Source organism: Streptomyces sp. NPDC050988, from assembly GCF_044456225.1.
Lineage (GTDB): Bacteria > Actinomycetota > Actinomycetes > Streptomycetales > Streptomycetaceae > Streptomyces.
Genome location: NZ_JBITFQ010000013.1, coordinates 1 through 113,083, shown reverse-complemented (window position 1 = coordinate 113,083; position 113,083 = coordinate 1). Strand labels below are relative to the sequence as shown.

The window sequence follows — 113,083 nt, the reverse complement described above, 5'->3', positions numbered from 1 at the left end:
TGCACCAGCAGATGCAGCTCGTCCAACAGCCCCGCGGCCAGCAACTGCCGTACGACGGAGACGGAACCACTGAGGGCGATGTCCCCGCCCTCCTCGTTCTTCAGCGCGGTGACGGTCTCCACAAGGTCCCCCTCCAACTGCTCGGAGTTCCGCCAGCTGAACGCGAGCTTCTGCCTGGAGGCGACGATCTTCCGCACATCACCGAGCTGCTTGGCGAACCCGGCGTCCTCACCGCCGGCGGCCTCCCTCTCGGGCCACGCCCCGGCAAAGCTGTCGTAGGTCGTGCGGCCGAACAGCATGGTGTCGGCCGTACCGAAGGTCGCACCGACGGCCGCGCCCATCTCGTCGTTGAAGTACGGGAAGTGCCACTGGTCGGGCGCCTCGACGACACCGTCGAGCGAGATGAACAGTCCGGCGGTGATCTTCCTCATGAGGTTCCTCCAGGTTCCGGCAGAGCTGGTCGGTCAACTCTGCGTCGTCTCTGTGTCGTCGGGTAGACGGCGAGGACGGGAGAAACTAATCGGCGAAACCCTCGACTCGCGACCCGAGACTCATACTCCGAGGCTCATGACCCGAGGCTCATGATCCGACCGCAAGCGCCGCGGGAGTGAGGACACGGTTCGGCAGTCGTGTCGGCACGGAGACCACCCGGCGCCGGGCGGCGGCGGCCTCGCGGACGAAGACCCGGCCCCGGCCCCGGCCCCGGCCCAGGTCCTGGCCCCCGCCCCTGCCACCCGCGAAGACGAACAGCCGCAGCACCAGGAAGCGGCCTGTCCCGGCGAGCCCGGAGGCGCTGAGGTAGACGACCTGCTCGGTGAGCGTCCCGGGCGACGACTGCACGAGGTGCAGGATCAGCATCGCGAGGGAGGTCACCGCGTAGGCCGCCGTGGCCGACCCGGCGGACTGCCAGTGCTGGCGCCGGCCGGCCCGCTTACCGGTCCCGAAGGTGAAGAGCGCGTGCAGCTCGGTGCAGAGGACGGTCGAGGCGACGGTGATGACCGCGTTCGCCACCGCCCAGGGCATCGCACCGGCCAGCAGCGCCACCGCACCGCTGGAGAGGACCCCGATCCCGCCGCCGCACACCACGAACCGGACGAAGGAGGCGAAGGGCCCGGGAGCGACCCCGCCCACCGTCACCGGCTGCTGCGCGAGCTGCGACTTCATGGGGTTTTCCTTCCGGGCGGCGGGGCCGTGAACCCCTGCGATCGACTGAGTTCAACCATGCCGTCGCCCGCCCGTCCCAACGAGACGGCCCACACCCGAACCCATGGTGGTGCTGGCTCCACCATGGAAGGGGGGTACGCCCGCCGAGCGGCCATGAACGCCTTCCGCGCGGCACCACGTTTCCGGCCCGCGGAACTGGAATACGTAACTGGACAGAACACGGTCAACGACCCGTCGCTAGAGCGACGGGCTTGCAGAGCGGGCGCCACTGGCTGTGGTGCTGCGCTTGCGTCCGATCCCGCCCCCCAGGTGTGGGGGTGAGTCTGGGGCGGTTGACTGCGCCCCGCGTCGCCACAACTCTTCCGCGCGAGCGCGGATGTTGCGGGAGCCGTTCCGATCTGCGTGATCAACGAATCCGCAGGACCGGCACGCGAACCACGCCTGGGAGACCCGGTTCGCTCTGTCGATGTGGCCGCACTCGGCGCAGGTGCGGGAGGTGTACGCCGGATCGACGTACACCACCGGCACCCCGGCCTTCTTGGCCTTGTACGCGATGAACGCCCCCAACTGGGCAAAGCTCCAGCTGGAGTGGGTGGCCCGTTGGGGCTTGCGAAGCCGTACCCGCTCGCGGATGCCCGTCAGCTCTTCGAGAGCGATTCCGCGACCGGTGCGTTCTGCCTCGGCCACCACATGCTTCGCGATCTTGTGATTGATGTCCTTCGCCCGCCGCGACTCCTTGCGCCGCCGCTTCTTCAGCCGGCGCTTGGCGGACGGGCTGTTCTTCTTCTGCAGTTTGGTGCGCAGGGTGCGCTCGCGCAGCCGTCCCCGGTTGAGTTCGCGTCCGGCCATGATCTGACCGTCCGAGGTGGTCGCGATGTTCACGATCCCCAGGTCGATACCGAGGAAGCCGTCCGGATCCGCGTTCGGTTCGGCTTCGGGGATCTCACAGGTCGCGTTCAGGAACCACATACCGTCCCGGTACAGCAGGTCGGACTCGCCCCCGCGGTACAGGGCCAGACGGGCCAACTGCTCGGGGGAGGCAGTGAACGCCACGCCCTTCACCCGCCCCGACAACGTCCAGATGGAGATGGTGCGGTCCGGGATCTGCCAGGACAGCATCCGGTCGTCAAAAGGCTGCGCACCCTCGGACCGGAACGCGATCGGCTTCTCCGTGGCCCGCCGGTACCGCTTGGACCACCGCTTGCCGAGGTTCCCGGCCTTCGCATTCGCCGCCAGTGTGCGGTAGGCGTCACACGTTTTCTTGATGACGTGTTGGGCAGCCTGCGCACCCAGCCCCCACCGCTGCTTGATCTCGCAGTAGGTGTGCTGGCGCAGCGCGAAGTTCCGCTTCACATCCTTGGCGAAGGCCACATCGGACACCCAGGACGCCGCCTCATTGCAGGCGTGCAGGGTCGCCTCAAGCGCCGCCGCCTGTACGGGCGTCGGCAACAGCTTGACCTGCACAACCAGTTTCATGAAACCCGAACCTACACAGCCGTCCGTACAAACAGACGACTTCCGCACACCCGCCCCACCATTCAGCGACATACCGGCCATACGTTCGACATCGCCCGGCTCCACCGGACAGTCCTGCGGGCGCTCCGCGCCCGAACTCCCGGGCACTGCGACGCTCCGCGTCGCCACCACACAATGCGATTCCTCCCAGGCGTAAGCGCCTGGGGTTCCTCGCAAGAAGCACACTGAACCGGCTGGAGGACCCCGCATGGCCCTGACCCGTGAAGAGCGAGAGACGTTCCTGAAAGAGCCGCACATCGCCGCGTTCGCGGTCGACGCCGGGGCGGGCCGCGCCCCGCTCACGGTGCCGATCTGGTACCAGTACGAGCCCGACGGCACCGTATGGATCCTGATCCAGGCGGACTCCCGCAAGAACCAACTGCTCGGCGCGGCGGGCCGGTTCTCCCTCATGGTCGACCGGGTCGAACCCACCATCCGGTACGTGTCCGTCGAGGGCCCGGTCCTCGACACGACCCCCGCCACCCGCGAGCAGCTCCACGAGATCTCGGCCCGCTATCTCCCGGCCGACAAGGTCGACGGATACGTCGACTTCTCCTGGAAGGAACACGGCACCCAGGTGCTCGTCCGGATGCGCCCCGAACGCTGGCTCTCGTCGGACCTCGGCGCGGTCTGAGCCGGAGGCCCGCGCGACAATCGCCCCATGAGCACCGAGTCTGCCTCCTCCCCGCCCCCCTCCGAGTTCGTACGGCTGCTGAGGGCCCAGCGGGTCTGGGACACCGAGCTGCCCCGCTTCACCCCGGACACCGCCCCGGCGGAACCGCTGCCGCTGTTCGAGCAGTGGTTCGCGGAGGCGGTGGGGGCAGGGCAGACCGAGCCGCACGCCATGTCCCTGGCCACGGCGGACGAGGAGGGACGGCCCGACGTACGGATCGTGATGCTGCACGGCGCCGACGAGGAGGGCTGGCACTTCGCCTCGCACGCGGGCAGCCGCAAGGGACGGCAGCTGGCGGCCAGGCCGTACGCGGCACTCGGCTTCTACTGGCCCGTGCAGGGCCGGCAGATCCGGGTGCGCGGCCGGGTGACCGTCGCCCCGCCCGAGGTCGCCCACGCCGACCTGCACGCCCGCTCGACCGGAGCCCTCGCCTCCGCGCTGGTGGGCCGGCAGAGCGAAGTCCTCGACTCCTACGAGGAGTTGGAACGCGCCTCTGAGGCCGCCTGGCGGCGCGCCCAGCAGGAGCCGGACGCCCCCGCCCCCTCATGGACGGTGTACGTCCTCGCCCCCGACGAGGTCGAGTTCTTCCAGGGTGACCCCCACCGACGCCATGTACGCCTCGCGTACCGACGCGCCGAGTCCACTTGGCGCAGGGACCTGTTGTGGCCGTAGCCGCGACGACGGGTGTCCTTCGCCTGCGGGCCCGGTGGGGGCTGGTCGCGCAGTTCCCCGCGCCCCTAAATAGCGGGGCTGCGCCCCTGGCTTTTTGTCTTTAGGGGCGCGGGGAACTGCGCGAGCAACCACAACGGGCCCGCAGCCGCGCACACAACCGAAGCCCCCTGCCCGAGGCGTCACACATCAACAGGCTCCCCATCCGTCGCGAGCCGCGCATGCAGATGCACATCCCGAAACGCATCCTGCCGCCCCGCCTCGAACATCGCCCCCCGCAGAGTCCCCTCATACAGAAACCCACACCGCTCAGCAACGCGACAAGACGCGTCGTGCCCAAGGGCGTGCCCCAACTCCAGCCGATGCACCCCGAGCCCCTCGAACGCCCACCGCCCGGCCAGCGCCAGCGACCGCGTCGCGACCTGCCGCCCCCGCGCCTCCGGCAGCACCCAATAGCCGACCCGTGCGACGCGTATGACGTGGTCGATGTCGTTGACCCCGATGTGCCCGAGCGTCACGCCACTCTCCGCGTCGGTGACGCGGTAGGAGGCCCCGACACCTTCCGCGGCCGCCTTGGCCCGCGCCCGCAGCGACTCCCGCGCACCATCCATGTCCTCGATCGCCCTGAGCGGGGTGTTCCACCGCTTGAACTCGGGGTCGGAACACCCCCGCAGCCACGCCTCGACATCGGAGTCGGCCTCCGCGTCCCACGGCCGAAGCCGCAGACCGTGACCGTGGAGTTCGGGAAAGGGACGGGCGGCGTGGGACTCGTACAAGTCGGTCATCGTTCCATTCAACAACGGCCGCCCGTACTAGGCGGAAGCCGGCCGGAACACAGGAACGGCGACCGTGACCGTCCCCTCCGTCTCCTCCCCTCCCGCCTTCTCCACCCCCTCCGCACGGAAGGCAACCTCCAGCGCCATCCCCATCCGCAGTGACTCCTCCCCGCACCCCACCACCTCGGTCATCATCCGCGGCCCCTCCGCGAGATCGACGACGGCGGCGACGTACGGCGTGCGGGAGCCGAAGGGCGGCAGGTCGTTGCGGTGGACGACGGACCAGGTGTAGAGCGTGGCGCGACCGCTGGCCCGTTCCCAGGTGACGTCCTCGCTCCAGCAGCGCGGGCAGAACTCGCGGGGGTAGTGGTGGGCGCGCCCGCACGCGCGGCACCGGCGCAGCAGCAGCTGCCCCTCGGCGGCGGCGTCCCAGTACGGCCGCGTAAAGGCGTCGATGTCAGGCAGATCGAACCGCACCCCGGCCATCAGAAGAAGCCCAGAGCGCTGTCCAGCGACCACGTCTGCCATGACATCGCGAAGAGGGCCACCAGAGAGATCAGCGCCATCATCGCGTTCTGCCCCTGCTCGGCCCAGTCGTGGATCATCAGCACGAGGTAGAGGAGGTTGAGGAGCAGCCCGCCGACCAGGGCGATCGGGGTCAGGAAGCCGACGACCAGGCCGAGCCCGAGGGCGAGTTCCGCGTACACGACGACGTACGCCATCGTGCGCGGCCGTGGCGCGACCACCACGTCGAAGCCGCTGCGCACCGCGTTCCACCGGTGCTTGGCCGCGACGTCCGACGCCCACGCGATCCCGGTCCCGCGCTCGAACCAGCCCTTTTTGTCCTTGTGCCGCCAGCTCTCCAGCCACCACAGCCCGAGGCCGATACGGAGCACGGCAACCCATTCCGCCCCGGTGAGCCAGATCGTGTCCATGAACTCCCCTGCCGCCGAACGGGATCTGACGGTACGTCAGTTCAGCGTACGGACGGCGTACGCGCAAGAGCCGCGCCTCACCAAGCCCTCACAACCAGACGCCCTACGCCACGAGCCCCACGCACTCCTCCTACAGCCGTGATCAATCCGCAACCAATTCCGGGCTTGACCGAGACCCATCAAGTGACCACATGAATACGCTCTGGCACATGGCCGACTCCACAGCGCCCGCGGGCTCCGCGGCACAGCCCCCCGCCGACCGCCCCGTGTACGTCATCGGCGGCGGCCCGGGCGGTCTCGCGGCAGCACACGCGCTGCGCGCGCAGGGCGTACGCGCCGTCGTGCTCGAAAAGTCCGAGCGCGTCGGGGCGTCCTGGCGGCGGCACTACGACCGGCTCCATCTGCACACCACGCGGCGGCTGTCCGGGCTGCCGGGCCTGCCGATGCCGCGCTCGTTCGGGCGGTGGGTGTCGCGCGACAACGTGGTGCGGTACCTGGAGAAGTACGCCGAGTACCACGAGCTGGAGATCGTCACGGGTGTCGAGGTCTCGCGCGTGGAGCCCTCCGCCGACGGCAGCGGCTGGCTGCTGCACGCCACCGGCGGGCGCGAGCTGACCGGCAGCGCGGTCGTCGTCGCCACCGGCTACAACCACACCCCGCACGTGCCGGACTGGCCCGGGCGGGACGCCTTCAAGGGCGAACTCCTGCACGCGAGCGAGTACCGCAACCCCGGCCCCTACGCCGGACGCGACATTCTCGTCGTCGGGGTCGGCAACACCGGTGCCGAGATCGCCGTCGACCTCGTCGAGGGCGGCGCCTCGCGCGTACGGCTGTCGGTGCGGACCGCGCCGCACATCGTGCGCCGGTCCACGGCCGGGTGGGCGGCCCAGTTCACCGGGATCCTCTGCCGACGGCTGCCGGTCGGCCTGGTGGACCGGATGGCCGGGCCGCTGGCCAAGGTCAGCGTGCCCGACCTGTCGGCGCAGGGGCTGCCGCGGCCCGACACCGGGCTGTACTCCCGTGTGAACGAGGGGGCCATCCCCGTGCAGGACGTCGGCCTGATCGACGCCGTCCGCAAGGGCCGCGTCGAGGTCGTGCCCGCGGTCGACGCCTTCGAGGACGGCAAGGTCGTCCTCGCCGACGGCGACCGCATCGGCCCGGACGCCGTGATCGCCGCGACCGGCTACCGACGTTCCCTGGAAGGCGTGGTCGGCCACCTCGACGTCCTGGACGCCCGGGGCCGCCCGGTCGTCCACGGCCCGCGCAGCCCCAAGAACGCCCCCGGCCTCTACTTCACCGGCTTCACCAACCCCATCAGCGGCATGCTCCGCGAACTCTCCCTGGACGCCGAAAAGATCGCAAAATCAATAGCCCGCGACAGAGACCAAAGACTCCCGTCCCACCTCCCACACTGACCCCCACTCCGACAAGGCACGCACCCTTTCAGGGGGCGGCGACCTTTCAGGAGCCGCGGCTTTCAGGGCGCGTCCTTTCAGGGGCGCGGGGAACTGCGCGCTCAGCCCACGAGGACCCGCACCAACGCACCCACCTCGGGCACACCTTCAAGGGGCGCGGGGAACGGCGCAATCTGTCGGCTTTTAAGGGGCGCGGGGAACTGCGCGACCAGCCCCCACCCACCCGCAGCCAAACACCCGCCCCACTCGCCCCGACCACCACCGTGTCCACGCGCAGCTTGAACACGGACGCACCGGCCCGATACGCCGGACCGGGCGCGTTCCCGGGCAGGCCCCGCCGGGTACAAACCCTGTGCTCGCCACAAGTTCTTTGCGTGCAGACCCGTTCCTGACGCGACGTCAGTTCAGTAATCTGACACTGCGTCAGTTATTGGCAGCCACACAGGAGCGGGCGGACCGATGCTTGGATCAACCCACGGCACCCTCACCACCGACTCCCGCCGGGCCCGAGTCATCGCCTGCGGCGAGCAACCGGCCCCTGCCGTGCACGGCAGGCCCGCCGCCACCGACGACCTCGACGTCAGCGGCCGGCCGCTGTACGCCGGCGTACCCGACCTGGACCGCTTCTTCCGCCCCGAACGCGTGGCCGTCGTCGGCGCCTCGGACGCCGAGGGACGGCCGAACACCGGCATCACCAAGCAACTGCTCGCCTGGTCCGAGCGGGTCGGCGCGCGGCTGCACCCGGTGCATCCGACCCGTCAGTCGGTCTTCGGCATACCGTGCGTCGCCGCTGTCGGGGATCTGCCCGAAGACGTCGACCTGGCCGTCCTGCTGGTCTCCGATCCGCTTCCCGTGATCGAGGAACTCGCCGAGACCAAGGTGAAGTTCGCGGTCGCGTTCGCCTCCGGGTTCGCCGAGACCGGCGCGGAGGGAGCCGCCGCACAGGCCAGGCTGGCCGCCGCCGTGGCACGCTCCGGGCTGCGGCTGCTCGGGCCGAACACCAACCTGAACGCCTTCGAGAGGTTCCGCGACGACCTGGACGGACCGGCGATCGCCCTGATCACCCAGTCCGGCCATCAGGGGCGTCCCGTCTTCACGATGCAGGAGCTGGGCGTACGGCTCTCGCACTGGGCCCCCACCGGCAACGAGGCCGACCTGGAGAGCGCCGACTTCATCTCCTACTTCGCCGAGCAGCCCGAGGTCGGTGCCATCGCCTGCTACGTCGAGGGGCTGAAGGACGGGCGGTCCTTCCTGCTCGCCGCCGACCGGGCGGCGCGGCGTGGGGTGCCGGTGGTGGCGGTGAAGGTCGGCCGCACCGAGACCGGCGCCCGTACGGCCGCCTCGCACACCGGCAAACTGACCGGCGCCGACGCGGTGGTGGACGCGGCGATGCGGCAGTACGGGGTGATCCGCGTCGACGGTCTCGACGAACTCCAGGACACGGCCGCGTTGTTGGCGCGTGCCCGCCGCCCGTCCGCCGACGGTGTTGTCGTCTACTCGATCTCGGGGGGTACGGGTGCGCACTTCTCGGACCTCGCGACGGAGGCGGGGCTGTCGCTCCCCAGGTTGTCGCCCGGTAAGCAGGCCGAGTTGCACGAGTGGATCCCCGAGTACCTCGACGTGTCCAATCCCGTCGACAACGGCGGGCATCCGGTGGGCGACTGGCGTGGCCGGAAGATCATCGACGCGATCCTCGCGGATCCGGCGGTGGGGGTGCTGATCTGTCCCATTACTGGTCCCTTCCCTCCCATGAGCGACAAGCTGGCTCAGGACCTGGTGGACGCGGCGGAGCAGACGGACAAGCTGGTGTGTGTGGTGTGGGGGTCGCCGGTCGGCACGGAGGCCGCGTACCGGGAGACGCTTCTCGGGTCGTCCCGGGTGGCCACCTTCCGTACGTTCTCGAACTGCATCACCGCGGTGCGGGCCCATCTGGAGCACGCCCGGTTCTCCTCGTTCTACCGCTCGCCGTTCGACGAGGCGCCGCGTACGTCGTCTCCCTCGTTCCGCAAGGCGCAGGCGTTGATGCGGCCGGGGCAGCAGTTGAGCGAGCACGCGGCGAAGCAGTTGCTGCGCGCGTACGGGATTCGCGTGCCGCGGGAGCAGTTGGTGACGAGTGCTGCGGCGTCCGTGCGGGCGGCCGGGCTCGTCGGCTATCCCGTGGTGATGAAGGCATCCGGTGCGCGGCTCGCCCACAAGACCGAACTCGGTCTGGTGAAGATCGGGTTGACCTCGGCGAGTCAGGTCCGCGACGCGTATCGCGACCTGACGGACATCGCGCGGTACGAGGATGTTCCGCTCGACGGGGTGCTGGTGTGCCAGATGGTCGAGCCCGGGGTCGAGATGGTCGTGGGTGTCACGCAGGACGAGCTGTTCGGGCCGACGGTGACGGTGGGGCTGGGCGGGGTGCTCGTGGAGGTGCTGCGGGACAGTGCGGTGGGGGTGCCGCCGTTCGGGGAGGATCAGGCTCGGTCGATGCTTTCTGAGCTCCGCGGGCGGGCGCTTCTGGAGGGCGTCCGCGGGCGCCCTCCGGCGGACCTCGACGCGCTCGTCGAGGTCGTGCTGCGGGTGCAGCGGATGGCGCTCGAACTGGACGGGGAGTTGTCCGAGCTGGACATCAATCCGTTGATGGTGCTGCCTCGGGGGCAGGGGGCGGTGGCGTTGGATGCGCTGGCGGTGTGCCGCTGACGGTGTCGCTGGCTGCGGGCTGTGCGTGGCTGACCGTGTCGCTGGCTGCGGGCTGGGTGTGGCCGGTCATGTCGCTGGCTGCGGGCCGGTGGGGGCTGGTCGCGCAGTTCCCCGCGCCCCTAAAAGACGCGCCTGCCGTTTGTCGTCCGGTCGGGGCCGCGACGGGGCATCCGATCGCAGCTGTGTCATCCAGCACCTATGGGGTGCCCATCAGAGGTCGTGCTGCGATCGGAAACCCCGACACGACCCCTTCGGCCGGAGGGCGACTGCCGGAGGGTGGGGCCACCTGTCAGAGGGGCTGCGCCCCTCCAGGGGCGCGGGGAACGGCGCAATCTTTTGGCTTTTGGCTTTTAGGGGCGCGGGGAACTGCGCGATCGGCCACGACGCACCCGCACGTACGCACCCGGCCCCGGCCACGCCTTCAAGGGGCGCGGGGAACTGCGCAATCTTTTAGGGGCGCGAGGAACTGCGCGACCAGCCACACACGACCCGCACTCACCAACGACCCGGATCGGATCACCTCTTGATACTCCACACCACCACCAACCACGTCTCATGGATCACCCTCAACCGCCCGGAAGCCATGAACGCCCTCACCCCGGACCAGCGAGATCACCTGATCCGGCTGTTCGAGGAGGCCTCCGCGGACCCGGACGTAAGGGCAGTCGTCATCACGGCAACAGGCCGCGGCTTCTGCGCAGGCGCAGACCTGCGAGGCGGCGGCCCACGAACGGACCGAGTCGCCGGAGACGTCGCCCGAGTGATCCGCCAGGGAGCCCAACGCCTGATCACGGCGATCCTCGACTGCGAGAAACCGGTGATCGCGGCGGTGAACGGCACCGCGGCCGGCATAGGCGCCCACCTCGCCTACGCCTGCGACCTGGTCCTGGCCGCCGAATCGGCAAGGTTCATCGAGGTGTTCGTACGCCGAGGCCTCGTCCCGGACGGCGCCGGCGCCTATCTGCTCCCCCGCCTGATAGGCCCCCAGCGCGCAAAGGAGCTGATGTTCTTCGGCGACGCCCTGACGGCCGCGGACGCGGAACGTCTCGGGCTCGTCAACAGAGTCGTACCGGATGGCGAGTTGGAGAAGACGGCCCGCACCTGGGCCGAACGTCTCGCCGCCGGCCCCACCCGCTCGATCGCCCTCACCAAGCAACTGGTGAACGCGTCCCTGGACACCGACCGCTCGACCGCCCTCACCGCGGAGGCCACCGCGCAGGAGATCAACATGACGACGGCGGACGCACAGGAGGGAGTGACGTCGTTCATGGAGCGCCGGGGACCGGAGTTCCACGGCCGCTGAGCCCCGCGGTGGTGAGCGCCCCTTCCAATCTGACACCCCGTCAGCTTCAATGGGCATTGTGATGGGACACGCAGGGATGGCCGCCGCGGCGGTCCGCTACCTCAGGTCGGCCGGGGCCCCGGACACCGCGGGCCGGGTCGAACCGCTCCCACGCCCGGACCTGCGCGCGGTCGGCGACGACGAACGCGCACCGATCGACCCGGCCGAATTCCGCCGCGTACTGGGCAACTTCGCCACGGGCGTGACCGTCGTGACCGCACCGGCGGGTGAGGAGGAGTCGGCAGGACCGGCCGGCTTCGCGTGTCAGTCCTTCTCCGCGCTGTCCCTCGACCCGCCGCTGATCGCGTTCATGGTCGCGCGTACGTCGACGACCTGGCCCCGCATCGCCCGCGCGGGCGTCTTCTGCGTGAACGTCCTGGGCGCCCACCAGGGCGACCTGTGCCGCGGCTTCGCGGTGAGCGGCGCCGACAAGTTCGCCGGGGTCGCCTACGACCCGGCCCCGGTCTCCGGGTCCCCGCGCCTGGCCGGCGCACCCGCCTGGATCGACTGCACGATCCACGCCGTCCACACGGGCGGCGACCACCTGATCGTGGTCGGGAGGGTGGACGCCCTGGGCACGACGGACGGCGACGGCGCGCCCCTGCTGTTCCATCGCGGACGGTTCGGCGGACTCGCGGCCGACTGACGCCGCCCATGGCCGCCGGAACAGGCGCCATGAAGGCAGCGCATGACGCGACGTTCGCGAGGGTGTGGGAAGAACCTCTTCTTGGCGCTCGCATCGCGGAACCGTTTCTCCGGGTGCCGGGTCCTCCTTCACGGAGGGTGGTTCCACGCCGCGGATCCACCTGTGGAGGTAGAGGGGGATGCCATGGGGGAGTTACGCGAGGGAGCACGGATAGGGGCTTGGTCCGTCGCCGGGGTCATCGGCCTGGCGGTGTTGTACGTGATCGGGGTGTTCGCCTTCGGCGGCGCCGCGTGGATCACCGCCCCGTTCCGTGGTGAGGCGGACGAGCGCAACAACACCGTCGGCTCGGGCGAGTTCCGGCAGACCACGTACGAGGAGTTCTTCGATCTGTGCGAGGCCGTGCAGAACGCCGAAGGCACGATCCAGGTGCTCCAGGATGAGCGGAAGGCCGCCTCGGAGACCCGCAGGACGCAGATCGACCAGTCGGTCACCGCGCTGAGGGCCACGCGGATCGAGTCGGTCAACGACTACAACTCGAAGGCCGCGCAGGAGCATCGCGCGCCCTTCCGTGACAAGGACCTGCCGTACCGGCTGGATGCCGGCGCCGAGCGCACGACGTGCACCAACTGATCCCCGTCTCGTCCCAGGGAAGAGGGCAGCACCGCATGAAGAAATTCGTACGCATGGCCCTGGCCCCCGTCGTCGCGCTCGTCGTGGGCCTCGCCCTGACGTCCTGCACCGACTCCAGCCAGGACAAGGAGAACGAGGCCAAGCAGAAGGGCTACGACCACCTGGTGGCCCAGCAGCCGGCGGGCCGCATGGAGTACTCGCCGACCCGTGAAGCGATCAACCAGTGGGTCAAGACGTGGGGGAAGCGGGGCAAACTCTCGTACGTCTACATCCAGAACGCCAAGGGCGAGTACGGGTACTTCATCATGAAGGGCCTGCCGGTGCCGCGCTGCAAGATGCTCACTCCGACGGAGAAGGTGGAGTACTCCGACGGCAGCTCCGCGGTTCTCGCGCAGCCCGGCATGGACGGCACGTACACGACGGGATCCACCTGCAACGCCTACTACGGCTTCGACGCCACGACGAACTCGTACATGGAGTTCACGGTCGGCACGAACCAGTCGTTCTTCCTGTTCGACAAGCCCATGTCGATGCCGGAGTACGCCAGCGCCAAGCAGTTGGGGCCGACCTCGGTGAAGGACGTCGACTAGCGACCGGGCGGCGTCGATGGCGCCGGTGATTCACGGGGCCTCAGGCCAGTGCCGGCCTGATCTCCGTCCGCTTTCGCCGGATCACCAGCGCCATCAGCGCCGCCGCGGCGCACAGCGCGCCCGAGGCGTACCACATGACGTCGTACGAGCCAAAGGTGTCGCGGGCCACGCCGCCGAGGAAGGCGACGAGGGCGGCGCCGACCTGGTGGGAGGCGAGGACCCAGCCGAAGACGATGGCGCTGTCGTCGCCGTAGTGCTCGCGGCACAGGGCGATGGTGGGCGGGACCGTGGCGACCCAGTCGAGGCCGTAGAAGATGATGAAGAAGATCATCGGCGGGTGGACCGAGGGGGCCAGCAGGAGAGGGAGGAAGAGGAGGGAGATGCCGCGCAGGGCGTAGTAGACGGCCAGCAGGCGGCGCGGGTCGAAGCGGTCCGTGAACCAGCCGGAGGCGATCGTGCCGATGACGTCGAAGACGCCGATGACCGCGAGGAGCGACGCGGCCGCCGTGATCGGCATGCCGTGGTCGTGGGAGGCGGGCACGAAGTGCGTCTGGATCAGGCCGTTGGTCGAGGCTCCGCAGATCGCGAACGTGCCCGCGAGGAGCCAGAAGGGGCCGGTGCGCGCGGCCGAGAAGAGGACCTTCACCGTACGCCGCGCCGCGCCGGGCACGGGTGGCGGCTTCTCGACGAACTCCGTTGCCCCGTACGGCTTCAGGCCCACGTCCGCCGGGTGGTCGCGCAGCAGCAGCCAGACGAAGGGGACGACCGCGAGGGCCGCCAGGGCGACGGTGACGGCCGCCGGACGCCAGTCGTGCTCCGAGACGATCCAGGACAGGACCGGCAGGAAGATCAGCTGGCCGGAGGCGGAGGCGGCGGTGAGGATGCCGGTGACCAGGCCGCGCCGCTCGGTGAACCAGCGGTTGGTGACGGTGGCGGCGAAGGCAAGGGCCATCGAGCCGGAGCCGAGCCCGACCAGCAGTCCCCAGCACAGCAGCAGCTGCCACGCGGTCGTCATCCACACCGTCGCGCCGGAACCGACCGCGATCACGATCAGGGCCACCGCGACGACCCGGCGGATGCCGAACCGGTCCATCAGCGCGGCGGCGAACGGCGCCGTGAGCCCGTACAGCGCGAGGTTGACGGAGACCGCGAGCCCGATCGTGCCGCGCGACCAGTGGAACTCCTGGTGCAGCGGGTCGATCAGCAGCCCCGGCAGCGAACGGAAGGCCGCGGCCCCGATGATCGTCACGAACGTCACGGCGGCGACGAGCCAGGCCCGGTGTATCCGCCGCCGGCGACGCCACCCGGTCCCGGATTCGTCCACGGCCCCGGGCTCCTCGACGGCCCCGGAGTCCTCGACAGCCGCGGATCCGTCCGCGACCGCGTCCACGCCTGCGTCCACGTCTGCGGCATCGGTTGTCTGTGTCACGTCATAGAGCTTCCGGCCTGCGGACTCTCCGAACGAGTGGCCAGAAGGACAGCATTAGCTAGAATCGGGCCATGGGTACGCAGTCCCCCTTCCATCCCCACCGCGTGGTCGTCCTCGCCCTGGACGGCCTCCTCCCCTTCGAGCTGGGCATCCCGCAGCGGATCTTCGGCCGCGCCAAGGACGCCGAGGGCCGCCATCTGTACGAGGTGGTGACCTGCTCGATCCGGCCGCCGGGCCGGGTCGAGGCGGAGGCGGACTTCTCCATCCTCGTGGAGAACGGCCCGGAGGCCCTCGCCACCGCCGACACCGTGGTCATTCCGGCCTCGTACGACCTCGGCCCGGTCCACGACGAGGGCGTACTCACGGACGAGCTTGCCGCGGCCCTCGCGCTGATCCGGCCGGGCACACGGCTCGTCTCCATCTGCACGGGCGGGTACGTGCTCGCCGCCGCCGGATATCTCGACGGCCGCCCGGCGACCACGCACTGGGCGTCCGCCGAGCACTTCCAGCGGCTCTTCCCGAAGGTGCGGGTGGACGCGGACGTGCTGTTCATCGACGACGGCGACGTGCTGACGTCCGCCGGGGTCGCGGCCGGGATCGACCTGTGCATCCACATCGTGCGCCGGGATCACGGTACGGCGGTCGCCAACGAGGTGGCCCGCCGCACGGTCGTACCGCCACACCGGGACGGCGGGCAGGCCCAGTACATCCAACGCCCTGTGCCCGAGCCGCAGTTGGCGTCCACGACCGCGGCCCGTGCGTGGGCGCTGGCGCGTCTGCACGAACCGATCCAACTGCGGGACATGGCCGCGCAGGAGTCCATGTCGGTACGCACCTTCACCCGCCGCTTCCGCGAGGAGGCCGGCATCAGCGCCGGCCAGTGGCTCACCCAGCAACGAGTCGAACGCGCCCGCCACCTCCTGGAGTCCACCGACTTCTCCGTCGACCAGGTCGCCCACGACTCCGGCTTCGGCACGGCCCAGTCAATGCGCCAGCACCTCCAAACGGCCCTGGGCGTCACCCCGACCGCATATCGCCGCACGTTCCGGTGACGGGAGTTCCCTCGCCCCCGCCGCCCCTGCCCTCCCCCGCTCAAAATGGGGTATGACCTCGCGGTGCGGCAGTGGCCCGCCGAAGGCGGGGCCACTGCTCAGCGCTCCATGGGAACGGTTTTTCAGATTTCGGGGGCGTCTTCGATCCTGACGATCACTTCGACCTCCACCGGTGCGCCCATGGGCAGCTCGGCCATACCGACCGCCGAGCGCGCGTGATGGCCGGCGGCCCCGAAGACCTCCACGAAGAGGGCCGAGGCGCCGTTGACCACGGTCGGCTGGTCGGTGAAGCCATCAGCCGACGAGACGAATCCCAGGACTTTGATCACCTCTGCCACGGAGTCGATGCCGACTTCCTTGTCGATCACGGCAAGAGCGTTGATGGCGCACGCGCGCGCCAACTCCTGCGCGCGCTCCACGTCGACCTCGGCTCCGACCTTGCCCGTGGTGCGAAGCACGCCGTCTTCGTACGGCATCTGGCCGGAAGTGAAGAGAAGGTTCCCCGCCCTCTTCGCCGGCACGTATATCGCCGTGGGCGGTACCACGGGCGGAAGGACGATGCCCAGGTCGGTCAGCCGCTGGCTGGCGCTCATGTCGATGCACCTCTTTCGTCGTTGATCACTTGTTCAACCCACTCGGCGACCGCGAAGGCGTGTGCGTTCTCGGCCGCGATGAGTTGCAGGCCCACAGGGAGCCTTGATGCCGCCGGTACGGGCAGGCTCAGAGCCGGGTGCCCGGTGAGGTTCGCCGGCCGTGTATTGCGCAGCAGCACCTCTCGTACCGGTAGTCGTTGTCCGGCCTCGCCGACGTCTTTCGCTTCGAGGGGAGGAGCGACGACGGGTACGGTCGGCAGGACGATGGCGTCCACGGTCCGTAGCAACTGGTCCACGGTGGCCGCCAGTTCGGCGGCATGATGCCGGGCGCGTTCATGGCGCCGGGCCGAAATCCCGGCTCCGGCACGGAGTCGCTCAAGGACGTCGCTCTGGTAGTCCTCGGCGTGGTCGGCCATTCTCCCGGCATGGACCCTGTTCGCCTCGGGGCCTTGCAGGTCCAGCGCGGTCGCGGTCATCTCCGGCCACCGCGGCAGCGGGATCTCGACGATCGAGGCACCCGCGGCGGCCAATCGATCGATGCTCGCGCTGTAGGCGTCGCCAACGGTCGTGGAGCAGTCCAGGGGCTCGGGGTTGGCCGGGATTCCCAACGTCGGCGCCCCGGGCAACGACCAAGTGGAGAGGTCGACACCGCCGAGCACTTCGGTGGCGAGCCGGGCATCGGCCACGGACGCGGTGAGCACCCCAACGTGGTCGAGGCTCGGAGACAGGGGGAAGACGCCGTCCAGCGGCAGTGTTCCGCGGGCCGGTTTCGCGCCGACGACACCGCACAGGGCCGCCGGGATACGTACCGAGCCCGCCGTGTCGGAGCCGAGGGCCAGTGGCACCACGCCGGCCGCCACCGCGGCCGCCGATCCGGCACTTGAGCCGCCGGCCATGCGGGACGGGTCGTGCGGATTCCGGCACGGCCCGATCCTGTTCGATGTGCCCGTGCAGCCGTACGCGAACTCGTGGCTGTGGCTCAGCCCGATGATGACCGCGCCTGCGTTCCTGGCCCGACGCACCACCGCGGCATCGGATGTCCCCACCCTGTCGGCGAAGACTCGCGAACCGCAGCGGTGTGGCAGCCCCCGCACTTCGATGATTTCCTTGACCAGCAGGGGAACACCTGCCAGGGGTCCCGTTCGGGTGCCTGCGACGGCCTGCGCGGCCTGTCGGGCCCCGTCGACGTCGATATGGACCACAGCGCCGAGGCCGCTGACCTGTTGGGCCCGGTGGATCGCGCGTTCCGCCAGTTCGACGGGATCGAGTTCACCGAGCCGCACCCCGCGGGCGATGGACTCCAGCGAGCCCGTGACGCCGTGCTCCTTCGGTGGCTTCACGCCGGAACCTCTTTGACCGCCGCCGGCGAGGGGAACCGCACCTTCGCGCTCGGGTCCACGAAGAGCATGGCCAGCATGCCCAGCGTGCAGGCGACCCCGGCGCCGATGAACATCGCGCCGTAGCCGTAGTCGGCGACCAGGAACCCGGTCAGCGTCGGCGCCAGAATCGTCGCGGTGTTGGCGAAGAAGTGCATGATTCCACTGAAGGTGCCGGCCCGCGCCGCTGCGACATCGACGACCACGGCCCAGTACACGGTGTCGGGCAGGAAGTTGAAGGCGTTGCCCAGAGCGAGAAGCGCCAGCACGGCACCTGGACTGTCAACCAACGGGATGCACAAGAAGACGGCACCGGTCAGCGCAAGACTGACCACCGCCAGCCAGGAGCGGGCGATCTTCAGATTGCCCGTCCGGCGTGCCAACCAGTCGGAGATCCTGCCGCCCAGCAGGATCGTGACGCACGCCCCTGTCCACGGCACCATGCCGAGATACCAGAGCGAGGTCAGACTGAAGCCGAACTCGTCCTGGAGGTACTTCGGTGTCCAGGTCAGCAACAGGAAGTTGACATAGAGGAAGGCGAAGAATCCCACGGTGTTGGCGACGAGCGTGCGGCTGCCGAAGAACGTGCGCCAGGTGTCGGCACCCAGCTGGTTCCCCTTGGGTTGTCCGGACACCGTCGCCGCGCCGGCTGCCAGAAGTTCCCGTTCCTCACCTGTGACCTTCGGGTGATCGGACGGCCGGTCGGTGAACACCCGCAGCCATATCGCCACCCAGACAAGGCCCAGCACACCCAGCACGACGAACATCACACGCCAGCTGGTGATGGCCAGCAGACCGACGGCGATGGGCGCGGTCAGCAGGGCACCCAGCGGCGTTCCAAGAACGCCGAGGCCGATGGCGGTACCACGCTCGGACGGTGCCGCCCAGACCGCCAACGAGCGGTTGATCGTGACGAACGCGGGTCCTTCGGCGAACCCGAAGAGCACGCGGAACATGGCGAAACCAGCCAGGGCGGACCCACCGAACAGCGCGATGCCGATGTCACCGGCGAAGATCATGCAGATCTCCAGCACCGACCACGCGGTCCCCGAGACGATCCACATCCATTTCGGACCCTTGGCGTCCGCCAGCGCCCCACCCAGCAGGGCTCCGACCATGTAGCCGTAGCCGAAGTAGCCGAGCACGGCACCCCACGCCGCCTTGTCCAGGCCGAACTCGCTGGTGATGGGGCCGGACGCGTACGCGATCGCGCCCCGGTCGACATAGTTGATGACCACCATCACGGCCATCAGGGCCATCACCAGGTACCGATAGTTCCGAATCACCACTGCACACCTCCACGCGGTCACAGCCAGCCTGCAATCGATTGCAAGTAGACACGCAATCGATTGCAGGCAAGTTAGGCCCCGGCTACAAGTCAGGTCAATGGGCCGGGCGAGGTCCACTAAAATCGTTGTCGTGAACAACTCGGGTACGCGCAGAGTCACGCTCGATGACATTGCCCAGGCAGCTGGCGTGCATCGGTCGACGGTGTCGCGGGCCCTGCGCTCGACCGGGGGAGGGGCTCAGGCGCTCCGCATCAGGGAACTCGCCGCGGAACTGGGATGGATGCCCGACCTGATCGCGGCCGGCCTGCGCAACCAGCGCATGCAGTTGATCGGGATTCTGGTTCCCCGGCTCACCGACCAGGTACTGTCCACGATCTTCGAGGGCATCGACCACGCACTGGCCCAGCAAGGCTGGCAAGCGGTGGTGGCCAGCACCTGGGACGATCCCTCGCGGCAACGCTCGCGAGCGAGGATGCTGCTCGCCCACCGGGTGGACGGACTGGTCGTGGCCGACAACCGGGAAGACGACCCGTACATCGTCGACGTCGCCAGCCACGGCGTCCCGATACTCCTGGTGAACCGTTCCTACCCCGGGTTTCCGTCGATCACTTGCGACGACGAACTCGGCGGAAGACTCGCGGCCGACCACCTGATCGATCTGGGGCACCGCCGGCTCGGGATCATCGCCGGGATGCCCTACGCGCGCAGCCTGCGCAACCGGGTTCGCGGGTTTCGCGACGCGGCCCGAGCACGGGGGGTCGACGTGGACGACGAGTTGGTCGTTCACTCGACCATCTACCCGTCCGGCGGGCGCGAGGCGGGCGCTCGGTTGCTGGCACTCCCCCACCCACCGACGGCGTTCTTCGCCGTCAACGACGCCGCCGCGATCGGGCTGATGGGGCTCCTGCGGGAACGTGGTCGGACAGTCGGCGACGATGTCAGCGTCATCGGATTCAACGACGTCCCCGAGGCGGCCGAACTTCATGTGCCGTTGACCACCGTGCGTTCTCCCATGCGCGCGCTGGGATCAGCGGCCGCGGCCGAGGTGCTGCGCATGGTGGAAGGGCAGAAGGTGGACAGCCAGGTGTTGCCAACCGAGCTGATAAGGCGCGCCAGCACCGGACAGGCGCCCGTGCCGGCCTGACGAACCCGAAGGCCCCCGCCGGCCCCAACGGGCCGGCCCCAACGGCGCGCTTCACCCGACGCGGTGCGCACCGTACAGCGCACCGGTGCTGCATCGCCCCGTTCCGTCGGCGCACGGGATGCATAGTGGTGCGGCACGTTCCCCTGGACCGCGCCCGTGGTCCAGGGGTTTTCCCGACGTCGTCGGTGAAGCGGGGCGAAATCTCTCCGGATCCCCCAGCGGCGTGGCTCAGAAGGTCAGGACTGCCCGGGCGACCCGCCCGGCCGACGCATCGGCGGCGGCCTTCTCGAAGTCCTCCACGGAATACGTCTCCGTCACCAACTCGTCCAGCAACAACCGCCCTTCGCGGTACAGCTCCGCGTACAACGCGATGTCCCGCTGCGGTCGAGAAGACCCATACCGACACCCAAGAATCGACTTGTCCAGATACATCGACGAGACAAGAAAGGACGCCTCGGCCGTGGCAGCCGGAACCCCGAGCAACACAGCCTGCCCATGCCGATCAAGCAGATCAACGGCCTGCCGGACCAGCTCCACCCGCCCCACGCACTCGAAGGCATGATCGGCCCCGGTAGGAAGAACCTCCCGCACGCCCTCCGTCGAAGACAGAAAGTGGGTCGCCCCGAACCGCCGAGCCACCCCCTCCTTCGCCGGATTCGAATCCACGGCCACCACGGTCAGCGCCCCGGCGAGCCGCGCCCCCTGAATCACGTTGAGCCCGATCCCCCCGGTACCGATGACGACCACGCTGTCCCCGCGATCCACCCGCGCCCGGTTCAGCACGGCCCCGACCCCGGTCAGCACCCCGCACCCGATGAGCGCGGCGGAGGTCAGCGGAATGTCCTCGGGAATCCGCACGGCCTGCACGGCCTTCACCAACGTCCGTTCCGCGAAGGCGGAGTTGGACGCGAACTGGTACAACGACTTCCCCGCCCGCGTGAACGGCCGCTGAGGCATCCCGATGGCCTTGCGGCACATAGTGGGACGCCCCCGGTCGCACTCCGCGCAGGTCCCACAGTTCGCGAGTGTGGACAGGGAGACATGGTCCCCGGGCTGGACATGGGTGACGCCCACACCCACCGCCTCCACGACACCGGCACCCTCATGGCCGAGGACCACAGGTACGGGGAAAGGTATGGTCCCGTCCACCACAGAGAGGTCGCTGTGGCACAGCCCCGCCGCGGAGATCGCGACGAGCACCTCACCCGGCCCCGGATCCCGTATCTCCAGGTCGTCGACCACCTGGGTCTGCTTGCCGTCGAAGATCACACCCCGCATGTCACACCCCTCACGCCCCGCATCGCGCCCACCTCAACCCTTCGGTTCCCTGGGAAGGCCGAGCACGCGCTCGGCGATGATCGTGCGCTGGACCTCGTCCGAACCGCCGTAGATCGTGTCGGCCCGGCTGAACAGGAACAGGTGCTGCAGCGCGTCCAGTTCGTAGGGTGCCGAGGCCGACCAGTCCACAGGCCCCACCGCCGCGCCCGCACCCCGCACTCGCACCGCCAGCTCCCCGAGCCGCTGATGCCACCGCCCCCACAGCAGCTTGGCCACACTGGGAGCGCCCTGGATCTGGGCCTGGTCCGCCGAACTCCCCAGCGTCCGCAGCGCGTTCCACCGCATGACTCGCAACTCGGCCCACTGGCGTACGAGACAGTCCCGTACGACGGGATCGTGGACCGCGCCCGTCGCGACGGCCACCTCCACCACCCGCCCCAACTCCTGCGCGAAGCCGATCTGCTGGGCGAGCGTGGAGACACCCCGCTCGAAGCCGAGCAGGCTCATCGCGACCTGCCACCCGTTGCCCTCGCCCCCGACGACGTGCTCCACGCGCGCGTGCGCCCCGTCGAAGAAGACCTCGTTGAACTCGCTCGTCCCCGTCATCTGCCGGATCGGCCGCACCTCGATCCGCCCCGGCTGATCCATCGGTACGAGCAGAAAACTCAGCCCGCGATGTCGCCGCGACCCCGCCTCCGTACGCGCCAGCACAAAGCACCAGTCCGCCTCATGGGCGAGCGAGGTCCAGATCTTCTGCCCGCTGATCCGGTACACGCCCGCGTCACTGTCCCGTACCGCCACCGTACGAACGCCCGCGAGGTCGGAGCCCGCACCGGGCTCGCTGTACCCCTGACACCAGAGTTCGTCACCGGAGGCGATCGGCGGCAGAAAGCGCGCCTTCTGCTCCTCGCTGCCATGGGCGATGAGGGTGGGCGCGAGGAGGTTCTCCCCGATGTGCCCGGTCCGAGCGGGGGCCCGGGAACGCGCGTACTCCTCGGCCCAGGCCACCTGTTGACTGAGCCTGACCCGCCGGTTCCCGTACCCACCCTCACCCCACCCGAGCCCGATCCACCCGGCCGCACCGAGCGTCCGCTCCCAGTCCCTCCGGTCCAAGGCACCCGCAACGCGCTCCCTCAGCCACCCCCGCACCTCAACCCGAAACGCCTCATCCTCCGCGGTGACCCCGAACTCCACGTCTCCTCCGCCCACCACAGCGCCCCTTCAGGGGCGCGGGGAACTGCGCGCTCAGCCACAGCCAACCCGCACCCGCCGACCAGCCCACCCCCTACGGCGAACTCACTCCTTCCCAGCCGCGCGCCGCGCAGCTCGCGCCATCTCCTCCACCCGCTCGAGCAACGGCATCGGATCCACCCCCACCGTCCCCGGCAAGAAGTCCGCGATCCGCTCAGGCGTCCACGCCCCCTCCGCGTACCCCGAACGGAGTTCCCTCGGCTGCGCCCACACCGCGATCTTCGGCCCGGCGATCGTGTAGACCTGCCCGGTGATCCGCTCCTCCCGCGCCCGCTCGGACAGCAGGTACACCACGAGCGCGGCCACGTCCTCGGGCTCGCCGATCTCCTTCAACTCCATCGGCACGTTCGCGGACATACGCGTACGTGCGACGGGCGCGACCGCGTTCGCGGTGACCCCGTACTTGTGGAGCCCGAGCGCCGCGCTCCGCACGAGCGAGATGATCCCGCCCTTCGCGGCGCTGTAGTTGGCCTGGGAGACGGACCCCTGGTGGTTGCCGCTGGTGAACCCGATGAGCGTCCCGGAACCCTGCCGCCGCATGATGGCGGAGGCGGCACGGAAGACGGTGAACGTGCCCTTGAGATGGGTGGCGAGGACCGGGTCCCACTCCTCCTCGGACATGTTGAAGAGCATCCGTTCGCGGAGGATCCCGGCCACGCACACGACTCCGTCGATCCGCCCGTACGTCTCCAGGGCCGTGTCGACGACCCGCCGGCCGCCCGCCATCGTCGAGATGTCGTCGGCGACAGCGACCGCGTCCCCGCCGGCCGCCTCGATCTCCTTGACCACGGCCTCGGCTATCTCGCTGGTCGGCTCGGCGCCCTCGATGGACACCCCGTAGTCGTTGACGACGACCCGTGCGCCCTCGGCCGCGGCGGCCAGCGCCACCGCGCGCCCGATGCCACGGCCCGCCCCGGTCACGGCGACGACCTTGCCTGCCAAGAAGTTCCCCACGCCCCGGCCCCTTCCCGCAGTTTCTGACGGTCCGTTAGATTCGACTCAGATTCTACGACCCGTCAGATACCTGGAGACAAGCCCCGGGGAGCACTCATGTCGATGCCGGCCGAGTTCCACGAGATCGCCAAGCGCGTGAACAACTGGGGGCGTTGGGGGTCCGACGACGAGATCGGCACGCTCAACCTGATCACCGACGAGGTGGTGCGGGAGGCGGCAGCGACAGTCCGCACCGGCCGCCGCGTCCCACTCGCCCTCCCCCTGAAGGAGGACGGCGTACAGACCGGCATGATCCCGGGCCGGGTCAACCCACTGCACGCGATGGTGCAGATCAACCAGGAGCTGTTCGGGCCCGGCACGGTCGCGTGCAGCGACGACGCCGTGACCATGGGCCTCCAGGCGGCCACCCACTGGGACGCACTCACTCATGTCTCGCACTCGGGGAAGATCTACAACGGCCGTCCCGCGACCACCGTCACGGCCCACGGCGGCGCCGAGTTCAGCGGCATCGACAAACCCCGCCACATCGTCTCGCGCGGCATCCTCCTGGACGTGGCCCGCGCACTCGGCAGGGACCGCCTCGCCGGCGGCCACGCGGTGACCCCGGAAGACCTGGAAGCGGCGGAGGGGCTGGCCGGGACGAAGGTCCGCGCGGGCGACATCGTCCTCGTACGCACCGGCCAGATGCAGCTCTATCTGGCAGGCGACAAGCACACGTACGCGTTCCCGTCGCCCGGACTGTCCGTCCGCACCCCGGAGTGGTTCCACGCACGCGATGTGGCCGCCGTCGCGAACGACACTCTCACCTTTGAGATATTTCCTCCGGAAATAGAGGACTTGTGGCTTCCTGTACACGCCCTCGATCTGGTCGAAATGGGCATGCTCCAGGGCCAGAACTGGAATCTCGAAGAGTTGTCCACAGCCTGTGGAGAACTTGGCCGCCATACGTTCCTGCTGTCGGCGATGCCCGAACCGTTCGTCGGCGCCACCGGAACCCCCGTGGCCCCCGTCGCGATCCTCTGAAACACCCTGCGGCCTCTGCCTACCCCGTCGGCCCTGTCGTCCCTGCCGGCAGAGGGTCGGCTGGCGGCGCGCCTCCCCCACACTCGGCCACGCCCGGGCGAGAGGGACCCAACCTCACCCCGAGCACGACACCGCGCGCCGCCATCCGGCTCCGGCGTACCCGCCCCGCTCCCGACCCTGGAGGAGCCGACGCCGAAAGCGACCCACGCTCGCCAAGGGCCCCCGTCACCGGAACCCTCGCCGTCCCCTCACGGCGAATCGCTGACCACAAGCGTGATCAAACGGACACGGCTCGTCAACACCTGTTCGGGGATTCACGGCTTACGCCCCTCTTTGTGCCGCCACGGGCGGAAGCACGGTACGGCGCATCGGGCAGCACGGGACGATTGGGGCTCGGGCCCCGTGCTTCCGTGCTCCGCCGGGAGGTCCGGATGCCATGTGCCGGGTCACTGGGGGCCGGTCGCGCAGTTCCCCGCGCCCCTGAAGGGGCACGGCCGCTCGACCGCGAAAGAAGCACGACCCGCACTCACCCCCGAAGGGACAGCGGCCCGCTCAGACCACCTCGAACGCCAGGTCCCCGTACGCGGCCGGAGCCGAGTCGCACGTCACCGTGGACGCCGCGGCCGCCGAACAGCGGTCCACCTCACACCAGATGCGCTTGCCGGCGCCCTCGCTGCTCCAGCCCCAGCGGTCGGCGAGGCCGTCGACGAGGGCCAGGCCGCGGCCGTTGGTCTCGTCGCCGTCCGCGCATCGGGGGCGGGGCGGGCGGGCGCTGGCGTCGAGCACCTCCAGGCGGACGGTGGCCACCGCCTCCGCCACGGCCCGCTCCCCGGCGGTGGGCCCGGTCACGGAACTCGGCAGCGACAGCCGCAGCACGGCCGGACGGCCGGTGTGCACCACCGCGTTGGTGACCAGCTCGGAGACGAGCAGGATCAGGGTCTCGGCAAGCGGCTCATCGGCCTCTATCCCGGACCCCGCGAGCCGCGAACGGGCCCACCTCCGGGCCCGCCCCACCTCTGCGGGGTCGGGCCGGATCTCCAGCTGCACTTGAAGCACCTGCACCGCTCACACCATCCGAACCGGCGGACACATCGCCTCGCGCCTCGCAAGGGCCACGATCGTGGTCAGAAAAGGGTTCACGGAACGTGATTCCCTTAGGAGACAGCATGGTTGACGTACAGTCACCCCAACAAGCGCTTCGGGCATATTCCAGCGCGAAGGAGTACGCGTGCGGCATACTGTGCGACGCTCGTCACGGGGAGTCGAACAGGCAGGAACGGTCCTGCTTCCCGCCTCGCGAGCGGTGCGCATCGCCGGATCCGGAGTTGCCTCAGGGGCAACACCGTGATGACCCGGCCTCACAACCACTCGCATCCCACACAAGGTACCGGAGCACGGCTCCGACTCCAGGCCGTGACGAGTCACGCATAGGACACAACCCGATATCAACGCTCGGTAATTCCGGTATGCCACGTTCAGTGACATCCGTCCGTTCAGGCCCGTTCCGTCATGCCACGATCGACGGCAATGGTCGTGCACAGTTCACGTCCGGGGCCCCGGCGCGGCGGCCGCCAAATCCGCCGCGAGTACTTCCTCGGCCTCGGCCGCGCTCTGCCCGCGACGGGCCCGCAACCAGGCACGTTTGAGGTGAAGGTGCACGTCGGACTCCCATGTGAATCCCATGCCGCCGTGCACCTGAAGGCAGTCGCGGGCGCCGAGCCCGGCGGCCTCGTCGGCCAGCAGTCCGGCCGTCGCGATGTCGAGCGGATCGGCCGTGACGGCGGCCGCGTAGACCGCACCACGCGCCACCTCCACCCGCACCAGCATCTCGGAGCACAGGTGTTTCACCGCCTGGAAGGCCCCGATCGGCTGCCCGAACTGCTCACGGGTCCGGGCGTGTTGCACGGCCAGTTCGCAGGTGCGGGAGGCGGAGCCCAACTGCTCGGCGGCGGTCAGCAGCGCGGCCACCGGGTCGGGCGGCGCGGCCCGGGGCACCCGGTGCAGCGGGGTGAGCGGGTCCGCCGAGCGCATCGGGACGGCTCCCGTCACATCGCCGCGTACGACGTCGGCGGCGTCCAGCCACTCGACGAGCGTGCCGTCGACGGCCGCCACGACGGTCTCGCCGGTGGCCGCTCCGGGCACCTCGCCGGCCGCGAGGTGCGTGGCCACGAGCGGTCCGGTGAGCAGCGCCCGGCCGGCCTCCTCGAAGGCCAGCACCGCCTCCGGAAGTCCCAGCCCGACCCCGCCCTCCGACTCGGGCAGCCGCAGCGCGAAGAAGCCCGCCTCGCCCAACTCCCTCCAGAGCGCGCGGTCGAGGTTCGGGGCGTCCGGGGCATCCGAGGCGTCCACGGCCGCCCGCAACCGCTCCCGTCCGAAGCGCCGGTCCAGCAGTTCGCGCACCCCCGCCCGCAACGCCCGTTGATCATCAGTGAGTTGGAAATCCATACGGTCATCGCCCCTTCGGGAGGCCCAGAATCCGTTCGGCCACGATGTTCCGCTGGATCTGCGAGGTACCGGCCGCGATGGTGTACGAGAGGGACGACAGCCGGTCCAACGTCCACCGGCTGTCCAGGTCGAGTGCCTCGGGCCCGAGGACATCGGCAGCCGCGTCGTACAGGTCCTGCCGCGCGCGCGAGTACCTCAGTTTGAAAACCGAACCCCCAACACCCGGCACTCCGCCCGACCGCTCCGACTCACTGACGTTCCACTGCGTGAGCCGCCAGAGCGCACGGAACTCGGCATTGAGACGACCGAGCCGGCGACGCAACAAGGCGTCATCCCAGCGGCCGTTCTTCCGCGCCTCGCACGCGAGTTCGCCGAGGACGCGCCGGCAGGCCACCACCTCGCCCACGAAGGCCGTCCCGCGCTCGAACGACAGCGTCACCATGGTCACGCGCCAGCCGTCGTTCTCCTCACCGACCCGGTTGGCGACGGGCACCCGCACCTCATCGAGGAACACCTCCGCGAACTCGGTCGAGCCCGCGAGCGTACGCAGTGGACGGACCGTGATCCCCGGGGCGTCCATCGGCATCGCGAGCCACGAAATCCCCCGGTGCCTGGGCGCCTTCGCATCCGTCCGCACCAACAGCTCGCACCAGTCGGCGACTTCCGCGTGGGAGGTCCAGATCTTGGAGCCGCTCACCACGTAGTCGTCGCCGTCCCGCCACGCGCGCGTGCGCAGCGCCGCGAGGTCCGAGCCGGCGTCCGGCTCGCTGAACCCCTGGCACCACACCTCCTCGCCGCGCAGCACAGGCGGCAGCCAGCGAGCCCGCTGCTCGGCGCTCCCCTCGGCCGCGATGGTGGGCCCGGCGTGCAGCAGCCCGACGAAATTGGCCCCTACGTAGGGGGCGCCCGCGTTCTCCGTCTCCTCCAGGAAGATCAGGTGCTGCGTGGGCGTGGCCCCGCGGCCCCCCGCGTCGGCGGGCCAGTGGAGCCCCGCGTACCCGGCGTCGTACAGCATGCGCTGCCAGCCGAGGTCGTACGCGCGCCTGCCGGGCCAGTCGTCGGGCGAGGGTTTCGGGGGCAGCCCGGGAAGGACCTTCGCGAGCCACTCTCGCAGGCGCGCCCGGAACTCCTCCTCCTCGGGCGTGTAGGAGAGGTCCATCACTTGTCGAGGTCCAGGCCCAGCATGCGGATGGCGTTGCCGCGCATCAGCTTGTAGATCGTCTCGTCGTCGAGGCCCTTCACATGGTCGAGGGCGACCTCCTTGGTGTGCGGGAAGGTCGAGTCGACGTGCGGGTAGTCGGTCTCGAAGGTCGCGTTGTCCCGGCCGACCACGTCCAGCGACGCGACGCCGTGCTTGTCGCGGAAGAAGCAGCAGAAGATCTGCCGGTAGTAGTAGGTGGAGGGCGGCTCGGGGATGAGGTCCCTGACCCCGCCCCAGGCCCGGTGCTCCTCCCACACGTCGTCGGCGCGCTCCAGGGCGTACGGGATCCAGCCCATCTGCCCTTCGGAGTAGGCGAGTTTGAGCTGCGGGAACTTCACGAGCACCCCGCTGAACAGGAAGTCCATCATCGAGGCCATGGCGTTGTTGAAGCTCAGAGACGCCTGAACGGCAGGCGGTGCGTCCGGCGACGCGGCGGGCATCTGACTACTGCTGCCGATATGCATGTTGACGACCGTGCCGGTCTCCTGGCAGACCGCGAAGAACGGGTCCCAGTAGCCGGAGTGGATGGACGGCAGCCCCAAGTGGGTGGGGATCTCGGAGAAGGTCACGGCCCGCACGCCGCGCGCCGCGTTCCGCCGGATCTCCGCGACGGCGAGTTCGATGTCCCAGAGCGGAATGATGCACAACGGAATCAGCCGCCCCCCACTCCCCCCGCACCACTCCTCGACCATGAAGTCGTTGTACGCGCGCACGCAGGCCAGCGCGACCTCCTTGTCGTGCGCCTCGGCGAAGGTCTGCCCGCAGAACCGCGGGAAGGTCGGGAAGCACAGCGAACCCTCGACGTGGTTCGCGTCCATGTCCTTGAGCCGCTCGACGGGATCCCAGCACCCCGGCCGCATCTCCGCGCGCGTGATGCCTTCGAGCGTCATTTCATCCCGGTCGAAGCCGACGGCTGCGATGTTGCGCTTGTACGGGAACTTCAGGTCCTCGTAGATCCACCAGTCGGTCGGCGGCCCGTCCGGGTCCATCGTGATCTGGTACTTGCCCGCCACATAGGCGAGTTCGCCGATCCCGGCCGTCAGCGGCTTGGGGCCGCGGTCCTGGTACTTCTTCGGCAGCCAGGTCTCGAAGAGATGCGCGGGCTCGATCACATGGTCGTCGACGCTGATGATGCGGGGCAGTTCGGTCATGGGTCCCCTCCGCCGGGCCAACTGCGAGTATCTGACGGACCGTCAGCTACAGGTCCCCTAGAAGGCTAGCCCCGCACCCCTGGACCGACAAGGCACCGAGCCCTACGCTCTCCAGCCAATCTGACTACCCGTCAGCTGTGAGGAGTACGGGCCATGACGACGGACACCGCACACGCACTGGGCGCCTCCCGCACCTTCTGGGAACTCGTCGAGCGTCGCGCCGCGCTCACCCCCGACCGCCCCGTCCTCCTCCAGGACGACCGCACCCTCACCTTCGAGGAGCTGCGCGCAGGCGCGGAGCGGACCGCGGCCGGCCTCCACGACCTGGGCGTACGCCCCGGCACGGTGGTCGCCTGGCAGCTGCCGACCCGTATCGAGACGGTCGTGCTCGCGATGGCCCTGGCCAGGCTGGGCGCGGTCCAGTCCCCGGTGATCCCCTTCTACCGGGACCGCGAAGTCGCCTTCGCCGTACGGGAGTCGGGGGCCGCCCATTTCGCCGTACCGGGCGAGTGGCGCGGCTTCGACCACACGGCGATGGCGGAACGCATCGGCGCACGGGGCATCTTCGAGGCGTACGACTCCCTGCCCGAGGGGAACCCTTCCGTCCTGCCCCCGCCCCCCACCACGGGCACGGACGTGCGCTGGATCTACTGGACCTCGGGAACCACGTCCGACCCCAAGGGCGTACTGCACACGGACCGTTCGCTGATCGCGGGCGGTTCCTGCCTCGCCCACGCGCTGCACCTGTCGGCCGACGACATCGGCTCGATCGCGTTCCCCTTCGCGCACATAGGCGGCCCCGACTACCTGGTCATGCTGCTGCTGTACGGCTTCCCGGCGGTCCTCTTCGAGAAGTTCGCGCTGCCGGACGCCCTGGAGGGCTACCGCAAGCACGGCGTGACGGTGGCGGGCGGCTCGACGGCGTTCTACTCGATGTTCCTGACCGAACAGCGCAAGAGCCCGGACACCAAACTCATCCCCACCCTCCGCCTCCTCGCGGGCGGCGGCGCCCCGAAGCCGCCCGAGGTGCACCACGCCGTCGTACGGGAGATGGGCGTCCGACTGACCCACGGATACGGCATGACCGAGGTCCCGATGATCACCATGGGCTCACCCGACGACTCGGAGGAGAACCTCGCGACGACCGAGGGACGTCCCCCGGAGGGCATGGAGATCCGGATCGTGGACGGAGAGGTGCGCCTGCGCGGAGAGGCAGTCTGCACGGGCTATCTGAACCCCGAGCAGACCACGGAGGCCTTCGACAAGGACGGCTTCCTGATCACGGGCGACCTAGGGCACCTCACACCCACCGGCCATCTCGTCCTCACGGGCCGTTTGAAGGACGTCATCATCCGCAAGGGAGAGAACATCTCGGCGAAGGAGATAGAGGACCTGCTGCACCGCCACCCGGCGGTAGGAGACGTGGCGGTGATAGGCCTGCCGGACGCGGAACGAGGCGAGCGCGTATGCGCGGTAATCGAACAACCACCAGACGCGACCCCGCAGTTGACGCTCTCAGCCGTGACGGCCTATCTACGCGCGGAAGGACTGTCCGTGCACAAGCTGCCGGAGCAACTGGAGCTGGTGGACGCCCTTCCGCGCAACGACACTCTGCGGAAGGTGCTCAAGTACAAGCTCAGGGAACGCTATTCGGGCACCGTGAAGTAGCGGGCGAAGGCGCTCACGATCTCCGGCTCGGTGACCCGGCCGTCGGCGTCCGTGTCGAGCGCGCCGGCCGCGGCGGTGGCGACGGTCTCAGGCGCGCCGAGGGCCTTGAGGGCGCGCGCGATCTCGTCGACGGTCGCCGCCGCGTCCCCGTCGCCGTCGGCGATGGCGAGCGCCGCGTCCAGGAAGGGGCGGGCGATCTCGGCGAACCGGTCGGGGTTGTCCCGCAGCCGCTTCACTGCACCGCCGACGAACTCCTCGCGGGTGATCCGCTGATCGCCGTCCCGGTCCGCTATTCCGGCCATGCCCTGCCAGAAGGCCTCCGCGCCGATGTAGAGGGCCTGGCCCTTGTCGGACCGGGCCGTCGTGCCGAACTCGGCGAGCAGTGCCTTCGTCGCCGCGTTGAAGTCCTCGCGGTCGATATAGCCGTTGCCGTCCTGATCGAAGGTGGCGAACCGGGCGGCGATCTTTCGCTCGTACTCGGTGCTGACCATGTCTTTTCGGGCCGCCTTACATCACGTGGGTACGTCTGGCAGGGAGCGTACGACGACCGGGGCCCTCGGGGAGCGGGAAAACGACGCTTGTGCCAAGACCGGGGAAATTCCGCGACAACCGTGTCGCGCAGTCACGGGACGATCTTCCCCTCCCCGCGACCGGCACGTGACGCGAATCACGCCGAAAGGGAATCCGGCTCGTCGTCGATCGCCGCGCCGACATCGGGATACACGTCGAAGAGCCGACGCACACCGAGGGCGCCCAGCACCCGGTTGACGTGGGAACCGTCCACAGCGCCCTGCGCGGGAAGGATCAAGCGGAGGCGTCCCTGACAGGAGCGGAGCAGCCGTCGGCTCGCTATCAGCACCCCCACACCACTGGAGTCGCAGAAAAGAACTCCGGAGAGATCGAGGACGACACTGTGCCGCCCGTCGGCCACGGCGTCGTGCACGCGCTGCCTCAGCACCGGTGACGTCACCAGATCCATCTCGCCCGACACCCGGAGCACGGCCCAGCCGCGCTGCTCGCCGTCGGTCACCCTGAGCGTCACGCGCCTGCCCCTCGCTCGACGTTGCGGACCCTGACGGCCCGACGACGTCGGACCCGGAAACGGAACCGGAAGTAGGCATGCCACTTCCCTGGTGCGCGGCTGCCCCACCCTCACTCCATGAAACACCGGATGCGAAATCGAAGCGTGCCCCAGTTGGGCTGTTTCGGTCGAGAACGGTCTAGTACGGTCGATCCTGGTCGGGCCGAGCCACGGCAGACACACGCACACCGTGAGGAGCCACACGCACAGCGTGATCGGGGCACTACCATCCGCAGCTCCGCGAGGGGCGCGCATTGCCACAAAGGGGCGTGCGTTGTCAGGGGTGCCGACTACATTCGGGAGGAAGCCGGAGAGGAGAATCCGGTGGACACAGGGACAGGCGCACCGCACGACCGGGGGTGAGGGGCCGCATGACCAATCAGGACACGCCGCCCCGCTGGGACCGCAAGATGCAACAGCGGCTCGCACGCGGGGAGGCGGCCGCGCTCGGTGAGCTCTACGACCGATTCTCTTCGCTCGTGCACGGCCTCGCCCATCGCGTGCTCGGAGACGACCGGGCCGCCGACGGCGTCACCCGCGAGGTCTTCGCCCATGTCTGGGAGAACCCCGATGCGTACGACCCCAAGCAGGGCCCCCTGCGCTCCTGGGTCGCCACGCTGACCCACCGCCTCGCCGTGCAGCGCCTGCGCGCGACGGAGACGGCCGCGCTCGCCCACGACGGCCCGGGCAGCACCGAGGAGCTGGAGCGCAAGGTCATCCGCGCCTCGGTGGCAGCCCGCGCCGACTACATCGTCCAGTCCATGCCCGCCCCGCTGCGCGCGGCCCTGGAGCTCGCCTACTTCCAGCGCCGCGACTACCGCCAGACCGCCGTCGACCTCGGCGTCACCGAGGACGAGGCCCGCCGCCGCCTGCGCCTGGGCCTCCAGCTCCTGTCCACGGCCCACGACACGGGCCGCTCCGGGGGTGCCGAATGACGGGCACCGAGGCACACGACAACTACGGGGAGAAGCCGGACCCGGAGGACCACAACGACCGAGTGGGCCCCCAGAGGGACACCCCGCCCCCGGAGAACGGTCCTGGCGGCCCATCAGGCCCAGAACCCCCTCACCCCAACGCACCCCGCACGCCCGACGAACCCCCGCGCATACCCATGCCGCGCACCTCGGTCGAGGACACCGGCCTGCCCCTCCCCGAACCAGCCCCCGCTCCCCTCTTCCTCGAACACCGGGTCCTCAAGTCCCTGCTCGGCGCCTGGGCCCTGGCGGCCTGCTCCCCCGAGGAGACGACAGCGGTCGAGGACCACCTGGGCACCTGCGGCGCGTGCGCGGACGAGGCCCTGCGCCTGCGCGACGCGGTGGGCCTCCTGCACCCGCCGGAGAGCCTCGACCTGGACCCCACGCTCCGCACCCGCGTCCTGGAGAGCTGCCTGGACCGCCGCCCGCCCCGCATCCCGGTCCCCGAATGGGCAACACCGTACGACGCGGAGACGGCCCGCCTGGACGCCCTCCTCCAGGACATCGGCGACGCGGAGTGGCACGCTCCCGTACGCCTGCGCTGGTTCGAGGGCGACGAACAGACCAGCCGCCGCACCACCGTCGCGGGCGTGATCGCCCATCTCCTGACGGTCGACGGCCTGGTGGCCGTCACCCTAGGCCTGGACGACCCCCTGGAAACAACACCGTCCGCCCCCACCCCCTCCTCCCGCACAGAGGCCTTCTGGACCGCCTCACACTTCCCGCCCACCCGTTCCGTACGAGCCCCCTGGCGCGAGCAGGCCCACAACCTGGTCCGCACGGTCGCCTTCGCGGGCGGAGGCTCCGGCCGCCTCCCGGTCTCGTACGGCGCCTTCGAACTCCCCCTGCGGGACTCGATGCTGGACCGCGCCTTCGAGACCTGGGTCCACGCGGGAGACATCGCCGAGGCGGTCGACTACCCCTACGAACCGCCGTCGCCCCGCCACCTGCACGCCATGATCGACCTGGGCGCCCGCATGCTCCCCACAGCCCTGGCCGCCCGCCGCCAGGCAGGCCTCGCCACCCCCGGCCAGACCCGCCACCTGGTCCCGGCCGGCACCCCCGGCCGCAGCCTCCGCCTGGAGATCGAGGGCCTGGGCGGCGGCGAATGGCTCATCCCCCTGGACTCCCCCGGCGCCCTGCCCTCCCCCGACCACGAGGTAGCCCACATAGCCCTGGACGGCGTCGAGTTCTGCCAACTGGCAGCAGGCCACGTCTCCCCGGACGAAGCAGCAGCGGGCCAACTGGGAGACCGAGAGGCAATCAGAGACGTCCTCTTCGCAGCAGCGTCCCTGAGCCGCATGTAGCGCGCACCCCAGCCCGCACCCCCGGGCCGCACCACCAGGCCCCCGGCCCGCACCACCGGGCCCGCGCACCCCCCCGGCCCGCACCCGCCCCACGCACGGGAGCGGGCCGTGCCGGTACGTCGAAAGTCCGCCGCATACGGCTCCTCCAGGAAGGGTCTTCCTGGAAAGCAAACGGCCGTACACCCCGCCGCGGCGGACTCGACGTACCGGCACGGCCCGCGCCCCCACAACAACGCGAGACGCGACGCACGCACCTCAGTCAAAAACGACGGTCCGCCGCCCGTTCAACAGAATCCGCCGCTCCGCATGCCACTTGACGGCCCGGGCAAGCGCCTGGCACTCCACGTCACGCCCCACAGCGACAAGCTGCTCCGGCGTGACCTGATGCCCCACCCGCTCGACCTCCTGCTCGATGATCGGCCCCTCGTCGAGGTCGGCCGTCACATAGTGCGCGGTGGCACCGATCAGCTTCACACCACGAACGTGCGCCTGGTGATACGGCTTGGCGCCCTTGAAGCTAGGCAGGAACGAGTGATGGATATTGATAATCCGCCCACTCAACTGCTTGCACAGATCATCGGAGAGCACCTGCATGTACCGAGCAAGCACAACCAGCTCGACACCCTGCTCCCGCACCAACTCCAGCAACTGCGCCTCGGCCTGAGCCTTATTGTCCTTGGTGACCGGAATATGATGAAAAGGCACATCATACGAAGCCACAAGCTCAGCGAAATCCGTGTGATTGGAAACCACAGCCGCGATCTCAACGGGCAGCGCCCCGATCCGAGCCCGGAACAACAAATCATTCAGACAGTGCCCGAACTTGCTGACCATCAGCACGACCCGCATCCGGTCCTCGGCCCGATGGATCTGCCACTCCATCTGGAACGAGTCACCGATCGCCGCGAAGCTGGCCCGCAGCTTCTCCACCGTCACCGGCGACTCCGCCGAGAAGTGGACCCGCATGAAGAACAGCCCCGTGTCATGGTCACCGAACTGCTGACTGTCCTCGATGTTGCACCCGGTCATGAAGAGATAACTCGACACGGCGTGCACGATGCCCTGCTTGTCAGGACAGGAAAGCGTAAGGACGTACTGCTCGGTCACGGACTGCTCGTTCATGCCCGCCAGGGTCCCATATATCCAGGCAGCACCGAACACGAGCCCTTAGGGGCGCGGGGAACTGCGCGGCCAACCCCCACGGTGCCGCACGCACAACCAGACCTCAGCCAGGCCAGACCCCAGCCAGGCCAGACCCCAGGCAGACCAGACCCCAGCCAGGCCAGACCTCAAGCCGACCGAGTCATGATCCGCAGAACCTCAAGAGTCCGAGGCGGCACATCGGGATCCTCCCCATCGCTCACCGCCATCCGAACGTGCGCATCCCGAGCAGCCCGCACAGCCTCGGGCCACCCCTGATGCTCGAGATAGACGGAGACGGCGGCATCAGGCCCCACCTGATGCATGATCCGCAGCACCCGAAGCACGGCGCTGTCGACGAGCGCCGCCTCCTGGGAGTCCCGGAAGATCGTCCCCACGTATTTCTCGGCGGACCAGTTGTCCAGCCAGGTGTCCTCGACGAGGCGATAGACGGCGTCGGTCACATCCCCGTACCCGTCGACCCCCGCGAGCCAGACCCCTCGCTGGAACTCGGTGTCGGAAAGCATGTGCAGCGCGGAGCGCACATTGCTGCGCCAGCGCCACCACGGCATGTCGTTCAGTGGCATGCCGCCCATGGTGGATGAGCGACGCCCGCGACGGGAAGAGTTCTCCGAACCTTGCACGGTCACCGATCGTACGTTCTCGCCGATTCGTCCCGCCCCGCACCCCGGAGTTCACCTTCTGGTCACCAAGCGTTGACCATGGGTCACACCGCCCGTAGCGATGTGGCGGAATCGTGCGTGTCCATGACCGGCAGGCGACGCACCCGCACCTTCCTCCCCGCCCACCACCGTCCCGCCAAGGCCAGAGTGCTGTCCGCGGGCGCGTTGGCGGCGTGTGCGTCCCTGGCCGTCGGATGCGGTGTCGTCCCCGGTACCACGGGGGGTTCCGGGGACGACACCATAACGGTCATGACGTGGGCGCCCGAGAAGACCAAGGCGACCAACAAGCCCGGCATGCCCGCCATGGCGCTGGCGTACGCGCGCTGGATCAACTCCAAGGGCGGCATCAACGGCCGCAAGCTCAAGGTCCTCACCTGCAACGACCACAACGACACGGTGGCCGCGGCCAACTGCGCCCGCCGCGCGGTCGACGAGAACGTCATCGCCGTCGTCGGCTCGTACAGCCAGCACGCCCGCTCCTTCTTCTCCCCGCTGGAGACGGCCGGCATCCCGTATCTCGGCGGGTACGGCGTCACGGACGACGAGTTCACCAGCCCGCTCTCCTACCCGGTCAACGGCGGCCAGCCCGCCCTCCTGGCCGGCCTCGGCCAGCAGCTCGCCAGGAACTGCGGTCCCATCACCCTCGTACGCCCCGACACGATCGCCGGTGACGAGCTGCCCGTCCTGCTCGACTCCGGTCTGACCGCCGAGGGGCATTCGGCCGCCGTCGACCAGCGGGCCGCCGAGGACGCCACGGAGTACTCGAACCACGCCGACCAGGCGCTGCGGCGGGTCACGGCGGATCCGACGGAGGAGGGATGTGTGGTGCCCGCGCTCGGGGACCGCACGGACACCTTCATGGACTCGTTCCGGCGTGCCCGCGAGGCGTACCCGACGGTGCGGACGGCCTCCGTGCTGGGCAGCGTCGACCAGTCGGTGATCGACGCGACGGGCAGCGCGTACGAGGGCTCGTACGTCACCGGCTGGTACCCCGCGTCGCGCGACAAGCGGTGGAAGCCGATGCGCGAGGTCATCCGCGAGGAGGCCTTCGGCGACAACCGGATCGACGAGTCCGACCCCGGGGCGCAGACGACCTGGGTCGCCTACACGGTGCTGAAGAAGGCCGTCGAGTCGCTGGGCGACGGCGAGGTGTCCTCGCGGACGCTCCGGCGGACGCTCGACGACGGACTGAAGATCAACACGGGCGGGCTGACGCCGACGCTCAGCTGGAGCTTCGACGATCTGATCGCGGCGAGCGGCTTCCCCCGGCTGGTCAACTCGGACGTCTCGTTCCAGGTGGTGCGCAAGGGCCAACTGGTCTCGGCCCGCAAGGGGTTCGTGAACGTGTCGAAGGTGCTGGAGAACACGGAAGCGTCCTGAAACCGGCCGGAACCCACCGGGCACCGGCCCCCGCCAACGCCGCAGTCAGCCCAGCCGGTCGTCAACGCCGGAGTCAGCCGAGCCGGTCGCCGGTCACAGCTGACCGGGCTGGCGCTCCGTCAGTCCATAGGTCTGGGCGATGGAGTTCCACAGCTTCGCGGCCTTGGCCTTCTGCGTGGTCGCTGTGCCGCTCTCCCGGTTGCCGGCCGCGGTCTGGCCCGTGTTGCGGGCCTGGCCCTTGCGGCAGCCCTTCTTGCCCGCCGTCTGGTCGGCCCAGGCCGCGTAGTGGGTGTCCGCCGCGGAGGAGGCCTTCCAGGCGCTGTTGAGCGCGGCGGTGAGCTGCGCGTGGTTCGGCAGCTTGTCGACCGAGAGGTCCGCGAGGCTGGTGACCAGGCCGTCGCGCTGCTTGGCCGCGTTGCGCAGATCGGTGGCCGCCTGGCCGAGGTCGGCGCACTTGCGTACGTTGCCGACGGCCTTGACCACCGAGTCGCGACTGTCGCCGCTGTCCGCCAGGAGCTTGTCCAGGGCCACGGCCTGCTCCTTGGCCGGGTCGGCGGACGCGGAGGCCGAGTCGTCCGTGGCGGGCGCGGTCGCCGCCACCGGCTTGTTTTCGTCGCCGTCGTCGCCCCCGCCACCGCTGAGGAGGGCGCCCGCGCCGATGCCGAGTACGGCGATGCCCACCCCGACCGCGGCGATCACGGGCACGCGGGAACGGGTGCGGCCGCCGCGGCCGTTGTCACCGTCCGCCACGCCTCGGCGTGCGCCGCGACCTGCGGGACCCCCGGGTCCGGGTGCGCCCGGGCCGCCGGGCGCACCGGGACGGTTCGGGGTACCGAAGCCGGCCGCGGCGCCCTGTCTCCCGCGCGGCCGGCCGACTCGGGGCAACTGCTGCGTGGAGCCTCCGGCGTCGGCCCGGAAGAGGTTGTCGAACTCGGCCGGCGGCTGCTGCCGGTCCTCGGGTACGCCCGGGCGCACCCCGTACTGCTCCGCGCCGGGCTGGGCCGGTACGGGCGCGATGAACTGCGTGGGCTGGGCGTCGGGGTCGACGGCGGGAGGCAGGGGTCCGGCGCCATTGCCTCCGGACGTCGGGTCCGCCCCGTCGGGCCGGACCCGGCCGAGGTACCGCGTGGACTCGGAGGACATCGCCGTGGGGGCCGCCCCCGCGGGGGGCATCTCGGGCGGCAGCGCACCGGGGCCCACCGGGGGAAGGAGCTGTGTGGCGCCCTCGTCGACGGACGGCGCGGCGGGAACGGGCGGCAGGAACTGGGTCGCACCCTCGTCCATGGCGGCGACGGGCGGCAGCGCACCGGCGCCCGCGCCAACGGGCGGCAGCGGCGCGGCAGTCTGGCCGCCGTGAGCCTGCGGATAGCCGTAACCACCCGGAGCCTGCCCCCCGGCGGAGCCACCGTGCGGCTGGGGCTGCGGCTGCTGCGGTGCCGCGTGGCCCGCACCCGCACCCGCACCCGCACCCGCACCCGCACCCGCACCCGCAGGAGCCTGGGGCGCCGCCTGGCCGCCGTGAGCCTGCGGATAGCCGTAACCGCCCGGAGCCTGCGCCCCGGCGGGTCCTTGTGCGTGTGATCGCGCGTTCTCGGGCGCGTACGCACCCGCAGTCTGCGGGGCGCCGTACCCGTTCGTCGGCGCGCCCTCGTGCGGGAGGGGTGTCCCGGCGCCCGACCCCTGCTGGGGCGTGGAACCCGCTCCGGCGTTCTGCGGCGGAAGCTGGCCTCCGCCGTTCGGCGCCTGCGGGCCGCCCCAGGGGCCACCCGCCGTGCCCTGGGCCCCGTACTGGGCCGTCGGGTCGGCGTACTGCGACGGCTGCCCGGCGTATCCGCCCTGCGCACCGGCACCGGCACCGGCACCGGCACCGGCGCCCGGGGCCGACCCGTCCCAGCCCGGAGTCGGGGCTCCCGGGCCTCCCTGGCCTTCTTGTCCCGAAGGGGTCGTGCCCCAACCCGGCGGCTGGGCGCCCGCGTCCGGCGCCTGGGCGGCGGTCCAGCTCGAGATCTGCGGGGGCGCGTCCTGGGCCGGAGCGCCCGAGGCCGGAGCGTCCCCGCCCTGACCCGCGTGCTGCGTGCCCCAGCCGGGCGCCTGCGCACCCGCACCCTGGTCCTGGCCCGCATTACCCCATTCACTGGTCGGCGTCCAACCCTGCCCGGCCTCCGGAGAGGCCCCCGGGGCGGGTCCCGGACCCCACGGCTGGTCCCAGGCCTGACCGCCCGCCGGAACGGCGCGATCGCCCGTCTGGCCCGGCAGGAGGGGTTCGCCGCCGTCGGACGGCAGCACGATGCCTTCGTGCGCGGGCCGCGCCGAGGGCTCGTCGCCCTGTCCGTTGTGCGTCACCGGGACTCCTACGAATGGGGGACCTTCGGAATCGTCGGTTCACGCTACCGGGTCCCCACAACCCGGTGCCACGCAGCACAGGTCGTGACGGCTGTCTCCGGGGGCGGCAGTAACGAATCCGCCCCCCAAGACGCTGTTTATGCCTCCTTTCGCCTCACAGCCCTCCGTTCACCCCGCGTTCACTCCCGCGTAGACCCCGGGCCCGCCCGGCGGATCAGGCCGCCGCCTGCAGATCCATGCGCGCCCCGAACTCCCGGACCACCGGCTCGTCCCGGTAGGGCTCCAGGCGCTGTTGGAAGTCGTCCAGGTACTCCGCCCCGCGGTTGGAGCGCAGCGTGCCGAGCAGTTCGACCGCGCGCAGGCCCGTGTGGCAGGCCTGCTCGACCTCGCGCTGCTGGACCTGTGCGGTGGCCAGCAGTACGTACCCGATGGCGCGGCGCCTCGCGCGCGTCTCGGGGTGCCCGGCGAGGGACTCCTGAGCGCACCGCGCGGCCGCCTCCGACTGCCCGAGGTCCCGGTGACAATGCGCCAACTCGTCGGCCAGATACGCCTCGTCGAAGTGCGCGATCCACCGCGGGTCGTCGCCGGAATCCGGATCGGCCTGCTCCAGCGCGGCCACGGCCCGCCCGGACGCCGCCTGTGCCGAGCGCGCGTCACCCATCAACGCGTGCCCCCGCGCCTCCGCGGCGTGGAACATCGACTCCGCGCGCGGTGTGACCCGCCCGCGCGCCCCCTCCTGCGCCGCCCGCGCCAACTGCGCGATCTCCCGCGGATTGCCGAGCTGCGCCGCCAGGTGGCTCATGGACGCGGCGAGCACGTACCCGCCGTACCCGCGGTCGCCCGCCGCCTGCGCGAGCCGCAGCGCCTGGATGTAGTAACGCTGGGCGAGCCCCGGCTGTCCGGTGTCGACCGCCATGTAGCCGGCCAGCTCCGTCAACCGCGCGACCGCCGCGAAGAGTTCACGCCCGACCGCTTCCCGGTACGAGCCCGCGAGCAGCCCGGAGACGACACTGTTCAGGTAGTGCACGACGACCGGGCGTACGTGCCCGCTGCCGTACTGGTGGTCCAGGTCGACCAGCGCCTGGGTCATCGCGCTCACCGCCGCCACGTCGGACTGCCCGACCCGTGGCCCGGCCGCACGCGACACCTGCGCGTCCGGCGAGGAGATCAGCCAGTCCCGGCTCGGCTCGACGAGCGCGGAGGCCGCGACGGACGAGCCGGACAGGAAGTCCCGCCGCCCCACGTCGCTGCGCCACAGCTCGCAGACCTGCTCGATCGCCCCGAGGACGGTCGGCGAGAACTGCAGCCCCACGCCGGAGGCGAGGTTCTTGCCGTTCGCCATGCCGATCTCGTCGATCGTGACGGTCCGGCCCAGCTTGCGGCCGAGCGCCTCGGCGATGATCGCGGGCGCCCGCCCGCGCGGCTGCTGTCCCCGCAGCCAGCGCGCCACGGACGTCTTGTCGTAGCGCAGATCGAGACCGTGCTCCGCGCCGCACATGTTGACCCGGCGGGCCAGCCCGGCGTTGGAACAGCCCGCTTCCTGGATGAGCGCCTGCAGTCGTTCGTTCGGCTGCCGCGCGACGAGAGGCCTTGCGGCCATTGGCGTACCCCCTGTGGCTGCGGTGCCTGCCCACGCACCGAGTTGACGAGTCCTCAGTGACCGGGACCTCCCGCACCCCTGCCGGGGAGCGAAAAGATCCGGCCTCGAAGATCAATGCCCCGCGGACATACCGAAGATGCGAGACATGTGAGGATTGCCGGGGTAAAGGCTGCTGCCCGCCCCTCCGGTGGCTACCCACCCCCCGCTGCCGCCTCCCATGCGCGCCCCCACAGATGCATCCATGCGCCCCACGTGTGGAATCGGTGCTCCTCCCCCGCGCGCGCAGGAAAAAGAGGTGCGAGCCCGAAGGGCTTTCCCAAGAAGGGCGGTGGTGGGAGACGGGTGGGCGTAACCCCTGGTGGGTGCGGGAGTTGAGTTCAGCGTGGAAGAGACGATCGCAGGCACCGAGACCGCCCAGATCCCGAAGCAGCGAGGCGAGTCGCTGCAGGACATCGCCGTGCGCTATGCCGAGGAGCGCCATTGGGACGTGTTCCCAGGCACTTGGCTGGAAGCCGCCGACGGGGTACAGCGCTGCTCGTGCGGCGAGCCCTCGTGCGCCGTGCCCGGCGCGCATCCGGCGCGTGAGGACTGGGCGACGCAGGCCACGGGCAGTGCGACCGTCGCGCGTCGGCTCTGGGCGAAGCAGCCGTCGGCGTCGATCCTGCTCCCCACGGGGCGGACGTTCGACGCGATCGACGTCCCCGAGACCTCGGGGTTTCTCGCGCTCGCCCGGATGCGGCGGATGGAGCTGACGCTCGGTCCTGTGACGTGTACGCCGGACCGGCGGATGCAGTTCTTCGTGTTGCCGGGTGCCGCTGTGAAGGTGCCCGATCTTGTGCGGAAGCTCGGGTGGCCGCTTGCTTCTCTTGATCTGAATGTGCTGGGCGAAGGTACGTATGTGGCTGCGCCGCCTACGCGGTTCGGGGCGCGGGGGGCTGTGCAGTGGGCCTGTCGGCCGACTCCGGCGAATCGGTGGCTGCCGGATGCGGAGGAGTTGATCTCGCCCTTGGCTTACGCCTGTGGGCGGGACGCCCGGCGGTAGTGCTGCGCACGGCTGGTGGGGGTCTGCGGGTCCGGTGGGGCTGGTCGCGCAGTTCCCCGCGCCCCTGAAGGGGCGCCCCATGTCGGACCCGACCCGTATCGTGCCCTGCATGACGGACGGAGTGCGGGTGGATGACGCGGTGGCCGTGCGGGTGCGGGGGCTGTGGAAGCGGTTCGGGGAGCAGGTTGCCGTCGCGGGGATCGATCTGGAGTTGCCCGCGGGGCAGTTCATCGGGCTGGTCGGGCCCAACGGGGCGGGGAAGACCACGACTCTGTCGATGGTGACCGGGCTGCTGCGGCCCGATCAGGGCTCCGTGGAGGTCGTCGGACACGACGTGTGGCGCGACCCCGTGGAGGTCAAGGCCCGGATCGGGGTCCTGCCCGAGGGTTTGCGGCTCTTCGAGCGGCTCTCCGGGCGGGAACTCCTCGCGTACACGGGGCGGCTGCGCGGACTGCCCGGTGCCGAGGTCGACAAGCGGGCCACCCAGCTGCTCGACGTGCTCGACCTCGCCGGCGCCCAGCACAAACTCGTCGTCGACTACTCGACCGGCATGCGCAAGAAGATCGGGCTCGCGGCCGCGCTGCTGCACAACCCGGAAGTGCTGTTCCTGGATGAGCCGTTCGAGGGCGTCGACCCGGTCTCCGCGCAGACGATCCGCAGGGTCCTGGAGCGCTACACCGCCTCCGGCGCGACCGTCGTCTTCTCCTCCCATGTGATGGAGCTCGTCGAGTCGCTGTGCGACTGGGTCGCCGTGATGGCCGCCGGCCGCATCCGCGCCCACGGCCCCCTCACCGAGGTGCGCGGCGAGGCGCCCTCCCTCCAGCATGCCTTCCTCGAACTCGTCGGGGCGAACGCCCGCGACACCGGTTCCGACCTCGACTGGCTGGGCGGCGGCGCCCGATGACCGCCGCGACCGCCACGAAGGCCTCCACCACCTCGACCGCCTCCGTCACCCCCGTCGTCGTACGCCTCAAGCTGTCGCTGCTGCGCAACGGGCTGCGGCAGTCGGCGGGACGGCGGGCCGTGTACGTGGCGTCGCTCGTCATCGTGCTGCTGTTCGCCGCGCTCCAGCTCATCGGGCTGATCGCGCTGCGCGGCAACACCTACGCGATGACCGTGACGGTGCTGCTCACCGCCGTGCTGGCGCTCGGCTGGGCCGTGATGCCGCTCTTCTTCTCCGGCGGCGACGAGACCCTCGATCCGACCCGCCTGGTGATGCTGCCGCTGCGCCCGCAGCCGCTCGTACGCGCGTTGCTGGTGGCCTCGCTGGTCGGCATAGGCCCGCTGTTCACGCTGTGCCTGCTCGTCGGTTCGGTGATCGCGATGGCGCACGGGGCGGCGGCGTACGTCACCGGGGTCGTCGCGGTCGTCCTCGCGCTCCTGGTGTGCGTGGCCCTCGCGCGGACCGTCGCGACCGCCAACACCCGGCTGCTGACCAGCCGCAAGGGCCGCGACCTGGCCGTGCTGAGCGGTCTGGTGATCGCGGTCGGCGCGCAGGTCGTCAACTTCGGGGCGCAGAAGCTCAATTCGTCGGGCATGTCCACGCTGGACCCGGCGGCAGACGTGATCCGCTGGGTGCCGCCCGCGTCGGCGCTCGGCGCGGTGGACTCCGTCAGCGAGGGCTCGTACGCCGTCGGTCTCGCCCAGCTCGCTCTGAGCGGGGTGGCGCTGGCGGTGCTGCTGGCCCTCTGGCAGCGGAGTCTGACCCGGCTGATGACCTCGCCGGACGGCTCGACGCTGCAGGCCGCCGAGCCCTCCCGGGACAAGGCGGGCCGCTCCTCCGGGCTCGGCCGGCTGCTGCCCGCGGGACGCACGGGCACGGTCATGGAGCGCAGCCTGCGGTACGTGTGGCGGGATCCGAAGACCAAGGCCGCGTGGGTGACCTCGCTCGCCATCGGCCTGATCGTGCCGGTGTTCAACGCGCTGCAGGGCACCGGCTCGATCTACTTCGCGTGCTTCGCGGCGGGCATGCTCGGCATCCAGATGTACAACCAGTTCGGGCAGGACACGTCCGCGTTCTGGACGGTCGCGATGACGATCTCGTCGACCCGGGACGCGTATGTCGAGCTGCGGGCACGGGCGTTGGCGCTCCTGGTGATCACCCTTCCGTACGCGGCCCTCGTGTGCGTCCTGACGACGGCGCTGCTAGGCGACTGGCGCTCGCTGCCCGAGGTGTTCGGCCTGTCCTTCGCGCTGCTCGGCGCGATGCTGGCGACCGGGGCCTGGTCCTCCGCCCGCTTCCCGTACTCGATCCCGCAGGAGAGCTACAAGAGCGTCGCTCCCGGCCAGGCGAGCCTCGCCGGATTCTCGATCTTCGGCGGCATGATCGCGGCCGCCCTGCTCTGCGCCCCCGTCATCACCCTCACCATCTGGCTGAACGTCTCGTCGGACGGCGACAGCTGGACGTGGCTGCTCCTCCCGATCGGAACGGCCTACGGAGCGGCGATCGCCCTGGTGGGCCTCCACCTCTCCGCCCCACGAACGGCACGGCAACTGCCGGAGATCCTGGCGGCGGTGAGCAAGGGCTGACAGACCGACGTGGGCCCGCGCCCCGTTTTTAGGGGCGCGGGGAACTGCGCAGTCTTTTAGGGGCGCGGGGAACTGCGCGACCAGCCCCCACCGGGCCGCAGGCGAAGGACAACCCGCGATGCAACGGCGCCATTCTGTCGAGGCGCCTAACGAAGCGCCTCGTCCAGGAAGGGCTCGACGGCCGCCCGCCAAGCCTCCGGCTGGTCATAGTGGACAAGATGCCCCGCATCGGCCACCTCCGCGTACTGCCCGTTCGGCAGGACACGGACCATCTCCTGGGACTCGGCCCGGCCCAGCTCACCGTCGAGGCCACGGACGACGAGGGCGGGGCACTGGACCTGCGTCAGCTCCTCCCAGTGCGCGTCGTACACCCAGGTTTCGCGGGACTTGAGCATCTGCTCGGGCTCGAAGACGGGCCGCCAGCCGTCCGGCGACTCGGCCATCACCTCGGCGTAGAACTCACCGCGCGAGGGGTTCGGGCGCTCCACCCAGGGGTCGTCCTCGCCGAACCACTTCCGTACATCGGCGAGTGTGGCGAACGGGACCGGCCAGGCCTTGAACCAGTCCTCCCACTCGCGCTGCGAGGCGGCTCCCAGAGCCGAGGCCCGCATGTCGCAGATGACCAGGCCGCGCACGAGATCGGGGCGCTTGGCGGCGAGCTGCCAGGCGGTCAGGGCGCCCATGGCGTGCCCGATGAGGACGGCCGGGCCGAGGTCCAGCTGTTCGAGGGCGGCCTCGGCGTCCTCGACGTACGCACCGCGGGTGTAGGAGGCCTCGGGCGGCTTGTCGCTCTGGCCGTGACCCCGCTGGTCGAGCGCGACGGCGCGATGCCGCTCGGAGAGCCAGCGGGCGGTGGGCGCCCAGTGGGATGCACGGCCCATGAGGCCGTGCAGTAACAGCACGCCGGGCGCACGCTCGATCTCCCCGGACGCGGCCCTGAGGGGATCGGTCCTGGGAGGGTCGATCTTGGGAGAGTCGGCGAACTCCCAGGCGGCGAGGCGTACGCCACCCGCACCGCTCACGTCGATGCGCCGCACCATACGTTGGCACCCCCCTTGATCCGCTCGGCCGGGTCGTCCCGCACGAACCGGCCGGTCCACTCGTACCGCTGGTCGTACCGGTGCTCCTGCTGGTTCTTCCTGCGTAATCCGTAGTGGTTCCGTCACTCATACGCTATCGAATGCGCATTCGAAGATGGGGGTCTTGGCGGCAACACCCCTCCTTCGAGTGACCTCGCTCAAGGATTGACCGCCGCCGCCGAGGGGAGATCTTCAACGGGAGGCGGGCCGCTCGGGGAAAACGGTCCGTGGGGAATGACCCTGGGAGCTCGGGGCTCCGGGTCAGCACAGGGGAGGACAGGCCCCGGCGCCTCAGGGCGCCGGGGCCCTCCTCATGTCCGCGGCACATCCTCCCGCCCCCTCCCCGACCGCGCACCGGCGCCGCTGCCGCCACGGTCAAGAGCCCTCAGGTCATATGCCTCTCGCGACAGCCTCGCACGCAAACTGCCCGACCGCTGCGATTCCGCGCACTGAATCTTCATTTCTGAGCGAACAACGAGGTGGGACAACTGGGTTGTGTGTTACGGAAGTTGACGGCTGAGGGCGCCCCCTCAAGGGGCGCGGGGAACTGCGCGACAAGCCCCCACCAACCCGCAGCCGAAGAACCCGCAGCCAAGCGGAGCGCTACCGCTTCGCGACGAACACGTGCGACGCGACGTCCGACTCCAGCTCCGCCGCCTCACCGCCACTGCCCACCAGCACCCCACCCGCGGACTCCGTCACGCTGACGACGGACCCGGGCTGCACGCCCGCCCTCCGCAGCGTGTACATCAGCTGCGCGTCCGTCTGGATCGGCTCACCGATGCGCCGGACGACGACCGTCTTGCCGTCGAGCCCGGGGTCGAGATCGGCCAGCGACACCATGCCCGCGTCCAGGAACGGGTCGGCCCCGTCCTTCTCGCCCAGCTCCTCCAGGCCCGGGATCGGGTTGCCGTACGGCGACTCGGTGGGGTGACGCAGCAGTTCGAGCACGCGGCGCTCGACCGCCTCGCTCATCACGTGCTCCCAGCGGCAGGCCTCGGCGTGCACCTGCTCCCACTCCAGACCGATCACGTCGACGAGCAGGCACTCGGCGAGACGGTGCTTGCGCATCACGCGCGTCGCGAGGCGGCGGCCCTCGTCCGTGAGCTCCAGATGCCGGTCGCTGGCGACGGACACCAGTCCGTCGCGCTCCATGCGCGCCACGGTCTGGCTGACCGTCGGCCCGCTCTGGTCGAGCCGCTCGGCGATACGGGCGCGCATGGGGACCACACCTTCCTCCTCCAGCTCGAGGATGGTGCGGAGATACATCTCCGTGGTGTCGATCAGTCCGGACATACGTGCCCCTCGATTAGCTCTGCCGGAGGCTGAGTGGCTCACCGGCGTGTGCGCTGGCCCTGGCACCAATTCTGACGCATTCCACTGACAACCGTGCCGCGCAGGTGAAACCGCGTGGTGACGAGTGCCGGCGCGAACGGCCGGACATGAGCTCGGCCGGGCGGGAACGGGGGCCCTCAGCACCCAGTGTCGCCCCTGCCGACCGTATTGACACAGCACTGGTCCAGACCGCAACGTGATCCGCGACACGACCGGGTGTGGACGGGGAGAGAGGGCTTCGCGCATGGGCGACAGCAAGCTGGCCGGGCAGTTCTTCGACGCCGCGATCGGCCTGCTGCAGCGGGTGCGGGACGAGGAGGCCGGGGCCGTCGAGGCCGCCGGGACGCTGATCGCCGACACGGTCGCCGACGGCGGGCGGCTCTTCGCGTTCGGCGCCGGGCACTCGTCGCTTGCCGCGCAGGACCTGGTGTACCGGGCGGGCGGCCTCGCGCTGATGAACCTGCTCGCCGTGCCAGGTGCCGTCGGGGTGGACGTCGTGCCGGCGACGCTGGGCTCCGCGCTGGAGCGGGTCGACGGCCTGGCGAGCGCCGTCCTCGACACCAGCCCGGCCCGCTCCGGCGACGTACTCGTGATCGTCTCCCTCTCCGGGCGCAACGCCCTGCCCGTGGAGATGGCGATGCATGCCCGCGAGCTCGGCCTCAAGGTCATCGGGGTCACGTCGGTCGCGTACGCCTCCGAGACGAAGTCCCGGCACACCTCGGGTACGTATCTGAAGGACCACTGCGACGTCGTCCTCGACTCGAAGATCGCGATCGGCGACGCGGAGCTCACGCTCGACAGCGTCCCGGCGCCCTTCGCGCCCGCCTCCACGGTCGTGACCTCCGCCCTCCTCCAGGCGGTCATGGCCACCGCGGCGGGCACCCTCGCGGACCGCGGCATCGAGCCCCCGCTCCTGCGTTCCGGCAACGTCGACGGCGGCCACGAGTGGAACGGCCGGGTGTTCGAGGAGTACGGGGACCGGATCTTCTACCGCCGTTGATCCTCCGGAGGGTGGCGGTTCTGAATCTGCGGGCCGTCAGTGGCTGATCGCGCAGTTCCCCGCGCCCCTAAAGGACGGCTGCGCCGCCTTTCCAGCCCGCCCGGCCACTCCCTTCCAGCCCGTCCGGCGTTTGAGGACGAGCGCGGCAGCGCGATGCGGGGGTTCGGGGGCGGAGCCCCTGAGTAGGGACGGGAATGGGTAGGGGCGGCGGGGGCGAAAAAACTCCTGAGGCGGGCCCCCAATCCCCACCTCACCCCCTCCCCCCCAACGCCTCCCCAAGATCCAGCGCCGCCGCGATCCGAACGGCGACATCCTCCGCGTACGTGGCATCGAGCCGCTCGAACTGCGTACGACTGGACCCACGCAGAAACGTGACGACACCCAACGTCCGCCCCCGACTGCGCAGCACCGCGCACAGGGCGTGGACGGAGTCCGGGGGCCACTGCCGGGCAACGGCCCACTCACGCGCCCGCTCGGGCTCATTCGCCCCGGCCCCCGCCCGCGCCGCCCCCGCACTGGCCCGTACGGACCCGATCCGCTCCACACACTGGAGCGCCGGATGTCCGTCGGCATACCGCACGGGCAGCCCCGCCCGCCCCGCGGGAAGGCTCGGCCCCGGCGCCCCGGAGGGCGTGGCGGCGGCCCGTACGAGCCGGACCGGGCCCTCGCCGTCGGGCACGGAGCCACCGGCCACCCGGTCGATCAGCGCGTGATCGGCGAAGCCGGCCAGCGCGAAGTCGAGGTGGACGCTCGCTGCCTCGGCCGGGTCCTCGCACTCGGCGGCGGCGCGGGCGGCCCGGTGCAGCTGGTTGGTCCTGAAGCGAAGGAGCGCCGCCTCCTGCTCGGTCTGCTTGGCCTCGGTCACGTCCTGGAAGAGCCAGCCCACCCCGAGCGGAACCGGTTCTTCCGCGAGCGGCGAGGCGAGCCGCAGGAAGCCGCTGCGCCAGCACCGCCGCTGTTCGCCCTCGTCGGTCCGCACGGTCACCCACATCTCGGCGGGCGCGGGCGGGGCCCCCTCCGCGAGGACGTGCGTGAGCGCGCTCTCCAGCTCCTCCACGCCCTGCGCGAGCAGCTCACCCAGGGGGCGCCCCAGTACGGCCGTACGCCCCGCACCGAACGCGCGCGCCGCGTGCGCGTTGACGACGGCGGGCCGCAGATCGGCGTCGACGAGCACGACGCCCCAGGAGGCGTCGTCGAACAGTGCCTCGCTCAGCGCGATCGACCGCTCCAGATCGATCTGCGCGTGCACCTCACTGAAGGCGCAGTACACCCCGGCCGGTTTCCCGTCGGGACCGGGCACGGCGGCGGACTGGGTCCGTACGAGCACCCGGCCGCCGTCCTTGGTGAGCAATGCGAACTCGTGGACCTGCCGTCCGGGCGCCTGCATCGCGGAGAGCAGCCGGCCCTCGACCTCCTCGGCGTCCGCAGGCCGTACGGCCCAGCCGGCGAACCCCTGCCGCCCGACCGCCTCGGCCGCGGTCCAGCCGAGGATCCGCTCCGCCTCCCGGTTCCAGTGCGTCACCACTCCGTCGGCGTCGAACGCGCACAGCGCCGCGTCCATCCCGTCGAGCAGAGCGGCGAGCAGATCGGCCCCGTCCCGCTCGGGCTCCTGCGGCCCGAGCTCGTCCGTGGTCCCACTACGCCGCGAAGCACTCACCTGGCACCCCCTGCAGGCCGTGTCGGCGTGTCCTGCGCGGTGTGCCCGCGCGTCTGATCACTCACTTCACTCACTACGAATCACTCACTAGGAATCATTCAACTCGAACGTGACGCAGCCCACATCTGGTTCCCACAAGATTGAGGAAATCGTTGTGTGGGGGCCAGGCCGCCGAGGCTCGGAGGCCCGACATGGACGCAGCCACACCTGGCACCGGGGTCGCCGACGGGAACGTGCGGATCGGCGGGGTCCCAGGTCACAGCAGGCGCCGCCTGATCGGCGTGCGTACCAGCAAGATCGGGTGAGCGTTCGAGGAATGGGATTGATTCGCACGGATGGGCGTTTTCAGAGGAGAACGGCTTCCTCGGGGCCCTTGATCGCTAGCATCGTCTGCACACGTCGAAAGGAGGTCACTCGCTCCTCGGCCGCAGGCCGCAGCCTGTGCCTCTCATGGACAGGTCGAGTGACCAGCCCCAGTCATCACGATCGGAAGATCAGGGAGGTGCCCTCGATGACTACGTTTCCCGCAGGCGAGCAGACCCACCAGGCTGTGCTTCCTCAGCAGCCTGCTCTGGAATCCGTGGGAGCAGACACCCCTGGGAGCAGGGACGAAACGGCTCACGGACACCCCGCCACCGCGCGGGGCACCGGCAGGAAACATGGGCGAGGGGAGACCGACGGGCGCGGCACCAGAACCCGTCGGCGTCACGCCGAAACCAACGCCTCGGCGATGGAGACGGCAGAGAACAGGAGCGGTGACGCTCCCGCACACGGCCACACGTACGCCGGTGGCATCGGCGCGAGCCGGGTCTTCGTCCTCTCCAAGGACGGCCGCCCCCTCATGCCCTGCCACCCCGCCCGCGCACGCGAACTCCTCGACAAAGAGCGGGCCGTGGTCGCCAGGCAGGTTCCCTTCACCATCCGGTTGAAGGACCGCACCCTCACCGAGTCAGAGGTCGACGGCGTGCAGTTACGCATCGACCCCGGCTCCAAGGGCACGGGCCTCGCCCTCACCGACGAGAAGAAGGAAGCCGACGAGCAAGGGGCTACTGTCACCGTCCGGCGCGGGCTGATCTCAATCGAACTCCAGCACCGGGGCGATCAGATCCGCATGTGCATGCAACAGCGCGCCGGGTACCGGCACAGACGACGGTCCGCCAACTGCCGCTACCGAGCACCCCGCTCGGACAACCGCACCCGCCCCGGAGGATGGCTGCCTCCCTCACTGCGCCACCGCGTCGACACCACCGTCTCCCTGGCCAGGCGCATGTGCCGATACGCACCCGTCACCGAGATCCACATAGAACGCGTCGCCTTCGACACCCACGCCATGAGCGCAGACAGACCCCGCACCGGAGCCGAGCGGCAACAGGGCCCGCTCGCCGGAACCGAGATCCGCTCCTACCTCCTCACCAAGTGGAACCGCGCCTGTGCCTACTGCGACGCCACCGGCGTACCTCTGAACATCGACCATCTCCGGCCCCGGAGTCGTGGAGGCTCGGACCGCGTCGCGAACCTTGTCCTCGCCTGCGTTCCCTGCAACCAGTCCAAAGGCAACACGCCCGTCGAAATCTTTCTGGCCCACCGACCCGACCGCCTCGCGAAGATCCTCCGCCAGGTCAGGACACCGCTCCATGACGCCGCCGCCATGAACGCCACCCGATGGCGACTCACAGAGGCCTTGGAAACCCTCGGGAGACCGGTTCACGCGTGGTCGGGCGGCCGCACCAAGTGGAACCGCACAGCCATGAGGCTGGGCAAGACCCACACCTTGGACGCTCTGTCCGTCGGGCGTCTGAATCACGAAAGCGGCGACGCGATCGTCCGGCTTCCGGTGCAGGTCCTCATCGTCAAGGCCACTGGACGCGGCTCGTACTCCCGCACCACTCCGGACCGGTTCGGGTTCCCTCGTCTCCGGCGCGCCCGGACAAAGCAGCACTTCGGATACGTCACCGGGGATCTCGTACGAGCCGTCGTGCCGACCGGCAAGTGGGCAGGCACATGGACAGGACGTATCTCAGTGCGGGCCATGGGGCAGCACAGCCTCACCACACCTGCAGGCCGCTTCAACGTCCGCCACCGGAACCTCCGGCTCGTGCAGCGGGGCGATGGATACGGGTACGCCACCAGGCAAGAGCCCCTGCCGTCCCCATCGCGAAAACCGGTTGAGCGACGTGCGACCAGTTCCTAGAGTGTGGCCATTCCGGAAAGGAGGTGGTTCGGCAGATGTATGAAAACCGGACAGGAGAGGTGGCTGCGGGCTAGCGGCCCGTCACCACATTCAGTGCGGTGCCGGACCAGCGCGTGAGACGAGCGTGCAGCCGGCCCAATCTCAAGCAGTCACCCGACCCGCGAGCTCGCCGGTAAGTCCGGCTGGCTCCCTCCTCGGAGGGGACCAGAGTTCGCGGGTCGTCTGCGTTTCGCAGGTGTGTGAGGTGGGGCACTGGCGTATTGGGCGAGCCGGAGTACTCTTGCGCCATGCTTCCGATGCTCGTTCGACGCCGTCACGTGGACTTCGTGCGCGTCACGAGCATGGGCTGTCGGCTTTCCGCCTGACCTCGGCCCCCTTCAGCTCTTTCACTTGGCACCTGTGGCCCCTCGCCCCACCCTCGGCGGCCGGCCCGGGCCCGTAACCCATGCGGACGCACACCATGACGAACCCGTTGAATCAGACGAGCCCGTTCAATCAGGCGTATCAGCAGCTTCCGATCATCGATCTCTCCGCGGCCGATCGCGGGCCGCAGGCGCGTGCGCTGCTGCACGCGCAGTTGCACAGTGCCGCGCACGACGTGGGGTTCTTCCAGCTCGTGGGGCACGGGGTGGGGGAAGGCGAGACGGCCGCTCTGCTCGACGCGATGCGTCGGTTCTTCGCGCTTCCGGAGGCGGACCGGCTCGCGATCGACAACGTCAACTCGCCGCATTTCCGCGGCTATACGCGGACCGGTGACGAGCGCACCGGCGGCAGCCGCGGCAGCCGCGACTGGCGCGACCAGCTCGACATAGGGGCGGAACGGCCCGCGCGGACACCCGGTCCCGGTGAGCCCGCGTACTGGTGGCTGGAGGGGCCCAACCAGTGGCCCGCCGCGCTGCCGGAGCTGCGTACCGCCGCCCTGGCGTGGATCGACCGGCTCAGCTCCGTCGCGGCGCGGCTCCTGCGCGAGCTGCTCGCCGCCATCGGTGCGCCCGCCGGTTTCTACGAGCCCGTGTTCGGCGAGCGTGCCCATCCCCATCTGAAGCTGGTCCGGTATCCGGGCAGTGCGGGGGACGGCGCGGAGCAGGGCGTTGGGGCGCACAAGGACTACGGGTTCCTGACGCTGTTGTTGCAGGACCGGGTGGGCGGGTTGCAGGTGCAGCGGGAGGACAGGCTGTTCCATGACGTGCCGCCGATCCCGGGGGCGTTCGTGGTGAATCTGGGTGAGCTGCTGGAGGTGGCCACCGACGGGTATCTCGTCGCCACCAACCACCGGGTGGTGAGTCCGGCCGGTGCCACCGAGCGGTTCTCCGTGCCGTTCTTCTACAACCCCCGGCTCGACGCCCGGATCGAGCCGCTGCCCTTCCCGTACGCGTCCGCGGCGCCCGGAGTGACGAGCGACCCGGCGAACCCGCTGTTCGCGGAGTACGGACGGAACGAGCTGAAGGGCAAGCTGCGGGCGCATCCGCTGGTCGCGGCCCGTCATCACGCGGAGCTGCTGGTCCCCGCGTGACCTGCGTGAGACGGGTGTAGCGGATGTGGCCCATGTGGCGGCACCCCGTGGGGCGCCGCCACATGGGCCGTGCACACCTGGGCCGTGCACACCTGGGCCGTGCACACATGGACTGTGCGCACGTGTGCCCTCAACACACGAGAAATCAGTGGGCGATGTCCTCGTAGCCCTCGATCTCTCGCGGGTTGCGGGTGCCCGGTCCGACATAGCGGGCGGAGGGCCGTACGAGCCGGCCCGTGCGCTTCTGTTCCAGGATGTGCGCGGACCAGCCGGCGGTGCGGGCGCAGGTGAACATCGAGGTGAACATGTGGGCCGGGACCTCGGCGAAGTCGAGGACGATGGCGGCCCAGAACTCGACGTTCGTGGCGAGGACACGGTCCGGGCGGCGGGCGTGGAGTTCCGCCAGGGCCGCCTTCTCCAGGGCCTCGGCGACCTCGAAGCGGGGCGCGCCGAGTTCACGGGCGGTGCGGCGCAGGACGCGTGCGCGGGGGTCCTCGGCGCGGTACACGCGGTGGCCGAAGCCCATCAGCCGCTCGCCCTTGTCGAGGGCCTGCCGCACGTAGGCGTCGGCGTCGCCGGTGCGCTCGATCTCCTCGATCATGCCGAGGACGCGGGAGGGGGCGCCGCCGTGCAGCGGGCCGGACATGGCGCCGACGGCTCCCGAGAGGGCCGCCGCCACGTCGGCGCCGGTGGAGGCGATGACGCGGGCCGTGAAGGTGGAGGCGTTCATGCCGTGTTCGGCGGCGGACGTCCAATAGGCGTCGACGGCCGCGACGTGCTTGGGGTCGGGCTCGCCGCGCCAGCGGATCATGAAGCGTTCGACGACGGACTGGGCCTTGTCGATCTCGCGCTGCGGGACCATGGCCAGGCCCTGGCCGCGGGCGGACTGGGCGACGTACGAGAGGGCCATGACGGCGGCGCGGGCGAGGTCCGCGCGGGCCTGCTGCTCGTCGATGTCGAGGAGGGGGCGCAGGCCCCACACGGGCGCCAGCATGGCGAGCGCGGACTGGACGTCGACGCGGATGTCACCGGAGTGGACGGGGATCGGGAACGGCTCGGCGGGCGGCAGGCCGGGGTTGAAGGCTCCGTCGACGAGCAGTCCCCAGACGTTGCCGAAGGAGACGTGGCCGACCAGATCCTCGATGTCGACGCCCCGGTACCGCAGGGCGCCGCCCTCCTTGTCCGGTTCGGCGATCTCCGTCTCGAAAGCGACGACTCCTTCGAGCCCGGGTACGAAGTCGGACATCAGGCGGCTCCTCATGATGTGGGCGACAGATGGTTTGCGGGGTGTGCGTTTGCGGGGTGTGCGAGGGTGCTCGTGACCATATGTCTGTGACGGGTGTGGCCGTCCGGTTCCGCGGTCGCCTCGTGGACTCGCGGTCCGTACGTCATCCCGGTGATGCCCCGTCCGGATGGCGGTCACCCAACCGTCTCGGAAGCAGGACGATATCCCTTGGTGCCACCTTTGGGGAGAGCACGCGGCACTGAGTGCCATGGCGTGATGAAGACCACGCCTGTCGGGTGCTCGTCTGCCGCCTTTCGGAATACGGCAGGATGACGGCGTGACCGACCGTGAACCCGTCCTCGACCCGGCGTTGATGCGCAAGCACTACCGGGCCGAGGGACTCGACGAGACCGAGCTGGCCGAGCACCCCATGGAGCAGTTCGGGCGGTGGTTCAGCCTGGCCGCGACGGACGGGCTGCTGTACGAGCCGAACGCCATGGTCGTCTCCACCGCGGACGCCGAGGGGCGGCCCAGCTCCCGCACGGTCCTGCTGAAGCAGTACGACGAACAGGGTTTCGTCTTCTTCACCAACTACGAGTCCCGCAAGGCACGCGATCTCGCCGCCAATCCGTACGTCTCCCTGCTCTTCCCCTGGCACACGATGGCCCGGCAGGTCATCGTCAGCGGTACGGCCCGGCGCACGGGCCGCGACGAGACGGCCGCGTACTTCCGCACCCGGCCGCACGGCTCCCAGCTCGGTGCCTGGACGAGCACCCAGTCCGCGGTGATCTCCTCCCGCGCGGACCTGGACACCGCGTACGCCGAACTGGCCGCCCGCTACCCCGAGGGCGAACAGGTCCCGGTCCCCCCGAACTGGGGCGGCTTCCGCGTGGCCCCCCAGTCGATCGAGTTCTGGCAGGGCCGCGAGAACCGCCTCCACGACCGCCTGCGCTATGTGGCCCGGGAGGACGGGTCTTGGCGGGTGGAGCGGCTGAGTCCGTGAGGCCACGGGACCGTCGTCGGGGTCAGAGCTTGCCCCAGACGAAGCCCGTGCGGTGGCCGCCGAGCAGGCGGGATATCTCCTGGAGGAAGTCCGGCCTGAGTTCCGGCCAGTTCCAGAACTCCAGGCCGAGGTGGCCGAACGCGTAGTAGTCGTCCTCCCAGATCCAGTCCGTGAGGGGGACGGGACGGGCGCACGCGGGGCAGTCGACGGTCGCCGCGCCGGTCTCGTGCCAGGTCCCCATCGCGGCGGCGAATCGGGGCCAGGCACCGTTCTCCGGCCCGCCCGGGTCCGGATCCGCCTCGCCCGCCTGGCCTTCCCCAGAGACCTCGGCTTCCCCAGAAGCCTCGTAGTCCTCGTAGTCCTCGTAGCTCTCGGAGTCTTCGTAGCTCTCGGAGTCCTCGTCGAACGTCTCGCCGCTCAGCGGGGTCGTCGCCTCGCAGCGAGGGCAGGTGACGGACTCCGGGCCGCCCTGGCCGCTGTCGAAGACGGTCCGCTCGGTGTACACGGCGAGTCCGTCCCACGGATCCCAGTCGGGGGACTCTTCCACCGCGCGCTGCCAGTTCGGCCCCGGCGGGTGTCCGAGTGGCTGTCCCAGGACGCAGTCCGTGCGCTCGCCGAGCACGATCCCCTCCGCGACCAGCCACTCCACGGCCCGGGCCGCGAGCGCCTGCGCCTCGTCCGCCGTCGCGTCGACGTCCACGACCGTCTGGAAGTGGTCCCCCATGCCTCTGCCCCCGCCGTCACCGATCCGTCCACCGGCCTCAAACGCTACGCGCCACCACTGACAACGCCCCTCGGCCCTCTCAGAAGGGCCCTCAGCCCAATACCCTGTCCAGGATCTTCGCCCACTGGCGCACCACTCCCTCCCGGCGGGCCCCGTCGTCCGTGAGGAGGTTGGCGAGGCCGAGGCCTCGGGACATGTCGAGGAAGCCCTGGACGGTTTCGCGGGCGCCGGGGCGGGATTCGTCGGCGTTGAGGAGTTCGACGGCTATGCGGTGGGTCTCGCGGCCTACGCGCGCTTCCAACTCTGTTACGCGGGGGCGTAGTTGGTCCTCGTTGGAGGCGGCCACCCAGAGGTGGAGGGCGGCTCGGAAGAGGGGGCCCGTGTAGAGGTCGACGAGGGCGGCGACGACCGCGTGGCGGTTCGTGGGGCCTTCGGGGAACAGGTCGCGCAGGGCGGTGGAGCGTTCTTCGGCGACGTACTCGACGGCTGCGGTGAAGAGGTCCTCGCGGGTCGGGAAGTGGTGCTGGGCGGCGCCCCGGGAGACGCCGGCGCGTTCCGCGACGACGGAGACCGTGGAGCCCGCCCAGCCGTGTTCGGCGAGGCAGGCGACCGCGGCTTCCAGGAGGCGCTGCCGGGTGGCCCGGCTGCGGTCCTGTTTGGGTACGCGCTCGACGAGCGGCGCGCCGTTCACCACGCCGCCCGTCGTGGCGCCACTGTTCACCGCACCCATGGAGGATCCCGTCGTTCGAGGAAGGCCGTCATCCCCTCGCGGGCCTGCGGGGAGGAGAACAACCGGGCCGAGAGCGCGGTGAGGTCGGCCGCGTCCCGGTCGAAGGTGTCCAGCACCTTAACCGTGAGCAGCCGTTTCGTCTCGGCCAGTCCGTCCGGGGAGGCCCGGCGCAGTCCGTCGAGCACGGGCGCGAGTACGTCGTCGGCGTCCTCGCCCGCCGCCGTGACGAGGCCGATCCGGGCCGCCTCGGCCGCGTCGAACCTCTCCCCGGTGAGGTAGTAGCGGGCCACCGCGCGCGGGTCGAGCCGTGGCAGCAGGGGCAGTGAGATCACGGCGGGGGCGACCCCGATGCGTACCTCCGTGAAGGCGAACGTGGCCTCCTGGGAGGCGACCGCGATGTCGCAGGCGCCGAGCAGTCCGAGGCCGCCCGCCCGCACATGGCCGGTGACGCGGGCGACGACGGGCTTGGGCAGTTCGACGATCTGGCGCAGCAGGGCGACCAGGACGTCCGGGTCGGGCGGGTCGCGCAGGTCCGCGCCCGCGCTGAAGGTGTTCCCGGTGTGGGTGAGGACTACGGCGCGTACGTCACCGTCCTTGCCGCACTCCGTGAGCGCGTCCGCCAGCTCGCCCACCAGCCGGGCGGAGAGGGCGTTGCGCCGCTCGGGCGCGTCGAGCGCGAGGGTGGTGATCCCGCGCTCGTGCGCCCGCCGTACCACCGTCATGCGCGCTCCTTCAGTTCCCGTGGCTCCCGCAGTTCTCGCAGTTCCCGGCGCAGGATCTTGCCGGAGGCCGCCCTGGGCACGCCTTCGATGAAGACGACCTGCCTGATCTTCTTGTACGGGGCGACGCGCTCGGCGACGTACGCCATGACGTCGTCCTCGGTGAGGTCGTCGGCGGCCGGCTGTCGCACCACGTACGCGTGCGGCCGTTCGTTGTTGTCGCTGTCGTAGACGCCGATGACGGCGGCGTCGGCGATGCCGGGGTGGGTGAGCAGGAGGGCCTCCAGTTCGGCGGGGGCCACCTGGAAGCCCTTGTACTTGATGAGTTCCTTGACGCGGTCGACGACGTACAGCCAGCCGCCCGCGTCGACGTGCCCGACGTCCCCGGTGTGCAGCCAGCCGTCCTCGTCGATCATGGCGGCGGTCGCCTCGGGGCGGCCGAGGTAGCCCTTCATGACCTGCGGTCCGCGGATGACGATCTCGCCGCGCTCGTCGACGCCGACGTCCTTGCCGGGGTCGTCGAGGGAGACGATCCGCATCTCGGTGCCGGGGATGAGTTTTCCGACGCTTCCGGGAGGCGGGTTCGCGGAGTCCCGGGGCACGACGTGCGTGCCGGGCGAGAGTTCCGTCATGCCGTACGCCTGGCCTACGGGCGGCACCCCCAGCCTGCGCGAACAGGCCTCCGCCAGTTCGGCGTCCAGGGGCGCGGCCGCGCTGATGATGTACTCCAGGGACGACAGGTCGTAGCCCTCGACGGCCGGGTGCTTGGCGAGGGCGAGGACGATCGGCGGGGCCACGTACAGGCCGGTGATGCGGTGTTTCTCGATGGCCGCGAGGAACGTCTCCAGGTCGAAGCGCGGCAGTACGACGACGGTGGCGCCCTGCCTGAGGGGCGCGTTCATGAGGGCCGTGAGCCCGTAGATGTGGAAGAACGGCAGGACCGCGAGGATGCGGTCGCCGGGGCCCATCGGCATGGTGGGCGACAGCTGGGCGAGGTTGGTGGCGATGTTCCGGTGGGTGAGCATCACGCCCTTGGGGGTGCCGGTCGTCCCGGAGGAGTACGGGAGGGCCGCCACGTCCTCCACCGGGTCGATGTCGATCTGTGGCTCGGGGGCCGTGGAGCCCAGCATGCCGAGCAGCGAACGGTGTCCGGGTGCCTGGTCGCAGACGAAGATCTCCCGTACGCCGCCCGCGAGTTCGGCCGCCGTACGGGCCGTGTCCAGGAGCGGCGACACGGTGACGATCCACTCGGCCTTGCAGTCCCGCAGCTGCTTGGCGAACTCCTCGGGCGTGGCGAGCGGATGCACGGTCGTGACCGACGCCCCCGCGCGCGTGGCGGCGAAAAACGCCACCGGGAAGGCGACGGTGTTGGGGCTGTGCAGCGCCAGCACGTCTCCCTTGCCGACCCCGAGGTCGGTGAGTTCGGCGGCGATCCGCCGGTGGAACGTGTCGAGTTGGGCGTAGGTGAGGGTCATCCCGTCCACGCCGTCGATCAGCGCGGGCGTGTCGCCCCGGGAGGCGGCACGGCCCAGCACCGCCTCGTGGATGGGTTCTTCGACGGCGGGGACGTCTTCGTACTCGCTGCGGAACACCATGGCGGGCCCTTTCAGGAGTCGAACCGGAGGCTCGGCCGGAAGCTGTAGGGGAGATAGTGCTAGTAGGACTTCGGCAGGCCCAGGGTCTGGTGCGAGACGTAGTTGAGGATCATCTCCCGGCTGACGGGCGCGATCCGGGCCACGCGGGACGCGGTGATGAGGGACGCGAGGCCGAACTCGCCGGTCAGGCCGTTGCCGCCGAGGGTGTGCACGGACTGGTCGACCGCTTTCACACAGGCTTCGGCGGCCGCGTACTTGGCCATGTTGGCGGCCTCTCCGGCGCCGGCGTCGTCCCCGGAGTCGTAGAGGAAGGCCGCCTTCTGCATCATCAGGCGGGCGAGTTCGAGTTCGATGTGTGCCTGCGCCAGGGGGTGCGCGATCGCCTGGTGGGCGCCGATCGGGTCCCGCCAGACGGTGCGTTCGCGGGCGTAGGTGATGGCCCTGGAGAGGGCGTAGCGGCCCATGCCGATCGCGAAGGCGGCGGTCATGATGCGCTCGGGGTTGAGGCCCGCGAAGAGCTGGAGCAGGCCCGCGTCCTCGTCTCCGACGAGTGCGTCGGCGGGCAGGCGTACGTCGTCGAGGGTCAGCTCGAACTGCTTCTCCGCGCCGTGCAGTTCCATGTCGATCTGCCGCCGCTCGAAGCCGGGGGCGTCGCGCGGGACGATGAACAGGCAGGGCTTGAGTTTGCCCGTACGGGCGTCCTCGGCGCGGCCGACGATGAGGGTGGCGTCCGCGATGTCCACGCCGGAGATGAAGACCTTGCGGCCCGTGAGGATCCAGTCGGTTCCGTCCCGGCGGGCCGTCGTGGTGATGCGGTGGCTGTTGGAGCCGGCGTCGGGTTCGGTGATGCCGAACGCCATGGTGCGGGTTCCGTCGGCCAGGGCCGGGAGCCAATCTTGCTTTTGGTCTGCTGTTCCGAAGCGGGCGATCACTGTGCCGCAGATGGCCGGGGAGACGACCATCATGAGGAGGGGGCAGCCTGCGGCGCCCAACTCCTCCAGGACGATGGAGAGTTCGGCGATGCCGCCGCCTCCGCCTCCGTATTCCTCGGGGAGGTTGACGCCCAGGTAGCCCAGCTTGGCTGCCTCTGACCAGAGTTCGTCGGGGTGGGCGCCCGCGGCGATGACCTTGGTGAGGTATTCGCGGCCGTAGCGGGTGCCGAGGGCGGCTACGGCTGCTCGGAGGGCCTTGTGTTCGTCTGTTTCTAGGACGGTGGTCATGGGGCTCCTCAGGGGGAGGGGGGTTCTGTTGTGTGGAGGGTGCGGGTTCGTTGTGGCTTGTCGCGCAGTTCCCCGCGCCCCTAAAAGCGGCCGGTCTCGGCGCCTCCAAAAGCGGCCGGTCTCGGGGCCTCTAGAAGGGCGCCTCTTGTCTAATGGGGAGCCGATTGCTGGACGACCGCCAACAGCGCGCCCACCTCGACCTGCTGGCCCGGAGTCGCGTGCAGGGCCGTCAGGGTGCCTGTTGCCGGGGCGGTGATCTTGTGTTCCATCTTCATTGCCTCCAGCCAGATGAGGGGGTCTCCGGCCTGGACGGCGGAGCCGGTGGTGAGGCCGTCGGCGATTCGGGCGACCGTGCCGGGCATGGGGGCGAGGAGGGAGCCGGGGGCCTGTTGGGCGGCGGGGTCCGGGAAGCGGGGCAGGGCGGTGAGCGCGGTGGTGTTCACGTAGACGCGGTCGTCGTGGCGGGTGACGTCGAACTTCCGTCGTACGCCGTCGATTTCGAGTACGACGAGATCCGCGGCGGCGCTCAGCACGCGGACGCCGTCGGCCGTCAGGCCCTCGCGGGTGTGGTGGTAGCGGACCTCGTGCTCTCCGGCCGCCGAGGCGTAGCGCTTGGTCTGGGGCTGGGAGGGCAGGTTGCGCCAGCCGCCGAAACGGGAGCGGCCGTGGGCGTCCGCGAGGGCGGCGGCCAAGGGGGCGTACGGGTCCGGGGCGGCCGTGGTGAGGTCGGCCAGGTGGCGTTCGTAGAATGCCGTGTCCATGTGGGCCGTAGTGAACTCCTCGTGGCGCAGGGAGCGTACGAGGAGGTCGCGGTTGGTGACCGGGCCGTGGATCGTGGCCCGCTCCAGGGCTCCGGCGAGGCGGCGGATCGCCTCCGCGCGCGTGGGGGCGTACGCGACGGCCTTGGCGAGCATGGCGTCGTAGTGGACGCCGATCGTGTCGCCGTCCTCGTAGCCGGTGTCCAGGCGGATGCCGGGTACGGAGAGGCGGTGCAGGGTGCCGGTCTGCGGGGCCCAGTTCTGGGCGGGGTCCTCGGCGTAGAGGCGGGCCTCGACGGCGTGGCCCGAGGGCGTGGGCGGGTCGCCGTCCAGGCGTGCTCCCTCGGCGACGCTCAGCTGCAGAGCGACCAGGTCGATGCCGAACACGGCCTCTGTCACCGGGTGTTCGACCTGGAGGCGGGTGTTCATCTCCAGGAAGTGGACGTCGTCCCCGGAGACCAGGAACTCGACGGTGCCCGCGCCCGCGTAGGTGATCGTGCGGGCGGCGGCCGTCGCCGCGGAGTGCAGGCGCTCCTCGACGCCGGGGGCGAGGGCCGGCGCGGGGGCCTCCTCGATCACCTTCTGGTGGCGGCGCTGGAGGGAGCAGTCGCGGGTGCCGTACGCCCACACGGTGCCGTGGGTGTCGGCGACGATCTGCACCTCGACATGGCGTCCGTGCTCGACGTACGGCTCGACGAAGACCGTGCCGTCCCCGAAGGCGCTCTGGGCCTCGGTCGAGGCTGCCTTCAACTCGCCTTCCAGGTCGGCCAGTTCGCGGACGATTCGCATGCCGCGGCCGCCGCCGCCCGACGCCGCCTTCACCAGGACCGGCAGATCGGCCTCGGTCACCGCGTCCGGGTCCAGGGGAGCGAGCAACGGCACCCCGGCGGCCGCCATCAGCTCCTTGGCGCGGGTCTTGGAGGCCATCGCCTCGATCGCCTCGGGCGGCGGGCCGATCCAGACCAGGCCCGCGTCGAGGACGGCCCGGGCGAAGTCGGCGTTCTCGGACAGGAAGCCGTACCCGGGGTGCACGGCGTCCGCGCCCGCCGTCAGCGCGGCCTTCACAATCAGCTCGCCGCGCAGATACGTCTCGGAGGGTGTCGATCCCGGCAGGCGCACCGCGGCGTCGGCCACGCGCGCGTGGAGGGCGTTCTCGTCGGCGTCCGAGTAGACGGCGACAGTTCGGATGTCCAACTCATGGCAGGTTCGGAAGACTCGGCAGGCGATCTCGCCCCGGTTGGCGACCAGCACACTCGAAATCATGGGACCTCTCACATCCGGAAGACGCCGAAGCCGCCGCGTGCGCCCTCGTAGGGAGCCGTGTGGATCGCGGACAGGCACAGGCCGAGGACGGTGCGGGTGTCGCGGGGGTCGATGACCCCGTCGTCGTACAGCCGCCCGGACAGGAACATCGGCAGGGACTCGGACTCGATCTGCTGCTCGACCATGGCGCGCAGGGCGGCGTCGGCGTCCTCGTCGTACGGCTGCCCATTCGCGGTGGCGGACTGCCGGGCGACGATCGACAGGACGCCCGCGAGCTGCTGGGGGCCCATGACGGCGGACTTGGCGCTGGGCCAGGCGAAGAGGAAGCGGGGGTCGTAGGCCCGGCCGCACATGCCGTAGTGGCCCGCTCCGTAGGAGGCGCCCATGAGCACGGAGAGATGGGGCACGCGGCTGTTGCTCACCGCGTTGATCATCATCGCGCCGTGCTTGATGATGCCGCCCTGCTCGTACTCCTTGCCGACCATGTAGCCAGTGGTGTTGTGCAGGAAGAGGAGCGGGATGTCGCGCTGGTTGGCCAACTGGATGAACTGGGCCGCCTTCTGGGACTCCTCGCTGAAGAGGACTCCTTGGGCGTTCGCCAGCACCCCGATGGGATAGCCGTGGAGCGTCGCCCAGCCGGTGACCAGGCTTCTCCCGTACAGCGGCTTGAACTCGTCGAAGTCGGAGGCGTCGACGAGACGCGCGACGACCTCGCGGGGGTCGAAGGGCGTGCGCAGATCCCCGGGCACGATGCCCAGCAGCTCGTCCTCGTCGTACTTGGGCGGGGCGGCCGGGCCCGGATCGCCGTACGCCTTGCGGTGGTTGAGGCGGGCGACGACGCGGCGCGCCTGCCTGAGGGCGTCCTGCTCGTCGACGGCGAAGTGGTCGGCGAGGCCCGACACGCGCGCGTGCATCTCGGCGCCGCCCAGCGACTCGTCGTCGCTCTCCTCGCCGGTGGCCATCTTGACCAGCGGCGGACCGCCGAGGAAGACCTTCGCCCGCTCCTTGACCATGATCACGTGGTCGGACATGCCCGGGATGTACGCGCCGCCGGCGGTGGAGTTCCCGAAGACGACGGCGACGGTCGGGATACCGGCCGCCGAAAGCCGGGTGAGGTCGCGGAAGATGGCGCCCCCGGGGATGAAGATTTCCTTCTGGGACGGCAGGTCTGCGCCACCGGACTCGACGAGGCTGATGCAGGGCAGGCGGTTGGCTAGCGCGATGTCGTTCGCCCTGAGCGCCTTCTTCAGGCTCCACGGGTTGCTGGCGCCGCCGCGCACGGTCGGGTCGTTCGCCGTGATCAGGCACTCGACGCCTTCGACGACACCGATGCCGGTGACGAGGGAAGCCCCGACCGCGTAGTCGCTCCCCCAGGCAGCGAGCGGCGACAGCTCCAGGAAGGGCGTGTCGGGGTCGAGGAGCAGCTCGATGCGCTCACGGGCCAGCAGTTTGCCGCGCTTGCGATGCCGGGCGACGTACTTCTCGCCGCCGCCCGCGAGGGCCTTCGCGTGCTCGGCTTCAAGCTCGGCGAGCTTGGTGAGCATGGCCTCGCGGTGGGCGGCGTAGTCCGGGGAGCCGGTGTCCAGCGCGGACGCCAGGACCGTCACAGCAGTACCTCCGGGATGTCGAGGTGGCGGGAGCGCAGCCATTCGCCGAGCGCCTTGGCCTGCGGATCGAAACGGTGCTGGGCGGCGACGCCCTCGCCGAGCACGCCCTCCACTACGAAGTTGAGGGCGCGCAGGTTCGGCAGGACGTGCCGTACGACGGTCAAGTCGGCCGTCTCCGGGAGGAGTTCACGGAACCGGTCGGTGGTGAGGGTGTGCGCGAGCCATCGCCAGGCGTCGTCCGAGCGGGCCCAGACGCCGACGTTCGCGTTGCCGCCTTTGTCGCCGCTGCGGGCTCCGGCGACGAGGCCGAGGGGGGCGCGGCGGGTCGTCCCCAGGGTTGGGGGTTCGGGCAGTGGCTCCGGCAGCGGGGGTTCCACCAGCGGCTCCAGTACGCGGGTGTCGTAGGCCGGCATCACACGGACTCGGCGCCCGTCATGGAGGACGGCCACATGGTCCACCTCCCCATGGGGGACGTACACATCCTCGAAGACCCCATAGGGCGCGCCCTTTCCAGGTGGCGCCATCACATGGAATCCGGGGTAGCTGCCGAGGGCCAGCTCGACGGCGGCTCCGCTGAGGGTCCGGCCCACCGTGTCCTGGTCGGGGTCGCGCACGACGAGCCGGAGGAGGGCGCTGGCAGTCTCCTCGGTGGGGGCGTCGGGGTGGTCGGTTCGGGCGAGGTCCCAACGGACGTCGGCCGGGCGGGACTTGGCCGCCATGAGCGCGGTCTCCAGCTGGGCCCGTACGAGCGCGGCCTTCTTCTCGATGTCGAGCCCGGTCAGGACGAAGACGACCTCGTTGCGGAAACCGCCGAGGCGGTTGAGCCCGACCTTGAGCGTGGGCGGCGGAGCCTCACCGCGCACACCGTCGATCCGTACCCGGTCCGGGCCCTCCCGGGTGAGCCGGACCGTGTCGAGGCGCGCGGTGACGTCGGGGCCCGCGTACCGGGCGCCGGACGTCTCGTACAGGAGCTGGGCGGTGACCGTGCCGAGGTCGACGACGCCGCCGGTGCCGTCGTGCTTGGTGATGACGCTCGTGCCGTCCTCGTGGATCTCGGCGACGGGGAAGCCCGGGTGGTGCAGGCGCTCCGGGTCGTGTTCGGCGAAGAAGGCGTAGTTGCCGCCGGTGGCCTGCGTGCCGCACTCCAGGACGTGCCCGGCGACGACGGCACCCGCGAGCCGGTCGTACGCGTCCGGCGCCCACCCGAAGTGGGCGGCGGCCGGTCCCGTGACCAGGGCGGCGTCGGTGACACGGCCGGTGACGACGATGCCCGCGCCCTCGCGGAGGCAGGTGGCGATGCCTTCGCCGCCCAGGTAGGCGTGCGCGGCAAGGCTTTTCGGGTGGCGCGCGGTGAGGTCGTCGCCCTCGACGTGCGCGACCCGCGCCGGGACACCGAGCCGCTGGGCCAACTCCCGTACGGCGTCGGCGAGTCCGGCCGGGTTGAGCCCACCGGCGTTGGCGACAATCCGTACGCCCTTCTCGTGCGCCAGGCCGAGACACTCCTCCAACTGCCGCAGAAAGGTGCGCGCGTAGCCGCCGGCCGGGTTCTTGAGGCGGTCGCGGCCGAGGATGAGCATGGTCAGTTCGGCGAGGTAGTCGCCGGTCAGGACGTCCAGGGGGCCACCGGTGAGCATCTCGCGCATCGCGTCGAACCGGTCGCCGTAGAAGCCGGAGGCGTTGCCGATGCGGAGGGGGTGGGGGACGGAGTGGAGGTCGGGGCTGAGGCTGGGGCCGGGGGCTGCGTCGGTCATTCCGTGGCTCCCTTCGGGGGGCGTCCCGCACCCGGCGGACCCGCGAAGGCCTGCGCGATGTTGAGCCAGCGGTCGGCGTCGGCCCCTTGCGCCCGTACGGCGAGATCGGCGCGGTGGGCCCGCCGGACGACGAGCAGGCAGAAGTCGAGGGCGGGGCCGGTGACACGCTGGGCGGCGTCCTCGGGCCCGTACGTCCACTGCTCGCCGTCACCGTCACCGTCACCGTCGCCGGAGGGCGAGGTGAGTTCGACGCGGAACTCCTCCTCGGGTGGGGTGAGTCCCCGTACCCCGAAGGCGAAGTCCCGGGCCCGCACCCCGATGCGCGCCACATGCCGCAGCCGGTCGGTGGGTGGCCTCATCACATGCAACGCGTCGGCGATGTCCTGCCCGTGGGCCCAGGTCTCCATGAGCCGGGCCGTCGCCATGGAGGCGGCGGACATGGGCGGCCCGTACCAGGGGAAGCGCACTCCTCTGGGCGCCGAACACAGCGCCTTGTACAGGGCGTCACGCCCCGCGCGCCACTCGGCGAGCAGCCGTGCGGGCGGCAGCCCGGCGCCTTCCTCGGCCCCGTCGTCGACGAACCGCTCGGGGTCTGCGAGCGCCTTCTCCACCTCCGCCCCGAAGGCCTCCAGATCGGTCACCGCGAGCAACGCCGACCGGTCGGTCCAGGCGAGATGCGCGATCTGATGAGCGACGGTCCAGCCCGCCGCCGGGGTCGCGAGCGCCCAGTCGCCCTCGCTCAACTCCCCGACCAGCCGGTCGAGTTCCTCGCTCTCGTCGCGCAGGTCGTCGAACACTGGCGTCGGATCGGTCACGATGCGCTCCCCTCGGGCACGGCGGTGTGCGGCGCGGTGTGCCCAGGAGCATGGCAGTGCTCACAGAAACAAGCAAGCGTGCTTGGATAATTCGCGCGTGTTGTCTGAGCGTGCCGATCCGGCAGCTCTCAGCTGCGAGAACCCCCTCGAAGGCGAAGCCCTCGGAGTCCCGCCGGAAGCCCTCATCGCGTTCGCGACGACCGCCGCCATCGAGCACTCACCGAGAGGGATCGCTGGCCACTGGCCCGCCCACGCCTCTTTCCGGGGCTCCGCTCTGGCTCCGGTTCGGTTCCGGGGGGGGGCCATCGCCGCCTGACGGCGTAGCGTGGCCCCATGGCAGCCGTTGTTACACGTATTGACCTGGTACCGCCGGACAACAAGCTGAAGTGCAGCATGCATGACAGCAAGAGTCCGAACTGCAGCGGGCCAGTTGTAGCGGTGGCGACGTTCGATGACGTCGGAGGCAAGGACAACCACTGGAAAGTGTGTCAATGGTGGGTCGACAACAGCCCACTTGCGATCGCCTGCCGGGAAAATCAGTAACTCACACAGCACGAGGCCACGGGAAACACCGCCCGTGGCCCCCCGTGTGCCGCCGAGCCCAGTGCCCGGGTGTGTGGTCTCGTGCGCCCCAAGACCCCGCGGAAGCCCTTGGCGGCCTAAGGGTTGTCCCGTAACTGCCATAGAGCGAGCAACGGCCCGCGGCAACGGGCAGCTTCAAGCTTCAGGGCGGCCCGGGTACATGGCTGATCGCTGCAGGGTTTCGCCCCACTCGTCCATCACATCTCGGGACTCGTCCATGTCGGGATCGCGACCTCCGCCGGGTGCGTAGGCCGGGGACCGGTCCGCGCGGAGCGGCACATGGGCGCAGTACCAGGCCCGCTTGGCGCCCGCTTGCTCCGCGTCCGTGCCTGTCCGTAGATAGTCGAGCAGCGCGGTCATGACCCGGCGGCGTCCGAATGCGTAGACCGCTGGTTCGACGAACCAGCGGCAGAAGCTGGGGTCCGGGTCGTAGACGGCTGCGGCCATCAACGGAGCGAAGAACTCTTCGGGCAGACAGGTGCGTTCGAGCAGTGGCTTGCGTGCCGCATGGGCCAGATGCCGCGCGCGGCCGGCCTCTGGTACGCCGGCCATGTTCCCGAGGTTCAGCAGCCTTGCCACCTCGGTTGCGCATGACAGGAACGAGCGCGCATCTGCCTCGTTGTGCTCTTCTTCGGCCATGGCGGCATTCTGGACCGGCTCAGGCCGAGAAGGTACGGGGCGATGATTACTTCTCCGCGAGTGAAACGATCATATTGTGGCTGGTGTGATCACGGCGTCGGTGCCGTCCTGGACAGAGCCCTTCACCGGGCTGAGCTCGCGCTAATTCGCCAAGTTGGTAGCCGTGGTGCGACGCGAGCAGACTGCGGATCAGCAACACGGCCGCCCCTGGAGTCTGTCGCTGGAGGACCGTGTCCTGCTGGTCACGGCGTACTGGCGCACGAACTTGACGATGCGCCAGCTTGCCCCGCCGTTCGGGGTTTCCAAGTCGGCCGCAGACCGGATCATCGACCACATCGGTCCGATGATTGCATTCCGTCAGCGGAAGCACTTCCACAAGGACACCGTGCTCATTGTCGACGGCACCCTGGTGCCCACCCGCGACCACACGGTGGCCGAGCAGTCCAAGAACTATCGCTATTCCACGGCGCATCAGGTGGTCATCGATGCCGACAGCAGGCGTGCCGTGCTGAGCCCGCCGGGCTCCCGGCAACCTGAACGCCGAAAGGGGCACCCCACGATGGGATGCCCCTCTGCAAGTAGACCGTTCACTCAGCTGTCGCCACGTGGAACCATCCAGCAATGACGCTTACGGCTGACATAACGAACTCGATAACCTTCATGCCAACCTCCGCCTTGCGATTTGAAATTGTACAGTCAGGGCTTGTGCCCTTGTCGTTGCTCTTACGGCGCGTGCGAATGACCTTGGAAAACTCGTAGGAGTGCCATATTGCCATACCAACCGCAAGCGTGATTGCCGGAATCGAACCGGCCCCAGCGATAGCTCAATGAACGGGCCAACACATCGACATTACCACGAGTAGCTAATCTGACATACCGTCACCACCTCTGCCGATGACGCCACTTCTGACCTCAGGGCGAATGCCGGAGATATCTCGGAGCGCTTTGAACAAGCGGTCTTCGACATACCCCATGCCTTGGATCGGAGTTCAACTAAAGGCGAGAGTCGGCGATGACCCTCTCAACAGAAAGGGTCCGGGGTGATCTGCCAGATGGTGACGAGTTCCGTGCGCGGCGTGACCATGTAGACGAAGAAACCGCCATCCACGAACGCGTGCTTCGCCCCCTCGTCCGCCCCCTGATAGGCAGGTCCATGGAGATAGAGCGCTTCAGCTGCCCGTACCAGTTCGTCCACTCTCTTCTCCACCTCGGCGATGAACGCGGGCGGAGCGCCGGACGCGACGGTCTCTTCGTCCGGGATGTATTCCCAGTGCCAGGTCACGCGGTGTGCACCGCCTTGGCCGCTTCACGGTAAATACCGCCGGCCGTGGTCAGGTGTGTGCGCGCTTCGTCCGGGGCCGTCGCGACGTGGGCGAGGTATTCGGCGTGGTGGTAGGCCTTCGCCATCCCCGGATGCCGTTCGATCTCGATCAGGGCGGCCCAGTGGTTGAGGTAGGCGTGGACCGGCTTGATGGAGCCGTGTTCCACGGCCTCCGCGAGTGCCTGGTCCTTGGCTTGGTCATAGGCGGCCAGAAGCTGCGGGGCTACGACAGCGCAGGCCGCGCGGAGGGCGGCGGGCGTCCGCTCCGGGCGCGGGATAAGCGGCCCGTCACCTGCTGTTTCGACGTGCTGTGCGCTCACGCTGCCGTTCCCTTCGCCGTATCGGTACCAGGTGTCCCGCTCTCGACCTCTCGCAGCCGGCCCTCTTGCATCTGGCGGATGCGCGAAGAGGTGTATCCGGATGCTTCGGCCACCCGGACCGGCCACCCACGCCGGGTGGAGGTGGTCAGGGCATTGCTGATGGCCTCCCCAAGGCGGCCGGACGCGGCGTCGAATGCTGCGCGCGCCGTGCGGATACTGTCGATGGCCGCCTTCTCGTCCGGGGTCATGGCGTCCGGTGCGAGGTGCGGTGTGCTGCGGGGATGCGGGGTGTTGGGGGTCCTGGGCACGAACCCGACTGTAACCCTCACACTATTATTTGCGAAACGATTTGCGTTTTCTGTCGGCTTCCTTCGGTCACGTCCGACCACCGGTCAAGACGCCGCCCCGGCGTCCAGCCCCTTGGCCCTGCCCCGGCCCACCTGTGTCCGTACCGCCCCCATGCTCGCCGCGATGACGAGTGTGATCGCCAGGGCCTCCGTCATGGAGAGCGTCTGGCTCAGGACCAGGAAGCCGGCGATCGAGGCGATGGCCGGTTCGAGGCTCATGAGGACGGCGAAGGTGGAGGCGGGCAGGCGGCGCAGGGCGAGGAGTTCGAGGGTGTACGGGAGTACGGAGGAGAGGACGGCTACGGCGGAGCCCAGGGCGATCGTGGTCGGGTCCAGCAGCTTCGTGCCGGATTCGACGAGGCCCAGGGGCAGGAACAATACGGCCGCGACCGCCATGGCGAGCGCCAGCCCGTCGGCCTGCGGGAAGCGCCGGCCCGTACGGGCGCTGAAGACGATGTACGCGGCCCACATGGCGCCGGCCGACAGGGCGAACGCGACGCCGACCGGGTCGAGGCTGTCGAAGCCTCCGCCGCCCAGGAGGAAGACGCCGCCGAGGGCGAGGCCGGCCCAGACGAAGTTGAGGGCGCGGCGGGAAGCCACCACCGAGAGCACGAGGGGGCCGAGCACTTCCAGTGTGACGGCGGGGCCGAGCGGGATGCGGGCGACCGACTGGTAGAAGAGGCCGTTCATCGCGGCCATCGTGATGCCGAAGACGACGACGGTTCCCCAGTCGGTACGCGAGTGCCCCCGCAGTTTGGGGCGGCAGACCACGAGCATCACGATCGCGGCGACGACGAGGCGGAGCGTCACGACGCCGAGCGCTCCGGTGCGCGGCATCAGCGTCACGGCCAGGGCGCCGCCGAACTGGACGGAGATGCCTCCGGCGAGCACGAGTCCCACCGGGCCCAGGGCCCGGATCCCTCGCGGGCTGCCCGCCGGGCCGTCCGCCGGGCTGGGCCCTGGGGCGGCTCCCAGGTCGGACACGGGGGCCGGGCCGGCGACGGCGGCCGTGGGGTCGGTGACCGACGGGGACCGGTCAGCGCTGGGGATGTTCACGGGGCCGTCCAGGGAAGTTCGGGTCGAGGGTTGTTGTTCGTTGCATGTTGCACGTTGCAGTGCATCTTGGTGGACTTGACGGTCCAGGGTAATGGACTTGGTCAGGGCTGTACAACAGTTTTGCAGCTTACGCTGCGGTGGAATGTGGGGTGGCTGGCTGCGGGTTCGTTGTGGCTGGTCGCGCAGTTCCCCGCGCCCCTGAAGGGGCCCGTCGCGTGCCAGGCGCGCCACCTCGCGGAGTTGGCGCCAAGGCTCGCCTCATCCGTCGGCCAAGCGGCGCAGGAGGGATCGGGGCCTGTAGGGGATGGCCTCCGACAGGGAGATGGCGGTGCTGGTCCTGTCGACTCCTTCGATGGCGAGGATCGCCTTCGTGATGCGGTGGAGGTCGGTCGTGTCCTTGGCGACGACGTGCGCGAGGAGGTCGGCGTCGCCGGTCGTGTAGTGGACCTCGATGACCTCGGGGAGGGCGAGCAGTCCCTCGTGGACGCTCTCGGGCTCGGCCTGGCTCATCGTGAGCGACATGAACGCCACCAGGCCGTACCCGAGGGCGGCCGGGTCGACGCGCCGACTGAAGGGCTTGAGCGCGTCCTCGGCGGCCATCCTCCGCAGCCGGGCGTGAACGGTGTTCCGGGCCACGCCCAGGGTCTGGGCCAGGGCGAGGATCGTGGCGTCCGGGTCCTCGTCCAGGGCCAGGACGATCCGGGCGTCCAAGGGATCCATCAAGGGGTTCGTCGGTGTCATGTTGTGCATTTTGGCACTTGGAATCCATTCTGTTGAGCATCTGTCGCACCAGATTGGGTTTGTATTGCGCTGATGACCCGGTCTGTGGTCAAGGTGGAGAGGCGTTCCGCGCCCCCGCCCTGACTAAGGACCGCTGCCATGGCCTTGAAGACGCGCCCCAGCGGCACCGGCAGCTCCTGGATCGTCATCGTGTCCGCCGGGGTCGCCGCCGGACTGCAGGTGTGGAAACTGCCGCCCGCGCTCCCGTTCCTGCGGCACGACCTGTCGCTGACCCTGGTCCAGGCCGGGACCCTGCTGGGCATCGTCCAGCTGGCCGGGATGCTCGGCGGACTGGCCATCTCGCTCCTGGCCGAGCTGATCGGCGAACGCCGCTGTCTGAGCGGGGGGTTGGTGCTGCTGTTCCTCGGGTCGGCAGGCGGCGGCCTCGCCTGGTCGGCAGGCTCGCTGCTGGCCTCCCGGGCGGTCGAGGGCGCCGGTTTCATCCTGGTGGTGGTGACGGGCCCGGGGCTGATCCGCCACGGCACGCCGCCTGGCCGCTTCACCACGGCCATGGGCTTCTGGGGCGCCTATCAGGGCATCTCCACCTTCGCCGGTCTCATCACCGGCGCGCTGGTCCTGCAAGTGGTGCCGTGGCGGGTGTGGTGGTGGGCCATGGCCGTGCTCGCGCTTGCCCCGCTGCCCTGGGTGCTGGCCCGCGTGCCCCGCGACGACGCGGGCGGTGCCCGTGGTGCGGCGGCCGCCCTCACCCGCATCGGCCGCACCGTCCGGGCCCCCGCCCCCTGGACGGTCGGCCTCGTCTTCGCCTGCTACACCCTTCCGTGGATGGCCGTGGTCGGGTTCCTGCCCACCATCTACCGCGACGGCGGGATGACGGGCAGCTGGCCGGGCATCCTGAGCGCCGTGGTCGGAGCGGCGAACGCCATCGGCTCGATCACCACCGCGGCACTGATGAAACGCGGCCTGCCCGCCCGCGCCCTCCTCGTCCCCGCCTTCGCCCTCATGGCCACCACCTCCCTGTCGGCCTTCGCCGTCGACTGGCAGACCCTCCGCGCGGGCACCACCTGGCAGTTCCTGTGCGTCGTGGCCTTCTCGCTGACCGGCGGCGCGATACCGGCCACCCTCCTGCGCATGATCGGTGAACTGACGCCGACGGGCGGTTCCGCCCCCGCCGCCATGGGCCTGGTGCAGCAGCTCTTCAACACCGGCAGTTTCATCGGTCCCGCCCTCGCCGCGTGGCTGGCCACCCGCACCGGCGGCTGGCACTCCACCTGGTGGATCACTTGCGCCTGCGCGGCCGTTGGCATCGCCCTCAGCCTCCGCCTCAGTCCCCGGGTCACGGCCCCGGCGGTGGCTATCGCCCTGGAGAAGGCCACGGCCCCGGTGGGGGACTCGGCGACCGCCCTCACCACATCCGCACACCCCTCCAAGCCCCCACGGGACCGCTGACGGCGTCGCGCCGCACGCTTGTGTCTCGGGAGCCCTGGGCTCGGAGCCGTCCGGCCTCTCCGCCAAGCCCTAGCCCTCCGCCAAGCCCTCCGCGAGCACCTCGGCCAGGTGTCTGCCCTTCCGGCCTCCGAGCTGTTCGAGCTGTTCCAGTTGGGTGCGGCACGAGAAGCCGTCCGCAAGGACCAACGGTTCCTCTCCAGCCGCCCGGACCGCCGGCAGCAGTTGTTCCTCCGCGCAGGCCACCGACACTTCGTAATGCCCCTTCTCGAAGCCGAAGTTGCCCGCCAGGCCGCAGCAGCCGCCGGAGAGTTCGCCGGTCAGGCCCGCTGCCGTGCGCAGGCGGCGGTCCGGGGCGTCGCCGAGGATCGCGTGCTGGTGGCAGTGGGTCTGGCCGACGACCGGGCGGTCCAGGCGGGGCGGGATCCAGTGCGGGTCGGCGTGGTGCTCCAGCGCCTCCGCGAAGGTGACGACCGCCGACGCCACGCGATGGGCGCGCGGATCGTCGGGCAGCAGCTCGGGCAGGTCCGTACGCAGGGCGGCGGCGCAGCTCGGTTCGAGGACGACGATGGGCGGGCCCTCCCCGGGGAAGGTCGGGTCCCCGAGCGGGTAGAGCAGGTCGAGGGTGCGGCGCATCACCTTGCGGGCGCGGTCCAGTTGGCCCGTAGAGACGTAGGTCAGGCCGCAACAGACCCGGCCGCGGGGAGCCGAGCGCGGGAGGGCCCGCGGCGGGTTCGGGGCCGTCGGCACTCCGCCGTCGCCCGGCGCCCGGTCCGGTAGCGGCCCCGGTCCCACGGTCGGCTTCCGCCTGATCCACCTGCCGACGTCCGGTACCAGCCGAAGCCACCGGCCCACAGGCGGCACCCGCAGAAGCCGACTCTCCCCCGGCGGCCACGGCAGCACTCTCATCCCCGCCGCCTCCAGGACCCGTACCGCCGCCTTTCCCACGGACGGCGACAGGTACTCCGTGAAGGTGTCCGGCCACAGGAGGACCATCTTGGGCAGGCGGCCGTCCGGGTGCTCTTCGTACTCGACGGACTCGACGCCCGCGCGCGTTTCTCGGCGCGCCTGCGCCCTGGCCCTGCGGCCCCACCACCGGGTGAACGTCTCCCCCGCCAACCGCGGAATCCTCCGCTCGGGCGCGATCCCGCCCAGCCGCTTGGCGAGTGCCGCCAACGGGGGTACGGAGGTGAGGGCGTTGACGAGCCGTGCCGTACGCGTACGGTCCACCACCCGAAGCCACGCCGGCAGCCACCCCATCGCGTAGTGGGCCGCCGGGCGACGTCGGCCCTCGTAGTGGTGGTGCAGGAACTCCGCCTTGTACGTGGCCATGTCGACGCCGACCGGGCAGTCGGAGCGGCAGCCCTTGCAGGACAGGCACAGGTCCAGCGCGTCCCGGACCTCCGTGGACGCCCAGCCGTCGGTGACGATCTCGCCCGCGAGCATCTCGTGCAGCAGCCGGGCCCGTCCGCGCGTGGAGTGCTCCTCCTCGCCGGTCGCGCGGAAGGAGGGGCACATGACGCCGGAGCCCGGACCGGCCGTCTCCGTGCGGCACTTGGCGACGCCCACGCATCTGCGGACCGCCGCCGAGAAGTCCCCGCCGTCGTGCGGATAGCCGAAGGCCACGTCCACCGGCTCGCGCGGGAGCACGGCGAATCTCAGGTTCTCGTCCAGGGCGGCGGGCCTGACCAGCATTCCCGGGTTGAGCAGGTCGTCCGGGTCCCACACCGCCTTGGCCCGCTCGAAGAGGGCGACCATCTCCTCCCCGTACATCTTCGGGAGCAGTTCGGCCCGGGCCTGTCCGTCGCCGTGCTCTCCGGAGAGCGAACCGCCGTGGGCGACGACCAGTTCCGCCAGCTCCTCCGAGAAGCGGCGGAAGCGGCCGATGCCCTCGCGGGTGAGCAGGTCGAAGTCGATGCGTACGTGGATGCAGCCGTCCCCGAAGTGCCCGTACGGCGTGCCGCGCAGGCCGTGGGAGGTCAGCAGCCGCCTGAAGTCCCGCAGGTACGGGCCGAGTCGGGCCGGGGGTACCGCGCAGTCCTCCCAGCCGGGCCAGGCCTCGGTGCCGTCCGGCATCCGGGTCGCCGTGCCGCTCGCGTCCTCGCGGACCCGCCACAGGGCCCGCTGACCGGCCGGATCGGTGACCACGAGGGAGTCGACGACGTCGGCCGCGCGCACGATCGCGTCCGCACGCGCGCGTGCCTCCGCCGCCGTCCCGCCGCCCGTCTCCACGAACAGCCAGGCGCCGCCCCTGGGCAGTCCCGCGTCCGCCCGTACGAGATCGGCCGCCATGCCCTCCACTGTCAGCGGCCCGTACGGCAGCAGGCCCGCCGCGGCCTCGGCGGCCGCGCTCTCGTCCGCGTACGCCAGCACGGCCAGCGCACGCGCGCGTGGGGCCTCGACCAGCGCGACGACCGCCTCCGTCAGCACGCCCAGGGTGCCCTCGGAGCCGCAGAAGGAGCGGGCGACGTCGGCGCCCTTCTCGGGGAGCAGCGCGTCCAGCGCGTACCCCGAGATCCGGCGGGGCAGGTCCGGGAAGCCGGTGCGCAGCCGCCCCAACTCGCCCTCCACCAGGGCCCGCAGCCCCTCCGGAGCGCCCGACCAGGACCTGCCCGGGGACAGGAACTGGCCCCTCGCCGTGACCACGGACAGCTCGCGCACGCTGTCGGCCGTCGTGCCCCAGGCCACCGAGTGCGACCCGCACGAGTTGTTGCCGATCATCCCGCCGAGCGTGCACCGGCCGTGGGTCGACGGGTCGGGCCCGAAGCGCAGGCCGTGCGGCGCTGCAGCCTCCTGGAGGCGGTCCAGGACGACCCCCGGCTGGACCACGGCCGTGCGCGCCTGCGCGTCCAGGGACACGATCCGGTTCATGTGACGGGTGAAGTCCAGGACCACACCTGTGCCGGTCGCCTGTCCCGCGATCGACGTACCACCACCGCGCGCGACGACCGGGACGCGGAGACGGGAGCAGACGGACAGCGCCGCCGCCACGTCGTCGGCGTCTCTGGGGGCGACCACGCCGAGCGGCACGCGCCGGTAGTTCGACGCGTCCATGGTGGTCAGCGCCCTCGCCGTCGCGTCGAAGGCGACCTCTCCGCGCACGGCTTTCCGCAGCTCCGACCGCAGCTCCCCGAGATCCATTTCCGTCATGCCTCCAAGAATGCACCCCGTCACTGACAGTGACCCCCGGCGAGCGAAGGAGGCTCGGCCCCCGGATTGGGGACGACTTGTGAAAGCGGGCACGAATCCTGCCCGGTCCGATCACGAACTCCCATATAGTGACCGCCAGTTGAGCACCAGGTGTCGCATCCCGCCCAGGACACGACCGAGGACACGATTGATGACCGCGCCCACTCCGCAAGCGCGCCCCACCCCAGATCGGCCGTCCCCAGCGCACCTCGGAGGCGAGCGACCTCGCCTGCGTGCCGTCGTGCTCGCCCCGCTCCTGGCCGCCGTACCGGCGGCGCTCGCCGTCGGCGCCGCGGTCGCCCTGGCCCCCGCCTCGGTGCGCGTGCCCGTCGCCTGGGGCGGCAGCGCGGCCGTCGTCCTGCTGTGCCTGGCGGTCGCCCTGGCGAGCCGCGCCATGGCGACGTCGCGATTACTCGTCCGCCGCCTCGAAGCGGTGTCCCAGGAGGCCGGCCGCCTGCTCCAGGAGCACGCCCGCCTCACCGAGGAGTCCGCGCGCGAACGCGCGCGTCTGACCGACGACCACACCCGGGAACGCGCCCGCCTCGCCGAGCAGAACACCCACCAGAAGGTCCGCCTGGCCGCCGAACTCGACCGGGAGCGCGTCCGCCTCGGCGCCGAGCACGCGCGCGTGGCCGACGAACTGCGGCAGGCGAGAACCGAACGCGCCGCCGCCATCTCGGCGGCCGCCAACACCGCCGGCCGACTGCAGGCCCTGGCCACGAGCATGCTCGCCGACCTGCGCGCCATGGAGGAGCGGCACGCCGACGAGGACGTCCTCACCGACCTCCTCCACCTCGACCACCGCACCGCCCAGGCCGGCCGCCTCGCCGACTCCGTGGCCGTCCTCGCGGGCGCGCGCTCGGGCCGCCGCTGGGCGCGGCCCATCGTCATGGAGTCGATCCTGCGCGGCGCGATGGGCCGTATCAGCGGCTACCAGCGTGTACGTGTGCACTCGTCGAGCGAGGCCGCCGTGGCCGGGCACGCCGCCGAGGGCGTGATGCACGCGCTCGCCGAAATCCTCGACAACGCCGCGAACTTCTCGCCTCCGACGGCCGAAGTGCATGTCTACGTAGAGGAGGTTCCGGCCGGAGTCATCGTCTCCGTGGAGGACAGCGGGCTGGTGATGGGCGAGGTGCAGCTACGCCGCGCCGAACGCGCCGTCTCCGGCGAGGAGGCGGAACTCGGCGGCCTCAGCGGCACCCGGCTCGGCCTCGCGGTCGTCGGCCGCCTCTCCCGCAAGTACGGCCTGAAGGTCTCCTTCCGCCCCTCCGCACGCGGCGGCACGGGCGTCCTGATGCTCATACCTCAGGACATCCTCGCGAGCCCGGGCTCGACGGCGACGCCTACGCCTGCTCCTACGCCGACATCGACGCAGGCTCCGACTTGGAGGCCTGCTTCGGCTTCGGCGTCGGCTTGGACGCCTGATTCCACGCCGGCCTCGGCCACGGCTTCCGCTTCGACGTCGGCTTCGGTGCCTGCTTCGGCCTCGACGTCGGCTTCGGTGCCGACTTCGAGGCCGACTTCAGTGCCGACTTCGAGGCCGACTTCAGTGCCGACTTCGGTGCCGACTTCGACGAATGGCTCGGCTCCCGAGGCTGTACCGACGTCGGCTTGGGGTTCGGCCTCGTCGCCTGCCCCGGAGCCGGCTTCGGCTTCCGCTTCGGGTTCCGCGCCGGCCTCCACTCCCGCTTCGGATCAGCCGCTGCCCCCCGACCCGGCCTCGACCTCGGCTTCGGCCGCCGATGCAGATACCGGTACGGGTACGGGTACGGGTGCAGGTAGGGGTAGAGGTACGGCATCGGCTGCAACACCGGCCACGGCCTTCGCCTCTCCCCCGGCACCGCCCCTGAGCCACGTACCGCCCACGCCCCACATACCGACCGCGACCCCGGCCTCGGCACCGGGCCCGGCCGTGGCCTGGGTCGCGATTCCGGCCACGTATGACGCCCCTGAGGCTCATGGGACCCATGAGACCCATGAGACCCAAGGCGCCAACGACACTCACGCCACTCACGCCACTCACGCCGCCCGTCACGCCCGCGAGCCCGAGGCGTCCGACCCCGCGTCGCAGTCCTGGCCCCAGCCCCAGCCCTGGCCCCGCCCCCAGGAGTCGTACGCCGCCGCGCACGCCCGCTCCGACCTGGACCCGGAGCCCGTGCCGGCCCACGGCTCCCCGCTCCAGCCCGTGGTCGCCGACCCCCTCGTCAGCCTCCCCAAGCGCCGCCGGGGCCGCACCCTCGCCGAGGCGGAGGCCGAAGTGGAGGCCCAGCGCTCGCGCAACCGGCCGCCCACCGCGCTCGAAAACCCCGACGGATCCAACAGATCCGACGGCTCCGGCACTCCTTACTCCCCCAACTCCCCGGAGGCCCCCGGCTCCACGCCCGACGACGTGATGACCCGCGCCGCCCGCTTCACCAGTTTCCGCCAAGCCGTCCGAGGGACGTCGGCGGAGGAGCCCGTACAAGCCCGTACGAGCCCTGCCACCTCCCACCCGGAAAGCGACCCCACTTCATGACCGGCCCCACCGGCCCCACCGGCAGCACGGCAACGGCCGCCGTCGCCGTATCGGCGTCCGCCTCCCCCACCGCCCACTCCTCCGTCGCCGCCTCCACCTCCGCCTCCACCGAGGAGAAGCTGACCTGGCTCATGCAGGGCATGCTGGCGCGCACCCCCGGCGCCCGGCACGCGCTCGTGCTCTCGCGGGACGGCCTGAAGCTGTGCCGTACGCCGGAACTCTCCGTCGACCAGGCCGACCAGCTCGCCGCCATCGCCGCCGGTATCCAGTCGCTGTCCCACGGGGCGTCCATGGAGTTCGGGGACGGCACCGGGGGCGTACGGTCGGCGATGGCCGAGTTCTACGGCGGGGTCCTGTTCATTGTGGAGGCGGGCGAGGGCGCGCATCTGGCCCTGGTCACGGCCGAGGAGGCGGACCCGGGGCTCGTCGGGCACAACATGGCCGAACTCGTGGAACAGCTCGGCGAACACCTGAGTTCGCAGCCACGTACGTCACTGAGCGCGCAGCCACGTACGTCATGAGCCGGCCGGGCAGGGACGACGCCCCCGACCGGCTCTACACCGTCACGCAAGGACGCAGCCGGTCCACGCCCGGAACCCCGTTCGACCTGGTGACCCTGGTCGTCGCCGAGTGCGACGCGGTCCCCGGCATGCAGTCGGAGCACGCGGCGATCCTGCGCCTCGCCGAACGGCCCACCGCCGTCGCGGAGGTCGCCGCGGAACTGCGGCTGCCGGTCAGCATCACGAAGATCCTGCTCTCCGACCTCCTCGCCGAGGGCCGCGTCAGCGCCCGCCACCCGCGCAGGGCCGCAATCGCCGGCCGCCCCGATCCCGACATCCTGGAGCAGGTGCTCGTTGGACTCCGCAACCTCTGAACCGACCGCCGCCGTCGTCCGAACTCCGGGCACCGGTACGTCCGACGCGCGTACGCCCGAAGACCAGGCGCCGGAGGCTCGGACGCCCCTGGAGGCGTCCGCCGACAACGGGCTGAAGATCGTGGTCGTGGGCGGTTTCGGCGTCGGCAAGACGACGATGATCCACTCGGTGAGCGAGATCCGCCCCCTCAGCACCGAGGAGACGATCACGGGGGCCGGCGGGACGGTCGACGACGTCAGCGCGGTGCCCGGCAAGTCCCGGACGACCGTCGCCTTCGACTTCGGCCGCATCACGCTCAGCGCGCGCACCGTGCTCTACCTCTTCGGCGCGCCCGGCCAGGAGCGCTTCTGGTACCTCTGGGACCGGCTCTTCACCGGCGCGCTCGGCGCGGTCGTCCTCGTCGACACCCGCCGCATCGACGACTCCTGGTACGCCATCGACCGGCTCGAACGCCTCGGTACACCGTTCATCGTCGCCCGCAACGACTTCGGCGGCCCCGCCCACACACCCGACCAGGTACGCGACGCCCTCGACCTCGCCCCGCACATCCCGCTCCTCGACTGCGACGCACGCTCCCGTGACTCCGGCAAGCGTGTCCTGATCACCCTCATCGAACACATCAAGAGCCTGTACCTCGCCGAGGACCCGCAGGTCATCGAGAGAGTGCGGGCCGCAAGGAGTCCGTACGCGGCCGAGGGCTCCGCCGCCAGTACGCCGCAGGACCAGGTCACCGCACCCGCGGTTATCACCCCCGCGGTCACCGCCCCCGCGCCGGAGTTGACCCGGTGAACCCCGCCCCCGTGCGCCTCAACGGGCCCCGGTTCCTGGCCGAACCCGCCGATCTGTACCGGGAGTTGAGGCGCGAGCACGGTGCCGTGGCGTCGGTGCTGCTCGACGGGGACATCCCGGCCTGGCTCGTGCTCGGCTACCGCGAGCTGCACCAGGTCACCGGGGATCCGGCGCTGTTCAGCCGTGACTCCGGCCTCTGGAACCAGTGGGACCGGGTCCCCGACGACTGGCCGCTGCTGCCGGTGATCGGCCGCGGCCAGCCGTCCATCCTCTACACCGTCGGTGAACGCCATCGCAAGCACGCGGCGATGGTCAGCGACGCGCTCGAAGCCGTCGACGCCTTCGAACTGCGTACGCTCGCCGAGCGGTTCGCCGACGAACTGATCGACGCGGTGTGCGCCAAAGGCGCGACGGACCTGATCGCGGACTACGCGTCCCTGCTCCCCGTACGTGTCCTGGCCACCCTCTACGGCTTCGCCGACGAACAGGGCCCCGGGCTCGTCGCCGCCCTGAACGACATGGTCGACGGCCAAGAGAGCGCCATCGCCGGGCAGTTGCACCTGGCCGCCGCGATGGCCCACCTGGTGGCGGACCGGGCGGCGCGGCCCGCGGACGACGTGGTCAGCCGAATGCTCGCAAGGGGCCACGCAGGAGGCCGTGGTGGCAGCCATGGTGGAGGGGCCGCGGGCGGATTCACGCACGAGGAGATCACCCAGGACCTGATGGTCATGATGGCCGCGGGGCACCAGCCGACCGCCGACTGGATCGGCAACTCGCTGCGGCTGATGCTCACGGACGAGCGGTTCGCGGCCTCGCTCTTCGGCGGGCGGCGCAGTGTCGCCGAGGCGATGAACGAGGTGCTGTGGGAGGACACGCCCACCCAGAACGTGGCCGGGCGCTGGGCCGCCCGCGACACGCGGCTCGGCGGCCGGGCCGTACGCGCCGGTGATCTCCTCCTCCTCGGCCTCCAGGCGGCCAACCACGACCCGCAGGTCCGCACCCACAGCTCCGCCCTCACCGGCGGCAACAGCGCCCACTTCTCCTTCGGCCACGGCGAACACCGCTGCCCGTTCCCGGCCCAGGAGATAGCGGAGGTCATAGCCCGCACAGCCATCGAGGTCGTCCTGGACCGCCTCCCGGACATCGACCTGGCCGTACCCGCCAACTCGTTGACGCGTCGGCCCTCGCCGTGGCTACGGGGCCTGACGAACCTCCCCGTGCGCTTCACCCCTGCGCCGCCCCTCGGGGACCCACCTGCATGAGGAGTTGAGGCCTTCACGAACGCCGGACGGGCACGAGCCGTTCAGGTCCGCGGGCGAGGCTTTCGGACGACGGCGCCGGGTGGGAAGTGCTCTGTGCCGAGGACTTCGTCTGCCCGGTGGATGGTGATGGCGAGTTCTGCCATGCCGCGCAGTGGGGTGAGATCGACCTGCCGGTGCTTGTCGTAGCAGTTGATCATCAGCTTTTTGAGGTTGGGAAGTGCCCTGGCCACCGTGGCGAGGTCGTCTTCTGCCTCCCAGGTTCCCAGCCAGAACTCTTCGATCTGCGGTGCGGGCGGGAGTTCGGCAAGCATGGACAGGCCGGCGCCGACCTGCAACATGAGGTAGCTGAGCTTGGGCAACGCCGAGACCTGGGAAAAGCCGTCCACGGGGCCACACAGATTCAGGGTAGTGAGATTGGGCCAGCGGGTGATGCCCTCAAGCGTGCGGAGATGCGCGCAGGAGGTGCTGCCGAGCCACAGACTGGTGAGATCTCCGCCGACCGACAGTGATTCAAGGTTCCGGTACGGAAGTTCCAGGTCGAGGCCGAGTCTTTCGAGACGAGCCAGGCCCTGGAGTGCGTCGAAGCGTGCCGCCGCACATTGGAAAAGGTCGAGACTTATAACGGACATGGCGGCCAGGGGAGTCAGGTCCGCGACATTCGGACAGCGATGGAAGGAAATGCTACTCAGGCAGGTGTAGGCCTGGAGGAACTCCAGGTTGTCCATTACAGAGTTGTCAGAGACGCGCAGCACCTGCAGCTCTTCCAGCCTGATTGCGCTGGTGATCTCACTGTTCGTGAAGTTCCCGGCGAAGGTGACATTGCGGGGAGTTCGCAGGTTGCGCAGGGCCGCAAGTTGCTCCGCTGAGCGCACCACGGCATGGCGGAAGTCCAGGAGGTGGGCGAGGACTTCGCGTGCGTAGTCCTCGGTGTCGAAGTTGCCCCAGTCGTTTTGCAGCGTCGACTGAACGCTGATATCGGTGCTGGCGCGGAATTTCTTCATGACCGTGAGAGCGGCATCGCCGCCGATGCGGCCGGCGGTGCTGACGACGGCTTCGGCCTCGTCGTCCTCCAGCCCTTCGGGGCCGGAAAGCAGGTCGAGGATGACCGGGCCGACGGCGGCCAGAGTGCGGGCTTCATCATGGCTCCGCGGAGGCAGGAGAGCGGCCGTGCGCTGCTGAACGTCCTCGCGAACAGCCGGGTCGAGTTCGGTCGCGTGTTCCAGGCAGGCCGTGGCCAGCAGATGCAGACGGGTGCGGTGCTTGGGTGTGCGGTCGCCTCGGGTGATCAAGCGGCGCAGCAGGCTCGCGCGTTCATGGGGTCGTGCGTGGGCCACGGCCATACGCAGGACGTCCTCCCACTGATCGTCATGGGCGTGCCGGACCAGCAGGGGGATGTCGCGTGCCTCGATGGCGGCCTTGGCACCGAGAAAGTCCTGGAAGGTGCGGTGGACGAAGTCGATGGTCTCGGCGGTGGGCTGCCGTAACAGCCCGGAGCGGGCGAGCAGGTGGGTGAGGACACCGTCGGCGTCGGCCTGCTGGGCGATGTGCGGCATGGCGGGCAGGGCGTCGTCGACGAGCGCGCGTGCCGTGTCGTGGTCGAGTTCGGTCTGGCCGTTGCGAATGAGCCAGTAGGCCAGGCGCTGCAGGAGCTGGACGCTCTCGTGCTCGGTGAGGCTGAGCCCCTCGGGGGCCTCGATGTCGCGTTCGCGGTCACGGCGGTGCATCAGCATGGACAGGGCGGCTTCGTACAGTGCCATCCGGCCGTGCGGCAGGTGCCGCGCCGGTCGCGATGCAGGGCACAGACCAGCGCACACAGCAGTGGTGTGGTGGTCAGGCGGGCCAGGTCGCGTTGGGAGCGCACGGTGTCCTTGAGCGTCTCCTCCAGGGTGGCCAGGTGGGCCCGTTCCTGAGCGGTGGTGGCGTTGGAGGCGGCCGCGGTGTGCCAGCGGGTGACGAACACCGCCACGTCCCGGGTGCTCATGGGACGTACGGTCAGTTCGGTGAATCCGCCGTCGGCGAGCCAGCCCTCGGGCACGGCGGAAGGCCGGGTGGTCACCAGATAGGCGGCCTGCGGGTAGGCGGCCAGCAGTTCGCGCAGCCACTGCCGGGTCTTGGCGCGCTGGGCCTGGGGGACTTCGTCGAGGCCGTCGATGAGCAGCAGGGCGCGGCCGTCGATCAGTGCCTGGTCGGCCCAGCCCGTCGGCTGGGCGCCATCGCGCGGGCAGCCGACCGCGGTCAGATATTCGTGCGGGGCGGGCAGCTCGCCACGGCGTACGAGGGTTCGCAGCGGCAGGACGAACGGCAGACAGTCCGCCAAGTGGTCCAGCTCGGGCGGCAGGCTGCGGCGTGCGGTGGACACGGCGAGCCACTGCAGCAGGGTGGTCTTGCCGCTACCTGCCAGCCCTCGCACAAGGGTTCGCCGCTGTCCGGCCAGGGCCTGCTCGGCCCGCTCCACGCGTACCTCCAGCCCCCGGCCTCCCGCGCCCATCCCGCCCCGACTGTCAGTGGGCTCGACACCGCGGACCGGGGCGGCGAGTTCCAGGCTGAGATAGGCGGCGTCCAGCGGCCAGCAGGCACGCTCCGGCCGGGACAGATCCAGCCCGATCACCGACAGCTGCCCATAGCGCTGTTCCAGATAGCGCCGGTACCAGTTCTCGAACCGCGTCTGCGGATCCGAAGCCGAAACCGAATCCGAGTCCGAATCCGCAGGCGAAACCGAGTCGTCCGCGGTCGCGACACGCGCGGCGGCGGGAGGCAGCGCGCGGGCCCGCAGCCGTAACAGCGGTTCGGCATCGGTCTTCAGAGCCGCCGCGAGCGCCACGACGGTCGCCTCGCTGGGCATGCCGGTCCCGTTCAGCGCCTGGCTGACCGTGGTGCGCCCCAGCCCCGCCCGCAGCGGCAAGGCGGTCATCGACAACCGTCGCCGCACCCGCAGGCTCCGCAGCCGCTCCTTCAGCTCCGCCAGCGCTTCCTGCCGACTCTCGCTCGCCCCCACCCCGGCCCCCTCCACGGACAGCGCCGCCCCCGTTGTTCAAGCCCGTTCATCTTTGTCCATCCGAACGCCGCCGTACGCGACTTCGGCCACCTTCCTTCCATCGCCCCGCTTCACGGAACGGAACGGAAGAAGCCTCATGACCACCTCGCCCACGCACCTGGCGCTGCTGACCCTGGCCCTGCTCGCCGTCTTCCTGCTCGCCCTGTTGGCCGCAGTCACCGCCGGCCTGCTCGCCCGCTGGGACGGCGCCACCGCGCCCGCCGCGCTGCTCCGCGCCGGAATCGCCTTCGGCGGCGCCCTCACCCTGCTCATCGCCGTGCTGGCACTGGTGGCCGGCACCCTGACATAACGCGCATGGACACCTCGTCTCACCGGCCGGACGACGTTTCACCCACGTTTCCGGAAACGGATACGCTCCCGTCGTGGCTGATATCCAGATCCCCGCTGACCTCAAGCCCGCCGACGGCCGTTTCGGCGCGGGCCCCTCCAAGGTGCGTACGGAGTCGCTCACCGCGCTCGCCGCGACCGGCACGTCCCTGATGGGCACGTCCCACCGCCAGGCCCCGGTGAAGAACCTCGTGGGGAAGGTCCGCGAGGGCGTGAGCAACCTCTTCCAGCTCCCCGAGGGCTACGAGGTCGTCCTCGGCAACGGCGGCTCCACCGCGTTCTGGGACGTCGCGACGCACGGCCTGATCGAGAACAAGTCGCAGCACCTCACCTTCGGTGAGTTCAGCTCGAAGTTCGCGAAGGCCGCCAAGCTCGCCCCCTGGCTCGCCGACCCGGACGTCATCACCTCCGAGCCGGGCACCCACCCGGAGCCGGTCGCCCAGTCGGGCGTGGACGTCTACGCCCTCACGCACAACGAGACCTCCACCGGCGTCGCGGCCCCGGTCAAGCGCGTCGCGGGCGCCGACGACGGCTCCCTCGTCCTCGTGGACGCGACGAGCGGCGCGGGCGGCCTGCCCGTCGACATCGCCGAGACGGACGTCTACTACTTCGCCCCGCAGAAGTCCTTCGCCGCGGACGGCGGCCTGTGGATCGCGATCTTCTCCCCGGCCGCCATCGAGCGCGCCGAGCGCGTCCACGCGAGCGGACGCCACGTCCCGGAGTTCTTCAGCCTGCCCACGGCGATCGACAACTCCCGTAAGAACCAGACGTACAACACCCCGGCCCTCGCGACTCTCTTCCTGCTGAACGACCAGCTGGAGTGGATCAACGGCCAGGGCGGCCTCGACTGGTCGGTCCGCCGCACGGCGACCTCCGCGCGCACGCTGTACGGCTGGGCCGAGGACGTCAAGTACGCGAACCCGTTCGTCACCGACCCGGCCAAGCGCTCACAGGTCATCGGCACGATCGACTTCACCGACGACGTCGACGCGTCCGCCGTCGCCAAGGTCCTGCGCGCCAACGGCATCGTCGACACCGAGCCCTACCGCAAGCTCGGCCGCAACCAGCTCCGCGTCGCCATGTTCCCCGCGATCGACCCGGCGGACATCGAGTCCCTCACGAAGTGCGTCGACTACGTGATCGAGAAGCTGTAGCCGTCGTCATCGAGCGGCTGTGACCGTCGCTCGTACGGCAACTGGGGCGCCCGGCACGGCAACCGTGCCGGGCGCCCCTGTCTCTCCCATGTACCTGACCTACGTCGCCGTGCAGCTCACCCCCGGCACACCCCCGCCCCCCGGCGCGCCCCCGAACCCGAAGGTCGCCGAACCGCCCACCGCGAGCGCCCCGTTGTGGTCGGCGTTCGCGGCCGTGACCGTCGAACCGGTCTGCGTGTACGAGGCGTTCCACATGCTGGTGACCTTCTGGGCGCCGGACCAAGTCCACGTGACCTTCCAGGACTTGAGGGCCACAGCGCCCGAATTGGTCACCTTCACCTCGGCGTTGAAGCCACCGCCCCAGTCGCTGCTGACGGTGTAGGCGGCGGTGCAGGCCGCCGTGCCCCCGCCGGGATCGCCCGGGTCACCGGGGTCCCCGGGGTCGCCCGGATCACCCCCGCCGCTCGGAAAACCCGGTGCCTTCACGCTCGCCAGGTATCCGTCCTTCACCGTGTCCACGGTCGTCCAGTCGTCCTTGAGGATCCCGCCCGTGTCACCGGAGTTGGGGTTCCAGGACCAGAAGGTCCAGGAGATGCTGTCGGCGCCGTACGTGCTCGTCGGCCGGAGGTAACTCACCAGTGCGGCAAGCCACTTCTGGTCGATCGTCGACTGGAGTGTCGTGCCGAACTCGCCCACCCACACCGGGGCGATGTTCTGCTTGAAGATGTAGCCCCAGTACTTGTCCCAGATGCCGGGCATGTTGGCGGGGAAGGCCGGGTCGCTGAACCAGCTCTGCTGGGCGACGCTCGTGGCGTAGTCGTGGGCCGAGTAGACGACGCGGTTCGGGACGTCCAGCTGGACGGGGTACTGGGCGACGCCCATCAGGTTGCCGCCCCACCAGCCGGACACGCCGTTGAACGTCTGCACGCCCTCGACGAAGATCAGCAGCTCGGGGTTGACAGACAGGACCGCGTTGCCGGCGCGCTGGGCGGCCAGGCGCCAGTCCCTCGTCGTGTCGCCGCAGCCCCAACAGGCCGGATCGTGCGGCTCGTTGTGGAGGTCGATGCCGATCACCGTGGGGTTGCCCCTGTAGCGGGTCGCCAGCGCCTTGAGGTTGGCGATCCACGTCGACTCCGGTACCGCGGACGTGTACCAGAGCGCCGACTGGCCGGCCGCGTCCGGACGATGCCGGTCCAGTACGACCTTGAGGCCGCCCTGACCCGCGTACGCCACGATCCTGTCCATGATCTGGAGGGAGCCGAGGCCCTGGAGGTCGGCGTTCTTGCCGCCGGAGAAGTCGATGCTGTTGGGTACGGTGCCGCTCTTGAAGAGGTCGTCGCTGTACGGCAGCCGGATGGTGTTGTAGCCGAGCGACTTCATCTGGTCGATCATGCTCTTGTAGTCGCGCGCCCAGAGGCCGTGGGGGGTGTGGTTGGCGGTCTCGAAGCCGAACCAGTTGATGCCGGCGATCCGTACGGGCTGACCGGCCGCGTCCAGCATCTGCCGGCCGCTGGTGTGCCAGTAACCGGCTCCGGCGGCCGCCGCCCGGTCCCCGGCGTCCGCCCGGTCCGCGGGAGCCGCCGGGGCCGCGTGAACCGTCTGCGCGCCAACACCGGCCAGGATCAACAGGAGCGCCGCGGCGGCAGCACACAGCGCTCTTCGCAAGCTGCGGAACATGTCGCTGCTTCCTCTCGGGAGGCGCGGGCCCGGAACGGGTGGGAGCGCTCCCACCACACCGCACATCCCCATGGAAGAGATCCTGCGTGGACACGTCAAGGATGTGTGCGGTGTTCGGGACACTTGAGTCCCGAACACCGCACGCCCCCGGAGCCGCACAAGTGCGTCCAATGACTACTTGCTGAGCTTCTGGAACCTCCGTACCGCCAGCGGAACGAAGATCAGCGTGAGGACCACCGGCCACACGCCCGCCATCAGCAGCGCGTGCTGCTCGACCCACGAGTCGCCGCTGCCCACCGGCGTGCCGAAGAGTTCGCGGGTGGCCGCGGCCGTCGACGAGATCGGGTTCCAGGCCGCCACATGGCCGAGCCAGTCCGGCATGAGCTGCGGGGCGACGAAGATGCTGGAGATCATCGTCAGCGGGAACGCGACCGCGAACAGACCGCCCGCCGCCTCCGGGTTGGGCACGAGCAGCCCGAGCCACACCCCGAGCCAGATCAGCGCGAACCGCAGCCACAGCAGCAGCGCGAAGGCCCCCAGGAAGCCGAAGCCGCCGTCGGGCCGCCAGCCCATGGCGACCGCGGTGAGCATCAGGATCGTCAACTCCGCGCAGGCGACGATGAGATCGGTGACCCCGCGCCCGGCGACGACCGCGGACGGCGCCATCGGCATGGAGCGGAACCGGTCGATGACGCCCTTGGTGGAGTCGTACACGACGAGCGTCGCCGTGTTGATGAACCCGAAGGCCATCGTCATCACGAACATGCCGGGCATCAGGAAGTCCCGGTAGTCGCCGCCGCCCGGCACCTGCATCGCGCTGCCGAACACGTACCCGTACAGCAGCACGGACAGGATCGGGAAGCCCAACTGCCAGGCGATGTTGATGGGTTGGCGCTGGTAGTGGGTGAGCCCGCGCCGGACGACGTTCCAGCAGTCGGCGAGCGCCCAGTACGTCCGGCCGTGTTCGCCCTGCGCGGTCGGGGCGGGGGTGGGGGTGGGGGTGGTGGCCTGTGCGGCCGGGCCGAGGGTGGTCATGCCGCCTCCTTCTCGTTCGGCACGTCCGTGCGGTGGCCGGTCAGGCGCAGGAACACGTCGTCGAGGCTCGGCCTGCGCAGCCCGATGTCCTCCACCCGCACGCCCTCGTCCTGGAGGGTGCGGGCCACCTCGGTGAGGGCAGCGACCCGGTCGGTCACGGGCGCGTGCACCCTCAACTCGGTCTCGTCCGACTCCGGTTCGCCGTCCGAGACCCGGGCGACGACCTTCACCGCCCGCGCGATGTCGGCCCGCTCGGCGACGACGACCTCGATCCGGTCACCGCCCACCGTGCTCTTCAGCCCGTCCGGGGTGTCGTCGGCGATGGACCGCCCCTGGTCGATCACGGTGATGCGCGAGGCGAGCTTGTCGGCCTCCTCCAGATACTGCGTGGTCAGCAGCACGGTGGTGCCGCCGGTGACCAACGCCCGTACGGAGTCCCAGACTTCACCCCGGCCGCGCGGGTCGAGGCCCGTCGTCGGCTCGTCCAGGAACAGCACGCGCGGGTTGAGGATCATCGACGCGGCGAGGTCGAGACGCCGCCGCATACCGCCGCTGTACTTCCCGACGCCCTTGTCCGCGGCGTCGGTCAGGTCGAACTGCTCCAGCAGCTCGCCTGCCCTCAGCCGCGCCCTGCGCCCGCCCAGGTGGAACAACCGCCCGAACATCTCCAGGTTCTGCCGGCCGGTCAGCACCTCGTCCACCGCCGCGTACTGACCGGTGAGCCCGATCCTGGCCCGCACCTCCCGCGGCTGCCGTGCCACATCCAGGCCCGCCACCTGGGCACTTCCCCCGTCCAGCCTGACCAGCGTGGAGAGGATACGGACGGCGGTCGTCTTGCCCGCGCCGTTCGGCCCGAGCAGGCCGTGCACCGTGCCCTCCCGCACGGCCAGGTCGAACCCGTCCAGGGCCCGCTTCTCCCCGTACCTCTTCTCCAGCCCCACGGCGCTCACCGCGTAACCGCTCACAGCACTCCCCCATCCCTGAAGCCCATCCCTGAAACCCGTCTCTGGAACCCGACCTCGAAACACGACCTTGAAACACGACCCCGAAACTGAGTACACCGTACCCTTTTGAGAGTACACCGTACCCAGTTTTGGTCCAAGGGATTATTCTGAGGTCCATGACAAGCGGCTCGGGCGGCACGGAGACCAGCGGGAGCGGAGACATCGTCCGCACCCTCCACCTGCTGTGGGACACGGGCCCCCGGCCCAGCCGCGGACCCAAGCCGGGCCTGACGCTCGACCGGATCGTGGAAGCGGCGGTCCGGATCGCGGACACGGAGGGCCTGGAGGCCGTCTCGATGCGCCGGATCTCCACGGAGCTGGGCACCGGCACGATGTCCCTCTACCGGTACGTTCCCGGCAAGGGCGAGCTGCTCGACCTGATGCTGGACCGTGTCCAGCGCCCGGGCGAGGACACATCGGCCTTCGGCGACAACTGGCGCTCGGCCCTGGAGGTGCTCGGCCGCGAAAGCCTCGCCCTCTACCAGCGCCACCCATGGCTGCTGCGGGTCAACCAGTCCCGCCCGGTCCTCGGCCCCAGCGCCATCGACGGCATGGAGAAGGTGATCTCCCGCATCAAGCCCATGGGCCTGAGCGACCCGGAGCTGGTCTCGGTGGTCATCATGATCGACTCGTACGTCACCGGCGCCGCCCGCACCCAGCTCTACACCCAGGAGGCGGAACGCAGGACGGGCCTGACCGACGCCGAGTTCTGGGCCGCCCAGGGCCCCCTCCTGGAGAAGGTCATGGCCACCGGCCGCTACCCCGTGATGGCCGAACTCTCCGCGGAAGCCTTCGGCCCCGACTTCGACCACTTCGACTTCGGCCTGCAGCGGATCCTGGACGGTCTGGAGGCACTGGTGGAGCGCAGGGGCACCCGCTAGGGGCGCGCCCCTTCGGGGGCGCGGGGACTGCGCGACCAGCCACAGCCGGCCCGCGCAGTCAGCCGGCCCGCGCAGTCGGCCAGCCCGCACTGTCAGACGGCCCGCACCTACCCTGCGCCCGCGGAGCGCTAGTCGCCGCGCCGCAACAACCGCTTGAGCCCGTAGATGACGGCCAGGGCGACCACCAACGCGACCGCCCCCATCTTGATGTCGGCATCCATCCCGTCACCACTCCCACCCCCGTCGGCCGAACCGCCTTCCCCGGAGGGCGACTTGCCGTCTCCGCCGCCCCCGCCCGGCACGTTCCCGGGCTCCACCGAGCTGTCCGAGCCCTCGCTCCCGTACAGCAGCGTGGATCCGTCGGGGGTGTACGCCATCGACTCGCCCTGCCCCTGGAGCGGCACGCTCAGCCGCCCCTCCTTCTTCACCTTCCCGCCGTTCCAGTCGTACGCGATGCCGCCGAAGTAGCCGCGTACGGCGAGCTGCTTGCCGTCGGGGGAGAAGGCGCCGTCGGTGACCCAGAGGTCGATGGCGCCGATGCGCTGGAAGGTGTTGGTGCCGGAGGGGGTGAGCTTGGCGGGCCCCTCGTACAGCCCTCCGCCGTCCTCGTTCTTCGAGACGATGTAGACGCGTCCGGTCTTCGGATGGACCATCAGCGCCTCGGCGTCCCGCGCCCCGTCGGCGTACTTCACGTCGTACTGCGTGGCGCGGACGGTCTGGTTCTTGAGCTGCTCGGGCTCGGGCAGCTCGTAGATCCAGACGTGGTCCCAGGTGCCGCCGAGGTTGTCGCCGATGTCGCCGACGTAGAGATGGCCGTTCGGGCCCATGGAGATGGCCTCGACGTCCCGGGGCCGGCCGACGCCCGTCATGGTGACCGTGGCGACGGTCTCGCCGGTCTTGCTGTCGACGGCGTAGAGGAAGGCCCCGTCGTCACTGTCGTTGTGGGTCCAGTAGACGCCGGGGTGGACGCGGGAGGCGACGAGCCCGCTGGACTCGGTGATCCGGGGATCCCTGATCGTGAACCCGTCCGCCCCCTCCGCCCCGGCGTTGTCGGCGGCGACGGCGGGCGCGACGAGCACCCCGGCGAGGAGGGCCCCGAAAAGGAACGCAAGCGAGCGACGCATGCCCCAAGCCTGCCATCCCCGCCGCCGGTTCAGCGGGCGTGTCCAGCCTCACACCCTGCCTCTCACGCTGATCGTCCATGATGAGCGGATGCTCAGGTTCATGCCCGTCGGCGATTCCATGACCATCGGAAGCGCGGGTGAACACACCTGGCGCTACCGGATGTGGCAGCACCTGCGCGCGACGTACGGCGGCCCCTTCAAGATCGTCGGCCCGCGCGAGACGCTGTACGACAAGGCCACGGAGACCGCCGACTCGTACGAGTACGCCGACCGGGACTTTCCGCTCGCCCATCTGGCGGGGTGGGGCGAGGGCTGGCACCACCTGACCCCGCTGATCGCGGACGCGGTCCGCACGTCACGCGCGGACGTGCTCCTCGTCTCCCTCGGCCTGATCGACCTGGGCTTCTACACGAACGCGGCCCAGACGGCGGAGAACGCCCGCACCTTCATCGCCGAGGCCCGCTCGGCGAACCCCCGCGTGGCGATGGTCCTCCTCCCGGTGATCCCGAACACGAGGGCGGAGACGGACGCGCCCTTCGCCCGTGAGGTCGCCCTCTTCAACGAGCTCCTCGCGAAGACGGTCGCGGACCTGGACGAGCCCGCGTCCCCCCTCCTCCTGGCCTCGGTCCCGCCCTCGTACGACATCACCCAGGACACGTACGACGGCACCCACCCCAACGCCTCCGGCGAACACAAACTGGCGGCGGCCTTCGCCGAGGCGATGTATCAGGCGTGGGATGTGGGCGAACGGTACGAGGCCGAAAGCGGCTGACCGAATCGGGGCGTGGCCTGGCCACCGTGCGTGTCGTTGGGCTGCATGGCCGAACTCGCCCGAGCGCGGCCGGGGAGGAGCCCCACGATGTCGGACGTCAACGCCCGGATCCTGGACACGCTGTTCGACCAGGTGCCCGTTCCCGAGGGGTACAAGGGCGAGATCGTCGAGGGAGCGATCTACATCGCGCCACATCTCGACATCCACTGGCAGACCACTCTCGCCATCCTCGATGCACTCAGTGCCAGGTTCGACAACGACCTGCACGTCTTCTCGGACGTACGCATCGACTTCCCGGGCCACCAGAACGGCTTCGCCCCGGACGTGGCAAAGCTGCGCGACGGTTCCGAAGCGGATGCCGAGGGCCGTTGGCGCTACCAGGACGTCGAGTTCATCGCGGAAGTCGTCGACCCGCACCGGGCCAAGAACGACTACGGCCCCAAGAAGACCGCGTACGCCCTCGCCGAGGTCCCCGTCTACCTCATCGCCGACCCGTACCAGGGCAAGTGCCACCTCTTCACGCAGCCCAAGGACGGGGAGTACGTCATCGAAACCTCCGTCGGCTTCGGCGCGGACGTCGACATGACGGGCACGGTCCTCGGCCTCACCCTCAAGACGGACGAGTTCCCCCGGGACTGACACCTCGGCACACCCTTGACCTCAACCAAACTTGAGCTCCTACGGTCGGCCCATGACCACTCAGAGCCCGACGCAGCTCACCCCGTACCCCCGTCAGCAGCTCGCCGCCCAGCCCATCGGTTACTGGACCGGCGCCGCCTACCGTGAGGTGGTGGGCCGGATCCGCAAGGAGCTGGCGACGGAGTCGCTCACCCAGCCCCACTGGTGGATCCTCAACCACGTCGCCGCGTCCTCGGCCCACTGGACCCGCGCCGAACTCACCGCCAAGCTCACCCGCTACGACGACCAGGGCATCGACTTCTCCGAGGTCTTCGACGACCTGGCGAACCGCGGCTGGACCGCGGAGGACACCGCAGGCACCCTCACCCTCACCGAGGCGGGAGAAGCCGGCCGCGTCCGCGCCAAGGAGCGCAACCTCCGGGCCCACGAGCAGACGCACGCCGGGATCACCGAGGAGGAGTACGTGGCCACCCTCGACGTCCTGCGCCGGGTGATAGCGAACCTGGGCGGGGACAGCGACCTGCCGGGGTAGATCCGGCAGCCTCACCTCCCGCCCCCGCCCCCGATCCCGCAGCCGTCACACCTGCGTGCGCCCCACCATCAGCACTTTGATCGCCACTCGCGCACCATCGATCTCGTACGTGACGCGGTACGCGCCTACCCGTAGCCGCCGCAGATCGGTGCCGCCCAGCTTGCTGCTCTCGGGCGGCTCGGGTTCGAGGGCGAGGGAGTTGATCGCCTGGACCAGAGGCTTGACGGCGTCTCCGTCGCGCGATTTGAGGCGCCGCAGGCCGGCCGCCGCGGCCGGTTCCCAGATGATGGTGAGCCTCATGAGGCCTTGCCCTTCAGCATGTCCTCGACTTCGGCCTGTGTGTACGTACCGCTGCCGCCTGCGGCTTTGGCTCGCAGCGCGATCGCCAGGTCGGCGAAGTCGATGGCATGGGCCTTGGCGTCCGCGTCGGTGGCCGTGTCGGCGAGGGACTGCGTCCACCAGTGGTCGAGGAACGCCTCGAAAGCGGACCCTTCCGAGAGGGTCGCCAGTTCGGTGTCGAGGTCCGGCAGCCGGTCGGGGCGGAGAGCCGCGCGGATCCCCTCAAGGTTGCGCGGAACCACAGGCCCGGTGAAGCCGACGGCCTCGCGGGCCTCCTGAAGGATCTCGCTCCATGCCGCCATGTCCCTGCTCCTCTCCGAGGCCGCCTTCCGGGCTGCGGCAGCAGCGTATGCCGCGCTACGCACCGGCGGCACACTCCTGTACGCGCGCCCGCCACTGCTCCGAGAGCGGCTGGAGTTGGAGTGTCGCCTCGAAGGCGGCGGCTGTGCGGCAGCGGAGGCAGTGGGTTTCGTCGTTGCGGGGGCGGAAGACGTGTTCGTTGCCGGGGCCCGGGCAGGTAACCAGGCCCCGCCGGGCCGGGGCCGGGGCCGCGGCCCACTCGGGCGGTGGGGTGGGAGTCACCTGACGCCTCGCCGCCGGTAGCTTCTGGATCAGGCGGTGGCGCAGGAACCCGACCGCCGAGCGGACGCCGTCCGCCGGGAGGCCCGCCGTCAGGGCGCGACGGAGCTCCGGCGCCGAGACGCCCCGCCGCAGCCACTCCGCCGCCGCGTCGGCCAGGAGACGGGCCTCGCGTACGCCGAGGAGCAGGTCACGGTGCGCGTGACGCAGGGACAGCAACACCCCTTCTGCCTCAGCAAGTTCAGGGGCGGGGGCTGGGGCGGGGGCGGGGGCGGACCCAGGTTCCGCCTCGGGTTCGGGTTCGGGTTCGGATTCGGGTTCCTCGGCGACAGCCGCTTGATCGGCATCCGGGGCCCGGCGGTCTTGGGGTGGTGGGTGGGGAAGGTTCTTCTCTCCCAAGTCTTCTGTCTGGGGAGAATCACCGACCGTCCGCTCCCCCGGCCCACCGACCGTCGGCGGACGCTCACTCGATAGGTCGTCGTGCTCGCGGACCCGGGAGGCCTCGTCACGCGTGAGGGTGACATTGGTGAGGAGTTGCTCCGTGACCCAGCGGCCCCGTGCGCCCTGCTCCCGCCACTCGTGCAAGTAGCCGCAGTCGGCGAGGAGTTGCTTGGCCTTCTGGTAGGCCCGGCCCTTCAGACCCAGCTTGGCCGCGTGTTCGCTGAGCGGCTTGGGGGCGGTGGCCTCGGACTCGGGGAGCCCCTGTACGTACAGCAGCAGTACCTTCGCGTCACTGTTGAGCCGCGAGTGCCGTACGACGTCGTGCGAGGCCTTCGTGTAACGCCGAACCGGCGCGATAGCATGCCGAAGCATCCCTAGTGGTCCTCGAATTCCACTCGGTGGTGAAGGTCCTCGGATGGTGTTCCCGCACCGCCGGGGACCGCTCCGCACACGGATGTGCACAGAGTGTGATGTCGCGGTCACCGTACAGCACCGATCAAGCGACCCACCACTTCATGCAGCAACCCCGCCTCCACGAACGGCACTTCGGGCGTCGGCTCCGACCGCCACTCCAACGGCCAGGTCAGCCCACCCAACGCGGGCACCCCCACGTACGCCCATCCCTGCGCGTCCCGGCCGAGTGCCCGCGCCCCGGCGGGCCAGCGGTAGCCGGTGACACTTTGCGGGGGCAACAGGAAGTACATGTACCGGTGCCCCGTCGCCTCCCTGACGATCGGGCCCGCCCGAAAGTCCGTGAACTGCATCAGCTCGTACGCCACTTGCTCTGCGAGTACGCCCGCGATGCGTACGGCGTCGAAGTGGATGCCGGCGTGACGGAGTCCGTGACCGGAGGCGGGGATCCAGGTGTGGAGGGCGGCGGGGGGAGTTTTCGGGTTCATGGAGCAAATGCTTATGGGCAGTCACATACTGTGACCAGGGTTACGCAAGGTCCGTGCACCTCTGTGCACTTGGGGAGGTCGTTGTGCACTCCAGTGAACGCGGGTCGGAGTCCTTCGGTGTGCTGTTGCGGTTCCACCGGGAACGGGCCGGGATGACGCAGGAAGGGCTCGGCGGTCACGTCGGGTATTCCAAGTCGCAGGTGGCCATGGTGGAGCGTGGCGAGCGACCACCCAAGGGCAAGTTGGTCGAGACCGCGGACCAGGTGCTGGGTGCACAAGGTGCACTACTGGTGTTGGCGGAGAAGGAGTTCGGGGACAGCGGACTCCGGCCGTGGACCGAGGACTACCTGGCGGAGGAGAAGAAAGCCTCCGCGCTTCACGTGTACCAGACCCATCTGATCCCGGGTTCGCTCCAGACCGAGGCATACGCACGGGCTGTCTACACCTGCAATCGCTACCCAACCCTGGACGACGACGAAATCGAGAAGCGGGTCGCATCCCGGCTGGAGCGGCAGCAGCTCTTCGAGCGCAAGCCCTCGCCGAGCGTCAGCTACGTACTCGAACAGAGCACGCTCACACGGCCGTTGGGCGGCCCGGCGACTCTGAAGGAGCAACTGCACCACGTCCTCGCCATCGGCCGACTCCGCCACGTCGAGGTCCAGGTCATGCCGCACGACCGGCATACGCATGCCGGACTGAACGGCCCCATGATCCTGCTGGAGACAACCGAACGCCTCCAACTCGCCTATCTCGAAGGACACCGTGGCGGCTTCTTCGTCAGCGAACAGCCCGACCTGGGAGACCTGTTCGGCAAATATGGCATTCTGCGGGCGCAGGCCCTCACCCCGGAGGAGTCCACGAAGCTGATCGAAGAGGTGGCGCGGGAGCTATGACCACGGATCTCATTTGGTTCAAGAGCAGCTACAGCGGCAGCGAGGGCGAATGCGTGGAGCTCGCCATGCAGTGGACCAAAAGCAGCTACAGCAGCGGCCAGGGCGGCGAATGCCTAGAGATAGCCGTAACCCAGACCACCCCCGCCGCCACCCCCACCACCATCCACATCCGCGACTCCAAAACCCCCACCGCCCCCACGCTCAAGGTCGCCCCCGAGTCATGGGCCACCTTCCTCGCCCTCGTCGGCGAGCCGTGACCTACGCGAGTCTCGCCGTACGAGCCGAGACCAGCGGCACGAATCGTCGGACGCGCCGGAGTGACGAATCCGCACGGAGGATTCTCATGGGCGGACACCCTGGAAGCGGTGTTGCCTAGAGCGCACTCCACGACGTTGGCTATGAGCCATGAAGTACACGCAGCTGGGACGCACAGGACTCAAGGTCAGCCGACTCGTGCTCGGGACCATGAATTTCGGTCCGCAGACCGACGAGGCCGACAGTCACGCGATCATGGACGCGGCGCTGGACGCGGGGATCAACTACTTCGACACCGCCAACGTGTACGGCTGGGGCGAGAACAAGGGCCGTACCGAAGAGATCATCGGGAACTGGTTCGCCAAGGGCGGCGAGCGGCGCGACAAGGTCGTGCTCGCCACCAAGGTGTACGGGAACATGGCCGCCGACGGCGACGCCTGGCCCAACCACGACAAGCTCTCCGCGGTCAATATCCGGCGGGCCGTCGACGCCAGCCTCAAGCGGCTCCAGACCGACTACATCGACGTCTACCAGTTCCATCACGTCGACCGCCGCACTCCCTTCGAGGAGATCTGGCAGGCCATCGACGTGCTCGTACAGCAGGGCAAGATCCTCTACGTCGGGTCCTCCAACTTCCCCGGCTACAAGATCGCCCAGGCCAACGAGATCGCCGCCAGGCGCGGCGGCACCATCGGGCTCGTCAGCGAGCAGTGCCTCTACAACCTCGCCGAGCGCCGCGCCGAGATGGAGGTCATCCCGGCCGCGCAGGAGTACGGGCTCGGCGTCATCCCGTGGTCCCCGCTGCACGGCGGTCTGCTCGGCGGGGTCATCAAGAAGGAGGTCGAGGGCGGGCGCCGGGCGAGCGGCCGGGCCGCCGACGCCCTCGCCAACACCGCCATCCGCGCGCAGATCCAGTCGTACGAGGACCTGCTCGACAAGCACGGCGTCGAGCCCGGCGAGGCCGCCCTGGCCTGGCTCCTCACCCGCCCCGGCGTCACCGGCCCGATCGTCGGCCCCCGCACCGCCGGGCAACTGGACTCCGCCCTGCGCGCCGTCGAACTGGAACTGACCGACGACCTGCTGACCGGCCTGGACGAGATCTTCCCGGGCCCGGGCCCGTCCCCGGAGGCCTTCGCCTGGTAACGGCACGTGAAAAGGGCGCCCCGGCAGGGGCGCCCTGAAGGGGCGCGGGGAACTGCGCGACCTGGGGGCACCTCCCGGCCGAAGGCTGGGGGACCACAACGGGCCCGCAGCCGACAGCCGACAGCCGACAGCCCGCCAACGAAGGCAGACGGCTACCTGCCGACCGCGGCCGCCATCGCCACCACAACAAACATCAGCACAAGAACACCGGCCATGATCCGGTTACGCGTCTTCGGGTCCACGCCATCGAGCGTAACCGGCCACCCTCAGGCACCCCCGGCGAGGGGTCCGCCGAGGGCCCACCGCCCGTACACCTCATACCGCGGCTGCTCCCCCGGCACCCCCGAGGCGGGCAGCCGACTCCGCATCAGGCACAGCTCGCCGACCGTCCACCCCCGCCCCTCGAACCCGTCCAGCACAGCCACGTACGGAGCGAAGTCCGTCTCCTCCCGGCTCCGCGCCAGCGTGAGGTGCGGCCGGTACCGCCGGTGCTCCTCCCGCTCCACCCCCGCCTTGCGCCCCGCCGCCCCCGCCCGCTCGGCGAGCAGCCGCAACGTACGTACGTCCCCCGCGGCGCCCGCCCACAGCGCGCGGCCCCCGAAACGGCCGCCGCCCCGCAGGGACAGGGGGAACGGGTCCGTCCGCCGCGCCACGCGTTCCAGCCGGGCCGACAGGTCCGGTACGAGCTCCTCGTCGACCTCTCCGTAGAACGCGAGCGTGAAGTGCCAGCCGGGCCGGCCCGTCCAGCGCAGCCCGCGACCGGCCCCGGGCAGGTTCCTCAACTCGTCGACCACCGAGGCGAGTTCGGCGGTCACGTTCTCCGGGGGCAGCACGGCGGCGAAGAGTCTCATGGCGTCACCCTTCCAGGGATTGGATCACCGGGCACGCGGCCCGCACCATGAATGCCGACAGGCCTACGCCGCGGTCGCCAGTGCCCGTTCCCTCGGGACGAAGCGGACCTGTGGGTGGCCGTGGTGCCAGCCCACCGACAGGCGCAGGCCGCCGACGCGGGCCAGGGCCAGGCCGACGGTGACCGCGGCCAGGGCCGAGATGACTCCGCCCACGGCGAAGCCGACCCGGGGGCCGTAGGCGTCCGTGATCCAGCCCACGACGGGCGCCCCCAGTGGCGTACCGCCCATGAAGACCATCATGAACAGGGCCATGACGCGGCCGCGCATGGCCGGGTCGGTGCCCATCTGGACCGCGGTGTTGGCCGTGACGTTGACGGTCAGGCCGGCGATTCCTATGGGGACCATGAGGAGGGCGAACAGCCAGTAGGACGGGGCCAGGGCGGCCACTATCTCCAGGACGCCGAAGGCGACGGCGGCCGCGACCAGCACGCGCGCCCGGGCCGTGCCTCGCCGGGCGGCGAGCAGCGCGCCCGCGAGCGACCCCACGGCCATCAGCGTGTTGAAGAGGCTGTACGCGCCCGCGCCGGCGTGGAAGACGTCGTCCGCGTAGGCCGACAGCCAGACGGGGAAGTTGAAGCCGAAGGTGCCGATGAAGCCGACGAGGATGATCGGCCACATCAGGTCGGGGCGGCCGGCGACATAGCGCAGGCCCTCGCGGAGCTGGCCCTTGCCGCGCGGGGTGCGCTCGACCTGGTTCAGCTCGCGGGAGCGCATCAGGAGCAGACCGGTGAGCGGCGCGATGAACGACAGGCCGTTGAGCAGGAACGCCCAGCCCGTGCCCACGCTCGTGATGAGCAGGCCCGCGACGGCGGGGCCGACGAGTCGGGCGGACTGGAAGTTGGCGGAGTTGAGGCTGACCGCGTTCTGCAGCTGCTCGGGGCCGACCATCTCGGAGACGAAGGACTGCCTGGCCGGGTTGTCGATCACCGTGGCGAGTCCGACGGCGAAGGCGGCGACGTAGACGTGCCAGACCTGGACGTGGCCGGAGATGGTCAGGAAGGCGAGCGCGAGGCCGGTCAGGCCCATGGCGCTCTGGGTGGCCAGCAGCGTCGGGCGCTTGGGGAGGCGGTCCACGAGGACACCGCCGTAGAGGCCGAAGAGCAGCATCGGCAGGAACTGCAGGGCCGTGGTGATACCGACGGCGGCGGAGGAGCCGGTGAGGCTCAGCACCAGCCAGTCCTGGGCGATGCGCTGCATCCAGGTGCCGGTGTTGGAGACGACCTGGCCGGTGAAGAACAGCCGGTAGTTCCTGATCTTCAGCGAGCTGAACATCGAGGAGCGGGGCTTGGGAGCGGACGGGGAGTTGTGGTCGGCAGGTGCGGGGGCGGAGTCTGCTCCGGGTCCCGTACTCAACGGCGTTCGCCTCCTTGGACGGGGGTGAGGGTGGGTTCGGTGCGCGCGACGTACCGGTGTGCGCGCGTTACAGGTGCGCGAGCTTCTCCAGGACGGGGGCGGCCTCGCGGAGCTTCGCCCAGTCGTCCTCGTCCAGGCCGTCGACCAGTCCGGCCAGCCACGCGTTCCGCTTGCGGCGGCTCTCGTCGAGCATGGCCTCCGCCCGCTCGGTCTGCGTGACGACCTTCTGGCGCCGGTCCTCGGGATGCGGCTCCAGCTTGACCAGGCCCTTGGCCTCCAGGAGCGCCACGATGCGGGTCATCGAGGGCGGCTGCACATGCTCCTTGCGGGCGAGCTCGCCCGGGGTGGCCGTGCCGCAGCGGGCGAGGGTGCCGAGCACCGACATCTCGGTCGGGCTCAGCGACTCGTCGACCCGCTGGTGCTTGAGTCGACGTGACAGGCGCATCACGGCGGATCGCAGGGAGTTCACGGCGGCAACGTCGTCGCCATGGGTCAGGTCAGGCATGTTCCTTAGAGTAACTCATTACTCTCGCTAAAGACCACCCGAGCGCACGCCTGATGCCCGTGAAACGGGCCACTGACGCATTTCATCACTCATACGAGTGAGACCGCTCCGGAAAGTGACCCGCCGAGCGGCCGGATACGGCAACCCTCGACCGCATGGGGACCAGTGTGCTCAGCCTGCGGATAGACGGGGAGCTGCTCGATCGGCTCCGGCACCACGCGGCCAAACGGGGAATGAGCGTCCAGGACTACGTCGTCCGAACGCTCGTGCGCGACGACTTCGACGAGCGGTTCCAGACCGCGGTCGAGGAGACGGAGAAGTTCTACGGGGTCACGTGAGCCCGGGAGCCCGAATGCTCCGCGGAGTCACGTGAGCCCCCGGCACATCCGGGCTCAGGTCAGGCCCAGCGCCGGCATCAGGTAGTAGAAGACGAACACCGCCGACACCACGTACATGGCGACCGGTACGTCCCGCCCGCGCCCGGCAGCGAGCCGCAGCACGACGAACGTGATGAAGCCCATGCCGATGCCGTTCGTGATCGAGTACGTGAACGGCATCATCAGCATCGTCACGAACGCCGGGATCGCGATGGTGTGGTCGCTCCAGTCGATCTGGCGGATCGAGCCGGACATGATCAGGAAGCCGACCGCGAGCAGCGCGGGCGTGGCGGCCTGGGACGGGACCATCGCGGCGACGGGGGTCAGGAAGAGCGCGGCACCGAAGAGCGCACCGGTGACGACGTTCGCGAAGCCGGTGCGCGCGCCCTCACCGACGCCCGCCGTGGACTCCACGAAGCAGGTGGTGGCGGAGGACGAGGTGGCGCCGCCCGCCGCGACCGCGATGCCGTCGACGAAGAGCACCTTGTTGATGCCCGGCATGTTGCCGTCCTTGTCGGTCAGCTTCGCCTCGTCGCCGATGCCCATGATCGTGCCCATCGCGTCGAAGAAGCACGAGAGCAGGACCGTGAAGACGAACAGCACGCCGGTCAGTACGCCGACCTTCCCGAAGCCGCCGAAGAGGCTGACCTGCCCGACGAGCCCGAAGTCGGGGCTGGCGACCGGGTTGCCGGGCCACTTCGGGGTGGTCAGACCCCAGGACGGCACCGTGGCGACGGCGTTGATGACGAGCGCGACGACGGTCATGGCGACGATCGAGATCAGGATCGCGCCCGGCACCTTGCGCACGATGAGCGCGAGCGTGAGAAGCGTGCCGAGGACGAAGACGAGGACGGGCCAGCCGTCGAGGTGACCGGTCCCGCCCAACTGCAGCGGCACGGTCGTCTGGGCGGCGTCCGGGATACGCGAGACGAAGCCCGAGTCGACGAGTCCGATCAGCATGATGAACAGGCCGATGCCGATCGCGATGCCCTTGCGCAGGCCCAGCGGCACGGCGTTCATCACGCGCTCACGCAGACCGGTGGCGACGAGCAGCATCACCACGAATCCCGCGAGCACCACCATGCCCATGGCGTCCGGCCAGGACATCCGGGGCGCGAGCTGGAGCGCGACGACCGTGTTCACTCCGAGACCGGCGGCGAGCGCGATCGGTACGTTGCCGATGACGCCCATCAGGAGCGTGGTGAACGCCGCCGTCAGCGCGGTCGCGGTGACCAGCTGGCCGTTGTCCAGCTGGTGCCCGTACATGTCCTTCGCGCTGCCCAGGATGATCGGGTTCAGCACGATGATGTAGGCCATCGCGAAGAAGGTGGCGAAACCGCCGCGGATCTCGCGCGACAGCGTGCTGTCGCGCTCCGAGATCCGGAAGTAGCGGTCGAGCGCGCCGGAGCCGGACCGGGGGTCCGGCTGCCTGGGCGCGGAGGCCTTGGCGGGGGCCGAGGTGGGCATGCGGGGACCTCATCGCCGGCGGACATCCCCGATGCCCAGGTGGCGTTTCGTGATTTGGAGTTTCATACGAACAGAACTGGCCAGAAACAAACAGTTTCAGTATGAACATACGTCACGGAGAACGCTATCTCCGCGCGTAGACATGACCGCCCGCGCATGGTCCTGATCACCTCGTAAGCTGTCCCCCATGGCTGGGTTTTTTTCGGGATCCCCGAAACACGAGGCGCCGGAGCCCCTGGAGGGTCCCGTGGTCGCCACCATCACGGGTGGCACGATCCTCTGGTTCGTCCTCTTCCTGGCACAGCTCCCCTTCTACAACTGGTTCGACGACCACGGACACCTGTGGTGGCTCTGGACCTGCCTGGCCGGCGCGGGCCTCGGCCTGATCGGCATCTGGTACGTGCGGGGCCGCGAAGCGGCACTCAAGAGGGACGAGGCGGCAGCACAGGAGCCACCCTCGGACGCCCCGCCCCTTTAGGGGCGCGGGGAACGGCGCGACCAACCCCCACCGACCCGCAGACGAACAACCGCACACCCGCGGAGCGCCCCGTACAACCGCGGTACCACCCCACGTCCTCCCCTGGTCGGATCTTTGCCGCACTCGGCGGGTGAAGCCGTATATCCACCCGTACCGTCGGATGCATGACGCACATCGACGCGGGCGCCGAACTCGACCCTGTGCATCCCCACCCCGTACCCGCCCCCGCGCCGAGGGCGGTGGGCCTCACCGCGGCCGAGGTCGCCGAGCGGGTGGCGCGGGGCGAGGTCAACGACGTACCCGTGCGCAGCAGTCGTTCCATGGCCGACATCGTCCGGGCGAACGTCTTCACCCGGTTCAACGCGATCATCGGCGTGCTCTGGCTGATCATGATGTTCGTCGCGCCGTTCCAGGACAGCCTGTTCGGCTATGTGATCCTCGCCAACACCGGGATCGGCATCATCCAGGAGCTGCGCGCGAAGAAGACCCTGGACTCGCTCGCCGTGATCGGCGAGGCACGGCCGACCGTCCGCAGGGACGGGGCCGCCGCCGAGGTCGGCACCTCCGAGATCGTGCTCGGGGACCTGATCGAGATCGGTCCGGGCGACAAGATCGTCGTGGACGGCGAGTGCGTCGAGGCCGACGGTCTGGAGATCGACGAGTCGCTGCTCACCGGTGAGGCGGACCCGGTCGTCAAACAGCCCGGCGACCAGGTGATGTCGGGCAGCTTCGTGGTGGCGGGCGGCGGCGCGTTCACCGCGACGAAGGTGGGCCGCGAGGCGTACGCGGCGCAACTCGCCGAGGAGGCGAGCCGCTTCACGCTCGTCCACTCCGAGCTGCGGACCGGTATCTCCACGATCCTCAAGTACGTGACGTGGATGATGGTCCCGGCCGCGATCGGCCTGGCCATCACCCAACTAGTCGTCAAGAACGACGACTTCAAGGACTCCATCGCGCGCGCCGTCGGCGGCATCGTGCCCATGGTCCCGGAGGGGCTGGTCCTCCTCACCTCCGTCGCCTTCGCGATCGGGGTGATCCGGCTTGGCCGGAAACAGTGCCTCGTCCAGGAACTTCCGGCCATCGAGGGCCTCGCCCGCGTCGACACGGTCTGCCTCGACAAGACGGGCACGCTGACCGAGGGCGGCATGGACGTCACCGAGCTGCGGCCACTGGGCGGCAGCGACGAGTCGTACGTACGCAAAGTGCTGGGCGCCCTCGGGGAGTCCGACCCGCGGCCGAACGCCTCGCTCCAGGCGATCATCGACGCCTACCCGGACGGCGAGAACTGGCGCTGCGTCCAGGCGCTGCCTTTTTCCTCCGCGCGCAAGTACAGCGGGGCGTCCTTCAGCGAGGGCGACGGCGAGTCGAGTACGTGGCTGCTGGGCGCCCCGGACGTGCTGCTGCCGTCCGAGGACCCGGCCCTCGCCGAGACCGAGCAGCTCAACGAGCAGGGGCTGCGGGTGCTGCTGCTGGCCCGGGCCGACAAGGACCTCGACGACCCGCTGGTCCAGGAGGAGGCCCGGCCGACCGCGCTCGTCGTCCTTGAGCAGCGGCTGCGGCCCGACGCGGCGGACACCCTGCGGTACTTCGAGGAACAGGACGTACGGGCCAAGGTGATCTCCGGCGACAACGCGGTGTCCGTCGGCGCGGTCGCCACCAAGCTCGGGCTGGCCGGGGCCGCCGCCACGGTCGACGCGCGGCGGCTGCCCACCGAGAAGGAGGCGATGGCCAAGGCGCTGGACGAGGGGACGGTGTTCGGGCGGGTCACTCCGCAGCAGAAGCGGGACATGGTGGGCGCCCTCCAGTCGCACGGCCACACCGTCGCGATGACCGGCGACGGCGTCAACGACGTGCTCGCCCTCAAGGACGCCGACATCGGAGTCGCGATGGGGTCCGGGTCGGAGGCCACCCGGGCCGTCGCCCAGATCGTGCTGCTGAACAACAGCTTCGCGACCCTGCCGTCCGTCGTCGCCGAGGGGCGGCGGGTCATCGGGAACATCACGCGGGTCGCGACGCTGTTCCTCGTGAAGACGGTGTACTCAGTGCTGCTCGCGGTGATGGTGGTGTGCTCACAGGTGGAGTACCCGTTCCTGCCGCGGCACCTGACCCTGCTGTCGACGCTGACGATCGGTGTGCCGGCGTTCTTCCTGGCCCTGGCGCCCAACAAGGAGCGGGCTCGGCCCCACTTCGTGCGGCGGGTGATGCGGTACTCGATTCCGGGCGGGGTCGTCGCGGCGGTAGCCACGTTCGCGACGTACCTGATCGCTCGTCACCACTACACGGGGGAAGGGGCGTTGGACGCCGAGACCAGTGCGGCGACGCTGACGCTGTTCTTGATCGCGATGTGGGTCCTTGCCATCATCGCGCGGCCGTACACGTGGTGGCGGGTGGGGCTCGTCGCCGCGATGGGGCTCGGGTTCGTCATCGTGCTCGTCGTGCCGTGGCTCCAGGAGTTCTTCGCGCTGAAGCTGGTCGGGACGACCATGCCGTGGACTGCCGTCGGCATCGCGGTGGTGGCTTCGGTGACGTTGGAGTTCGTGTGGAAGTGGGTGGACCGGAAGTTTCCCGCGTAGGGGGTGGGCGGATCGGTCGGTTTGCGGGGTGCGGGTGAGTGGGGGCCGGTCGCGCAGTTCCCCGCGCCCCTGGGTGAGTGGGTGGCCTGTGTGGTGTGTTGGGTGCGGGTTCGTTTGGGCCGAGCGCGCAGTTCCCCGCGCCCCTTAAAGGCAAGGGCTACCGCCCCCTGAAGACAAAGGCAAGGGTTACCGTCCCCTGAAGACAAAGGCAAGGGTTACCGTCCCCTGAAGACAAAGGCAGGGGCTGCGCCCCGAAAGACGAAAGCGCGGGGGTGGTAGCCCCTGCCTTTCGCCTTCAGGGCCGCGGGGAACTGCGCAATCCTTTGGGGGCGCGGGGAACTGCGCGAGCAACCCCCACCCGCCCGCGGTGAACCCACCACGCCAGCCCCCACCCAGCCAGGGGCGCGGGGAACTGCGCAATCTTTTAGGGGCGCGGGGAACTGCGCGATCAGCCCCCACTCACCCGCACCCAAACCACACCACCTCCAGGCCCCTCTCACACCACTGGCCCCACACCCGTCGGGGTGTGGGGCCAGTGGTGGCAGGCCGGGGAGGGTTACTTCACGTCGATGAAGTCGCCCGCGGCAGCGACCGCCGGAGTGGTCGTCGTGCCGGCGAAGTTGTAGCGGAAGTAACCGTCGGCGGCAGCCTTGACGGTGGTCTTCAGGGCACCGGCCGTACCGGACTTGACCGTCTTGACGTCCACGTAGGTGGACGTGCCCTTCTTCTTGAACTGGAGCTTCACCGGCTGGACGGTGTAACCCGCGTACTTGCCCGTGTCCCAGTTGGCACGCGTCAGGTTGCCCTTGACCGTGATGGTCTTGCCCTTCTTCACGGGCTCGGGCGACGCGTTGACGGTCAGCTTGGAGAACCGCTGGACCTTGGTGGTGCCGACCTTGGCGAACTCGGCGACACCGACCTTGGTGACGTCGAAGTCCTCGGCGGACGGGTCCTGACCGTTGAAGGCGACGGCGTAGGCGTTGGCGTTCCACGTACCGGCGTCGGAGTTGAGCAGCTCCCCGTCCCCCGGACGGACATCGATCGTGCCCTTGCAGGACGCGACGGTGGTGGAGACCGGCGTGCAGGCCGGGTACAGGTCACCGAACAGGTAGTTGTCCGGCGCCTCGTAGGACCCGCGGTAGATCTCCAGGTCGACGACGAAGTCGGCCGCGGCGATGTCCACGTCGGCGCTGTGCGTCAGCGTGAACGTCGTCGGGACGGTGACCTGCTTGCTGGTGCCGGCGACGATCGCCTTGCCGCCGTTGATCTTCACGTTCGAGAAGCTCGCGTCGAGGGCGTACGGCGCGTCGGCCTCGGCGGCGGCGATACGGGCGCCGCTCTTGCCGGAGGCGTGGGCGGAGTCGAGCACCTTCGCGACGTCCGCGCGCGAGATGGCGGAGTCGTCGGCCTGAGCGGCCGGAACAGCGAAGGCGGAGAGAGCCAGGGCGCCGGTGACGGCGGCCACGGTGGCACGTATGCGCATGCGTTCCCCTGATGGAGAAAGGGCCCCGGACGGCATTCGTCCTCACGTCGGGGCCGAAGTGATCAAGAGTCTGTTGACCCGGATGATCAGATGCGTGACGGGGGTGAATGGTTGTACGCGAGGTGAATCTTTTGCGTACGCGTGACCAAGGTCATCATCACCACTCACCCCCACACACCCGAGGGGGCTACCGAGGCCTACTTCACGTCGATGAAGTCGCCCGCGGCCGCGACCGCCGGAGTCGTCGACGTACCCGCGAAGTTGTAGCGGTAGTAGCCGTCGACCGAGGCCGTGACGGTCGTCTTCAGGGCGCCGGCCGAACCGGACCTGACCGACTTGACGTCCTTGTAGGTCGTCGTGCCCTTCTTCTTGAACTGGAGCTTCACCGACTGGGAGGTGTAGCCCGCGTACCGGCCCGTGTCCCAGTTGGCACGGGTCAGGTTGCCCGTGACCGTGATGGTCTTGCCCTTCTTCACGGGCTCCGGGGAGGCGTTGACGGTCAGCTTGGAGGCTCGCTTGACGCTGAACCCCTTCGCGTTCTCCTTCTTGACGTAGTCGGCGTCGACGCCCGCGGCGAGCGCCCAGACCTTCCAGCCGCCGGCCACCGAGTTGATCAGGTTGCCGCCGGACTCAAGGGTGAAGCTCGACTTGCAGGTCGAGGTCGTGGCGTTCACCTCGGTGCAGGTGGCCCGGAGGTCGCTGCTGTTGGCGACGGCGCCGCTGTCCGACGACTCGATGTCCGAGCCGTGGTACAGGATCGCCTGGGCCCAGTCGATGCCCGAGTCGTCCGTGGCGGTGAAGGAGACCGTGATGGTCTTCTTCCCGGTCGCGCCGCCGACGACGTCCTTGCCGCCGTTGACCACGACGTTCGAGATCTTGGTGTCGCCCGCGGTGGCGTCGGCCTGGGCGGCCGGTACGGCGAGGGCGGACAGGGCCAGGGCACCGGTGACGACGCCCAGGGTGGCACGTATGCGCATGCGTTCCCCACGTGGAGAGGGACCTCGCGGCGAAGCCATGTCACGCGAGGTCCGGTCATTGAGACTGCGGAGCCCGAGGGCTCGCGGTGATCAGATCCACGAAGGGAACGAATGGTTGTACGAGTTGTGAACTTCTGGTGACCATGTTGCCCAGATCACATCAATGGCCCCGGGCGCCCCTGACGAACCTCCGGCCCCAGGCCCCAGGCCCCAGGCCCTCGGCCTAACCGGCCGCGACCCCTCAGTCGAACCAGCGGTCCCGGGCCAGTTCCTCCGTCCTGGACGGGTCCTCCAGCAGGGCGCCGACCTCGAAGCGGCGCGGCCACTGTCCGGCTGCCCAGGCGAGGCCGGCGGCGACGCCCTCCACGGTGGAGGCGTGCAGCACGCCGTCGCGGGTGCGGCGCCAGTCGAGTTCGGTGTCGTCGACGAAGAGCTCCTCGTGCTCGACGTACGTGGTGGGCGTCGAGGGGCCCAGCAGGACCCGTACGGACTCCGGGACCTCGTGCTCGACGCCCTCGCTCGTGACCTCGCCGGTCACGGACTCGCTCAGCCGCCGGACCTGGAACAGCTCGGCGAGGTCGGCGGCGCGGGACGGGCGGACGGGGAGCAGCGGCGTGCCTGCGGTGAAGGGCAGCAGGTCGGGCGAGTCGACGACCACGGCGTCGGCCGCGTCCACGATGGTCACCCGGCCGTCCACCACGGCCCGCAACTCGTCGGGCAGGGTGACCTGTTCGGGGTCGAGGTCCGCCAACGCGCTGTAGAGGGCGTGCAGTTGGGCCGAGGTGACCTCGCGGTCGGGGTCGGCGAGACGGTCGAGGAGCTCGGCGGCCCCGCCCGGTTCGGCGAGGAGGGCGGCGACGGACGTGCGGACACCGAGGGCGCGCAGGACCTGCTCGTCGTCGAAGCCGGTGGCGTCGGCGGCGTCGTACAGGCCGTGCAGGAGCGGGTCGCCGCCCTCGGCGCGCAGACCGGCCGGGCGGCGGCCGTCGAGGACCGGGTTCCCGCGCAGCCACCAGGCGGTGTACGGGCGGACGATCTCGTGCGTCCCGTCGGGCAGCAGGATGCGGACCGGCTGGGTCAGGGCGTCCCGCAGCGGCGGGCGGGAGAGCAGGGCTAGGGCCTCGGGCCAGCGGTCCTCGTCCACCAGGTCGAGGTCCCGTACGGCGACGAGCTCCGTGGCGACGGGCGGCACCGGCGAGTCGGGCAGCCGGTCCAGCACGTCCTCGCACCACACGTCCACGGCGTCCAGGAGCCCCGCGTCGTCGGGCTCGGCGAACTCCCCTTCCCGCGGCTCCAGTTCGTCGGGGTCGAGAACCACGTCCGTGGCGCGTACGAGGGTGAAGTTGGCCAGCACCCCGCAGGCGGCGAGCGGCTGTTCGCCCCAGCGCTCGGCCAACTCGGCGTCCACGGAGGCGAGTTCGTCCTCGCGCATCACCTGGGCGAACGGGCTGCCGGGCAGGACGAGTTCACCGGCCGGGGCGAGTTCGCCCTCCTCGTCGGGGAGGGCGAGGGCGCCGAGCCAGGGTTCGTCGCCGGGTTCGAGGCCCGCGTCGCGGACGAGCGCGAGGACGGTGTCGGCCAGTTCCTCGGCGTCCGGGGCGTCCTCGTCCCAGGCGCCGCCGTCGTCGTCGAGGGAGGCGGCGACGGCCGCGCGGACCTGCGGGGTGGTGAGGACGGCACGCGGGGTGGCGGGCAGGGCGCCCAGCTTCTCCAGGAGCGGATGGGCGGCGTCCGGGTGGGCGACCTTGAGCCCGAGGCGGGCGAGGCGCACGAGGGCCTCAGGAGCGGCCCGCTCACCGTCCGCAGCGGGCAGCAGGACCTGCCGGGGCCCGATCGTCGTACGCCCGTCCGCCAGCGGCACAGGAAGCCCCGTGAGCCGGTCCGGGTCGACGCCGGCGAGGCTGTCGTAGAGCCGCCGCCACCACTGCGGGTCCTTCTCCAGTCCGGCCAGCCGGTCGATCGCCTCGGTCAGCGGCACCCGCGCGACGCCCAACGTCCGCAGCTCCACCCGCCGTTCGAGCCCGGCGGGCAGCAGGCTGGGCAGCACCTCGGCGAGGACCTGCACGGTCTCGGCGCCCGCTCCCTCCACCACCTCGGCGTCGCGGGGCCGCAGGGCCTCCGGAAGGCCGGAGTCGTCGTCATCGTCGTCATCGCCGGTCGGCTCGACCGCGGGCGGCAGGAAGGCGGTACGCGGCAGCCGGTCGAGGATCGCCTGGCGCAGCGTCCCGTCGAGCTCGCCCTTGCCGAGCGAGCCCGGTACGAGGCCGATGATCCCGGTGGTCACCGGCCGCCAGTCGGCCAGCAGTCCGGCGTACGCGTCCGCCGCGCGCTGCATCAGGAAGTCGGTCAGCGGGCCGGGGGCGGCGTGGCGGCGGGTGGTGTCGAGCGGAAGCGAGGCGATGAGCAGCGCGGGCACGCCGAGGGGTTCGTCGCTGGGCGTGGGCGCGTGCACGACGGGGCTGGTGCGGGGCTTGGCCGGGGTCCCGTCGGCGTCGACCGGGACGGCCCAGGTGACCGACCAGTGGGGGCGCAGCCGCTCCTCGACGGGCCGGTCGGCGAGCAGCGCGGGCTCCAGGGCGCCGTGCGCGGAGGCGGTACGCCAGCGGGTCGTGCCGTCGCGGGAGTCCTCGACGACCACATCGCCGTCGGCGTCCGGGTCGGCGCGGCGCCGGATGGTCCGTACGCTCCCGTCCGCGCCCTCGACGACGACTTCCTCCAACCCCGGCAGGGCCAGCAGCAGCGCGTCGTCGACGCCGCCGAGGAGCCGCTCGGCGAGATCCTCGGCCGCGGCGTCCCGCAGCGGCAGGATCACGACGCTGTCGTACGGGTCCGGGGCGGTGCCCTCGGCCGCGAACGGCAGCCGGAGCAGCGGCACATGGCCGTCGCGGCGCCGCAGTTCGTCGCCGAGACCGGGGCTGTGGCGGGCGATGTCGGTGGCGAGTTCGCGGGCCTCGGCGAGCGACCAGCGGACGCCTCCGTGCCGCCCCACGAGGGCGGGTTCGTCGGTCACGGCGAGCACGGCCGCGAAGCCGACGCCGAAGCGGCCGACCGCGCTGTCGTGGTCGTCGCGCTTGGCGGAGGCGCGCAGCGTGGAGAGCGACTCGACGCCCGTCGCGTCCAGCGGGGCGCCGGTGTTGGCGGCGACGAGGACGCCGTCGCGGAGGGTGAGCCTGAGCCTGCCCGGTACTCCGGCCCGGGCGGCGGCGTCGGCGGCGTTCTGTGCGAGCTCGACCACCAGCCGGTCCCGGTAGCCGCCGAGGACCAGGTCCTCCTCGGCGTTGGCGTCCTCGCGGAACCGGGCCGGGCTCGTCGCCCAGGCATCCAGCACCCCGCGCCGGAGCCGCGCCGTCCCGAACGGGTCCGCGCCCTCGGCTGCCGGCCGCACGAACTTGCTCACGGTTACTCTCCCTTACGTCGTACGGCCGCACGCGGTGGCTCGGTCGCGGCACGAAGGTACCGTGCGGGTCCCTTGCAGGGGGCTCGGCGGGGGGTGGGTGCTTGGTGCGGGGTGCCTGTGGCTGGCTGCGCGGTTCCTCGCGCCCCTGGGTGAGTGGGTGGCTGATGTCGGGGGTTCACCGCGGGACGGTGGGGGTTGCTCGCGCCGTTCCCCGCGCCCCTAGGTGGGTGGGTGGTGATGTCAGAGTTTCACTGCGGGGCAGTGGGGGTTGCTCGCGCAGTTCCCCGCGCCCCTGGGTGAGTGGGTGGCTGACGTCGGTGGTTCAGTGCGGGGCCGTGGGGGTTGCTCGCGCCGTTCCCCGCGCCCCTGGGTTAGTGGGTGGTCAGTGTGGTGTGTTGGGGGCGGGTTCGTTTTAGCTGAGCGCGCAGTTCCCCGCGCCCCTAAAAGCGCGCCGTTGCCGGCGCCCCAGGCTTTTGTCTTTTAAGGGGTGCTTTCAGAAAGCCGGGTGTTTGCGGGCGAGGGTCATGCAGTGGGCGAGCTGGAGGAAGGCGTCGTGCATGTCGTCTCTGGTTTCCC

Annotated in this window: 101 protein-coding genes and 1 pseudogene (1 of these 102 cut by a window edge); 42 read left to right on the top strand and 60 right to left on the bottom strand. The window is 70.3% G+C overall.

All coding sequences use genetic code 11. From position 1 onward, the window contains the following. From ACIBEI_RS26830 to ACIBEI_RS26820, 3 genes are all read right to left on the bottom strand, one after another. Positions 1-431, bottom strand: partial view of a dihydrofolate reductase family protein gene (locus tag ACIBEI_RS26830; protein ID WP_398892791.1) — the 5' portion only. The gene continues 181 nt to the left of window position 1, outside the view; the window shows 431 of its 612 coding nt (coding positions 1-431); its start codon is at positions 429-431; its stop codon lies beyond the left edge, outside the window. Positions 432-579: 148 nt separating this feature from the next. Next, positions 580-1,164 carry a hypothetical protein gene (locus tag ACIBEI_RS26825; protein WP_398892790.1) on the bottom strand — a complete coding sequence of 195 codons (585 nt, stop codon included), beginning with the start codon at positions 1,162-1,164 and terminating at the stop codon, positions 580-582. Between the two features lie 237 nt (positions 1,165-1,401). Next, on the bottom strand, positions 1,402-2,640 hold the full coding sequence (locus tag ACIBEI_RS26820) for an RNA-guided endonuclease InsQ/TnpB family protein (RefSeq protein ID WP_398892789.1): 1,239 nt from the start codon (positions 2,638-2,640) through the stop codon (positions 1,402-1,404). Positions 2,641-2,887: 247 nt separating this feature from the next. Here ACIBEI_RS26820 and ACIBEI_RS26815 point away from each other — a divergent pair, with 247 nt between their 5' ends. Next, a complete protein-coding gene (locus tag ACIBEI_RS26815) occupies positions 2,888-3,313 on the top strand; it encodes a pyridoxamine 5'-phosphate oxidase family protein (protein ID WP_361995525.1) in 426 nt (141 codons plus the stop codon). Positions 3,314-3,340: 27 nt separating this feature from the next. After that, complete coding sequence (locus tag ACIBEI_RS26810) at positions 3,341-4,024, top strand: pyridoxal 5'-phosphate synthase (protein ID WP_398892788.1); 684 nt, start codon at positions 3,341-3,343, stop codon at positions 4,022-4,024. 179 nt (positions 4,025-4,203) lie between these two features. On the opposite strand, the gene ACIBEI_RS26805 is transcribed toward ACIBEI_RS26810, so the two are convergent. The 3 genes from ACIBEI_RS26805 to ACIBEI_RS26795 are packed head-to-tail and all read right to left on the bottom strand — an operon-like array spanning position 4,204 to position 5,732. Further along, the gene (locus ACIBEI_RS26805) at positions 4,204-4,806 is read right to left on the bottom strand and encodes a GNAT family N-acetyltransferase (RefSeq protein ID WP_398892787.1); all 603 of its coding nucleotides are present in this window, start codon (positions 4,804-4,806) and stop codon (positions 4,204-4,206) included. A 27-nt stretch (positions 4,807-4,833) separates the two neighbouring features. Then, positions 4,834-5,283, bottom strand: coding sequence for a Zn-ribbon domain-containing OB-fold protein (locus tag ACIBEI_RS26800; protein ID WP_398892786.1), 450 nt, complete (start codon positions 5,281-5,283; stop codon positions 4,834-4,836). Then, a complete protein-coding gene (locus tag ACIBEI_RS26795) occupies positions 5,283-5,732 on the bottom strand; it encodes a DoxX family protein (protein ID WP_398892785.1) in 450 nt (149 codons plus the stop codon). The genes ACIBEI_RS26800 and ACIBEI_RS26795 overlap by 1 nt, the downstream gene beginning before the upstream one ends. Positions 5,733-5,941: 209 nt before the next feature. Here ACIBEI_RS26795 and ACIBEI_RS26790 point away from each other — a divergent pair, with 209 nt between their 5' ends. The 6 genes from ACIBEI_RS26790 to ACIBEI_RS26765 all read left to right on the top strand — a co-directional run bounded on the left by ACIBEI_RS26790 (position 5,942) and on the right by ACIBEI_RS26765 (position 13,040). Continuing rightward, on the top strand, positions 5,942-7,147 hold the full coding sequence (locus ACIBEI_RS26790; protein WP_398892784.1) for a flavin-containing monooxygenase: 1,206 nt from the start codon (positions 5,942-5,944) through the stop codon (positions 7,145-7,147). A 459-nt stretch (positions 7,148-7,606) separates the two neighbouring features. Then, positions 7,607-9,832 (top strand): acetate--CoA ligase family protein, encoded by a 2,226-nt coding sequence (locus ACIBEI_RS26785; RefSeq protein WP_398892783.1) that lies wholly within the window; start codon positions 7,607-7,609, stop codon positions 9,830-9,832. A 523-nt stretch (positions 9,833-10,355) separates the two neighbouring features. Next, the gene (locus ACIBEI_RS26780) at positions 10,356-11,135 is read left to right on the top strand and encodes an enoyl-CoA hydratase/isomerase family protein (protein ID WP_398892782.1); all 780 of its coding nucleotides are present in this window, start codon (positions 10,356-10,358) and stop codon (positions 11,133-11,135) included. A gap of 61 nt (positions 11,136-11,196) precedes the next feature. Continuing rightward, positions 11,197-11,820 (top strand): flavin reductase family protein, encoded by a 624-nt coding sequence (locus ACIBEI_RS26775; RefSeq protein WP_398892781.1) that lies wholly within the window; start codon positions 11,197-11,199, stop codon positions 11,818-11,820. A 183-nt stretch (positions 11,821-12,003) separates the two neighbouring features. Then, entirely contained in the window at positions 12,004-12,450 is a 447-nt protein-coding gene (locus tag ACIBEI_RS26770; protein WP_398892780.1) for a hypothetical protein, read from the top strand. A 35-nt stretch (positions 12,451-12,485) separates the two neighbouring features. Further along, positions 12,486-13,040 (top strand): hypothetical protein, encoded by a 555-nt coding sequence (locus ACIBEI_RS26765; protein ID WP_398892779.1) that lies wholly within the window; start codon positions 12,486-12,488, stop codon positions 13,038-13,040. Positions 13,041-13,080: 40 nt separating this feature from the next. Here ACIBEI_RS26765 and ACIBEI_RS26760 read toward each other — a convergent pair whose 3' ends face one another. Next, a complete protein-coding gene (locus ACIBEI_RS26760; RefSeq protein ID WP_398892778.1) occupies positions 13,081-14,469 on the bottom strand; it encodes an MFS transporter in 1,389 nt (462 codons plus the stop codon). A 71-nt stretch (positions 14,470-14,540) separates the two neighbouring features. On the opposite strand from ACIBEI_RS26760, the gene ACIBEI_RS26755 reads away from it, so the two are divergent. Further along, positions 14,541-15,521 carry a GlxA family transcriptional regulator gene (locus tag ACIBEI_RS26755; protein ID WP_398892777.1) on the top strand — a complete coding sequence of 327 codons (981 nt, stop codon included), beginning with the start codon at positions 14,541-14,543 and terminating at the stop codon, positions 15,519-15,521. A gap of 122 nt (positions 15,522-15,643) precedes the next feature. Here ACIBEI_RS26755 and ACIBEI_RS26750 read toward each other — a convergent pair whose 3' ends face one another. Genes ACIBEI_RS26750 through ACIBEI_RS26740 form a run of 3 tightly spaced genes read right to left on the bottom strand, consistent with a single transcriptional unit; the run spans position 15,644 to position 18,776 of the window. Beyond that, positions 15,644-16,114, bottom strand: a complete 471-nt coding sequence (locus tag ACIBEI_RS26750) for a RidA family protein (protein ID WP_398892776.1) — start codon at positions 16,112-16,114, stop codon at positions 15,644-15,646. Continuing rightward, positions 16,111-17,454: an amidase gene (locus ACIBEI_RS26745; protein WP_398892775.1), complete on the bottom strand. Its 1,344-nt coding sequence runs from the start codon at positions 17,452-17,454 to the stop codon at positions 16,111-16,113. Before ACIBEI_RS26745 ends, ACIBEI_RS26750 begins: the two co-directional genes overlap by 4 nt. Continuing rightward, on the bottom strand, positions 17,451-18,776 hold the full coding sequence (locus ACIBEI_RS26740) for an MFS transporter (RefSeq protein ID WP_398892774.1): 1,326 nt from the start codon (positions 18,774-18,776) through the stop codon (positions 17,451-17,453). The genes ACIBEI_RS26745 and ACIBEI_RS26740 overlap by 4 nt, the downstream gene beginning before the upstream one ends. A gap of 133 nt (positions 18,777-18,909) precedes the next feature. On the opposite strand from ACIBEI_RS26740, the gene ACIBEI_RS26735 reads away from it, so the two are divergent. Further along, on the top strand, positions 18,910-19,923 hold the full coding sequence (locus ACIBEI_RS26735; protein ID WP_398892773.1) for a LacI family DNA-binding transcriptional regulator: 1,014 nt from the start codon (positions 18,910-18,912) through the stop codon (positions 19,921-19,923). Positions 19,924-20,151: 228 nt separating this feature from the next. Here ACIBEI_RS26735 and ACIBEI_RS26730 read toward each other — a convergent pair whose 3' ends face one another. The 3 genes from ACIBEI_RS26730 to ACIBEI_RS26720 all read right to left on the bottom strand — a co-directional run bounded on the left by ACIBEI_RS26730 (position 20,152) and on the right by ACIBEI_RS26720 (position 23,406). After that, positions 20,152-21,201: a Zn-dependent alcohol dehydrogenase gene (locus tag ACIBEI_RS26730; protein WP_398892772.1), complete on the bottom strand. Its 1,050-nt coding sequence runs from the start codon at positions 21,199-21,201 to the stop codon at positions 20,152-20,154. Between the two features lie 33 nt (positions 21,202-21,234). After that, positions 21,235-22,395: an acyl-CoA dehydrogenase family protein gene (locus ACIBEI_RS26725; protein ID WP_398892909.1), complete on the bottom strand. Its 1,161-nt coding sequence runs from the start codon at positions 22,393-22,395 to the stop codon at positions 21,235-21,237. A 102-nt stretch (positions 22,396-22,497) separates the two neighbouring features. Beyond that, complete coding sequence (locus ACIBEI_RS26720) at positions 22,498-23,406, bottom strand: SDR family oxidoreductase (RefSeq protein WP_398892771.1); 909 nt, start codon at positions 23,404-23,406, stop codon at positions 22,498-22,500. Between the two features lie 96 nt (positions 23,407-23,502). Between ACIBEI_RS26720 and ACIBEI_RS26715 the strand changes: the two genes are divergently transcribed. Continuing rightward, complete coding sequence (locus tag ACIBEI_RS26715; RefSeq protein WP_398892770.1) at positions 23,503-24,429, top strand: cyclase family protein; 927 nt, start codon at positions 23,503-23,505, stop codon at positions 24,427-24,429. A 552-nt stretch (positions 24,430-24,981) separates the two neighbouring features. On the opposite strand, the gene ACIBEI_RS26710 is transcribed toward ACIBEI_RS26715, so the two are convergent. The 4 genes from ACIBEI_RS26710 to ACIBEI_RS26695 form a co-directional block, all read right to left on the bottom strand. Then, the gene (locus tag ACIBEI_RS26710; protein WP_398892908.1) at positions 24,982-25,476 is read right to left on the bottom strand and encodes an ATP-binding protein; all 495 of its coding nucleotides are present in this window, start codon (positions 25,474-25,476) and stop codon (positions 24,982-24,984) included. 495 nt (positions 25,477-25,971) lie between these two features. Next, positions 25,972-26,874, bottom strand: coding sequence for an acyl-CoA dehydrogenase family protein (locus ACIBEI_RS26705; protein WP_398892769.1), 903 nt, complete (start codon positions 26,872-26,874; stop codon positions 25,972-25,974). A gap of 4 nt (positions 26,875-26,878) precedes the next feature. Further along, on the bottom strand, positions 26,879-28,033 hold the full coding sequence (locus ACIBEI_RS26700) for an acyl-CoA dehydrogenase family protein (RefSeq protein WP_398892768.1): 1,155 nt from the start codon (positions 28,031-28,033) through the stop codon (positions 26,879-26,881). Beyond that, a complete protein-coding gene (locus ACIBEI_RS26695; RefSeq protein ID WP_398892767.1) occupies positions 28,033-29,226 on the bottom strand; it encodes an amidohydrolase family protein in 1,194 nt (397 codons plus the stop codon). Before ACIBEI_RS26695 ends, ACIBEI_RS26700 begins: the two co-directional genes overlap by 1 nt. Before the next feature lie 153 nt (positions 29,227-29,379). On the opposite strand from ACIBEI_RS26695, the gene ACIBEI_RS26690 reads away from it, so the two are divergent. Then, positions 29,380-30,894 carry a class I adenylate-forming enzyme family protein gene (locus ACIBEI_RS26690; RefSeq protein ID WP_398892766.1) on the top strand — a complete coding sequence of 505 codons (1,515 nt, stop codon included), beginning with the start codon at positions 29,380-29,382 and terminating at the stop codon, positions 30,892-30,894. Here the strand turns inward: ACIBEI_RS26690 and ACIBEI_RS26685 are convergent. Further along, a complete protein-coding gene (locus tag ACIBEI_RS26685; protein WP_398892765.1) occupies positions 30,873-31,385 on the bottom strand; it encodes an EF-hand domain-containing protein in 513 nt (170 codons plus the stop codon). The genes ACIBEI_RS26690 and ACIBEI_RS26685 overlap by 22 nt on opposite strands. A gap of 176 nt (positions 31,386-31,561) precedes the next feature. Further along, entirely contained in the window at positions 31,562-31,936 is a 375-nt protein-coding gene (locus ACIBEI_RS26680) for an STAS domain-containing protein (protein ID WP_398892764.1), read from the bottom strand. 410 nt (positions 31,937-32,346) lie between these two features. Here ACIBEI_RS26680 and ACIBEI_RS26675 point away from each other — a divergent pair, with 410 nt between their 5' ends. Continuing rightward, entirely contained in the window at positions 32,347-32,910 is a 564-nt protein-coding gene (locus ACIBEI_RS26675) for an RNA polymerase sigma factor (RefSeq protein WP_398892763.1), read from the top strand. Further along, positions 32,907-34,256, top strand: coding sequence for a maleylpyruvate isomerase N-terminal domain-containing protein (locus ACIBEI_RS26670; protein WP_398892762.1), 1,350 nt, complete (start codon positions 32,907-32,909; stop codon positions 34,254-34,256). The genes ACIBEI_RS26675 and ACIBEI_RS26670 overlap by 4 nt, the downstream gene beginning before the upstream one ends. 255 nt (positions 34,257-34,511) lie before the next feature. Here the strand turns inward: ACIBEI_RS26670 and purU are convergent, their stop codons facing one another. Next, positions 34,512-35,378, bottom strand: coding sequence for a formyltetrahydrofolate deformylase (gene purU, locus ACIBEI_RS26665; protein WP_361904727.1), 867 nt, complete (start codon positions 35,376-35,378; stop codon positions 34,512-34,514). 167 nt (positions 35,379-35,545) lie between these two features. Then, the gene (locus ACIBEI_RS26660; protein WP_307522545.1) at positions 35,546-36,046 is read right to left on the bottom strand and encodes a hypothetical protein; all 501 of its coding nucleotides are present in this window, start codon (positions 36,044-36,046) and stop codon (positions 35,546-35,548) included. A gap of 117 nt (positions 36,047-36,163) precedes the next feature. On the opposite strand from ACIBEI_RS26660, the gene ACIBEI_RS26655 reads away from it, so the two are divergent. After that, positions 36,164-37,459, top strand: coding sequence for an ABC transporter substrate-binding protein (locus ACIBEI_RS26655; protein WP_398892761.1), 1,296 nt, complete (start codon positions 36,164-36,166; stop codon positions 37,457-37,459). 93 nt (positions 37,460-37,552) lie between these two features. On the opposite strand, the gene ACIBEI_RS26650 is transcribed toward ACIBEI_RS26655, so the two are convergent. Both ACIBEI_RS26650 and ACIBEI_RS26645 read right to left on the bottom strand, forming a co-directional pair. After that, on the bottom strand, positions 37,553-39,802 hold the full coding sequence (locus ACIBEI_RS26650; RefSeq protein WP_398892760.1) for a hypothetical protein: 2,250 nt from the start codon (positions 39,800-39,802) through the stop codon (positions 37,553-37,555). A gap of 214 nt (positions 39,803-40,016) precedes the next feature. Beyond that, a complete protein-coding gene (locus ACIBEI_RS26645; RefSeq protein WP_307522550.1) occupies positions 40,017-41,402 on the bottom strand; it encodes a transcriptional regulator in 1,386 nt (461 codons plus the stop codon). Positions 41,403-41,784: 382 nt separating this feature from the next. On the opposite strand from ACIBEI_RS26645, the gene ACIBEI_RS26640 reads away from it, so the two are divergent. The 3 genes from ACIBEI_RS26640 to ACIBEI_RS26630 all read left to right on the top strand — a co-directional run bounded on the left by ACIBEI_RS26640 (position 41,785) and on the right by ACIBEI_RS26630 (position 44,973). Next, positions 41,785-42,444, top strand: coding sequence for a bifunctional DNA primase/polymerase (locus ACIBEI_RS26640; RefSeq protein WP_269649468.1), 660 nt, complete (start codon positions 41,785-41,787; stop codon positions 42,442-42,444). A gap of 109 nt (positions 42,445-42,553) precedes the next feature. After that, on the top strand, positions 42,554-43,348 hold the full coding sequence (locus tag ACIBEI_RS26635) for an ABC transporter ATP-binding protein (RefSeq protein ID WP_398892759.1): 795 nt from the start codon (positions 42,554-42,556) through the stop codon (positions 43,346-43,348). Continuing rightward, positions 43,345-44,973: a transporter gene (locus ACIBEI_RS26630; RefSeq protein ID WP_398892758.1), complete on the top strand. Its 1,629-nt coding sequence runs from the start codon at positions 43,345-43,347 to the stop codon at positions 44,971-44,973. The genes ACIBEI_RS26635 and ACIBEI_RS26630 overlap by 4 nt, the downstream gene beginning before the upstream one ends. Before the next feature lie 146 nt (positions 44,974-45,119). Here ACIBEI_RS26630 and ACIBEI_RS26625 read toward each other — a convergent pair whose 3' ends face one another. Then, positions 45,120-46,013 carry an alpha/beta fold hydrolase gene (locus ACIBEI_RS26625; RefSeq protein ID WP_398892757.1) on the bottom strand — a complete coding sequence of 298 codons (894 nt, stop codon included), beginning with the start codon at positions 46,011-46,013 and terminating at the stop codon, positions 45,120-45,122. Positions 46,014-46,655: 642 nt separating this feature from the next. Next, positions 46,656-47,348, bottom strand: a complete 693-nt coding sequence (locus ACIBEI_RS26620; protein WP_269649472.1) for a metal-dependent transcriptional regulator — start codon at positions 47,346-47,348, stop codon at positions 46,656-46,658. Between the two features lie 283 nt (positions 47,349-47,631). Here ACIBEI_RS26620 and ACIBEI_RS26615 point away from each other — a divergent pair, with 283 nt between their 5' ends. Further along, on the top strand, positions 47,632-48,387 hold the full coding sequence (locus tag ACIBEI_RS26615) for an SIS domain-containing protein (RefSeq protein WP_398892756.1): 756 nt from the start codon (positions 47,632-47,634) through the stop codon (positions 48,385-48,387). A 250-nt stretch (positions 48,388-48,637) separates the two neighbouring features. On the opposite strand, the gene ACIBEI_RS26610 is transcribed toward ACIBEI_RS26615, so the two are convergent. Beyond that, positions 48,638-50,044 (bottom strand): PAS domain-containing protein, encoded by a 1,407-nt coding sequence (locus ACIBEI_RS26610; RefSeq protein WP_398892755.1) that lies wholly within the window; start codon positions 50,042-50,044, stop codon positions 48,638-48,640. A gap of 730 nt (positions 50,045-50,774) precedes the next feature. Here ACIBEI_RS26610 and iscB point away from each other — a divergent pair. Both iscB and ACIBEI_RS26600 read left to right on the top strand, forming a co-directional pair. Next, entirely contained in the window at positions 50,775-52,235 is a 1,461-nt protein-coding gene (gene iscB / locus ACIBEI_RS26605; RefSeq protein WP_398892754.1) for an RNA-guided endonuclease IscB, read from the top strand. 445 nt (positions 52,236-52,680) lie between these two features. Next, complete coding sequence (locus tag ACIBEI_RS26600) at positions 52,681-53,748, top strand: isopenicillin N synthase family dioxygenase (protein ID WP_398892753.1); 1,068 nt, start codon at positions 52,681-52,683, stop codon at positions 53,746-53,748. 145 nt (positions 53,749-53,893) lie between these two features. Here the strand turns inward: ACIBEI_RS26600 and ACIBEI_RS26595 are convergent, their stop codons facing one another. Beyond that, positions 53,894-54,994, bottom strand: coding sequence for a citrate synthase 2 (locus ACIBEI_RS26595; RefSeq protein WP_189836902.1), 1,101 nt, complete (start codon positions 54,992-54,994; stop codon positions 53,894-53,896). Positions 54,995-55,310: 316 nt separating this feature from the next. Between ACIBEI_RS26595 and pdxH the strand changes: the two genes are divergently transcribed. After that, positions 55,311-55,976, top strand: coding sequence for a pyridoxamine 5'-phosphate oxidase (gene pdxH / locus ACIBEI_RS26590; RefSeq protein ID WP_398892752.1), 666 nt, complete (start codon positions 55,311-55,313; stop codon positions 55,974-55,976). Positions 55,977-55,998: 22 nt separating this feature from the next. Here the strand turns inward: pdxH and ACIBEI_RS26585 are convergent, their stop codons facing one another. The 9 genes from ACIBEI_RS26585 to ACIBEI_RS26545 all read right to left on the bottom strand — a co-directional run bounded on the left by ACIBEI_RS26585 (position 55,999) and on the right by ACIBEI_RS26545 (position 67,158). Then, entirely contained in the window at positions 55,999-56,700 is a 702-nt protein-coding gene (locus ACIBEI_RS26585) for a hypothetical protein (RefSeq protein WP_398892751.1), read from the bottom strand. Between the two features lie 91 nt (positions 56,701-56,791). Continuing rightward, positions 56,792-57,430 carry a TetR/AcrR family transcriptional regulator gene (locus ACIBEI_RS26580; RefSeq protein ID WP_398892750.1) on the bottom strand — a complete coding sequence of 213 codons (639 nt, stop codon included), beginning with the start codon at positions 57,428-57,430 and terminating at the stop codon, positions 56,792-56,794. Then, positions 57,418-58,152 carry an enoyl-CoA hydratase family protein gene (locus ACIBEI_RS26575; RefSeq protein WP_398892749.1) on the bottom strand — a complete coding sequence of 245 codons (735 nt, stop codon included), beginning with the start codon at positions 58,150-58,152 and terminating at the stop codon, positions 57,418-57,420. The genes ACIBEI_RS26580 and ACIBEI_RS26575 overlap by 13 nt, the downstream gene beginning before the upstream one ends. After that, positions 58,149-59,741, bottom strand: coding sequence for a 4-coumarate--CoA ligase family protein (locus tag ACIBEI_RS26570; protein WP_398892907.1), 1,593 nt, complete (start codon positions 59,739-59,741; stop codon positions 58,149-58,151). The genes ACIBEI_RS26575 and ACIBEI_RS26570 overlap by 4 nt, the downstream gene beginning before the upstream one ends. A 62-nt stretch (positions 59,742-59,803) precedes the next feature. Continuing rightward, positions 59,804-60,964, bottom strand: a complete 1,161-nt coding sequence (locus ACIBEI_RS26565; protein WP_398892748.1) for an acyl-CoA dehydrogenase family protein — start codon at positions 60,962-60,964, stop codon at positions 59,804-59,806. A 149-nt stretch (positions 60,965-61,113) separates the two neighbouring features. Then, entirely contained in the window at positions 61,114-62,985 is a 1,872-nt protein-coding gene (locus ACIBEI_RS26560) for an acetyl/propionyl/methylcrotonyl-CoA carboxylase subunit alpha (protein ID WP_398892747.1), read from the bottom strand. A gap of 8 nt (positions 62,986-62,993) precedes the next feature. Then, positions 62,994-64,592: an acyl-CoA carboxylase subunit beta gene (locus tag ACIBEI_RS26555; protein WP_398892746.1), complete on the bottom strand. Its 1,599-nt coding sequence runs from the start codon at positions 64,590-64,592 to the stop codon at positions 62,994-62,996. Further along, complete coding sequence (locus tag ACIBEI_RS26550) at positions 64,589-66,343, bottom strand: acyclic terpene utilization AtuA family protein (RefSeq protein WP_398892745.1); 1,755 nt, start codon at positions 66,341-66,343, stop codon at positions 64,589-64,591. The genes ACIBEI_RS26555 and ACIBEI_RS26550 overlap by 4 nt, the downstream gene beginning before the upstream one ends. Beyond that, on the bottom strand, positions 66,340-67,158 hold the full coding sequence (locus tag ACIBEI_RS26545; RefSeq protein WP_398892744.1) for a TIGR03084 family metal-binding protein: 819 nt from the start codon (positions 67,156-67,158) through the stop codon (positions 66,340-66,342). The genes ACIBEI_RS26550 and ACIBEI_RS26545 overlap by 4 nt, the downstream gene beginning before the upstream one ends. Before the next feature lie 333 nt (positions 67,159-67,491). Here ACIBEI_RS26545 and ACIBEI_RS26540 point away from each other — a divergent pair, with 333 nt between their 5' ends. Continuing rightward, the gene (locus ACIBEI_RS26540) at positions 67,492-67,701 is read left to right on the top strand and encodes a hypothetical protein (RefSeq protein WP_398892743.1); all 210 of its coding nucleotides are present in this window, start codon (positions 67,492-67,494) and stop codon (positions 67,699-67,701) included. Between the two features lie 174 nt (positions 67,702-67,875). Here ACIBEI_RS26540 and ACIBEI_RS26535 read toward each other — a convergent pair whose 3' ends face one another. Continuing rightward, positions 67,876-68,379 (bottom strand): hypothetical protein, encoded by a 504-nt coding sequence (locus ACIBEI_RS26535; RefSeq protein ID WP_398892742.1) that lies wholly within the window; start codon positions 68,377-68,379, stop codon positions 67,876-67,878. Between the two features lie 76 nt (positions 68,380-68,455). On the opposite strand from ACIBEI_RS26535, the pseudogene ACIBEI_RS26530 reads away from it, so the two are divergent. Continuing rightward, positions 68,456-68,890, top strand: a pseudogene (locus ACIBEI_RS26530) (transposase family protein); the annotation flags it as partial. A 510-nt stretch (positions 68,891-69,400) separates the two neighbouring features. On the opposite strand, the gene ACIBEI_RS26525 reads toward ACIBEI_RS26530, so the two are convergent. The 5 genes from ACIBEI_RS26525 to ACIBEI_RS26505 all read right to left on the bottom strand — a co-directional run bounded on the left by ACIBEI_RS26525 (position 69,401) and on the right by ACIBEI_RS26505 (position 72,164). Further along, positions 69,401-69,661, bottom strand: a complete 261-nt coding sequence (locus ACIBEI_RS26525) for a hypothetical protein (protein ID WP_398892741.1) — start codon at positions 69,659-69,661, stop codon at positions 69,401-69,403. After that, entirely contained in the window at positions 69,658-70,020 is a 363-nt protein-coding gene (locus tag ACIBEI_RS26520) for a DUF6247 family protein (protein WP_398892740.1), read from the bottom strand. Before ACIBEI_RS26520 ends, ACIBEI_RS26525 begins: the two co-directional genes overlap by 4 nt. After that, a complete protein-coding gene (locus ACIBEI_RS26515) occupies positions 70,017-70,328 on the bottom strand; it encodes a hypothetical protein (protein WP_398892739.1) in 312 nt (103 codons plus the stop codon). The genes ACIBEI_RS26520 and ACIBEI_RS26515 overlap by 4 nt, the downstream gene beginning before the upstream one ends. A gap of 84 nt (positions 70,329-70,412) precedes the next feature. Beyond that, entirely contained in the window at positions 70,413-71,342 is a 930-nt protein-coding gene (locus ACIBEI_RS26510) for an EamA family transporter (protein ID WP_398892906.1), read from the bottom strand. 339 nt (positions 71,343-71,681) lie between these two features. Further along, positions 71,682-72,164: an Lrp/AsnC family transcriptional regulator gene (locus ACIBEI_RS26505; protein ID WP_398892738.1), complete on the bottom strand. Its 483-nt coding sequence runs from the start codon at positions 72,162-72,164 to the stop codon at positions 71,682-71,684. A 138-nt stretch (positions 72,165-72,302) separates the two neighbouring features. Between ACIBEI_RS26505 and ACIBEI_RS26500 the strand changes: the two genes are divergently transcribed. Then, a complete protein-coding gene (locus ACIBEI_RS26500) occupies positions 72,303-73,610 on the top strand; it encodes a CynX/NimT family MFS transporter (protein WP_398892737.1) in 1,308 nt (435 codons plus the stop codon). 69 nt (positions 73,611-73,679) lie between these two features. Here ACIBEI_RS26500 and ACIBEI_RS26495 read toward each other — a convergent pair whose 3' ends face one another. Further along, positions 73,680-76,757, bottom strand: a complete 3,078-nt coding sequence (locus ACIBEI_RS26495; RefSeq protein WP_398892736.1) for an FAD-binding and (Fe-S)-binding domain-containing protein — start codon at positions 76,755-76,757, stop codon at positions 73,680-73,682. 280 nt (positions 76,758-77,037) lie between these two features. Between ACIBEI_RS26495 and ACIBEI_RS26490 the strand changes: the two genes are divergently transcribed. From ACIBEI_RS26490 to ACIBEI_RS26470, 5 genes are all read left to right on the top strand, one after another. Further along, positions 77,038-79,311, top strand: coding sequence for an ATP-binding protein (locus tag ACIBEI_RS26490; RefSeq protein ID WP_398892735.1), 2,274 nt, complete (start codon positions 77,038-77,040; stop codon positions 79,309-79,311). 131 nt (positions 79,312-79,442) lie between these two features. Beyond that, a complete protein-coding gene (locus ACIBEI_RS26485) occupies positions 79,443-79,832 on the top strand; it encodes a roadblock/LC7 domain-containing protein (protein ID WP_234048755.1) in 390 nt (129 codons plus the stop codon). Beyond that, positions 79,829-80,185: a DUF742 domain-containing protein gene (locus ACIBEI_RS26480; RefSeq protein WP_143639742.1), complete on the top strand. Its 357-nt coding sequence runs from the start codon at positions 79,829-79,831 to the stop codon at positions 80,183-80,185. Before ACIBEI_RS26485 ends, ACIBEI_RS26480 begins: the two co-directional genes overlap by 4 nt. Before the next feature lie 88 nt (positions 80,186-80,273). Beyond that, positions 80,274-80,975 carry a GTP-binding protein gene (locus ACIBEI_RS26475; RefSeq protein WP_398892905.1) on the top strand — a complete coding sequence of 234 codons (702 nt, stop codon included), beginning with the start codon at positions 80,274-80,276 and terminating at the stop codon, positions 80,973-80,975. Continuing rightward, positions 80,972-82,237, top strand: a complete 1,266-nt coding sequence (locus ACIBEI_RS26470) for a cytochrome P450 (RefSeq protein WP_398892734.1) — start codon at positions 80,972-80,974, stop codon at positions 82,235-82,237. The genes ACIBEI_RS26475 and ACIBEI_RS26470 overlap by 4 nt, the downstream gene beginning before the upstream one ends. A 41-nt stretch (positions 82,238-82,278) precedes the next feature. On the opposite strand, the gene ACIBEI_RS26465 is transcribed toward ACIBEI_RS26470, so the two are convergent. Continuing rightward, positions 82,279-83,994 carry an NACHT domain-containing protein gene (locus tag ACIBEI_RS26465; protein WP_398892733.1) on the bottom strand — a complete coding sequence of 572 codons (1,716 nt, stop codon included), beginning with the start codon at positions 83,992-83,994 and terminating at the stop codon, positions 82,279-82,281. Beyond that, entirely contained in the window at positions 83,961-85,232 is a 1,272-nt protein-coding gene (locus ACIBEI_RS26460) for an NACHT domain-containing protein (RefSeq protein ID WP_398892732.1), read from the bottom strand. The genes ACIBEI_RS26465 and ACIBEI_RS26460 overlap by 34 nt, the downstream gene beginning before the upstream one ends. 136 nt (positions 85,233-85,368) lie before the next feature. Between ACIBEI_RS26460 and ACIBEI_RS26455 the strand changes: the two genes are divergently transcribed. Then, entirely contained in the window at positions 85,369-85,581 is a 213-nt protein-coding gene (locus ACIBEI_RS26455) for a hypothetical protein (RefSeq protein ID WP_398892731.1), read from the top strand. Positions 85,582-85,654: 73 nt separating this feature from the next. Next, on the top strand, positions 85,655-86,773 hold the full coding sequence (serC, locus tag ACIBEI_RS26450; RefSeq protein ID WP_398892730.1) for a phosphoserine transaminase: 1,119 nt from the start codon (positions 85,655-85,657) through the stop codon (positions 86,771-86,773). A gap of 99 nt (positions 86,774-86,872) precedes the next feature. On the opposite strand, the gene ACIBEI_RS26445 is transcribed toward serC, so the two are convergent. The 3 genes from ACIBEI_RS26445 to ACIBEI_RS26435 form a co-directional block, all read right to left on the bottom strand. After that, the gene (locus ACIBEI_RS26445; protein WP_398892729.1) at positions 86,873-88,450 is read right to left on the bottom strand and encodes a cellulase family glycosylhydrolase; all 1,578 of its coding nucleotides are present in this window, start codon (positions 88,448-88,450) and stop codon (positions 86,873-86,875) included. A gap of 174 nt (positions 88,451-88,624) precedes the next feature. Beyond that, positions 88,625-89,485 carry an ABC transporter permease gene (locus tag ACIBEI_RS26440; RefSeq protein ID WP_398892728.1) on the bottom strand — a complete coding sequence of 287 codons (861 nt, stop codon included), beginning with the start codon at positions 89,483-89,485 and terminating at the stop codon, positions 88,625-88,627. Then, positions 89,482-90,450 (bottom strand): ATP-binding cassette domain-containing protein, encoded by a 969-nt coding sequence (locus tag ACIBEI_RS26435; RefSeq protein ID WP_398892727.1) that lies wholly within the window; start codon positions 90,448-90,450, stop codon positions 89,482-89,484. The genes ACIBEI_RS26440 and ACIBEI_RS26435 overlap by 4 nt, the downstream gene beginning before the upstream one ends. Before the next feature lie 155 nt (positions 90,451-90,605). Here ACIBEI_RS26435 and ACIBEI_RS26430 point away from each other — a divergent pair, with 155 nt between their 5' ends. After that, a complete protein-coding gene (locus ACIBEI_RS26430) occupies positions 90,606-91,370 on the top strand; it encodes a TetR/AcrR family transcriptional regulator (RefSeq protein ID WP_398892726.1) in 765 nt (254 codons plus the stop codon). 128 nt (positions 91,371-91,498) lie between these two features. Here the strand turns inward: ACIBEI_RS26430 and ACIBEI_RS26425 are convergent, their stop codons facing one another. Beyond that, positions 91,499-92,494, bottom strand: coding sequence for a WD40 repeat domain-containing protein (locus ACIBEI_RS26425; protein ID WP_398892725.1), 996 nt, complete (start codon positions 92,492-92,494; stop codon positions 91,499-91,501). A gap of 88 nt (positions 92,495-92,582) precedes the next feature. Between ACIBEI_RS26425 and ACIBEI_RS26420 the strand changes: the two genes are divergently transcribed. From ACIBEI_RS26420 to ACIBEI_RS26410, 3 genes are all read left to right on the top strand, one after another. Then, positions 92,583-93,266, top strand: coding sequence for an SGNH/GDSL hydrolase family protein (locus ACIBEI_RS26420; RefSeq protein WP_398892724.1), 684 nt, complete (start codon positions 92,583-92,585; stop codon positions 93,264-93,266). Positions 93,267-93,353: 87 nt separating this feature from the next. Beyond that, positions 93,354-93,905 (top strand): Uma2 family endonuclease, encoded by a 552-nt coding sequence (locus tag ACIBEI_RS26415; RefSeq protein WP_398892723.1) that lies wholly within the window; start codon positions 93,354-93,356, stop codon positions 93,903-93,905. A gap of 52 nt (positions 93,906-93,957) precedes the next feature. Then, complete coding sequence (locus ACIBEI_RS26410; protein ID WP_398892722.1) at positions 93,958-94,437, top strand: MarR family transcriptional regulator; 480 nt, start codon at positions 93,958-93,960, stop codon at positions 94,435-94,437. A gap of 45 nt (positions 94,438-94,482) precedes the next feature. On the opposite strand, the gene ACIBEI_RS26405 is transcribed toward ACIBEI_RS26410, so the two are convergent. The 4 genes from ACIBEI_RS26405 to ACIBEI_RS26390 form a co-directional block, all read right to left on the bottom strand. After that, on the bottom strand, positions 94,483-94,737 hold the full coding sequence (locus ACIBEI_RS26405; RefSeq protein WP_217454105.1) for a type II toxin-antitoxin system RelE/ParE family toxin: 255 nt from the start codon (positions 94,735-94,737) through the stop codon (positions 94,483-94,485). Further along, positions 94,734-95,078 carry a hypothetical protein gene (locus tag ACIBEI_RS26400; protein WP_398892721.1) on the bottom strand — a complete coding sequence of 115 codons (345 nt, stop codon included), beginning with the start codon at positions 95,076-95,078 and terminating at the stop codon, positions 94,734-94,736. The genes ACIBEI_RS26405 and ACIBEI_RS26400 overlap by 4 nt, the downstream gene beginning before the upstream one ends. A 55-nt stretch (positions 95,079-95,133) precedes the next feature. Beyond that, positions 95,134-96,168, bottom strand: a complete 1,035-nt coding sequence (locus tag ACIBEI_RS26395; protein WP_398892720.1) for a hypothetical protein — start codon at positions 96,166-96,168, stop codon at positions 95,134-95,136. Positions 96,169-96,275: 107 nt separating this feature from the next. Beyond that, positions 96,276-96,695 carry a hypothetical protein gene (locus ACIBEI_RS26390; RefSeq protein WP_398892719.1) on the bottom strand — a complete coding sequence of 140 codons (420 nt, stop codon included), beginning with the start codon at positions 96,693-96,695 and terminating at the stop codon, positions 96,276-96,278. An 83-nt stretch (positions 96,696-96,778) separates the two neighbouring features. Between ACIBEI_RS26390 and ACIBEI_RS26385 the strand changes: the two genes are divergently transcribed. The 3 genes from ACIBEI_RS26385 to ACIBEI_RS26375 all read left to right on the top strand — a co-directional run bounded on the left by ACIBEI_RS26385 (position 96,779) and on the right by ACIBEI_RS26375 (position 98,986). Further along, positions 96,779-97,588, top strand: coding sequence for a Scr1 family TA system antitoxin-like transcriptional regulator (locus ACIBEI_RS26385; protein ID WP_398892718.1), 810 nt, complete (start codon positions 96,779-96,781; stop codon positions 97,586-97,588). Beyond that, positions 97,585-97,845 (top strand): DUF397 domain-containing protein, encoded by a 261-nt coding sequence (locus ACIBEI_RS26380; protein ID WP_398892717.1) that lies wholly within the window; start codon positions 97,585-97,587, stop codon positions 97,843-97,845. The genes ACIBEI_RS26385 and ACIBEI_RS26380 overlap by 4 nt, the downstream gene beginning before the upstream one ends. A gap of 148 nt (positions 97,846-97,993) precedes the next feature. Then, positions 97,994-98,986, top strand: coding sequence for an aldo/keto reductase (locus ACIBEI_RS26375; RefSeq protein WP_398892716.1), 993 nt, complete (start codon positions 97,994-97,996; stop codon positions 98,984-98,986). Positions 98,987-99,252: 266 nt separating this feature from the next. On the opposite strand, the gene thpR is transcribed toward ACIBEI_RS26375, so the two are convergent. The 3 genes from thpR to ACIBEI_RS26360 form a co-directional block, all read right to left on the bottom strand. Continuing rightward, positions 99,253-99,837 carry an RNA 2',3'-cyclic phosphodiesterase gene (thpR, locus tag ACIBEI_RS26370; protein ID WP_398892715.1) on the bottom strand — a complete coding sequence of 195 codons (585 nt, stop codon included), beginning with the start codon at positions 99,835-99,837 and terminating at the stop codon, positions 99,253-99,255. A 63-nt stretch (positions 99,838-99,900) separates the two neighbouring features. After that, positions 99,901-101,250 carry an MFS transporter gene (locus ACIBEI_RS26365; protein WP_398892714.1) on the bottom strand — a complete coding sequence of 450 codons (1,350 nt, stop codon included), beginning with the start codon at positions 101,248-101,250 and terminating at the stop codon, positions 99,901-99,903. Between the two features lie 67 nt (positions 101,251-101,317). Then, on the bottom strand, positions 101,318-101,755 hold the full coding sequence (locus ACIBEI_RS26360) for a MarR family winged helix-turn-helix transcriptional regulator (RefSeq protein ID WP_055616675.1): 438 nt from the start codon (positions 101,753-101,755) through the stop codon (positions 101,318-101,320). A 155-nt stretch (positions 101,756-101,910) separates the two neighbouring features. Here ACIBEI_RS26360 and ACIBEI_RS26355 point away from each other — a divergent pair, with 155 nt between their 5' ends. After that, positions 101,911-102,093, top strand: a complete 183-nt coding sequence (locus tag ACIBEI_RS26355; protein ID WP_055616674.1) for a hypothetical protein — start codon at positions 101,911-101,913, stop codon at positions 102,091-102,093. Between the two features lie 54 nt (positions 102,094-102,147). Here ACIBEI_RS26355 and ACIBEI_RS26350 read toward each other — a convergent pair whose 3' ends face one another. Beyond that, the gene (locus tag ACIBEI_RS26350) at positions 102,148-103,599 is read right to left on the bottom strand and encodes an NCS2 family permease (protein WP_398892713.1); all 1,452 of its coding nucleotides are present in this window, start codon (positions 103,597-103,599) and stop codon (positions 102,148-102,150) included. A gap of 187 nt (positions 103,600-103,786) precedes the next feature. On the opposite strand from ACIBEI_RS26350, the gene ACIBEI_RS26345 reads away from it, so the two are divergent. Both ACIBEI_RS26345 and ACIBEI_RS26340 read left to right on the top strand, forming a co-directional pair. Further along, positions 103,787-104,077, top strand: coding sequence for a DUF2530 domain-containing protein (locus tag ACIBEI_RS26345; RefSeq protein WP_398892712.1), 291 nt, complete (start codon positions 103,787-103,789; stop codon positions 104,075-104,077). Positions 104,078-104,241: 164 nt separating this feature from the next. After that, positions 104,242-106,650: a cation-translocating P-type ATPase gene (locus ACIBEI_RS26340; RefSeq protein WP_398892711.1), complete on the top strand. Its 2,409-nt coding sequence runs from the start codon at positions 104,242-104,244 to the stop codon at positions 106,648-106,650. 556 nt (positions 106,651-107,206) lie between these two features. Here the strand turns inward: ACIBEI_RS26340 and ACIBEI_RS26335 are convergent. From ACIBEI_RS26335 to ACIBEI_RS26325, 3 genes are all read right to left on the bottom strand, one after another. Next, the gene (locus ACIBEI_RS26335) at positions 107,207-108,133 is read right to left on the bottom strand and encodes a hypothetical protein (RefSeq protein ID WP_398892710.1); all 927 of its coding nucleotides are present in this window, start codon (positions 108,131-108,133) and stop codon (positions 107,207-107,209) included. Between the two features lie 197 nt (positions 108,134-108,330). Next, the gene (locus ACIBEI_RS26330) at positions 108,331-109,110 is read right to left on the bottom strand and encodes a calcium-binding protein (RefSeq protein WP_398892709.1); all 780 of its coding nucleotides are present in this window, start codon (positions 109,108-109,110) and stop codon (positions 108,331-108,333) included. A gap of 241 nt (positions 109,111-109,351) precedes the next feature. Continuing rightward, positions 109,352-112,507: a sacsin N-terminal ATP-binding-like domain-containing protein gene (locus ACIBEI_RS26325; protein ID WP_398892708.1), complete on the bottom strand. Its 3,156-nt coding sequence runs from the start codon at positions 112,505-112,507 to the stop codon at positions 109,352-109,354. Between the last annotated feature and the right edge of the window lie 576 nt (positions 112,508-113,083).

What these genes read in the sequence shown, in the direction of transcription:
- ACIBEI_RS26825 (WP_398892790.1), bottom strand. Translation starts at nt 1,164, where the DNA reads ATGAAGTCGCAGCTCGCGCAGCAGCCGGTGACGGTGGGCGGGGTCGCT.
- ACIBEI_RS26820 (WP_398892789.1), bottom strand. Translation starts at nt 2,640, where the DNA reads ATGAAACTGGTTGTGCAGGTCAAGCTGTTGCCGACGCCCGTACAGGCG.
- ACIBEI_RS26815 (WP_361995525.1), top strand. Translation starts at nt 2,888, where the DNA reads ATGGCCCTGACCCGTGAAGAGCGAGAGACGTTCCTGAAAGAGCCGCAC.
- ACIBEI_RS26810 (WP_398892788.1), top strand. Translation starts at nt 3,341, where the DNA reads ATGAGCACCGAGTCTGCCTCCTCCCCGCCCCCCTCCGAGTTCGTACGG.
- ACIBEI_RS26805 (WP_398892787.1), bottom strand. Translation starts at nt 4,806, where the DNA reads ATGACCGACTTGTACGAGTCCCACGCCGCCCGTCCCTTTCCCGAACTC.
- ACIBEI_RS26800 (WP_398892786.1), bottom strand. Translation starts at nt 5,283, where the DNA reads ATGGCCGGGGTGCGGTTCGATCTGCCTGACATCGACGCCTTTACGCGG.
- ACIBEI_RS26795 (WP_398892785.1), bottom strand. Translation starts at nt 5,732, where the DNA reads ATGGACACGATCTGGCTCACCGGGGCGGAATGGGTTGCCGTGCTCCGT.
- ACIBEI_RS26790 (WP_398892784.1), top strand. Translation starts at nt 5,942, where the DNA reads ATGGCCGACTCCACAGCGCCCGCGGGCTCCGCGGCACAGCCCCCCGCC.
- ACIBEI_RS26785 (WP_398892783.1), top strand. Translation starts at nt 7,607, where the DNA reads ATGCTTGGATCAACCCACGGCACCCTCACCACCGACTCCCGCCGGGCC.
- ACIBEI_RS26775 (WP_398892781.1), top strand. Translation starts at nt 11,197, where the DNA reads ATGGGACACGCAGGGATGGCCGCCGCGGCGGTCCGCTACCTCAGGTCG.
- ACIBEI_RS26770 (WP_398892780.1), top strand. Translation starts at nt 12,004, where the DNA reads ATGGGGGAGTTACGCGAGGGAGCACGGATAGGGGCTTGGTCCGTCGCC.
- ACIBEI_RS26765 (WP_398892779.1), top strand. Translation starts at nt 12,486, where the DNA reads ATGAAGAAATTCGTACGCATGGCCCTGGCCCCCGTCGTCGCGCTCGTC.
- ACIBEI_RS26755 (WP_398892777.1), top strand. Translation starts at nt 14,541, where the DNA reads ATGGGTACGCAGTCCCCCTTCCATCCCCACCGCGTGGTCGTCCTCGCC.
- ACIBEI_RS26750 (WP_398892776.1), bottom strand. Translation starts at nt 16,114, where the DNA reads ATGAGCGCCAGCCAGCGGCTGACCGACCTGGGCATCGTCCTTCCGCCC.
- ACIBEI_RS26730 (WP_398892772.1), bottom strand. Translation starts at nt 21,201, where the DNA reads ATGCGGGGTGTGATCTTCGACGGCAAGCAGACCCAGGTGGTCGACGAC.
- ACIBEI_RS26715 (WP_398892770.1), top strand. Translation starts at nt 23,503, where the DNA reads ATGTCGATGCCGGCCGAGTTCCACGAGATCGCCAAGCGCGTGAACAAC.
- ACIBEI_RS26705 (WP_398892769.1), bottom strand. Translation starts at nt 26,874, where the DNA reads ATGGATTTCCAACTCACTGATGATCAACGGGCGTTGCGGGCGGGGGTG.
- ACIBEI_RS26700 (WP_398892768.1), bottom strand. Translation starts at nt 28,033, where the DNA reads ATGGACCTCTCCTACACGCCCGAGGAGGAGGAGTTCCGGGCGCGCCTG.
- ACIBEI_RS26695 (WP_398892767.1), bottom strand. Translation starts at nt 29,226, where the DNA reads ATGACCGAACTGCCCCGCATCATCAGCGTCGACGACCATGTGATCGAG.
- ACIBEI_RS26690 (WP_398892766.1), top strand. Translation starts at nt 29,380, where the DNA reads ATGACGACGGACACCGCACACGCACTGGGCGCCTCCCGCACCTTCTGG.
- ACIBEI_RS26685 (WP_398892765.1), bottom strand. Translation starts at nt 31,385, where the DNA reads ATGGTCAGCACCGAGTACGAGCGAAAGATCGCCGCCCGGTTCGCCACC.
- ACIBEI_RS26675 (WP_398892763.1), top strand. Translation starts at nt 32,347, where the DNA reads ATGACCAATCAGGACACGCCGCCCCGCTGGGACCGCAAGATGCAACAG.
- ACIBEI_RS26670 (WP_398892762.1), top strand. Translation starts at nt 32,907, where the DNA reads ATGACGGGCACCGAGGCACACGACAACTACGGGGAGAAGCCGGACCCG.
- purU (WP_361904727.1), bottom strand. Translation starts at nt 35,378, where the DNA reads ATGAACGAGCAGTCCGTGACCGAGCAGTACGTCCTTACGCTTTCCTGT.
- ACIBEI_RS26655 (WP_398892761.1), top strand. Translation starts at nt 36,164, where the DNA reads ATGACCGGCAGGCGACGCACCCGCACCTTCCTCCCCGCCCACCACCGT.
- ACIBEI_RS26645 (WP_307522550.1), bottom strand. Translation starts at nt 41,402, where the DNA reads ATGGCCGCAAGGCCTCTCGTCGCGCGGCAGCCGAACGAACGACTGCAG.
- ACIBEI_RS26635 (WP_398892759.1), top strand. Translation starts at nt 42,554, where the DNA reads ATGACGGACGGAGTGCGGGTGGATGACGCGGTGGCCGTGCGGGTGCGG.
- ACIBEI_RS26630 (WP_398892758.1), top strand. Translation starts at nt 43,345, where the DNA reads ATGACCGCCGCGACCGCCACGAAGGCCTCCACCACCTCGACCGCCTCC.
- ACIBEI_RS26625 (WP_398892757.1), bottom strand. Translation starts at nt 46,013, where the DNA reads ATGGTGCGGCGCATCGACGTGAGCGGTGCGGGTGGCGTACGCCTCGCC.
- ACIBEI_RS26620 (WP_269649472.1), bottom strand. Translation starts at nt 47,348, where the DNA reads ATGTCCGGACTGATCGACACCACGGAGATGTATCTCCGCACCATCCTC.
- ACIBEI_RS26615 (WP_398892756.1), top strand. Translation starts at nt 47,632, where the DNA reads ATGGGCGACAGCAAGCTGGCCGGGCAGTTCTTCGACGCCGCGATCGGC.
- iscB (WP_398892754.1), top strand. Translation starts at nt 50,775, where the DNA reads ATGGAGACGGCAGAGAACAGGAGCGGTGACGCTCCCGCACACGGCCAC.
- ACIBEI_RS26600 (WP_398892753.1), top strand. Translation starts at nt 52,681, where the DNA reads ATGCGGACGCACACCATGACGAACCCGTTGAATCAGACGAGCCCGTTC.
- ACIBEI_RS26595 (WP_189836902.1), bottom strand. Translation starts at nt 54,994, where the DNA reads ATGTCCGACTTCGTACCCGGGCTCGAAGGAGTCGTCGCTTTCGAGACG.
- ACIBEI_RS26585 (WP_398892751.1), bottom strand. Translation starts at nt 56,700, where the DNA reads ATGGGGGACCACTTCCAGACGGTCGTGGACGTCGACGCGACGGCGGAC.
- ACIBEI_RS26580 (WP_398892750.1), bottom strand. Translation starts at nt 57,430, where the DNA reads ATGGGTGCGGTGAACAGTGGCGCCACGACGGGCGGCGTGGTGAACGGC.
- ACIBEI_RS26575 (WP_398892749.1), bottom strand. Translation starts at nt 58,152, where the DNA reads ATGACGGTGGTACGGCGGGCGCACGAGCGCGGGATCACCACCCTCGCG.
- ACIBEI_RS26565 (WP_398892748.1), bottom strand. Translation starts at nt 60,964, where the DNA reads ATGACCACCGTCCTAGAAACAGACGAACACAAGGCCCTCCGAGCAGCC.
- ACIBEI_RS26560 (WP_398892747.1), bottom strand. Translation starts at nt 62,985, where the DNA reads ATGATTTCGAGTGTGCTGGTCGCCAACCGGGGCGAGATCGCCTGCCGA.
- ACIBEI_RS26550 (WP_398892745.1), bottom strand. Translation starts at nt 66,343, where the DNA reads ATGACCGACGCAGCCCCCGGCCCCAGCCTCAGCCCCGACCTCCACTCC.
- ACIBEI_RS26540 (WP_398892743.1), top strand. Translation starts at nt 67,492, where the DNA reads ATGGCAGCCGTTGTTACACGTATTGACCTGGTACCGCCGGACAACAAG.
- ACIBEI_RS26535 (WP_398892742.1), bottom strand. Translation starts at nt 68,379, where the DNA reads ATGGCCGAAGAAGAGCACAACGAGGCAGATGCGCGCTCGTTCCTGTCA.
- ACIBEI_RS26505 (WP_398892738.1), bottom strand. Translation starts at nt 72,164, where the DNA reads ATGACACCGACGAACCCCTTGATGGATCCCTTGGACGCCCGGATCGTC.
- ACIBEI_RS26500 (WP_398892737.1), top strand. Translation starts at nt 72,303, where the DNA reads ATGGCCTTGAAGACGCGCCCCAGCGGCACCGGCAGCTCCTGGATCGTC.
- ACIBEI_RS26495 (WP_398892736.1), bottom strand. Translation starts at nt 76,757, where the DNA reads ATGACGGAAATGGATCTCGGGGAGCTGCGGTCGGAGCTGCGGAAAGCC.
- ACIBEI_RS26485 (WP_234048755.1), top strand. Translation starts at nt 79,443, where the DNA reads ATGCAGGGCATGCTGGCGCGCACCCCCGGCGCCCGGCACGCGCTCGTG.
- ACIBEI_RS26480 (WP_143639742.1), top strand. Translation starts at nt 79,829, where the DNA reads ATGAGCCGGCCGGGCAGGGACGACGCCCCCGACCGGCTCTACACCGTC.
- ACIBEI_RS26465 (WP_398892733.1), bottom strand. Translation starts at nt 83,994, where the DNA reads ATGGCACTGTACGAAGCCGCCCTGTCCATGCTGATGCACCGCCGTGAC.
- ACIBEI_RS26455 (WP_398892731.1), top strand. Translation starts at nt 85,369, where the DNA reads ATGACCACCTCGCCCACGCACCTGGCGCTGCTGACCCTGGCCCTGCTC.
- ACIBEI_RS26445 (WP_398892729.1), bottom strand. Translation starts at nt 88,450, where the DNA reads ATGTTCCGCAGCTTGCGAAGAGCGCTGTGTGCTGCCGCCGCGGCGCTC.
- ACIBEI_RS26440 (WP_398892728.1), bottom strand. Translation starts at nt 89,485, where the DNA reads ATGACCACCCTCGGCCCGGCCGCACAGGCCACCACCCCCACCCCCACC.
- ACIBEI_RS26430 (WP_398892726.1), top strand. Translation starts at nt 90,606, where the DNA reads ATGACAAGCGGCTCGGGCGGCACGGAGACCAGCGGGAGCGGAGACATC.
- ACIBEI_RS26425 (WP_398892725.1), bottom strand. Translation starts at nt 92,494, where the DNA reads ATGCGTCGCTCGCTTGCGTTCCTTTTCGGGGCCCTCCTCGCCGGGGTG.
- ACIBEI_RS26420 (WP_398892724.1), top strand. Translation starts at nt 92,583, where the DNA reads ATGCTCAGGTTCATGCCCGTCGGCGATTCCATGACCATCGGAAGCGCG.
- ACIBEI_RS26415 (WP_398892723.1), top strand. Translation starts at nt 93,354, where the DNA reads ATGTCGGACGTCAACGCCCGGATCCTGGACACGCTGTTCGACCAGGTG.
- ACIBEI_RS26410 (WP_398892722.1), top strand. Translation starts at nt 93,958, where the DNA reads ATGACCACTCAGAGCCCGACGCAGCTCACCCCGTACCCCCGTCAGCAG.
- ACIBEI_RS26405 (WP_217454105.1), bottom strand. Translation starts at nt 94,737, where the DNA reads ATGAGGCTCACCATCATCTGGGAACCGGCCGCGGCGGCCGGCCTGCGG.
- ACIBEI_RS26400 (WP_398892721.1), bottom strand. Translation starts at nt 95,078, where the DNA reads ATGGCGGCATGGAGCGAGATCCTTCAGGAGGCCCGCGAGGCCGTCGGC.
- ACIBEI_RS26395 (WP_398892720.1), bottom strand. Translation starts at nt 96,168, where the DNA reads ATGCTTCGGCATGCTATCGCGCCGGTTCGGCGTTACACGAAGGCCTCG.
- ACIBEI_RS26390 (WP_398892719.1), bottom strand. Translation starts at nt 96,695, where the DNA reads ATGAACCCGAAAACTCCCCCCGCCGCCCTCCACACCTGGATCCCCGCC.
- ACIBEI_RS26380 (WP_398892717.1), top strand. Translation starts at nt 97,585, where the DNA reads ATGACCACGGATCTCATTTGGTTCAAGAGCAGCTACAGCGGCAGCGAG.
- ACIBEI_RS26375 (WP_398892716.1), top strand. Translation starts at nt 97,994, where the DNA reads ATGAAGTACACGCAGCTGGGACGCACAGGACTCAAGGTCAGCCGACTC.
- thpR (WP_398892715.1), bottom strand. Translation starts at nt 99,837, where the DNA reads ATGAGACTCTTCGCCGCCGTGCTGCCCCCGGAGAACGTGACCGCCGAA.
- ACIBEI_RS26360 (WP_055616675.1), bottom strand. Translation starts at nt 101,755, where the DNA reads ATGCCTGACCTGACCCATGGCGACGACGTTGCCGCCGTGAACTCCCTG.
- ACIBEI_RS26355 (WP_055616674.1), top strand. Translation starts at nt 101,911, where the DNA reads ATGGGGACCAGTGTGCTCAGCCTGCGGATAGACGGGGAGCTGCTCGAT.
- ACIBEI_RS26350 (WP_398892713.1), bottom strand. Translation starts at nt 103,599, where the DNA reads ATGCCCACCTCGGCCCCCGCCAAGGCCTCCGCGCCCAGGCAGCCGGAC.
- ACIBEI_RS26345 (WP_398892712.1), top strand. Translation starts at nt 103,787, where the DNA reads ATGGCTGGGTTTTTTTCGGGATCCCCGAAACACGAGGCGCCGGAGCCC.
- ACIBEI_RS26340 (WP_398892711.1), top strand. Translation starts at nt 104,242, where the DNA reads ATGACGCACATCGACGCGGGCGCCGAACTCGACCCTGTGCATCCCCAC.
- ACIBEI_RS26335 (WP_398892710.1), bottom strand. Translation starts at nt 108,133, where the DNA reads ATGCGCATACGTGCCACCGTGGCCGCCGTCACCGGCGCCCTGGCTCTC.
- ACIBEI_RS26330 (WP_398892709.1), bottom strand. Translation starts at nt 109,110, where the DNA reads ATGCGCATACGTGCCACCCTGGGCGTCGTCACCGGTGCCCTGGCCCTG.